This window comes from Epilithonimonas arachidiradicis (genome assembly GCF_003610695.1).
Classification (GTDB): domain Bacteria; phylum Bacteroidota; class Bacteroidia; order Flavobacteriales; family Weeksellaceae; genus Epilithonimonas; species Epilithonimonas arachidiradicis.
On record NZ_RAQH01000008.1, the window covers coordinates 1 to 115,343 of the forward strand.

109 protein-coding genes and 1 tRNA gene (1 of these 110 running past the window's edge) are annotated in these 115,343 nt (G+C 35.5%); 47 read left to right on the forward strand and 63 right to left on the reverse strand.

Going from position 1 to position 115,343, the window contains the following annotated elements:
• Nucleotides 1-135: 135 nt before the first annotated feature.
• The 10 genes from BXY58_RS12460 to purB form a co-directional block, all read right to left on the reverse strand.
• Nucleotides 136-3,033, reverse strand: coding sequence for an AsmA-like C-terminal region-containing protein (locus BXY58_RS12460; protein WP_120214196.1), 2,898 nt, complete (start codon nt 3,031-3,033; stop codon nt 136-138).
• 79 nt (nt 3,034-3,112) lie between these two features.
• Entirely contained in the window at nt 3,113-3,496 is a 384-nt protein-coding gene (locus BXY58_RS12465; protein WP_120214197.1) for a barstar family protein, read from the reverse strand.
• 4 nt (nt 3,497-3,500) lie between these two features.
• Nucleotides 3,501-4,223, reverse strand: a complete 723-nt coding sequence (locus BXY58_RS12470) for a DUF4097 family beta strand repeat-containing protein (RefSeq protein WP_120214198.1) — start codon at nt 4,221-4,223, stop codon at nt 3,501-3,503.
• Complete coding sequence (locus tag BXY58_RS12475) at nt 4,220-5,008, reverse strand: DUF4097 family beta strand repeat-containing protein (RefSeq protein WP_147366845.1); 789 nt, start codon at nt 5,006-5,008, stop codon at nt 4,220-4,222. Before BXY58_RS12475 ends, BXY58_RS12470 begins: the two co-directional genes overlap by 4 nt.
• A 48-nt stretch (nt 5,009-5,056) precedes the next feature.
• Complete coding sequence (locus BXY58_RS12480; RefSeq protein ID WP_120214200.1) at nt 5,057-5,902, reverse strand: HEAT repeat domain-containing protein; 846 nt, start codon at nt 5,900-5,902, stop codon at nt 5,057-5,059.
• Nucleotides 5,886-6,458, reverse strand: a complete 573-nt coding sequence (locus BXY58_RS12485; RefSeq protein WP_120214201.1) for an RNA polymerase sigma factor — start codon at nt 6,456-6,458, stop codon at nt 5,886-5,888. Before BXY58_RS12485 ends, BXY58_RS12480 begins: the two co-directional genes overlap by 17 nt.
• Nucleotides 6,459-6,548: 90 nt before the next feature.
• Nucleotides 6,549-7,385 carry a GLPGLI family protein gene (locus BXY58_RS12490; protein ID WP_120214202.1) on the reverse strand — a complete coding sequence of 279 codons (837 nt, stop codon included), beginning with the start codon at nt 7,383-7,385 and terminating at the stop codon, nt 6,549-6,551.
• A gap of 134 nt (nt 7,386-7,519) precedes the next feature.
• A complete protein-coding gene (locus tag BXY58_RS12495; RefSeq protein ID WP_120214203.1) occupies nt 7,520-11,209 on the reverse strand; it encodes a phosphoribosylformylglycinamidine synthase in 3,690 nt (1,229 codons plus the stop codon).
• 51 nt (nt 11,210-11,260) lie between these two features.
• Entirely contained in the window at nt 11,261-12,379 is a 1,119-nt protein-coding gene (locus BXY58_RS12500; protein WP_120214204.1) for a DUF4932 domain-containing protein, read from the reverse strand.
• A 56-nt stretch (nt 12,380-12,435) separates the two neighbouring features.
• Entirely contained in the window at nt 12,436-13,863 is a 1,428-nt protein-coding gene (gene purB / locus BXY58_RS12505) for an adenylosuccinate lyase (RefSeq protein ID WP_120214205.1), read from the reverse strand.
• Between the two features lie 154 nt (nt 13,864-14,017).
• On the opposite strand from purB, the gene apaG reads away from it, so the two are divergent.
• Complete coding sequence (gene apaG / locus BXY58_RS12510) at nt 14,018-14,401, forward strand: Co2+/Mg2+ efflux protein ApaG (protein ID WP_120214206.1); 384 nt, start codon at nt 14,018-14,020, stop codon at nt 14,399-14,401.
• A 147-nt stretch (nt 14,402-14,548) separates the two neighbouring features.
• On the opposite strand, the gene BXY58_RS12515 is transcribed toward apaG, so the two are convergent.
• The 3 genes from BXY58_RS12515 to BXY58_RS12525 are packed head-to-tail and all read right to left on the reverse strand — an operon-like array spanning nt 14,549 to nt 16,961.
• Nucleotides 14,549-15,103, reverse strand: coding sequence for a 3'-5' exonuclease (locus BXY58_RS12515; protein ID WP_120214207.1), 555 nt, complete (start codon nt 15,101-15,103; stop codon nt 14,549-14,551).
• A 1-nt stretch (nt 15,104) separates the two neighbouring features.
• Nucleotides 15,105-16,082 (reverse strand): glycosyltransferase family 2 protein, encoded by a 978-nt coding sequence (locus BXY58_RS12520; RefSeq protein ID WP_120214208.1) that lies wholly within the window; start codon nt 16,080-16,082, stop codon nt 15,105-15,107.
• Nucleotides 16,083-16,961, reverse strand: a complete 879-nt coding sequence (locus BXY58_RS12525; protein ID WP_120214209.1) for a lysophospholipid acyltransferase family protein — start codon at nt 16,959-16,961, stop codon at nt 16,083-16,085.
• Nucleotides 16,962-17,048: 87 nt separating this feature from the next.
• Between BXY58_RS12525 and BXY58_RS12530 the strand changes: the two genes are divergently transcribed.
• Nucleotides 17,049-17,597: a thioredoxin family protein gene (locus BXY58_RS12530; RefSeq protein ID WP_120214210.1), complete on the forward strand. Its 549-nt coding sequence runs from the start codon at nt 17,049-17,051 to the stop codon at nt 17,595-17,597.
• A 59-nt stretch (nt 17,598-17,656) separates the two neighbouring features.
• Here the strand turns inward: BXY58_RS12530 and rplI are convergent, their stop codons facing one another.
• From rplI to BXY58_RS12565, 7 genes are all read right to left on the reverse strand, one after another.
• A complete protein-coding gene (gene rplI, locus BXY58_RS12535) occupies nt 17,657-18,160 on the reverse strand; it encodes a 50S ribosomal protein L9 (RefSeq protein WP_120214211.1) in 504 nt (167 codons plus the stop codon).
• A 164-nt stretch (nt 18,161-18,324) separates the two neighbouring features.
• The gene (gene rpsR, locus BXY58_RS12540) at nt 18,325-18,627 is read right to left on the reverse strand and encodes a 30S ribosomal protein S18 (protein ID WP_027382072.1); all 303 of its coding nucleotides are present in this window, start codon (nt 18,625-18,627) and stop codon (nt 18,325-18,327) included.
• A 28-nt stretch (nt 18,628-18,655) separates the two neighbouring features.
• Nucleotides 18,656-18,997 (reverse strand): 30S ribosomal protein S6, encoded by a 342-nt coding sequence (gene rpsF / locus BXY58_RS12545; protein ID WP_027382073.1) that lies wholly within the window; start codon nt 18,995-18,997, stop codon nt 18,656-18,658.
• 124 nt (nt 18,998-19,121) lie between these two features.
• Nucleotides 19,122-20,654, reverse strand: coding sequence for a GEVED domain-containing protein (locus BXY58_RS12550; protein WP_120214212.1), 1,533 nt, complete (start codon nt 20,652-20,654; stop codon nt 19,122-19,124).
• Nucleotides 20,655-20,795: 141 nt separating this feature from the next.
• Entirely contained in the window at nt 20,796-22,139 is a 1,344-nt protein-coding gene (locus BXY58_RS12555; RefSeq protein ID WP_120214213.1) for a chloride channel protein, read from the reverse strand.
• 2 nt (nt 22,140-22,141) lie between these two features.
• Entirely contained in the window at nt 22,142-22,975 is an 834-nt protein-coding gene (gene folP, locus BXY58_RS12560) for a dihydropteroate synthase (RefSeq protein WP_229728457.1), read from the reverse strand.
• Between the two features lie 50 nt (nt 22,976-23,025).
• Nucleotides 23,026-24,093: a DUF2891 domain-containing protein gene (locus tag BXY58_RS12565; protein WP_120214378.1), complete on the reverse strand. Its 1,068-nt coding sequence runs from the start codon at nt 24,091-24,093 to the stop codon at nt 23,026-23,028.
• A 99-nt stretch (nt 24,094-24,192) separates the two neighbouring features.
• On the opposite strand from BXY58_RS12565, the gene BXY58_RS12570 reads away from it, so the two are divergent.
• The 11 genes from BXY58_RS12570 to BXY58_RS12620 all read left to right on the forward strand — a co-directional run bounded on the left by BXY58_RS12570 (nt 24,193) and on the right by BXY58_RS12620 (nt 34,343).
• Nucleotides 24,193-24,735 (forward strand): DUF1599 domain-containing protein, encoded by a 543-nt coding sequence (locus tag BXY58_RS12570; protein ID WP_120214214.1) that lies wholly within the window; start codon nt 24,193-24,195, stop codon nt 24,733-24,735.
• A 24-nt stretch (nt 24,736-24,759) separates the two neighbouring features.
• Nucleotides 24,760-25,134: an NTF2 fold immunity protein gene (locus tag BXY58_RS12575; RefSeq protein ID WP_120214215.1), complete on the forward strand. Its 375-nt coding sequence runs from the start codon at nt 24,760-24,762 to the stop codon at nt 25,132-25,134.
• Nucleotides 25,135-25,159: 25 nt separating this feature from the next.
• Complete coding sequence (locus BXY58_RS12580; RefSeq protein WP_120214216.1) at nt 25,160-26,236, forward strand: BT_3928 family protein; 1,077 nt, start codon at nt 25,160-25,162, stop codon at nt 26,234-26,236.
• 8 nt (nt 26,237-26,244) lie between these two features.
• Entirely contained in the window at nt 26,245-26,595 is a 351-nt protein-coding gene (locus BXY58_RS12585) for a tellurite resistance TerB family protein (protein WP_120214217.1), read from the forward strand.
• 7 nt (nt 26,596-26,602) lie between these two features.
• Entirely contained in the window at nt 26,603-27,364 is a 762-nt protein-coding gene (tpiA, locus tag BXY58_RS12590) for a triose-phosphate isomerase (RefSeq protein WP_120214218.1), read from the forward strand.
• Between the two features lie 215 nt (nt 27,365-27,579).
• Nucleotides 27,580-27,978, forward strand: a complete 399-nt coding sequence (mce, locus tag BXY58_RS12595) for a methylmalonyl-CoA epimerase (RefSeq protein WP_120214219.1) — start codon at nt 27,580-27,582, stop codon at nt 27,976-27,978.
• A gap of 62 nt (nt 27,979-28,040) precedes the next feature.
• Nucleotides 28,041-28,114 (forward strand) — tRNA-Ile (locus tag BXY58_RS12600).
• Between the two features lie 307 nt (nt 28,115-28,421).
• Complete coding sequence (locus BXY58_RS16870) at nt 28,422-28,625, forward strand: hypothetical protein (protein ID WP_147366846.1); 204 nt, start codon at nt 28,422-28,424, stop codon at nt 28,623-28,625.
• Nucleotides 28,626-28,685: 60 nt separating this feature from the next.
• Entirely contained in the window at nt 28,686-29,774 is a 1,089-nt protein-coding gene (locus BXY58_RS12610; RefSeq protein WP_120214221.1) for an efflux RND transporter periplasmic adaptor subunit, read from the forward strand.
• 17 nt (nt 29,775-29,791) lie between these two features.
• A complete protein-coding gene (locus tag BXY58_RS12615; RefSeq protein ID WP_120214222.1) occupies nt 29,792-32,908 on the forward strand; it encodes an efflux RND transporter permease subunit in 3,117 nt (1,038 codons plus the stop codon).
• Nucleotides 32,895-34,343, forward strand: coding sequence for a TolC family protein (locus BXY58_RS12620; protein ID WP_120214379.1), 1,449 nt, complete (start codon nt 32,895-32,897; stop codon nt 34,341-34,343). The genes BXY58_RS12615 and BXY58_RS12620 overlap by 14 nt, the downstream gene beginning before the upstream one ends.
• Before the next feature lie 54 nt (nt 34,344-34,397).
• Here the strand turns inward: BXY58_RS12620 and BXY58_RS12625 are convergent, their stop codons facing one another.
• Together BXY58_RS12625 and BXY58_RS12630 are read right to left on the reverse strand one after the other, a co-directional pair.
• Nucleotides 34,398-34,904: a hypothetical protein gene (locus tag BXY58_RS12625; RefSeq protein WP_120214223.1), complete on the reverse strand. Its 507-nt coding sequence runs from the start codon at nt 34,902-34,904 to the stop codon at nt 34,398-34,400.
• 81 nt (nt 34,905-34,985) lie between these two features.
• Nucleotides 34,986-36,395 carry an aminotransferase-like domain-containing protein gene (locus BXY58_RS12630; protein WP_120214224.1) on the reverse strand — a complete coding sequence of 470 codons (1,410 nt, stop codon included), beginning with the start codon at nt 36,393-36,395 and terminating at the stop codon, nt 34,986-34,988.
• 229 nt (nt 36,396-36,624) lie between these two features.
• Here BXY58_RS12630 and pelA point away from each other — a divergent pair, with 229 nt between their 5' ends.
• Nucleotides 36,625-37,611 (forward strand): pectate lyase, encoded by a 987-nt coding sequence (gene pelA, locus BXY58_RS12635; RefSeq protein WP_229728458.1) that lies wholly within the window; start codon nt 36,625-36,627, stop codon nt 37,609-37,611.
• Nucleotides 37,612-37,633: 22 nt separating this feature from the next.
• Here the strand turns inward: pelA and BXY58_RS12640 are convergent, their stop codons facing one another.
• Nucleotides 37,634-38,155: a helix-turn-helix domain-containing protein gene (locus tag BXY58_RS12640; RefSeq protein WP_120214226.1), complete on the reverse strand. Its 522-nt coding sequence runs from the start codon at nt 38,153-38,155 to the stop codon at nt 37,634-37,636.
• 809 nt (nt 38,156-38,964) lie between these two features.
• On the opposite strand from BXY58_RS12640, the gene BXY58_RS12645 reads away from it, so the two are divergent.
• Entirely contained in the window at nt 38,965-40,068 is a 1,104-nt protein-coding gene (locus tag BXY58_RS12645; protein WP_120214227.1) for a M14 family zinc carboxypeptidase, read from the forward strand.
• A 178-nt stretch (nt 40,069-40,246) separates the two neighbouring features.
• On the forward strand, nt 40,247-40,753 hold the full coding sequence (locus tag BXY58_RS12650; RefSeq protein WP_120214228.1) for a hypothetical protein: 507 nt from the start codon (nt 40,247-40,249) through the stop codon (nt 40,751-40,753).
• Nucleotides 40,754-40,805: 52 nt separating this feature from the next.
• On the opposite strand, the gene BXY58_RS12655 is transcribed toward BXY58_RS12650, so the two are convergent.
• From BXY58_RS12655 to BXY58_RS12680, 6 genes are all read right to left on the reverse strand, one after another.
• On the reverse strand, nt 40,806-42,245 hold the full coding sequence (locus tag BXY58_RS12655) for a glycoside hydrolase family 30 protein (protein ID WP_120214229.1): 1,440 nt from the start codon (nt 42,243-42,245) through the stop codon (nt 40,806-40,808).
• A gap of 33 nt (nt 42,246-42,278) precedes the next feature.
• Nucleotides 42,279-43,067, reverse strand: a complete 789-nt coding sequence (locus BXY58_RS12660) for a glycoside hydrolase family 16 protein (RefSeq protein WP_120214230.1) — start codon at nt 43,065-43,067, stop codon at nt 42,279-42,281.
• Between the two features lie 15 nt (nt 43,068-43,082).
• Entirely contained in the window at nt 43,083-44,543 is a 1,461-nt protein-coding gene (locus BXY58_RS12665; protein ID WP_120214231.1) for a glycoside hydrolase family 30 protein, read from the reverse strand.
• A 175-nt stretch (nt 44,544-44,718) separates the two neighbouring features.
• Entirely contained in the window at nt 44,719-45,600 is an 882-nt protein-coding gene (locus BXY58_RS12670; RefSeq protein WP_120214232.1) for a hypothetical protein, read from the reverse strand.
• An 11-nt stretch (nt 45,601-45,611) separates the two neighbouring features.
• Nucleotides 45,612-47,174 (reverse strand): RagB/SusD family nutrient uptake outer membrane protein, encoded by a 1,563-nt coding sequence (locus BXY58_RS12675; RefSeq protein WP_120214233.1) that lies wholly within the window; start codon nt 47,172-47,174, stop codon nt 45,612-45,614.
• A gap of 12 nt (nt 47,175-47,186) precedes the next feature.
• Complete coding sequence (locus BXY58_RS12680; protein WP_120214234.1) at nt 47,187-50,105, reverse strand: SusC/RagA family TonB-linked outer membrane protein; 2,919 nt, start codon at nt 50,103-50,105, stop codon at nt 47,187-47,189.
• 207 nt (nt 50,106-50,312) lie between these two features.
• Here BXY58_RS12680 and BXY58_RS12685 point away from each other — a divergent pair, with 207 nt between their 5' ends.
• Nucleotides 50,313-51,506 carry an MFS transporter gene (locus tag BXY58_RS12685; RefSeq protein WP_120214235.1) on the forward strand — a complete coding sequence of 398 codons (1,194 nt, stop codon included), beginning with the start codon at nt 50,313-50,315 and terminating at the stop codon, nt 51,504-51,506.
• A complete protein-coding gene (locus tag BXY58_RS12690) occupies nt 51,490-52,260 on the forward strand; it encodes an NUDIX hydrolase (protein WP_120214236.1) in 771 nt (256 codons plus the stop codon). Before BXY58_RS12685 ends, BXY58_RS12690 begins: the two co-directional genes overlap by 17 nt.
• Nucleotides 52,261-52,298: 38 nt before the next feature.
• On the opposite strand, the gene BXY58_RS12695 is transcribed toward BXY58_RS12690, so the two are convergent.
• The 4 genes from BXY58_RS12695 to polA all read right to left on the reverse strand — a co-directional run bounded on the left by BXY58_RS12695 (nt 52,299) and on the right by polA (nt 57,031).
• Nucleotides 52,299-53,324 carry a M28 family metallopeptidase gene (locus BXY58_RS12695; RefSeq protein WP_120214237.1) on the reverse strand — a complete coding sequence of 342 codons (1,026 nt, stop codon included), beginning with the start codon at nt 53,322-53,324 and terminating at the stop codon, nt 52,299-52,301.
• Nucleotides 53,325-53,487: 163 nt separating this feature from the next.
• The gene (locus tag BXY58_RS12700; protein ID WP_120214238.1) at nt 53,488-53,838 is read right to left on the reverse strand and encodes a bleomycin resistance protein; all 351 of its coding nucleotides are present in this window, start codon (nt 53,836-53,838) and stop codon (nt 53,488-53,490) included.
• Nucleotides 53,839-53,881: 43 nt separating this feature from the next.
• Entirely contained in the window at nt 53,882-54,151 is a 270-nt protein-coding gene (locus BXY58_RS12705) for a YciI family protein (protein ID WP_120214239.1), read from the reverse strand.
• A gap of 36 nt (nt 54,152-54,187) precedes the next feature.
• The gene (polA, locus tag BXY58_RS12710) at nt 54,188-57,031 is read right to left on the reverse strand and encodes a DNA polymerase I (protein ID WP_120214240.1); all 2,844 of its coding nucleotides are present in this window, start codon (nt 57,029-57,031) and stop codon (nt 54,188-54,190) included.
• A 134-nt stretch (nt 57,032-57,165) separates the two neighbouring features.
• Here polA and BXY58_RS12715 point away from each other — a divergent pair, with 134 nt between their 5' ends.
• Both BXY58_RS12715 and mgtE read left to right on the forward strand, forming a co-directional pair.
• Nucleotides 57,166-57,741: a pyruvate decarboxylase gene (locus tag BXY58_RS12715; protein WP_120214241.1), complete on the forward strand. Its 576-nt coding sequence runs from the start codon at nt 57,166-57,168 to the stop codon at nt 57,739-57,741.
• An 87-nt stretch (nt 57,742-57,828) separates the two neighbouring features.
• Complete coding sequence (mgtE, locus tag BXY58_RS12720; protein ID WP_229728459.1) at nt 57,829-59,127, forward strand: magnesium transporter; 1,299 nt, start codon at nt 57,829-57,831, stop codon at nt 59,125-59,127.
• 122 nt (nt 59,128-59,249) lie between these two features.
• On the opposite strand, the gene BXY58_RS12725 is transcribed toward mgtE, so the two are convergent.
• The 6 genes from BXY58_RS12725 to BXY58_RS12750 all read right to left on the reverse strand — a co-directional run bounded on the left by BXY58_RS12725 (nt 59,250) and on the right by BXY58_RS12750 (nt 65,065).
• Nucleotides 59,250-59,861, reverse strand: coding sequence for an inorganic pyrophosphatase (locus BXY58_RS12725; protein ID WP_120214243.1), 612 nt, complete (start codon nt 59,859-59,861; stop codon nt 59,250-59,252).
• 8 nt (nt 59,862-59,869) lie between these two features.
• Nucleotides 59,870-60,379 carry a DUF7935 family protein gene (locus BXY58_RS12730; RefSeq protein ID WP_120214244.1) on the reverse strand — a complete coding sequence of 170 codons (510 nt, stop codon included), beginning with the start codon at nt 60,377-60,379 and terminating at the stop codon, nt 59,870-59,872.
• 21 nt (nt 60,380-60,400) lie between these two features.
• On the reverse strand, nt 60,401-61,282 hold the full coding sequence (locus tag BXY58_RS12735) for a hypothetical protein (RefSeq protein ID WP_120214245.1): 882 nt from the start codon (nt 61,280-61,282) through the stop codon (nt 60,401-60,403).
• Nucleotides 61,279-61,956, reverse strand: a complete 678-nt coding sequence (gene radC, locus BXY58_RS12740) for a RadC family protein (RefSeq protein ID WP_120214246.1) — start codon at nt 61,954-61,956, stop codon at nt 61,279-61,281. The genes BXY58_RS12735 and radC overlap by 4 nt, the downstream gene beginning before the upstream one ends.
• A 13-nt stretch (nt 61,957-61,969) precedes the next feature.
• Entirely contained in the window at nt 61,970-62,644 is a 675-nt protein-coding gene (locus tag BXY58_RS12745) for an ABC transporter ATP-binding protein (protein WP_120214247.1), read from the reverse strand.
• Nucleotides 62,645-62,737: 93 nt separating this feature from the next.
• Nucleotides 62,738-65,065, reverse strand: a complete 2,328-nt coding sequence (locus BXY58_RS12750) for an ATP-dependent helicase (protein WP_120214248.1) — start codon at nt 65,063-65,065, stop codon at nt 62,738-62,740.
• Nucleotides 65,066-65,221: 156 nt separating this feature from the next.
• Here BXY58_RS12750 and BXY58_RS12755 point away from each other — a divergent pair, with 156 nt between their 5' ends.
• Nucleotides 65,222-66,298, forward strand: coding sequence for an FUSC family protein (locus tag BXY58_RS12755; protein WP_120214249.1), 1,077 nt, complete (start codon nt 65,222-65,224; stop codon nt 66,296-66,298).
• 17 nt (nt 66,299-66,315) lie between these two features.
• Here BXY58_RS12755 and BXY58_RS12760 read toward each other — a convergent pair whose 3' ends face one another.
• From BXY58_RS12760 to BXY58_RS12780, 5 genes are read right to left on the reverse strand one after another with little or no spacing between them, the layout of a single operon-like run.
• Nucleotides 66,316-66,660: a hypothetical protein gene (locus BXY58_RS12760; protein ID WP_120214250.1), complete on the reverse strand. Its 345-nt coding sequence runs from the start codon at nt 66,658-66,660 to the stop codon at nt 66,316-66,318.
• 1 nt (nt 66,661) lies between these two features.
• Nucleotides 66,662-66,844, reverse strand: coding sequence for a hypothetical protein (locus BXY58_RS12765; RefSeq protein ID WP_120214251.1), 183 nt, complete (start codon nt 66,842-66,844; stop codon nt 66,662-66,664).
• Nucleotides 66,845-67,903 carry a hypothetical protein gene (locus BXY58_RS12770; protein ID WP_120214252.1) on the reverse strand — a complete coding sequence of 353 codons (1,059 nt, stop codon included), beginning with the start codon at nt 67,901-67,903 and terminating at the stop codon, nt 66,845-66,847.
• Nucleotides 67,900-68,811, reverse strand: a complete 912-nt coding sequence (locus tag BXY58_RS12775; RefSeq protein WP_120214253.1) for a glycosyltransferase family 2 protein — start codon at nt 68,809-68,811, stop codon at nt 67,900-67,902. Before BXY58_RS12775 ends, BXY58_RS12770 begins: the two co-directional genes overlap by 4 nt.
• The gene (locus BXY58_RS12780; RefSeq protein WP_120214254.1) at nt 68,812-69,612 is read right to left on the reverse strand and encodes a class I SAM-dependent methyltransferase; all 801 of its coding nucleotides are present in this window, start codon (nt 69,610-69,612) and stop codon (nt 68,812-68,814) included.
• Between the two features lie 177 nt (nt 69,613-69,789).
• On the opposite strand from BXY58_RS12780, the gene BXY58_RS12785 reads away from it, so the two are divergent.
• From BXY58_RS12785 to BXY58_RS12795, 3 genes are all read left to right on the forward strand, one after another.
• Nucleotides 69,790-70,974: an MFS transporter gene (locus BXY58_RS12785; protein ID WP_120214255.1), complete on the forward strand. Its 1,185-nt coding sequence runs from the start codon at nt 69,790-69,792 to the stop codon at nt 70,972-70,974.
• 36 nt (nt 70,975-71,010) lie between these two features.
• Nucleotides 71,011-72,537 carry a SulP family inorganic anion transporter gene (locus BXY58_RS12790; protein WP_120214256.1) on the forward strand — a complete coding sequence of 509 codons (1,527 nt, stop codon included), beginning with the start codon at nt 71,011-71,013 and terminating at the stop codon, nt 72,535-72,537.
• A gap of 599 nt (nt 72,538-73,136) precedes the next feature.
• On the forward strand, nt 73,137-74,729 hold the full coding sequence (locus tag BXY58_RS12795; RefSeq protein ID WP_120214257.1) for a peptide chain release factor 3: 1,593 nt from the start codon (nt 73,137-73,139) through the stop codon (nt 74,727-74,729).
• Nucleotides 74,730-74,790: 61 nt separating this feature from the next.
• Here the strand turns inward: BXY58_RS12795 and BXY58_RS12800 are convergent, their stop codons facing one another.
• Entirely contained in the window at nt 74,791-75,591 is an 801-nt protein-coding gene (locus BXY58_RS12800; protein WP_120214258.1) for a hypothetical protein, read from the reverse strand.
• 207 nt (nt 75,592-75,798) lie between these two features.
• Here BXY58_RS12800 and BXY58_RS12805 point away from each other — a divergent pair, with 207 nt between their 5' ends.
• The gene (locus BXY58_RS12805) at nt 75,799-76,725 is read left to right on the forward strand and encodes a DUF4349 domain-containing protein (RefSeq protein WP_120214259.1); all 927 of its coding nucleotides are present in this window, start codon (nt 75,799-75,801) and stop codon (nt 76,723-76,725) included.
• Nucleotides 76,726-76,781: 56 nt separating this feature from the next.
• Here the strand turns inward: BXY58_RS12805 and BXY58_RS12810 are convergent, their stop codons facing one another.
• Complete coding sequence (locus BXY58_RS12810; protein WP_120214260.1) at nt 76,782-77,345, reverse strand: tetratricopeptide repeat protein; 564 nt, start codon at nt 77,343-77,345, stop codon at nt 76,782-76,784.
• 218 nt (nt 77,346-77,563) lie between these two features.
• Between BXY58_RS12810 and BXY58_RS12815 the strand changes: the two genes are divergently transcribed.
• The 7 genes from BXY58_RS12815 to BXY58_RS12845 all read left to right on the forward strand — a co-directional run bounded on the left by BXY58_RS12815 (nt 77,564) and on the right by BXY58_RS12845 (nt 82,672).
• Nucleotides 77,564-78,244 (forward strand): MarR family winged helix-turn-helix transcriptional regulator, encoded by a 681-nt coding sequence (locus BXY58_RS12815; RefSeq protein ID WP_120214261.1) that lies wholly within the window; start codon nt 77,564-77,566, stop codon nt 78,242-78,244.
• Nucleotides 78,241-79,710, forward strand: a complete 1,470-nt coding sequence (locus BXY58_RS12820; RefSeq protein ID WP_120214262.1) for a phytoene desaturase family protein — start codon at nt 78,241-78,243, stop codon at nt 79,708-79,710. The genes BXY58_RS12815 and BXY58_RS12820 overlap by 4 nt, the downstream gene beginning before the upstream one ends.
• 6 nt (nt 79,711-79,716) lie before the next feature.
• Entirely contained in the window at nt 79,717-80,550 is an 834-nt protein-coding gene (locus BXY58_RS12825) for a phytoene/squalene synthase family protein (RefSeq protein WP_120214263.1), read from the forward strand.
• A 78-nt stretch (nt 80,551-80,628) separates the two neighbouring features.
• Entirely contained in the window at nt 80,629-81,102 is a 474-nt protein-coding gene (locus tag BXY58_RS12830; RefSeq protein ID WP_120214264.1) for an SRPBCC family protein, read from the forward strand.
• Complete coding sequence (locus BXY58_RS12835) at nt 81,099-81,557, forward strand: sterol desaturase family protein (RefSeq protein WP_120214265.1); 459 nt, start codon at nt 81,099-81,101, stop codon at nt 81,555-81,557. Before BXY58_RS12830 ends, BXY58_RS12835 begins: the two co-directional genes overlap by 4 nt.
• A gap of 3 nt (nt 81,558-81,560) precedes the next feature.
• Nucleotides 81,561-82,286 (forward strand): lycopene cyclase domain-containing protein, encoded by a 726-nt coding sequence (locus BXY58_RS12840; RefSeq protein WP_120214266.1) that lies wholly within the window; start codon nt 81,561-81,563, stop codon nt 82,284-82,286.
• A 53-nt stretch (nt 82,287-82,339) separates the two neighbouring features.
• A complete protein-coding gene (locus BXY58_RS12845) occupies nt 82,340-82,672 on the forward strand; it encodes a DMT family transporter (protein ID WP_120214267.1) in 333 nt (110 codons plus the stop codon).
• 18 nt (nt 82,673-82,690) lie between these two features.
• Here BXY58_RS12845 and BXY58_RS12850 read toward each other — a convergent pair whose 3' ends face one another.
• Nucleotides 82,691-83,725, reverse strand: a complete 1,035-nt coding sequence (locus BXY58_RS12850) for an acyl-CoA reductase (RefSeq protein WP_120214268.1) — start codon at nt 83,723-83,725, stop codon at nt 82,691-82,693.
• A gap of 50 nt (nt 83,726-83,775) precedes the next feature.
• On the opposite strand from BXY58_RS12850, the gene BXY58_RS12855 reads away from it, so the two are divergent.
• The 6 genes from BXY58_RS12855 to BXY58_RS12880 all read left to right on the forward strand — a co-directional run bounded on the left by BXY58_RS12855 (nt 83,776) and on the right by BXY58_RS12880 (nt 90,592).
• Complete coding sequence (locus BXY58_RS12855; RefSeq protein WP_120214269.1) at nt 83,776-84,126, forward strand: 4Fe-4S dicluster domain-containing protein; 351 nt, start codon at nt 83,776-83,778, stop codon at nt 84,124-84,126.
• Between the two features lie 126 nt (nt 84,127-84,252).
• Nucleotides 84,253-85,308: a 3-phosphoserine/phosphohydroxythreonine transaminase gene (gene serC, locus BXY58_RS12860; protein ID WP_120214270.1), complete on the forward strand. Its 1,056-nt coding sequence runs from the start codon at nt 84,253-84,255 to the stop codon at nt 85,306-85,308.
• A gap of 160 nt (nt 85,309-85,468) precedes the next feature.
• Nucleotides 85,469-86,425 (forward strand): D-2-hydroxyacid dehydrogenase, encoded by a 957-nt coding sequence (locus BXY58_RS12865; protein ID WP_120214271.1) that lies wholly within the window; start codon nt 85,469-85,471, stop codon nt 86,423-86,425.
• Nucleotides 86,426-86,428: 3 nt separating this feature from the next.
• The gene (locus BXY58_RS12870) at nt 86,429-87,670 is read left to right on the forward strand and encodes a DUF1015 domain-containing protein (protein WP_120214272.1); all 1,242 of its coding nucleotides are present in this window, start codon (nt 86,429-86,431) and stop codon (nt 87,668-87,670) included.
• 200 nt (nt 87,671-87,870) lie between these two features.
• Complete coding sequence (locus tag BXY58_RS12875; RefSeq protein WP_120214273.1) at nt 87,871-90,075, forward strand: ATP-binding protein; 2,205 nt, start codon at nt 87,871-87,873, stop codon at nt 90,073-90,075.
• Nucleotides 90,056-90,592, forward strand: a complete 537-nt coding sequence (locus BXY58_RS12880; RefSeq protein WP_120214274.1) for a biliverdin-producing heme oxygenase — start codon at nt 90,056-90,058, stop codon at nt 90,590-90,592. Before BXY58_RS12875 ends, BXY58_RS12880 begins: the two co-directional genes overlap by 20 nt.
• Nucleotides 90,593-90,644: 52 nt before the next feature.
• Here BXY58_RS12880 and BXY58_RS12885 read toward each other — a convergent pair whose 3' ends face one another.
• From BXY58_RS12885 to BXY58_RS12895, 3 genes are all read right to left on the reverse strand, one after another.
• Nucleotides 90,645-91,742 carry a peptidylprolyl isomerase gene (locus BXY58_RS12885; protein ID WP_120214275.1) on the reverse strand — a complete coding sequence of 366 codons (1,098 nt, stop codon included), beginning with the start codon at nt 91,740-91,742 and terminating at the stop codon, nt 90,645-90,647.
• A gap of 20 nt (nt 91,743-91,762) precedes the next feature.
• On the reverse strand, nt 91,763-92,275 hold the full coding sequence (locus BXY58_RS12890; protein ID WP_120214276.1) for an FKBP-type peptidyl-prolyl cis-trans isomerase: 513 nt from the start codon (nt 92,273-92,275) through the stop codon (nt 91,763-91,765).
• Between the two features lie 141 nt (nt 92,276-92,416).
• Nucleotides 92,417-93,487, reverse strand: a complete 1,071-nt coding sequence (locus tag BXY58_RS12895) for a branched-chain amino acid aminotransferase (RefSeq protein WP_120214277.1) — start codon at nt 93,485-93,487, stop codon at nt 92,417-92,419.
• A gap of 83 nt (nt 93,488-93,570) precedes the next feature.
• Here BXY58_RS12895 and mnmC2 point away from each other — a divergent pair, with 83 nt between their 5' ends.
• Nucleotides 93,571-94,245, forward strand: coding sequence for a tRNA (5-methylaminomethyl-2-thiouridine)(34)-methyltransferase MnmC2 (gene mnmC2 / locus BXY58_RS12900; protein WP_120214278.1), 675 nt, complete (start codon nt 93,571-93,573; stop codon nt 94,243-94,245).
• 33 nt (nt 94,246-94,278) lie between these two features.
• Entirely contained in the window at nt 94,279-94,695 is a 417-nt protein-coding gene (locus BXY58_RS12905; RefSeq protein WP_120214279.1) for an NUDIX domain-containing protein, read from the forward strand.
• Between the two features lie 33 nt (nt 94,696-94,728).
• On the opposite strand, the gene BXY58_RS12910 is transcribed toward BXY58_RS12905, so the two are convergent.
• From BXY58_RS12910 to recQ, 4 genes are all read right to left on the reverse strand, one after another.
• Nucleotides 94,729-95,184 (reverse strand): hypothetical protein, encoded by a 456-nt coding sequence (locus tag BXY58_RS12910; protein ID WP_120214280.1) that lies wholly within the window; start codon nt 95,182-95,184, stop codon nt 94,729-94,731.
• A gap of 2 nt (nt 95,185-95,186) precedes the next feature.
• Nucleotides 95,187-96,107 carry a sterol desaturase family protein gene (locus BXY58_RS12915; RefSeq protein WP_120214281.1) on the reverse strand — a complete coding sequence of 307 codons (921 nt, stop codon included), beginning with the start codon at nt 96,105-96,107 and terminating at the stop codon, nt 95,187-95,189.
• 11 nt (nt 96,108-96,118) lie between these two features.
• Nucleotides 96,119-97,189 carry a glycosyltransferase gene (locus BXY58_RS12920; protein ID WP_120214282.1) on the reverse strand — a complete coding sequence of 357 codons (1,071 nt, stop codon included), beginning with the start codon at nt 97,187-97,189 and terminating at the stop codon, nt 96,119-96,121.
• A gap of 133 nt (nt 97,190-97,322) precedes the next feature.
• Nucleotides 97,323-99,533: a DNA helicase RecQ gene (gene recQ, locus BXY58_RS12925; protein WP_120214283.1), complete on the reverse strand. Its 2,211-nt coding sequence runs from the start codon at nt 99,531-99,533 to the stop codon at nt 97,323-97,325.
• A 176-nt stretch (nt 99,534-99,709) separates the two neighbouring features.
• Here recQ and BXY58_RS12930 point away from each other — a divergent pair, with 176 nt between their 5' ends.
• Together BXY58_RS12930 and tatC are read left to right on the forward strand one after the other, a co-directional pair.
• Nucleotides 99,710-100,669 carry a KpsF/GutQ family sugar-phosphate isomerase gene (locus tag BXY58_RS12930; protein ID WP_120214284.1) on the forward strand — a complete coding sequence of 320 codons (960 nt, stop codon included), beginning with the start codon at nt 99,710-99,712 and terminating at the stop codon, nt 100,667-100,669.
• Nucleotides 100,670-100,715: 46 nt separating this feature from the next.
• Complete coding sequence (tatC, locus tag BXY58_RS12935) at nt 100,716-101,534, forward strand: twin-arginine translocase subunit TatC (protein ID WP_120214285.1); 819 nt, start codon at nt 100,716-100,718, stop codon at nt 101,532-101,534.
• 49 nt (nt 101,535-101,583) lie between these two features.
• On the opposite strand, the gene BXY58_RS12940 is transcribed toward tatC, so the two are convergent.
• Nucleotides 101,584-102,156, reverse strand: a complete 573-nt coding sequence (locus BXY58_RS12940) for a Crp/Fnr family transcriptional regulator (RefSeq protein WP_120214286.1) — start codon at nt 102,154-102,156, stop codon at nt 101,584-101,586.
• A gap of 65 nt (nt 102,157-102,221) precedes the next feature.
• Entirely contained in the window at nt 102,222-102,719 is a 498-nt protein-coding gene (gene tpx / locus BXY58_RS12945; RefSeq protein ID WP_120214287.1) for a thiol peroxidase, read from the reverse strand.
• 94 nt (nt 102,720-102,813) lie between these two features.
• On the opposite strand from tpx, the gene BXY58_RS12950 reads away from it, so the two are divergent.
• The 4 genes from BXY58_RS12950 (at nt 102,814) to BXY58_RS12965 (ending at nt 109,259) form a co-directional block, all read left to right on the forward strand.
• A complete protein-coding gene (locus BXY58_RS12950; protein WP_120214288.1) occupies nt 102,814-103,263 on the forward strand; it encodes a T9SS type A sorting domain-containing protein in 450 nt (149 codons plus the stop codon).
• Nucleotides 103,264-103,270: 7 nt separating this feature from the next.
• Nucleotides 103,271-104,383 (forward strand): cadherin repeat domain-containing protein, encoded by a 1,113-nt coding sequence (locus BXY58_RS12955; RefSeq protein WP_120214289.1) that lies wholly within the window; start codon nt 103,271-103,273, stop codon nt 104,381-104,383.
• Between the two features lie 139 nt (nt 104,384-104,522).
• The gene (locus tag BXY58_RS12960; RefSeq protein ID WP_120214290.1) at nt 104,523-106,742 is read left to right on the forward strand and encodes an NADP-dependent isocitrate dehydrogenase; all 2,220 of its coding nucleotides are present in this window, start codon (nt 104,523-104,525) and stop codon (nt 106,740-106,742) included.
• Nucleotides 106,743-106,853: 111 nt separating this feature from the next.
• The gene (locus BXY58_RS12965; protein ID WP_120214380.1) at nt 106,854-109,259 is read left to right on the forward strand and encodes a hypothetical protein; all 2,406 of its coding nucleotides are present in this window, start codon (nt 106,854-106,856) and stop codon (nt 109,257-109,259) included.
• Nucleotides 109,260-109,336: 77 nt separating this feature from the next.
• Here BXY58_RS12965 and BXY58_RS12970 read toward each other — a convergent pair whose 3' ends face one another.
• The 7 genes from BXY58_RS12970 to BXY58_RS13000 form a co-directional block, all read right to left on the reverse strand.
• The gene (locus BXY58_RS12970; protein WP_120214291.1) at nt 109,337-110,356 is read right to left on the reverse strand and encodes a pseudouridine synthase; all 1,020 of its coding nucleotides are present in this window, start codon (nt 110,354-110,356) and stop codon (nt 109,337-109,339) included.
• A gap of 184 nt (nt 110,357-110,540) precedes the next feature.
• A complete protein-coding gene (locus BXY58_RS12975) occupies nt 110,541-111,695 on the reverse strand; it encodes a methylmalonyl-CoA mutase family protein (RefSeq protein ID WP_120214292.1) in 1,155 nt (384 codons plus the stop codon).
• Between the two features lie 121 nt (nt 111,696-111,816).
• Nucleotides 111,817-112,167, reverse strand: a complete 351-nt coding sequence (locus tag BXY58_RS12980; protein ID WP_120214293.1) for an FtsB family cell division protein — start codon at nt 112,165-112,167, stop codon at nt 111,817-111,819.
• Between the two features lie 11 nt (nt 112,168-112,178).
• Nucleotides 112,179-112,796, reverse strand: coding sequence for a uridine kinase (gene udk / locus BXY58_RS12985; protein ID WP_074234746.1), 618 nt, complete (start codon nt 112,794-112,796; stop codon nt 112,179-112,181).
• 97 nt (nt 112,797-112,893) lie between these two features.
• Nucleotides 112,894-113,394: a hypothetical protein gene (locus tag BXY58_RS12990; RefSeq protein WP_147366847.1), complete on the reverse strand. Its 501-nt coding sequence runs from the start codon at nt 113,392-113,394 to the stop codon at nt 112,894-112,896.
• A 114-nt stretch (nt 113,395-113,508) separates the two neighbouring features.
• Nucleotides 113,509-114,132, reverse strand: a complete 624-nt coding sequence (locus BXY58_RS12995; RefSeq protein ID WP_120214295.1) for a SanA/YdcF family protein — start codon at nt 114,130-114,132, stop codon at nt 113,509-113,511.
• Complete coding sequence (locus BXY58_RS13000; protein ID WP_120214296.1) at nt 114,132-115,262, reverse strand: 2Fe-2S iron-sulfur cluster-binding protein; 1,131 nt, start codon at nt 115,260-115,262, stop codon at nt 114,132-114,134. Before BXY58_RS13000 ends, BXY58_RS12995 begins: the two co-directional genes overlap by 1 nt.
• 56 nt (nt 115,263-115,318) lie before the next feature.
• Here BXY58_RS13000 and BXY58_RS13005 point away from each other — a divergent pair, with 56 nt between their 5' ends.
• A protein-coding gene (locus BXY58_RS13005; RefSeq protein WP_120214297.1) for an ATPase crosses the window boundary here: on the forward strand, nt 115,319-115,343 show its 5' end (the start). It continues 563 nt past the right edge of the window; 25 of the gene's 588 nt are visible here — the first part of the coding sequence; it begins with the start codon at nt 115,319-115,321; its stop codon lies beyond the right edge, outside the window.

The following is a 115,343-nucleotide window of genomic DNA, read 5'->3' on the forward strand; positions in this document are numbered from 1 at the left end:
GGAGACCCAAAAAGGTCTCCTCTTTTTATTTCCGGTATCTTTTATGGCTAAGAAAACCCTCTGTTAATTTGTAGCGAATCTATTGTTATAGCACAATTTAGTAAATAAAAAGCTCCAATCAATGGAGCTTTCACTTTATTTCTTCTTCAAATCTTTATCAATCTGCTTTTCTGCATTTTCTGCATTCTTTTCCTGAGCACGTTTATCCTTTCGTTGTTGAGCTCGAGATTTTTTTTCGGCTCGTTTTTCTTCGCGGATGACTTTGTTTGATTTGGTGTTATACAAAGCTTCTACGATGCCTTGTCCGGTTTTGCTGAAGATCTTGATTTTCGGTTTCTCGTGTGTTCCCGTAACCACAACAGGGAATCCAATCCAGCCAGCTGGCGGTAATCCGACTCTCACTCGGAAATCCAGCAAACCATTGAAACTAGTAGTTCCGCTAATCGTAGGTCTCAGAACAGAAACTTTGAAGGTAAACGGCTCCACGTGAATCAGGTTATTATTGATACTCGTTTTGATGTCAACGCCTTTCATATCCGGATTATCAAAGGCATTCGCTCCAATATTGTCGCCAACTGCGGAAAGCATTTTTAGGTTTTTGACTTCCACATCTCGTAGATTCACGTTTCCTCCACCTTCTAATGATGGATAAATTGGTTTCATATTGGCATCGAAATCGCCTTTCAGTTTATAGTCTAGCGTTACCACGCCTTTCACATCTTTTGCAGCGGTCGCCATTTCACGCACCATATCAATTTCTTTGTAAGCTCTCTGAACATCGAAGTTATCGACCTTCAAAGCCACATCATAGTTGGCAGTAATTGGGGATTCATTCTGATATCGTGCATCGATTCCCATTCGGCTTCCGATGATATCAAATGTTGTATTTTTTAAGTAGATTTCACCTTTTGTTACCGTAGCCAAGCCTGCAAGATTATTCAATCCAAGTCCTTTGAACTCAACTTTTTTGGCATTAGCTTCCAAAGAAACGTCTAGATTGGCCGGCACAATTACAACGCCGCTGCTTTTCGGATGTTCTTCCTTCGCATAGGTTACTGCAAGGGATTTGTCTGTATTATCACCTTCTTTCAGCGCCATAAATTCATCTACCAAAATATAATTGGATTTCAAATGAAATCTGCCGTGCAAAGTTCCTTTTCTTTCGATGAAATAATTGATGGTATTCAATAAATATCCATTGAGTGAATAATCGGATTTTCCGTAATTACCATAGAATTTTCTGAACCACATTTTCTCATTTTCAAATTCGAAATTCCCTTCTTTGATATAGAATGATTTCGGAAGATATTCGGTTGTGGCTTTGATATTTTTTAAGATTAGAGTACCTCTGTTATCAAGCTTGCTGTATTGTCCGGTTGTCGCATAACTTTGTCGTCCGTTGAGTGATAAATCTGCCATAATCAATCCGCTGATATCCAAACCTTCTTTTTTGAAAACTTTGTAGATTCTGCCAACATTCAATGTTCCTTTTGCTCTGACTTTGTATAATAAATCTTCGAAATCCTGCAAATTTGCATTCACGAAAACCGGATTGCCTTCAAAATCAAATTTAAAAGGGTCGAGCTTCACACCCAAACTTTTAAATGTTCCGTCGGTATTATGAATATTCGCTAAAATATTGATGTTCTGAATTGGATTTGGATAATATTTCGTTTTCAGCCAGCCATTTTTCAGTTTAAAATAACCTTTAGTTTTTGGGAATAATTTTTTGTCTAAACTGAAAATCCCATTTGACTGAATATCAGTATTCATTAAACCTTTTAATTCGATATCCTTTAAACCTAAAGCGGCATCCAAAGTTGCCAAATCAACCGCACCTTTTATATTGGCATTGACTTTCATTTCGTTCAATCCTTGCGTTTTCACAACTGCACGAAAGCTGTTATTCTTACCCAAATCAAAACTCAAAGTTCTCAAATCGAGTAGGAGTTTTTCGGTATCCAACGATGGTAAATCGACATTCAAATCCATATTCAGATTGTTCATTGGAACTGGTGCGTTGCTGTTGGAAACAAAACCATTATTAACCTTAAGACTGGCTTTCAAATCTGGCTTCAAATTTTTTGGTTCACTGAATCGACCTTTCAAACTGAAAAACAAATCGCTGTTTCCCTCAATTTTAGTGTCTTTTGCCCAATCCAGATATTGAGGAGGCAAAATCGAAATCATATCCCGAATCGTCGTTTTCTCAGAAGCCGCATTTATATTAAGATTATATCCATCCTTCAAAATACTCACAAAACCTGTGAATTTGAGAGGAAGTTTATTGATTCTTAGCTCATTTTTTCTCAGCACAAACGTCAATGCATTGGTGTTGATTCTCGTAATCAAATCTGCGTGTAATGTTTTTTGTTGTGCATACCAGATTCTGTTCAAAGCAAAATCAACTTTATCAATATCCAAATCGGTCTCCAAATCGAAAATATCTTCGCTCAATCCACCTCTTCCGGTATAGTTAAGACCTTTAGCGTTGACCAAAACGTTGGCTGCGTGGTCATTATATTTGATATTCCAGTTTTTCAGTTTGATTAAATCTAATTTGATAGACGCACCTGTTCCGGTTGTATCTCTTGGTTTCTCAGATGGTTTGGAAACATAAACATTATAATTAGCTTCACCTTTAGAATTGACGAAAACATTGGCCATTGCATCGTTAACATAAATTTCATCGATTTTAACTTCTCTATCAAAAATCAGATTTTTCAGATTAATTCCAACTGCAACTTCTTTCGCTGAGAGAAGTGTATCCTGCTCAAAAGGTTTAGAACCTTTCAACAAAAAATCGTCTACGGAAACCGTGAGAGAAGGGAAGTGACGGAAAAAAGTAAGATGCGTTTTCTTATAATCCAATTCTCCGGCTAGATGCTTGTTCGCAAAAATCTTAACCTGTTGGGAAATGGTTCCCGGAAATAAAATCGGGATGATGAACATTAAAAATAGGATAGAAGCGATGGTAATTCCCAACCATTTTAATATTTTAAGCAATATCGTTTTTACATTAACCGCACTCATAAACTTGAATTTTTCGGAATAATTCAAAGATTGTGCTAAATGAAAATAGTTACTAATTTGATAGTTATTTTGCTGTCTTTTATGCTAATGTCAGATTGATGTTTTGATGCGACCTAATAATTTCAATTAAAATTTCGAATAAAGTTTGCCCTTTTCCATCGATCAATTCATCCAGTTTTTGCTGAATTAATTCTACGTTGAAAGGTTTTCCGATTTGAATTTTATTTTCGTAGAATTCTTTGGTTGAATCAAAGCCTAAATCTTCTCTCGACTTTTGGGAATTTTTCCAGATAATTTCGCCGCGAAATCCATATAAAACATCATCAAAACCGTCCAATGTCCCGACTTTCCAATCTTCATCTTTCATAAAAAGCTGGGAAATTTCTCCATAGAAACCCTCCAGATTCGAAAAATGACTGCCATTGATGACAGTCATTTTGTTATTATTGATTTCGTTTTTCATTCAATTATTTCCTTAGATAGATATTTCCATATTTGGATTCAAGACTGTATTGTGGTCCGTTTCCTAATGTTGTAGTCACTAAGGTATGAAAATCATCCGAATCTTTCCCGTCAAATTTGGTATCCAAATTAGAGTAGATTTGTCCAAAATATGTTTCTGCCGAAAGCTTTCCTGTGTTTTTTTCTGCAATGGTAGCATCTATACCGCCAAAAGGTGCATTAACACTGATTTCTCCGCCAAAATTTTTCACTTCTACCAAGCCATATTTTGCTTCGATTTGAGTTTTAAGATATTTCGGAACTTTGATTTCTAATTCAATATTCATATCAACGCCGCTGGACATCGTGTTGAAAGTTGCTCCGTTGGCTTTTGAATATTGTTGATAATCTTCTTTGGATTTAAAAGTTAGTTTTTCTTGTCCTTTATGAACCGCTATTCTATGTGGAAGTTTGTCTATTTCAGATACGTTTCCTTCGATAAGAAGAGCGTTTCCATCTTTTGATTCTTTGATTTGAAAAGCTCCATTGTTTTCGTTGTCATTAATGTTGACAGTTCCCGAAATCTGAACTTCGTCTTTGTCCCAAGTGCTTATTTTAATCAATTGAGGATAATCAAATTTCAAAGAGATGTTCTGGTTTTTAGTCGTTGAAAAACTTCTGTTAATCGTTGTTTGCGCTGTAATGTTTCCGAAAACGTAAACCATTACAAAAATGATCAGCTTTTTCATTTTGCTCTCAAATAGATTTTACTGTAATCTGAACGAACTTCTATATCCGTTCCGCCGCCATTAACTTTTCCGATAAGGTCATTACCAAAACGAACTAGATCATCTTCTGTTTTCTTCTCTTGCTCAATTTTAAAATCTGGCGAAATATAGATTTCTCCGTAAGAAGTTGTCGCTTTAAGGTTTGCTTTTACCGATTTTGGAAGGCTGACATCTGCGTGTCCATAAACCGAAATAATGGATAATGGACCTTTTACATTTTGGCTGAAAACCGCTTCCACATTGCCATAGATAGATTTTACAGTCGCCGGTCCAGTAATGTTTTCTAACTGTACATTATTGTAAGTCGCAGCAATTTCGATTTCATTCTGCATATTTTTGAAAACCACTTTTCCACCGTATTGCGATTGATGTTTAAATGAAACAATCACATTCTCAGGAATCAATATTTTAATAGATGGAGCTGAGATTTTTTTCAATGGATTAACTTCTAAAATACCGTCTTTTTCCGAAACATTGATTCCAAGGCCAGTATTATCTACAAGTCCTAAAGCATTGATTGCCTGAAGTCCTTCTGCACGTTTATCTTCTGTAGGAACTTTATCTTCCAAAGAGAAAATGACTTCATTGCCTTTGTAACCTTCAACCGTTACTTTTCCAAGGTTGACAAGCAATTTTCCTTTGCTTTTATTGACTTTGTATGTCTTCGTATTTTCTTTTGTTGAATTTTCCTGCGCTTGGAAGGAAACCGTCATCAAAGCAAATATGATTAAATATATCTTTTGCATAATGTTTAATTTGTTAATAATTTACTGAGTTTATTTATTTAAAAGCTTTTAAAATTTCATTATTACAGCATATGCTTCGTCTTTTACAAATTTTGCTGTTGTTGGGTCTTTAGCGAGTGCTAAAAGTTTTGTGTTAACTTCAGAACTGAGTTCAGATGATTGTTTTTCAGCCAAGAAAGAAATTAATTCTTTTTGCACCATTGGGTCATTTTGCTGAACAAAAATTTGTTGAATTTTATCTGTTATAACCGGATTTTGTTTTTGTGTTTCTAAGGCTGAAATCGCTGCCAACCTTACGTTTGTGTTTTCGTCTGAGATTGCTTTTTCAGAAAGTAGATTGATTAAATTTGAATCATAATCTGATAAATTCTTTACCAAAGCAATCCCTTGCAATCTGGAACTGGCAGAAAATTGGTTATCCATCAATTCTATTGCATTTGTTTTATCAAAATAATTTTTATCCTCAATATCATAATTCGGTACAAAATCTTGGTCTTTTATTGATTCTTTTGAATGATTAGAACTATTACTTGCGAGAACTTTACTTACAGCTTCCTGTTTTGTAGTCTTGATTTTTGCAGTTATTAATTCATTTTTTTGATTTAAAATATCAACAAAATCTTCATCTCTAGTTTTTATTTTCTCCTGAGTTAAAGCAATAGTTTTATTAATTTCTTTTTCTTTATTTAAACTAAAGATTCCTAAACTTAAAATAATCACAATTGAAGCTGCAATAGACCAATTTTTCATAGAAAATATCGTATGTGTTTTCTCAACAGATGGAGTAGAGCTATCCAGCTTGGACATTATTTTGTCAAACATTTCATCCGGAGCTTCGAGATTGTCAAATTCATCTCGATGGTCATTAATATATTTTTTAAGCGAATCTTTCATTGTAGTGTTTTGGATTTAATTTCTCAAAAATTTTCTTTTTAGCACGATGGTAATAACTTCTTACTGTTCCGTGCGGAATATTTAAAACTTTTGCTATTTCTTCCTGTGGCATTTCCTCGAACAGATAAAGGTTAATAATTGTTCTGGTCTGCAGAGGAAATCCTGCGATAATGTTTTGAAGTTCTTTTACACGAGATTCCATAGCCAACTTGGCTTCCAACTCGTCATCTTCTATGTCCAATATTTTATCATCTTCAATTTCAGTAAAATAGATTTTATTTTTCCGAAGATAATTGAGCGATTGATTGATAGCGATTCGCTCAATCCAACCTCCGAAACTTTCTACATTTTTCAGGGATTTGATTTCAGAAAAAGCTTTTACAAAAACTTCCTGAAGAATATCTTCCGCATCTTCCCGGTCATTCACAAGACGGAACACCGAATTGAAAACAGCTTTAGAATAACGATGATAGAGTAGAGAATACCCCGAATTGTCCCCGGAACTGCACCGTTCCAACAATTCTTTGTCACTGATATTTTCTGTTGTTGTCTTCAAAAAGTTATTCGGTTTTTTATGGTTCTATATAATAGACGCAAACCAATTCCAAATGTTGCAGTTTTTTATATTTTTTTCTGATTTTTTTAATTATTGTTCACAGGATTTGGTTTCAATAGGGTTTTTTAAAATATCGATTTTTTCTTTTTCGGTTTTGTTGTACATTTCTTTAGCTTCTTTGCTATCTACGCTGAGGCCGTGATAGACGTAAGTAAAAGTATTATTAGGAGAATTGAGATTAGCAAAAATCATCGAAGGATCTTTTTGATATTTGCTCCAGAAAGTTTCCCATTGCTTTGGAGTAAAATTCACTTTCGCAGTGTATGCATTTCTTCCCTCAATATTGTTTTGTTCTTTTGTAAGTCCTTTGATTTCGAAAATAAAATTCTCTTTAGAATCTGCTATTTTCAGGATGAGACCAGGTAATCCGAAAAACTTATATGGTCCATCACTAATTGGAATTTCATTGGTAAACCAAGCAATCCATTTTCTGCCTCCAAAATTCGTTTCCGCTTTTTGTACGTTATAGTTGAACAGCTTGTTTTTTTCTTGCAGAATTTTCCATTCCGGTTTGCAGTGATACGTCGTCAGATAAACTTTATCGAAGAAATTTTCCTCAGCAATCGTCGCCTGAGATTTTAAATCTTTTGAAATTAAAGTCTGTAATTTCCATTGTTGCTTTGGAGCTGGAAAACTTCTGCTTCCCTGATTGACAAGATTTGTTTTTATAGAATCATATTTAAATTTTGCTAAGGATTCGAAATAAGATTTATCTTCATTTTTTAATAAAACAGTTAATTCCGAATTATAATCTTTGGAATGTTCTTCGGTTTTCCATTTGAAATCGTAAATGATTTTATACGATTGGGAAAATATTGCAATGGAACTGATAAATGCAGATAAGCTTAATAATTGTTTAAGTTTCATATAATAGTTTTTGATGGTCTTACTATTATTAAGATTCAGGAATTGAAAAAATGTTGCAATTTGTCAAAAAAAATGACTGCCAATAATGACAGTCATTTTCCTTTTATTGTTATTTGAGTAACTAAACTAAAAGCTTATTTAAAATACTCCACTCCATTTTTGAAGATATTGTGGTAATTCGCAGTCGGAATATTTTTCATTAAACCTTCTGCAAAACGTTCAGGGTGACCCATTCTACCGAATATTTTTCCATCTGGACTGGTAACGCCTTCAATTCCGAACAATGAATTATTTGGGTTGAACGGCATTCCGTGAGCGATGTTTCCTTCTAAATCTAAATATTGTGTTGCAATCTGTCCGTTTTCATACAACTTCTGAATTTCCGCTTCCGAAGCCATAAAACGACCTTCCCCGTGAGAAATCGGAATCGTGAACACCTGGTCTTTCATTCCTTTCAACCAAGGCGATTCGTCATTCACAACTCTTACATTCACCATCTGAGAAATATGTCTTCTGATCGCGTTGTGAGCCAACGTCGGAGAATTTTCATCCAGATCTTTTATTCTTCCGTAAGGCAAAAGCCCTGATTTAACTAATGCCTGGAAACCGTTACAGATCCCGATAATCATTCCGTCTCTATCAAGCAATTCGTGAACCGCATTTCTCATTTTCTCGTTTTTCAAAACATTGACAATGAATTTTGCAGAACCATCCGGCTCATCACCTGCAGAGAAACCTCCTGAGAAAGCTAAAATCTGAGAAGTTTTGATTTCTTCTACCCAAGCATCAATACTTTCATCCAATAACTGGTGATTGATATTGATCAAAGGTAAACTGCTAATTGCAGCGCCTTCTTTTGCGAAAGCGTTCAACGTATCATACTCACAGTTTGTTCCAGGGAAAACCGGTGCGAATACTTTTGGCTGAGCGATTCCGTGTTTTTTGATGATGATATTTCTTGGGTTGATTGAATTTAATTTTTCATCAATGGCAACCGTAATTTTTTCTTTTTCAATGGTTGGGAAAAGATTTTCAAATGTATTGGTGTTTGCAGCCAAAAGTTTGTGGATGGTTGTTGGTTGATTGTTGATGGTTAGAACTTCATCTGCAACAACTTCTCCAATTAATTGAAGATTGACAGAGCTTAATTCTTCTTTAGATTCAATAATTAAGCTACCGATATTTTTAGCTAATAAAACATATTCATCAACTGTAATTTCAGCGCCTAACCTGTTTCCGAAGCTCATTTTAGCCAAAGCAACTGCAACTCCGCCTTCTTTCACGGTTTTTACAGAAACGATTTTTCCGGCTTTGATATTTTCGAAAATAAATTCATAAATATTTTTTAAAGCATCATAATTCGGAAGTCCGTTTTCCTGAGCGATATGATTAAAGAAATAGACTTTATTTCCTTCACCTTTAAATTCAGGAGAGATAATATTTTTCTTTTCTCCGTTTGCGCAAGCGAAAGAAATCAATGTTGGCGGAACATTCAGATCCTGATACGTTCCACTCATTGAATCCTTACCTCCGATCGCAGCCAAACCAAAGTTGATCTGAGCATCATAAGCTCCCAAAAGAGAAGCCAAAGGTTTACCCCATTTTTCAGGATTCTGGCCTAATTTTTCAAAATATTCCTGGAAACTGAATCTGATATTTTTGTAATCGCCACCCATTGCAACGATTTTTGCAACACTTTCTACCACCGCATAAGAAGCTCCCAACAAAGAATTCTGCTTAGAAATTTCTGCATCAAATCCCCAACTCGCCAAAGAAACCGTTTCAATATCTTTTGCTCCGATGATCGGTAATGTCTGAACACTTCCTTCCATCAAAGTCTGCTGATATTTTCCACCTAAAGGCATCGCAACCGTAGTTGCACCAATCGATGAATCAAACATTTCCAGCAAACCTTTTTGAGAAGCTACATTTTTATCGCTTAATATTTTTAAGAAATTCTCTTCATTGAATGTCGGAGTTTCTTCTTTTACTTCATTAAGGTGAGTAATTTTAACTTCCTGACTTTTTGAACAGCCGTTCGTATCTAGGAATTCTCTTGAAAGGTCAACAATTTTATCGCCTTTCCAGAACATCTGCATTCTTCCTGAATCGGTTACTTTTGCTACCTCAACAGCCACAATATTTTCAGCTTCACAGAACTTGATGAACTGTTCCTTATCTTTTGGTTCGACAACAACCGCCATTCTTTCCTGAGATTCGGAGATAGCAAGCTCGGTTCCGTTCAGGCCTTCATATTTTAAAGGTAAAACATCTAAGTTAACTTCCAAAGAATCAGCAATTTCACCGATAGCTACAGAAACTCCACCCGCTCCGAAGTCGTTAGATTTTTTAATCAACCTCGTTACTTCAGGATTTCTGAATAATCTCTGGATTTTACGTTCTTCAACGGCATTTCCCTTCTGAACTTCAGAACTCATCGTGTGGATAGAAGTTTCGTCCTGTTCTTTCGAACTTCCGCTTGCTCCACCAACACCATCGCGACCAGTCGCACCACCTAAAATGATGATAGAATCACCAGCTTCAGGTTTTTCACGTCTTACCCAGTCTACAGGAACTGCTCCGGCAACGAAACCAACTTCCATTCTTTTCGCTTTGTACCCCTCATCGTAGATTTCAGAAACCATTGTAGTCGCCAAACCGATTTGGTTACCATAAGAAGAATATCCGTTCGCAGCCTGTTTTGTGATTGTTTTTTGAGGTAATTTGCCCGGTAATGTTTTATCAACAGATTCCAACACATCAGCCGCACCCGTTAATCTCATTGCCTGGAAAACGAAAGAACGCCCAGACAAAGGATCTCTGATCGCTCCTCCTAAGCACGTTGAAGCCCCACCAAAAGGCTCAATTTCTGTCGGGTGATTGTGTGTTTCGTTTTTGAATAATAAATACCAAGGCTCTTTTTTACCATCATATTCAGCTTCGATTTGGATAGTACACGCGTTGATTTCATCAGAAACCACCAAGTTCTCCAAATTGCCTGTTTTATGGAAATATCTTCCGCAAACTGTCGCCAGATCCATTAAAGAGATCGGTTTCAATTCGCGACCTAAGAATTTTCTTTTTTCGATATAATCATTGAAAATAGTTTCCAATGTATGTTTGAACTGTCCTTCAAATTCAATATTTGACAACTCAGTTTCAAATGTTGTGTGACGGCAGTGGTCACTCCAATACGTGTCTAAAACTTTTAGTTCCGTTTCCGTAGGATTTCTTTGTTCCGATTTAAAATATTCCTGAATGAATTTCAAATCATCCAAACCTAACGCAAAACCGTGCTTATTAAAGAATTCTTCAAGCTGAGCATCATCAAAATTGATGAAGTTTTCGTGAACAATAACTTTTGATGGCGTTTCTTCCGCAGGAATATCTAAAATTGACAGATCTTTTTCCTGAGATTCCACTTTATTGATTAAAAGGTCTTTTATTTTTGCTAAATCAGATTCAGAAACACCTTCAAATTCAATTAGTTTCCCACTTCTCACTTTAGACTTCTCATTTCCAGTCAATAAAGCAATACACTGTTGAGCAGAATCTGCACGCTGATCGTATTGACCTGGCAAAAATTCTAAGGCGAAATGAATTCCCTGTGCAGGATTTTCTTCGATTAAAATATCAGTAACCGGATCCACAAAAGTGCTGTTCACTACTTTTTCAAATTCACCATCGTTTAATCCAAAAATATCGTAAACGTTGTATACTTTTACGCTTTGGATAGACGGAACCACCGCTTTTACTTCATCAAAAATTTTTGGACTTTCCACATCGAAAATTCCTCTTTTTTCTACGAAAATTCTTTTGTTCATTTTTTTATTAGATTCAGGAACCGAAGTTCAGGATTTTATTAGATTTATTTTTTATTCAGCGAATTGTTTTAAAAATTCGGGATACCAATCATCAATTTTTTTATCACGGTTTTCTGCACGAACTTTCAGCAGCTTGTCTGTAAATTCCTGCATTTTCGGAAAACCTCTTTCTTTCATCAGCGCAATGATGCTTTGCTTAGTTTCAAGGAAATTTTTCTGATCATAATTGTCTTCACAGAACAAAACAAAAACGCCATATGTCATATATTCATCGAATACTTTTACCGGATTTGGATAGGCAAAAATGCCTTCTGTATTTTCGTCTGTCCATATCTTCCTGTCTTTAAAATACTGATCAATAGCTTCTTTGTTTGCGATACTTGGTGCTTTTACATAATTGTGGTCAATCTCAGTAAACATCACTCTTGTATTGAACAGCTCATTTTGAAGCTCCGAAAGTTTTTCAAAGTTATCAAGCGGTGGCAAAACCATATAGATCAGCTTAAAATTATTGTTGTCAAAATCTCCGGTATAATTCAAACTGTTGATGAGTGGTGAACAGAAGATGATGTAGCTGTTGATTTTGGTTTTAAAATTTTTCTCCAGCCATTTCCACTGTTTGCCCAGATTAGCTTTTCTATCATAATCGGAAATAATTTGAGAATAGTACGGCTTCTGTTTTTTGTAAAATTCTCTGAACTTAGATTTTACCGCAAAATCTTCAATTTCTTTTTTGTAAGTCGTAATTGGGTTTTCAGTGATTTTAATACCTGAAACACCAGTTGCCGGGAAGACAAATATTTCATTTTTGACGAGCTTCTCACCTTTAAAATCATAGGAAATACCATTTCCCGTTAAAAAAATATAATTGTAGGGTGAAGCAACCAGCAAAGAGTCGAAAGTTTTGATGATCTTTTCATCTTTAAAAGGTTTAAAATATGAGATGACATCTTTATAATAAACACCTTCCTGCTGAATCATATCATTATTTTCCAATCCGGATTTGGTAATTGCCAGCATTATATGAATCAATTCCTTTGCCTCATTGATTTCAATTTTATACTTTCCCTGATTCTCTTTTTTGAATTTTTCAGTAAAATTAATTCTGTCCTGAGCCTTTGAAAAGAGACAGATTAAAATCAATAAAACTGAAATAATCGTTCTGGTCATAAATAATTTAGGTATAATTTTAAAAAAATATGCAGCCCGAAAAGACTGCACAATATTTATACTTTAAGATCAGCCTCTAATCCTATCAGATCTTTGTTTGCCTCAATAATTGGCTGAACTTCATTGGCAATGAATTCTTCCGTCTGAATCGGTGCAAAGCCGATAAAGTTTTTAGGATCTAGAACTTCTTTTAGTTTTGATTTATCTAATTTTAAAGAATCGTCATTTAAAATTCTTTCGATCAAGTCATTTTCTTTTCCTTCTTCTTTCACTTTTTTGGAAGCTTCCATAGAATGAACTCTGATTACTTCGTGGATTTCCTGACGGTCGCCACCAGCTTTTACCTCTTCCATAATGATGTATTCCGTCGCCATAAACGGCAGTTCTTCCATAATATGCTTGTTGATTCTGTTCGGATACACTACGATTCCGTTCATAATGTTGTTCCAGATCAATAGAATTGCATCAACTGCTAAAAACGCCTGAGGAATTGTTAATCTCTTGTTTGCAGAATCGTCCAAAGTTCTTTCAAACCATTGAGTTGAAGCCACCATTGCAGAACTTGTCGTTAAAGACATTACATATTTTGCCAACGCTCCGATTCTTTCGCTTCTCATCGGGTTACGCTTGTAAGCCATTGCCGATGAACCGATCTGGTTTTTCTCGAATGGTTCTTCAATCTCCTTAAGATTTTGAAGTAAACGTAAATCGTTTGTAAATTTATGTGCTGACTGAGCTATATTTCCTAATAAAGCTACCACTTTAGCATCAATTTTTCTGTCATAAGTTTGTCCGGAAACTCCGAAAACCTTTTCGAAACCGAATCTTTTTGACAATTCTTTATCTAAGTGTTTTACTTTAGAATAATCTCCATTGAAAAGTTCTAAGAAACTTGCTGCAGTTCCTGTTGTTCCTTTTACTCCTCTGAATCTTAATGTTTCTAAGAAGAAATCAAGTTCTTCGATGTCTAAAACTAAACTTTGTAACCAAAGTGTTGCTCTTTTTCCAACAGTCGTTAACTGAGCCGGCTGGAAGTGGGTGAAACCTAACGTTGGAAGATCTTTATATTGAATTGCAAAATCTGCTAAGTTTTTCATCACGTTCACCAACTTTTTCTTTAAGATTAAAAGTCCGTCACGAATTTGAATTAAATCTGTATTATCTCCTACAAACGCCGAAGTTGCTCCCAAGTGAATAATTCCTTTTGCAGAAGGCGCTACATCACCGTAAGCGTGAACGTGTGCCATTACATCGTGTCTGAATTTTTTTTCATATTCGGCGGCTTTTTCATAATCGATGTTTTCGGCATTGGCTTTTAATTCAGCGATTTGCTCGTCTGTGATTTCAAGGCCAAGGTCTTTTTCGATTTCAGCAAGGGCAATCCAAAGCTTTCTCCAGTTTTGGAACTTGTTGTTATGCGAAAAATTAAACAACATTTCTTCACTGGAATAGCGCTCTTCCAATGGATTTTTGTAGGAATTCATTTCTTTTTTTACTTTTTTAGATAACACAAATTTAAGAAAATTAACCGATTGCGTAAAATCAAATTATTTATTGAAAACAGGATTTAACTTTATCCTCATTTTCTCATCAAAGGTTCGGCGGGATATTTGTATTTTCTCTACTAAATCTAATAAAATGGTCTCGAAGATTACATCAGAAATCAAAGTCAGTGTTACCACAGAATATGATAATTTCAACAGTTATCCATCTGAAAACCGGTTTGTTTTTCGGTATAATATTGAAATTCAAAACCTGGGAAATCAACCAGTTAAATTACTTACCCGAAAATGGATGATCTATGATTTAGGATTTGGTTTTACTGAAGTTGAAGGAGCAGGCGTTATTGGTCTGACTCCAATTCTAGAAGCTGGCGATACTTTTACTTATTTTTCCAATGTTATTCTAAAATCAGGCGTTGGAAATATGGAAGGTTTCTACACTTTTGAAAATTCTAACAAGGAAACTTTTAATGTTACAATTCCTAAATTCAATTTGGTTTCGGAAGTATTAAGCAATTGATCCTTGCAAAACAATGTTGAATTTAGAAGGAAATATTAAAATTAACGAAGCGTAACTTAACTTATCTCAAATTATTATTTTTTTATTTGAATCGATGAAAAAATAATAATTACTTTCAAAGAATGTTAAATAGCTGCTTACATCGTTCTATAAAATTTTAATTCTTTTGCTGAAAACGTCTTTGATTTCATCAGTTCTTGTAATCATCAGTCTTTCAAAACTCAAAAGAGAGATTTTGGCACACACTTCTGCATCGGCATCTGCACGATGATGATTGAAATTGATCTGATGATGATCCGCAAGACTTCTAAGTCCATAACTTTTCAAATCTTTCCAAGCCTTTTTAGCAACACCGATACTACACAGATAGTTGATATTGGGTTTGAAAAAGCCGTAATGATCCAGGCAACCACGCAAGACATTCGCATCGAAAGCAGCATTGTGAGCGATCAAAAGATTGCCGTACAAAAGATCTTCTATCTCATACCAAACGTCTGAAAAAGTGGGAGCATACTGCACATCTTCTGGTGTAATGCCATGAACTGCAACATTATGATGGTTAAAATAGGGGAAAGATGGCGGCTTGATCAACCAAGATTTGGTTTCTTTGATCTGACCATTTTCCACAATACAAATGCCCAGCTCGCAAGCAGAATTTTTCTCGTGTGTAGCGGTTTCAAAATCGAGTGCGATAAAATCCATCTTATTGATTTTTTGAGCCTAAGAAATGCTTAAATATCAACCATTTTGATTGATAATAGATTTTGATTTGATGCTTTTGTCTTAATTTTAAAGAGTGAGGAATCTCAGCATAAAATGCAAAATGAGCTTTCAGGACTGCCCAGAGATGTGACCATCCGTTTTTATATCCAAAATATAAACCTGCAAAACCATCAAGTACTAATCTTGCAAATATAACAGGAACTACTTGATAAAAGGGAAGATTTTTAACAAGCATTGTCAAATTATTCCTGAAGTTGAGAAAAGTTTTTCTCGGATTTTGTTTATTAAGTGTTCCACCTCCTACGTGATAGACTGTAGACTTTCCGGTATAATAGATTTTTTTTCCAGCATTCTTCAATCTCCAGCAAAGGTCAATCTCTTCCTGATGTGCAAAAAATCTTTCGTCAAAACCGTTCATATTCCAAAAGTCTTCTGATCTGATAAATAATGAACAACCCGATGCCCAGAAGATTTCGGTCTCATCATCGTATTGACCGCTATCGGTTTCTACGTCATCAAATATACGACCTCTGCAATATGGATAACCCAAATTATCTATCAAACCACCGCCGGCACCAGCAAATTCAAATTTGTTTTTTTGATTGTAATCCAGAATTTTTGGCTGAACCGCTGCAATGTTTTTATCTTGAGAAAATAGATCTATAATAGGAGAGAGCCAGTTATCGGTCACTTCTACGTCAGAATTTAGAAGGCAATAGATTTCTGAATTAATAGATTTCAAACCCTCATTGTAACCTGCTGCAAAACCAGAATTTGAAATATTTTGAACAATTTTAACAGATGGAAAATTGGTTTTTAAAAACTTAATAGAATCGTCTGTTGATGCATTATCGATCACATAGATTGCCGTATCCTGAGAATATTTGATTACGGAAGGCAAGAATTTTTTTAACCAATTTTTACCATTCCAGTTGAGTATAGCAATTGCGACAGTCATCTATTCATCATAGTTTTTGATTGCATCTTTGTATTTCCATCTTCTATGCGACCAGAGCCAGTTGTCCGGATTTTTTCTGATCGTATTCTCCAACAATTTATGGAATTTTCTCACTACCTCATATTCAACGAATTTTTCTCCGTCCGGATAAATCCGGTGATAATTAACCTGATAAAATCCTCGTTTTACCTTCTTCATTTCGCAGTAGATGAAAACCATATCCATTCTTGTGGATAGTTTATCATAACCAATAAAAGCAGGTGTTTTTTGATTCAGAAATTTGAGACCGTAATTTACAGAGTGAACATTAGGTGTCTGATCGGCAACAAACATATAAGCTGAATTGCCATCATTTTGATTTCGGAAAATATGCTTGATGACATCGTTAGCTTCTAAGGATTTGTTATTAAATCTGTTCCTGATCATTTTGATCTTCTCTTCCCAAAAACTGCTGCTCATTTTACGGTAAACGGGATGACAGTCTTTTTGAGGAATCAATGTTGCTAAAGCGTTGAACCATTCCCAGTTAAAAACGTGTCCGGACAGCATAATGATGTTTTTACCTTCAGCTTTTGCCTCGTGAAAAAGATCCTGATTCAGGTGCTGCATTCTAACTCTGGATTCGGTTTCTGAAATGGTAAAAGCCTTGAGCATCTCCGCCAGATAATCACAAAAATTAGAAAAGAATTTTTTCGAAATATCATTAATCTCCTTATCCGATTTTTCCGGGAAGGAGTTTTTTAAGTTTTCCAGAACTTCCTTTTTTCTGTAACCAATGATATAATAATTGATGAAGAACATTACATCTGAAAAAAAATATAATATCTTAAGCGGTAATCTGGAAATTAGTAATAATATGCTGAATAAAAATTGATTCAATGGATGATGAATATTGGCAAATATACTGAAAAATGGCTGGATTTTTGATTAACTTTGATGTTTAATTAAAATCAATTATCAAGAATAATGAGAAAATCTGTTAAGAGTTTGTTGTTTTTGGGAGGAATTTTATTGTTTTCTCTGACAAACGCTCAAACTAATCAAAATACTTTAACCAAAGAGCAAATAGAAGCTAAGAAAAAAGCCGCCGCCGAAGAGAAGGCCAGATTGCCTAAACCTTATCATCCGGAAGCTAATGCAGAAGCTGATATCAAAAATGCTATAGCATTGGCAAAGAAAGAACATAAAAATGTTTTAATCCAAGCGGGAGGGAACTGGTGTATCTGGTGTTTAAGATTTAATAATTATGTTCAGCAAACACCTGAGTTGAAGCAAATAGTCGACAAAAATTATGTCTATTATCATCTCAACTGGTCACCAGAAAATAAGAATGAAAAAATCTTTGCAAGCTACGGAGATCCTGGTGGAAAATTTGGATATCCTGTTTTCATAGTTCTGGATGAAAATGGAAAACAAATTCACACACAAGATAGTTCAGTTTTGGAAGAGGGAAGTGGCTATAGCTTGGAAAAGGTAAAAGAGTTCTTCAATACTTGGAAATCTAAGACGTCCTAAAGTATATTCATAAAAAAACCACTTCGTTTGAAGTGGTTTTTATTTTGTCTTTTTGTTGATTAAGCTTCTTCAGATTTTGCTTCCTCTTTTTTAGCAGGAGCAGCTTCTACTACTGGAGCATCAGAAACGATATCGAACTCGTAGTTGTACTCAACATTTCTGTGAAGTCTAACCACTGCAGAGAATTTACCTGTTCTCTTGATTGTATTACCAGGGATTTTGATATACTTCTTATCAACGCTTACACCAGCTTTTTCTAGTGCAGCAGCAAGATCAGCATTGTTGATAGAACCAAATAATTTATCACCAGTACCTACTTTTGCAGGAATAGTAACAGAAGTCTTTTTCAATTGATCTACTACAGCATTAGCAGCAGAAACCAATTTAGCTTCTTCTTCTTTTCTAGATTCCAAAGTAGCTTCTAATTGAGCTTTGTTTTTTGGAGTTGCTAATAATGCAAAACCTTGAGGAATCAAGAAGTTTCTTGCATAACCTGGTTTTACGTTTACTGTATCAAACTCAAGTCCTAAGTTTTCTACGTCTTTTTTTAGGATAATTTCCATTGTTGTTGTCCGTTTTAGTTTTAGAGCCAAGAACAAAGAGTCAAGAATCAAGACTTAAAAATCTTTTATCTCTTATCTTTTATCTCTTATCTAAATCGTTAGAATTAATTGATTTATTCAGCAACAAAAGAAGCAGGCAAGCCCACTTCTTTTATTATTTTTTCTTATTTCAAAAGATCCGCTACGTAAGGCATCAAAGCAAGGTGTCTTGCTCTTTTGATAGCAGCAGATACTTTTCTTTGATATTTAAGAGAAGTTCCTGTGTATCTTCTTGGTAAGATTTTACCTTGTTCGTTTACGAATTGTAAAAGGAAGTCAGCATCTTTGTAATCTACGTGCTTAATTCCGAATTTTTTGAATCTACAATATTTCTTTTCAGATTTTGTATTGATATCAAGTGGAGTAAGAAATTTTACTTCCGATTCGCCCCCGGCAGAGGCCTGTTTTGCCATATCGTCTATTGCCATTATTTTAAATTTTTTAAGGGTTAATGAATTAAGCTTTCGCAGATTTTAGTTTGCTTCTTCTTGTTACTGCATAATCTACAGCGTGCTTGTCAAGTTTAGTCGTTAGGTAACGAATCACTCTCTCATCACGTTTGAATGCAGTTTCCAGGTCTGCAACTACAGTTCCTTCTCCTTTGAATTCGATCAAGGTATAAAAACCATTCTTTTTCAATTGGATAGGATAAGCCAATTTCTTAAGTCCCCAATTTTCTTTGGCAACGATTTCGCAATTGTTTGAAGTCAATAGATCTTCAAATTTTTTCACTGCTTCCTCCACCTGAGCATCAGATAGAACGGGAGTTAAAATGAAAACAGTTTCGTAATTGTTCATAATGTTAATTAATTTTAATTAAAAATTCGAGTTGCAAAAGTACAACTTTTTTCCGAACTACAATTATTTATAACAAAAAAACCTGCAGAATTTCTGCAGGTTAATTAACAATATGATTTAGATTTTATTTCTTGATCACTTTTGTAGAAGTTGTAGAACCATCTTCCATTGTAGTAGTTACAACATAAACGCCTGAATTAAATTTAGTGAAATCAATTTTAGACGTCGCTTCATTTAAATCTTTAGTTAATAATTGCTTGCCTGTTACATCAAATACTTTAACAGATTTGATTTTTCCTTGGGCTTCAATAGTAAAGATGTCTTTAACCGGGTTTGGATAAGCTTTGATGCCGTTTTTAGAAACGTCGTTAACGGCTAATTGTCCAATATTTAAAGTATAATCTTCCACCTGCCCAAATGTAGACGTTCCACAAGGAGTAGTATTAGATGAAGAAGAACTAGTATCATTTAATCTAACTCTCATACGGGTTGTACCAATAGTAGCACTTGCAGGGATAGTGATAGAACCTGTCCAAGGAGATTTTTTTATTGCAGTTACTAAAACTTGTTCTCCAGCATCATTGAAATCCTTGTCATTATTCAAATCTATCCAAACAGTTACTTGATCTGCATCATAAGAAGTTCCAGTGAACGATGCTGTAAAGGTGTAAGTTGATCCTGCCTCTACATTACCCGTAACGGCAGTAAAATCCTCATAACCAGCAGTAGCTGTTGAATTGTTATTGATATCCGCAAATGTTACGTTACTGATTTTTTCCCAACTTGTAGATGTTGCACCTGCAGTACAATAGGTTGGTGCCATAGTTGTAAAAGAATACACGACACAACCAGAAGCTGAACCTGCAGTATTTTTAGGCACTATTCTCCAATAGTATGTTGAGGAAGGATCTAGATTAGTTGCTGTATAGGTCGTTCCTGTAACATTAGTAAGTAGTGTCGTTGGGGTAGTATTTTTATCAAGATATACATCATATGAGTCAACTGAACTGCCAGATGAAGGAGCTGTCCAAGATAATGCCACTGATGAATAGGATACACCTGTTGCTGCGTTGGCTGGTAAAGCCGGTGTTGCACAATCAGGAGCTGAAGAAGCCGGTTTTTGTACTTTTATATTGTCAACATATAAAGCAGCCCCATCTGCTCCAACATATTGAAATGCAATTTTTACATTGGCATTTCCAGCATAAGAAGATAAATTAACAGTCACAGGATTCATAACCCAGTTAGTGAATACTCCCAAATCATTTTCCGACCAAACTTGTGTCCAATTTGCTCCATTGTCAGTCGACACCTTGATGAATGCATCATAGTTGTTTTCAGGATCTACAGCCCAATAATAGCTTAATCCAATATTAGCAGTCAAGGTATAAGTAGTACTTTCACTAAAATCTAAACTAGGTGTAATGAGCCATTCGTTTTGAGCTGCCGTTGATTCATCATAATTTACAGTTGCTCTATAATCTGTACCCCCAAGAGGATCTTCAACATGCCAAGTCTCAACAGGATTAGATTGTTGTACTGTCCAAGTTGCAGGAAGTGTACCGGCTTGGAAGTTTTCATTCAATAAAACATTGCTTTGTGCAAAACCAAAGAAAGGAATTGATAGCAAAACCAAATTAAGTAAATGTTTTTTCATAAATTAATTTTTTTTAAATTCTATCAAATTTAACTAAATAATTTTAAAATAAACAAATTTTTATCTAAAAAAATATCAATTATAAATCAAAAATCTAAATTTATTGAATCCTAACAATTGTGTTGTTTTAAATACTTCAGTTCATTTTTTTATCTCTCTTAAGAAACTTAACTTCAATTCTTCATACAAAGAATGCCGACTTATCAGAACCGAAAAAAGGGAAGACATCATTCCTGCCAGCATCAGATGAAATATCAATGAATGTCTGTCTGTCATTTCCAATACTAAAATTGCGGAAGTAAAGGGTGCTCTGGTGATTCCGGTGAGAAAAGCCACCATTCCTGCGAGAATCAGAACATTAGTTTCATTATCAGTAAGATTCATAACTGCGGCGAAGACGCTTCCGATAGAGGCGCCTGTTGACAATGCCGGAGCGAAAATTCCACCAGCGCCACCAGAAGTAAAAGCTAATGCTGGTCCCAACATTCTGAGAATCGGAACATACCAGGCTTCGGTTTTGTTATCTGTAAATAAAACTCGCTCAATAATATCTTTCCCAGAACCTAATATATCCCTATTAACAAAATAGGCGATTGTAGCCACAATCAATCCACAGATTATTAGAAAAATAATATTGGATGAGTTGGTTTTTAGTTTTCTTTTGAGTCGGTTGATTTTCAGCATTGCTACGGAAAGCTGACTGCTTAAGATTCCTGCGATTCCGGAAACAAGAATAATAGGAAACATAATCCACAAAGTCATACCTTGTGTTTTTGGATAGCCTAAATAGAGATAAGAACCAGCCAAAGTTTGTGCTGTAAGTCCAGCAATAATCACCGCTGTAAAAAGAGCCGTTTTAAAGTAATTGATATGAGTTTTGGATAATTCTTCGACTGCGAAAACAATTCCGCCGAGTGGTGTGTTGAACGCTGCAGAAAGTCCGGCTGCCGCACCCGTCAGAATCATATTTTTTTTCGAAATTTTTGGCCACCAATCGGGGAGCAGTTCATAGACTTTTCGAAAGATAGAACCGGCAATCTGGATTGTCGGACCCTCCCGCCCAATGGCGCCTCCAGATGTTACCAACACAAAACTTGAAAGGATTTTAATCAAAAGAATTCTGAAGCTAAGCAGCTTCTGAATGAGGTAATTATCTCTCGGGTTGGCCAATTCTACGGCGGCCATTACCTGTGGGATTCCGCTGCCTTTTGCAAATGGCGCATATTTTTTCACCAGCCACCAGGACAATACAAATCCACCTGGCGCAAGAATGAAAATCATCCAAAGATGCCAATCCAAAATCTTATGAAGCATCTCTTCTCCGAAGGCAAAAACTTGCGCATACAAAACCGCAATCAATCCTGTAATAATAGAACCAATCCAAAAAGGAACAGCCTGAAGGATATTCTGTTTCAAGCGTTCATTTCTGATATTATCAAAAGATTTTTTGAGAACTTTCCTTATGTAGAGAAGGATTTTTTTCATACTCAGAGTTTCAAACTTTCCGGATTATGAAGCCGAATAATATTTGTTCCTTTTCCTAATAACTTATGATGTAAATCTAATGTTTCTTTATCAACTTCGTTCGGTTGTTTCCCAAGAGGTTTATAGATGAACGATTTTTTTGAAATACCAGCAAGAATTGGCATTTTTCCAAATCCGATATAATCAAAATCCTCAATCATTTGATATTGGTCTTCAATTGTTTTCCCGAATCCGAATCCAGGGTCGAGAATAATATCTTTGATTCCTTTTTGTCTTAAAAGATTGACTTTTTCCGAGAAAAATCGATTGATAGAAATAATAATATCATCGAATTTAATTTTATCGTGCATCGAATCATAAGTCGGATTAATATGCATCAATATATATGGTAAACCGGTTTTTGAAACTGTGTCCAAAAGTTCAGAATCAAACTGGCCTGCAGAAATATCATTCACGATATCAATTCCTTCATCATAACCAAATTGGACAACATCAGAATAAAATGTGTCTAAAGAAATCAAACTTTCCGGAAATTCTTTTTTGATTAATGAAATCACATTTCCAATTCTTCTGATTTCTTCATCAGCCTTTAAAAATTCCGCATTTGGACGGGTTGATTGTGCGCCAATGTCGATAATTGTTGCACCGTTTTTCAATAAATTTTCAGTTTGTTGCAAAGCTGATTTTTCATTATTAAACTTTCCGCCATCAGAAAAAGAATCTGGCGTTAGATTCAAAATTCCCATTAGTTTTGGTTTTGACAAATCAATCAATCTGCCGTTACAGTTGATTGAGAAAAACTTTGATGGATTAGAATTGGTAACAGAAAATTCCATTTGAAATTTTGATAAGAATGTAAAGTAAATTTTGTGTAAAAAATATTATTTTAATTAGTCAATGCATAAACCGCAAAACTGGCTAACCAATGGTCGCCTCCATAATTACCTTGAAAAATAATTGGTAAAGAGTTTTCAATGAATTTTTCCCTTGAAATTTCAAATTGTTTTCTAATGGAATTCTTTTCTGGCAAAACTTTGATGATATTTTTCATTGCCCAAGCTTTCGAAAATGATAGTCCCACAAGATGTACTGTTTGATAATCATTAACATCACTTATTATAGGGATTTGCTCAATGTTTTCTAAGCTTCTTTTTTCATAAAACTGATTAAGCCATTTCTCAAATTCTCTTTGAGGTAAAATTCTGCTCATCAACTCTGCAATTTCCAGACTTGGTGAAAAGAAATCGCTTCCATCAGGTTCCAGATAAGCTGGTGTTTTAGTATTATTTAAATAGAAAATTTTAGCTTTTTCCGATAATTCTGTCTCAAATGATTGACCTCCGACTTGCCTTGCCCAGTCGATGGCGAAACTCATTGCAAATGCGGTATTAGGATGAACGCCAGTTCTGTTGGGATATGTTTGTTTGGGTAAATAAGCTTTCCAAAGTCTGAGAATTTCATCTGTCAAAGGTTTTAAATTTTGATGCCAGATTTTGGCTTTTGGATGATTCCATCTTGCTAATTCTTCATCCAATTTCAAAACCCAAGCCCAACCGTAAGTTCTTTCAAAATTTTGCGCGACTTGATATTTAGTAAAATAAGACGCTTCTTCTTTGATTTTTTCAGGCGAAAAAGAGTCATCCAGAATAGAAATGATTTTGTCTCTATTTTCCAAATCCTCAACAGTTCTCAATAATCTCACCAACATCCAATGTCCGTGGACAGAACTGTGCCAATCAAAACAACCATAAAAACTGGGATGCAATTGTTTTGGAGTCAAAATCGCATCTTTTTCAGCATTGATGACGTGTGCGGTTTTATTCGGGTACTCTTGATTGATACATTTCAATGGCATCGAGGCGAGCTTATTGGCCATTTCTGTTGTCAGTTCCAATTTCTGTTGAGCATTGATAAAAACAGAAGATATCAGAAAAAAAGAAACGGCAAATCGCATAAAAAAAATTTTAGAATCATAAAAATAGATAATTTTTCTGGTTGGCAATCAAAAATTAAAAACAACTAAATTTGTATCTTTGACCAATTAGACAGATTTATGCACAATACATCCGCCCAGTTTGACGACGTTATCAAGGCTTGCAGAGACCTTTTTCAAAAGAAAATGAAAGATTATGGAACCGCTTGGCGCGTCCTTCGTCCAAGTTCTATTACAGACCAAATCTACATCAAAGTAAGCAGAATCAGAACGTTGCAAATGACGGATGTGAAAATGGTGGATGAAAGCGAGGAAGACGAATTCATTGCGATTATCAATTATTCTATTATTGGATTAATTCAGTTGGAGAAAGGTTTTTCTGATGAACTAAATGCTAATCCAGAAGAAATCATTAATCTTTATGATTCTTACGCTCAAAAAGCAAAAGAATTGATGGAACGCAAAAATCACGATTATGGCGAAGCTTGGAGAGATATGAGAATTTCGTCCATTACAGATTTGATTTATCAAAAAGTTTTGCGAACTAAGCAGATAGAAGATAATCAAGGAAAGACTTTGGTTTCCGAAGGTTTGGATGCCAACTATTTTGATATGCTGAATTATGCAGTTTTTTGTCTGATTAAATTTAACCAATTCAAATAATTTACGGATGGATTGGATTATAGGATGAAAAAAGTAATTCAAATATTTATATTATTATTTTTCACAAATACTTTTTGTCAAACTAAATCGCCCGAATTAGCAAGAGCAAGAAAATTTGTCGAAATAAGCTTAAATAATGAAACACTTCATAATGTTATAGTTAAGAAAACAAGAAATCATCTTTTCGATAAAAGAACTATTATAGGAATTGCGGAATCAGCGCTTTTTCAAATATATGGTAAAGCCAATATTATAAAACAAAAACCATATAAAACATATCGTGTGAATAATTTTTGGCTAATCGAAGGGAGTCAAAAAAAGAATGAAATAGGTGGTGTATTTCAAATTATAATTGATGACAGAACTGGCGAAATAAAAAGAATGACTCACGGAAAATAATTTTGAATTAAATTTAATAAAAACTATGCGCACAATTTTACGATATATTGTTTCACTAATATTTATTGCTTCAGGATTTGTAAAAGCAGTTGACTTAAAAGGATTCTCTTTCAAGTTGGAAGAGTATTTCTCTCCAATTGTTTTCAATTTACCGTTTTTGGAAAAATATGCTTTGGCATTTTCAATCATTGTTGTTGTTCTGGAGTTGGTTTTAGGATTTATGTTATTGATGAAAATCAAGCTTAAAGAAACGCTTTATGCATTGATTGGACTTTGTGTTTTCTTTGGTTTTCTTACGTTTTATTCAGCTTATTATAATGTTGTAACAGATTGTGGATGTTTCGGAGATGCTCTGAAATTCACGCCTTGGCAATCATTCTGGAAAGATATTACACTTTTGGTTTTATTAATCGTATTAGCTTTTCTTTATAGAAAAAGAGAAGAAGATGAAAAGGTAAGATTTGGAAAATTACCATTGCTAGGTGTTTTTATTTTAATAATGATTTTCGTGATGTACAGAGGAATTGCTCACGAGCCGATGATAGATTTCAGAGCTTATTCTATTGGAACTGATTTAGCGGCTGAGAAACAAAAAATAGCACAAAATCCTTCTGAATATAAGACTTTTTATTCACTTAAAAATTCTAAAACCAACGAGGTTAAAAAAGTAGATCAGGACGAATACATCAACAAAGAATATTGGAAAGACACCAACTGGCAAATCGAAGATGGAAAAACAACTTCCGAAATTGCTAAAAAAGGTTACGAATCAGAAATCTCAAAATTCAAAGTAGAAGACGCCAATGGAAATCCAATTACAGACGAAATCCTGAAGGAATCAAGAGTTGTTTTAGTGTTCACATACAAACCAAAAGAGGCAGATTCCGAGTTGGTTAAAAAAATAGAAACTAAAGCTTTGACTGAAAAAGCAAAGGTCTACGGAATCAGCACACAGCCTAATTTCTATAAACAAATCCCAAATTATCTAATGGACGAAATCGCAATCAAAACCATCGCGAGAAGCAATCCTTTTATATTGATTTTGGAAAAAGGAAAAATAGTGGAAAAATTAGGAGCAAAAGATTATTTAAATCAAGATTAAATTATATAATGAGAAAATCAAATAAACCTATCGCAGGCTATCATTTATTAATGATTTTGTCCGCTGTGGACGGCATTATCAAGCCAGAAGAAGGGCTGAAAGTTCAGGAATATATGGCAGAAGAATTTCCGTTCCGTCTCAATCTGGATGACGAATTGGAAATCATTGCACAACTCACTTCTGACCAGTGGAAAGACCATTTTGAATTTCACGCAAAATGTTTTGAAGACGATTCTACTGAAGCGGAAAGAAAAGACTTTATCCAGTTTGCAAAATCACTGATTAAAGCTGATAATGAAGTAAGTGATGAAGAACATCAATTCTACACATTATTAAAAAATATTTGGAACTTAAATTAAAAATATAATGAGAAAGAACATTGTTGCAGGAAACTGGAAAATGAATAAAACTTATGCTGAAGCGCAGGAATTGATGGCTCAGCTCTTAGAATACAAAAAAAATAACACGACCAACTGCGAGGTTTACATCGCTCCGCCAGCTTTGTATCTTACAACTGCGAAAGAAGTTTTCAAAAATGGAGAAGTAGGCGTTTTCTCTCAAGACGTTTCTGAGTATGCAAGTGGCGCTTATACAGGCGAAATTTCTGTTGATATGTTGGCGTCTGTTGATGCAGACGGAAGTTTGGTTTCGCATTCCGAGAGAAGAACTTTCCACGGAGAAACCGACAGCCACGCCAATAGAAAAGTAAAAGCGCTATTGGACAAAGGTTTGACGCCAATCTATTGCAATGGCGAAAAATTGGAAGAAAGAAAAGCAGGAAGACATTTCGAAGTTGTAAAAAACCAAACAGAAACTGCTCTTTTTACTTTATCTGCAGAAGAAATCAAAAAAGTAGTGATTGCTTACGAACCAGTTTGGGCTATCGGAACCGGCGAAACAGCAACCGCAGAGCAGGCTCAGGAAGTTCATGCTTACATCAGAAGCCTGATTGCTGACAAATACGGAAAAGAAGTTGCTGACGAAGTTTCTATCCTTTACGGAGGAAGTGTAAAACCAGATAACGCTAAAGAAATCTTTTCTCAACCCGATGTTGATGGCGGTTTGATTGGCGGTGCAGCACTTAAAATTGAAGATTTTTCAAAAATTATTGAGGGATTCAACGCTTAAAATATATATCGTCAGAGCTGATACGAAAGGTGTCAGCTTTGTTTTTTAGGAGCTTAATCCCGCTTTCCACTATATCTTTTTTGTTTTTAGGCGATTTGTCATTCAATCGAACTGAGGAACAAAAACAAAAAAGGATGCCGTTGCAATCGGGGCTATGGGATTTGTCATCCAACCAATTTTGTCATTTTATATGGAGGATTATTCAAAATTATACAATGAAAATAGAACACTTAGGAATAGCCGTAAAATCTTTATCAGACTCAGATGATTTGTTTTCCCGGCTTTTGGGAAAACCAAATTACAAACACGAATCTGTAGAAAGAGAAGGCGTAACAACATCATTCTACGAGCTTGGAGAAAGCAAAATCGAACTTTTAGAAGCCTCAAATCCAGAAAGTCCAATTGCTAAATTCCTCGATAAAAAAGGAGAAGGAATCCATCATATTGCATTTGGAGTAGAAAATATCCAAACTGAAATCGAACGATTAAAAAAAGAAGGATTTATTTTCATTTCAGAAGAGCCGAAAGAAGGTGCTGATAACAAATTAGTTGTTTTTCTGCATCCTAAATCAACCAATGGCGTGTTGGTAGAATTGTGTCAAGAAAAACCTTGAAAAGTTTGGTAGATAAAGAAATTTTGTTATTTTTGCACACACAAAATTTAACCAAATTTTGAGGTCCTATAGCTCAGTTGGTTAGAGCACCTGACTCATAATCAGGTGGTCCCTGGTTCGAGCCCAGGTGGGACCACAATAAAACCCTTGAATATGTAGATATTTCAAGGGTTTATTTTTTTTACATAAAAAACGTTGTAATTATAATACATTAAGTTTAATATTTTTTAACATTACAAATAAGAAATCTAGATTCTAAAGGACTTATATTTGTAAAATTATTTTTCTACGATAAAATTATCAATGCTGTGAGGGGGCAAACTTTCAAATCATTTATTTTTTTATGTTTTTCTTTTTTATTTGCTCAGTTCAATTCGCAATGGGCGGATAATTTCCTGCGCAGTTCTTCAGCTTCCATTTGTCCGCATGAACTGATTGCAGAAATGATGACAGAAACCTTTCTAAATACAAAGGCAGTCACAATTGTCGTCAAAAATGTTAGCAAACAATTTGTAGAAATTCACAGTTCTTACTTCAAGAATTCTGAAGAAACTGTTTTAAAAACTGAAAAAGTTCAGGATCAGGTCATTTCTACGACTCTCTTCTGTGCGATAAAATCATACCTTCATCTTCTCCAGTTATTCTAAAACATCAAGACCTAAAATCCAAATTATTTTTCGTCAAGTTTTAGTAATAAAAATTCTATAATGAATACAAAAAGTTTCATACAGTGCCTTGTTGCATTCGTATGCGTAGTTTCTTGTGGTAAAAATGCCCAGAATAAAAATAAAGATAACAAAGAAGTACCCGTTTTTGAGGTCAAGCAAAAAGATACATTAGTCAGCAATCAGTTTGTAACGGATATTCAGGCTAAAAGAAATGTCGAAATCCGTTCAAGAATCGATGGAATCGTAGATCACATTTATGTAAATGAAGGTCAGTTTGTGAAAAGAGGTCAGGCTTTATTCAAAATCAATGATGCCGAATTACAGATGGAGCTTCTCAAAGCCAATGCAACCATAAAGCAGACTCAGGCCGATATGCGAATCGCCGAAGTTGAATTAAAGCAGATTGAAAGTCTTCACGCCAAAAAATTCGTTGCCAATAACGAACTGGAGTTGGTTAAAGCTAAATTATCTGCAGCAAAAGCAAAACACGCCTTTGCAGATGCAGAGAAAAAAACGGTGTTGCAGAAAATTAGTTTTACAACCGTTACAGCGCCTTTTGATGGGGTAATTGATATTATTCCTCACAAAGACGGAAGTCTGGTAACCAACGGAACTTTACTCACGACTTTGTCTCAGCTCGATGAGGTTTTTGCCTATTTTTCAATTCCTGAAAACCAATATTTCGAATTGTTAGCGAATGACAAATTAGGAAAACACCAGAAAATTGAATTAACGCTTCCCAACGGAATGGCATATCAGTTTAATGGTGCCTTAAAGTCAGCAGAAAGTGAAATCGACAGAGCAACAGGTTCGATTCGCTATAAAGTTTTATTTCCCAATCCTAATCGTTTAATCAAACACGGAACTTCTGGAAAACTCACGATTTCTGAAGTTCAGAATAATGCATTGATGATTCCTCAGAAGGCAACATTCTCGATTCAGGATAAAACCTACATTTTCAAGGTAGATAGAAACAATAAAGTGAAGATGACCAACATCGAGGTCGGAACAGCTTTAAAGGATTCCTATCTCGTGGAAAGCGGTCTCAAAAAAGGAGATTTGATTATTTATGAAGGCACTCAGTCGCTCAAAGACGGAGACGAAATCAAAATCAAGAACAGGCTTTAATTCTTAAATAATCAATTATGGTAGAGATGTTTATAAAACGAAAGGTTCTTTCGTTGGTGATTTCCATTGTCTTTGTTTTGGTAGGAATTATGGCGTTGACGAAGATGCCCATTACCCAATTCCCCGACATTGTTCCGCCTTCCGTAACGGTGACGGCAAAATATACAGGAGCTAATGCCGAAGTTTCTGCAGATGCAGTGGCTTTGCCTTTGGAACGTGCCATTAACGGTGTTCCGGGAATGACTTATATGTCAACAGTGACTTCCAATGACGGACTGACTTTAATTCAGGTCTTTTTTGAAGTCGGGACAGATCCAGATTTAGCGGCGGTAAATGTTCAGAACAGAGTGACAACAATTTTGGATGAATTGCCCGAAGAAGTAATCAGAGCGGGAGTTACCACGGAGAAGGAGGTGAACAGTATGTTGATGTATCTGAACATTACAAGTACAGACCCAAGTCAGGATGAGCAGTTTATCTATAACTTCACTGACATTAATGTTCTTCAGGAACTGAAGCGTCTGGATGGAGTAGGCCGTGCTGAAATTATGGGGCAGAAAGAATATTCGATGCGTGTCTGGCTCGACCCTCAGAAAATGGCGGTTTACAATATTTCAGCGGATGAAGTTGTGAATTCCCTTCAGAAACAGAATATTTCCGCTGCTCCGGGAAAAGTCGGTGAATCTTCCGGTAAAAAAGCAGGTCAGTTGCAATATGTTGTTAAGTATAAAGGTAAATTTTTTGAACCTAAACAATACGAAGAAATTCCAATCAGAGCGGATGAAGAAGGAACAATTTTAAAACTGAAAGATATTGCCAAAGTGGAATTTGGTGCAATGACGTACGGAATGGTTTCAAAAACAGACGGCAGACCTTCCGCATCGATTATGATGAAACAGAGACCGGGTTCAAACGCTTCGGAAGTGATTCAGAATGTGAAAGATAAAATGGCAGAACTGAAAGTCAATTCTTTCCCTCCCGGAATGGATTACAATATGGCGTATGACGTTTCGAGATTTTTGGATGCTTCGATAAGTGCTGTTTTAAAAACTTTAGTGGAAGCATTCATTCTCGTGGCGATTGTGGTTTTCCTTTTCCTTCAGGATTGGCGTTCTACACTGATTCCTGTTTTGGCGGTTCCTGTCGCATTGGTCGGAACATTTGCGTTTATGGATATGCTGGATTTCTCCGTGAATTTGTTGACGCTTTTTGCCTTGGTTTTAGCCATCGGAATTGTCGTCGATAACGCAATTGTCGTCGTCGAGGCGGTTCACGTTAAAATGGAAGAAGGTTATGCACCTTACGAAGCGACAGTGATTGCAACAAAAGAAATTGCAGGAGCAGTTGTAGCCATTACGTTGGTGATGTCGGCAGTGTTTCTTCCTGTAGCATTTCTGGACGGTCCGGTCGGCGTTTTTTACCGACAGTTTTCATTAACGCTGGCAATTAGTATTGTAATTTCCGGAATCAATGCATTAACGCTGACTCCGGCTTTATGTGCTTTAATTTTAAAATCTCACAATCACGATAAAAAGAAAGGAATTATTGATAAATTCTTCAATAAGTTTAATATTTTCCTTGAAAAAGTAACCAATGGATATGTGAAGGTTTTATCAAAATTTGCCACCCGAACCATCATAACTTTTGGATTATTGACGGTTTTCATTGTATTAACTTGGGGAACAACCAAATTTTTAGCCTCAGGATTCATTCCGATGGAAGATCAGGGAATGGCGTATGTAAGTGTAACAACTCCTCAAGGTGCAACGGTTGAAAGAACAGAAAAAGTTTTAGATGAAATCACAGCGATTGCAAAAAAAATCGATGGTGTGGAAAACGTAACGACTTTGGCAGGGTACAGCGTTGTGACAGAAATTGCCGGTTCATCCTATGGAATGGCGATGATTAACCTGAAAGACTGGAGCGAAAGAGATAAATCCATCGAAGATTTCATTAAAGAATTAACAGAAAAAACAAAAGTGATTTCCGACGCTGAAATCGAAGCTTTTGCACCGCCAACTGTTCCCGGATTTGGTAACACGAGTGGTTTTGAGCTTCGTCTTCTCGACAGAACGGGCGGAAGTATCGAAAATATGGATAAAGTCACGAAAGATTTTGTCAAGAAACTGAATGAAACGCCCGAACTGAAAAACAGTTTTACAAGTTTTGATGCCACTTTCCCGCAATATATGATCAATATTGATTATGATATGGCTTCGAAAAAAGGAATATCGGTGGATAATGCGATGTCGACGTTGCAGACGATGCTCGGTTCTTATTACGCAACCAATTTTATCCGATTCAGACAGATGTACAAAGTGATGGTTCAGGCAAGTCCGGAATACCGTGAAACGCCCGAAAGTATCCTGAATTTATATTTAAAAAATGATAAAGGCGAAATGGTTCCTTTCTCAACTTTCATCACGATTGAAAGGGTGTATGGACCGGAAGTTTTAACCCGTTACAATATGTATATGTCTGCAATGATTAATGGTGAACCATCCGAAGGCTACAGTTCCGGAGATGCGATTGCTGCCGTCGAAAAAATTGCCGAAGAAAGCCTTCCCAAAGGTTTTGAAATCGAATGGTCGGGAATGACAAGGGAGGAAATTCTGTCGGGAAATCAAACGGTTTATATTTTCATTGTCTGTTTGGTTTTCGTCTATCTATTATTAGCAGCTCAATACGAAAGTTTCCTTTTACCGATGCCGGTTTTACTGAGTTTACCCACAGGGATTTTCGGTTCTTACATTGCCTTGCTGGTTTGCGGATTGGATAACAACATTTACGCACAGGTTGCCTTGGTAATGTTAATTGGATTATTGGCTAAAAATGCCATCCTGATTGTAGAATTTGCCGTCGCAAGTCATAAAGAAGGAAATGATATTATTTCCGCAGCGATTGAGGGGGCAAAACAGCGTCTCCGTCCGATTTTGATGACCTCATTTGCATTTATTGCAGGATTGATTCCGTTGTGTATTGCTTCCGGAGCGGGAGCTATCGGAAACCGTTCGATCGGAACCGCAGCCGCAGGTGGAATGTTCATCGGAACCGTTTTCGGACTGATTATTATTCCGGGATTATACATTTTTTTCGCAACCCTTGAAAACAGAAAGAAGAATGAAAAGAAATAAATTGAAACTCGTAGTCTGGAGCGCAGCAGCATTGGCATTAACGTCTTGTGCCGTCCCAAAAGTAACTGCGATAAAAGAAGTAAAAGAAACGCCTGAATTACAAACCTCGGAAGCCATTCCGAACAGCGGAGATTTTACCGGAATTGATTTGAGTACCTATTTCACAGATCAGAATCTTCTGAAACTTTTCGAACAGGTAAAACAGGCCAATCCGGATTTTAAAATTGCTCAGCAAAGAGTCGAAATGGCCAACAGCTTCCTGAAACGTTCAAAAACAGAACTGCTTCCTTCATTGGATGTCGGAGCGATTGTTTCGGGCGACCGTTATGGAAAATATACGATGGAAGGAGTGGGGAATTACGATACCAATCTTTCTCAGAATATTAATGATCAGCAGAGAATCAACACGACTTTTACCCCGAATTACTGGATGGGCGCAAGAAGTAGCTGGGAAATCGATGCGTGGGGAAAACTCAAAAATAAAAAGCTTTCCGCTCAGAATAAATTTCTGGCTTCAGAAGAAGGTTTGAAGTTGCTTCAAATCGATTTGTTTACGGATATCGCCAATCTGTATTATGATTTAATTGCTTTAGATAAACGTCTGAAAATTTATCAGGACAATTACAATTTACAGAAAAGAGCTTTTGAAATCATTAAGGCACAACGTGAAGTCGGGAAGGTGACAGAACTTGCAGTTCAGCAGTTTAAGGCTCAGAATAATAACTGGTTAGCAGAAATTGAACATATTAAAGTTGAAATCGTTACAGTAAAACAAGCCATCGCCACATTGACAGGAGTTTACGGCGGGGAAATCGACAGGAGTCCGACACTTTTGCCAACCAACTTTGAAATGTTAAATAAAAACATCAATGTTGATGCGGTTATTCACTCGCGACCGGATGTGGTTTCCAATTTCTATTCTTTACAAGCTTCACACGCCAATGCAAAAGCAGCGAGAGCGGCATTTTATCCAAAAATTGATTTGGGCGCAACCTTCGGATTGAATTCTTTTTCAGTTGAAACGATTTTCAAACCTGCTTCTTTGGCAGGTCAGCTTCTAGGCGGATTGATGGTTCCTGTTTTCAATAAAGGACAGTTGAAATATGAGTTTAATATTGCTAACAGCGAACAGGAAATTGCATTTTTAAATTATCAGAAAAGTGTAACAACGGCTTTTAATGAACTTCAGTCTATTTTAAAACAGACCAAAATATTTCACCGGGTTTTAGATTTAAAAGAAGAAGAAGTGAAATTTCTCGACAAAGGAATCGAGGTTTCCAATGATTTGTACATCACGGGTTATGCCAATTATTTTGAATTGATTAATGCCCAAAAAAGCAAGCTTCAGGCTGAATTGGACTTACTTAAATTCCAGCACGAGAATACAAGGAATAATGTGTTGCTGTTTAAAGCTTTGGGAGGGAGATTGAATTAATTTTTATAAAAAAGAGCCAGATTATTTTGGCTCTTTTAATTTTAAGCCAGCCGGTTAATAATTTTTTCGGATCATAACATAGCCTGGCAAGTCAAAGGGTTTCAATAGCAATTGTTCGGAGATATTAAATCCAAAACTCTCTAAAGTTGGAATTAACAAATCATTTTCAGGAATCTCTGTCCAATGCGAATAATTGCGTGTAACCGATAAACATTTTTCCCACAGTGATTGGAAAACCTCAGATTTATGATAGTCATGAAGAACAAAAAAAGAAAATTGGATAGCTTTTTGGCCCTCTAAAATTTTAGGTTGCTCAAAGGAGTTTTTAAGAATTGCATATCCTACAGCTTTCTCTTCTTGAAATACAATGATCAGCTGTGTGCTGAGATCATTCAGTTCATTAATAATAGTTCTTCTGTCGAGCTCATTCTCCAAAAAAATTTCGAGTTCATTAGCATCTAATAGATCTTGATACATCTCCTTCAATTGCACTTCTTTTAGTTCTAACAAAAGATCAACACCTCGCTCTGATCCGACAGTAAATTTTGATATGATATTCATTTGATAATCAATTAAAAAACAAATATAACCGATTGCAGCACGCAGATCACGATACAGAATCTTGAAAAATGATCAGTACAGTTAATGCGATAAAGATTGTCCGATTCTTTCAATAGCATTCAAACTCTCAGGCGTCAAATGATTAGAAAATACAGTTCTAAAACAATTGTCGTAATTGTTGGTGAATGAAAATGTATTGCCGGGCGTAAAATTCACCCCAAATTTTTCACAAGTCTTATAAAACGCTAGCATATCAGTGCCCGGCGCTAATTGCGTCCAAATGCTGTAACCGCCCTGGGGAATTGTTGTGTAAGTCGTTTCCGGAAAGAATTGATGAATATGATTAGCGAGTTTGATAGCCTGAAGTTCCAATTGACGTCGAAATTTACGCAGATGTCTGTCGTAGCTGGAAGTAGAAAGTAATTTGGCAACAACTTCCTGATTAAGCGGTGAAACTGATCTCCCGAGAGAAAATTTTAACCGTTCAGCAGCAGAAAAATAGCGTCCTGCAGCCAGCCAGCCTAATCGAATACCGGGAGCCAGAGTTTTTGAGAAAGAAGAAACTGTAATCACCAAACCTTGCTGATCATAATTTCTGATTGTTGTTGGTCTTGAACCTGTAAAGTACAGATCACCATAGATATCATTTTCGATAATTGGAATTTCTCGGGAAGAAGCAATATTGTAAAGCTTTTGTTTTGTTTCATCCGTCATCAATATTCCTGTTGGATTATGAAAATTAGGAGTTACAACAATTGACTTGATGTCATTCTTCTGACAAGCATCAGCAAGATGATCGGTGTCAAAAGTATTGTAATTCTTTAATGGAATTTCAATGGTTCTGAGTTTAAGATTTGCTATAACTTCCAAAACAGAAAACACACACGGACTTTCAACTGCAATAATATCATTTGGATTTGTAGTCACAGCTAATGCAATATATAGGGCTTGCAAAGCACCATCAGTAATGATAGTTTCATCCTTCTGTATTATAGCACCATGCAAGACCTGACGTTTAGCAACCAATTCCCTAAGCTCTTCTGTACCATTAGTAGGATAATAGCGGAGTAGAGCGGCTCCTTTTTCTCGGATGACTTGTTGCATTGTTCTAAGTACCAATTTCTGAGGGATCAAGAGATCGGAAGGAACAGCCGCATTTAGGTTGGCAACTTCAGTGTGCTGTTTCTGTTGTGAGGTTAAGAAAATATTTTCTCTGAAAACAGAATCTCTTGGAATTGCTTTCAAATCGGGTGAATGACTGGCTGATGCTTTATAGGATTGATAATTCACAATATATCCGGAGCGTGGCAAACTTCTTACAAGCCCTTTGTAAATCAGATAATCATAACCGTTTTGTACAGAACTGATGCTGAGTTGGTATTCTTTTTTTATACTTCTCGCAGATGGTAATTTGTCTCCCGGTTTTAAAAGCCCTGTACTGATATGTTTTTCTATTGCATCTGTGAAAACTTTGTATTTGTAATCCTTCATTATAAAATCAACTGTACCGTAATCATTTAAACTGATAATAAATGTACTGAATTATGAAGACTCAAAAAATATTAGATATATACAATTAGATAAAAATTTAAGTTCCATATTAAAATTTGTCTTAAGTTTGTGCAATCGATTGCTCACAACAAAGTGCTGACTTATCGAGATTTTGGATACAAAAGAAACAACTATGAAAATAAGATCAATTATCATTTTAATTTTTTTAATGATTTTACAATTATTTTCCGGACAAACGAAAGATACTTTAGCGGAAAAAATTTTGCTATATCAATTACCAATCGGTGGTTGGGGAAAACAGCTTGAGGATAAATCTGTAGTTGATTATAAGTTGCCCATCGATAAAAATTTGTTAAGAAAAATAAAAGAGACAGGAGATGATCATGCAACGATTGATAACCAGGCAACTTCCCGAGAGATAAAAGCTCTAATAAAAGCATACAATACTACCAAAAATCCAGCATATTTATCAGCAGCAGAGAAAGGCATAAAGTATCTGCTGCTAATGCAGTACAAAAACGGTGGATTTCCCCAATATTATCCTAACAAAGGGCTTTACAGAAAACAAATTACTTACAACGATGATGCAATGATTAATGCGTTGACGGTCTTATATTACGCGGCTAATGGTAAGAATAATTTTGATGTTATCAATTCTGAATTAAGGAACAAATCTCAAATTGCTATTAACAAAGGTATAGATTGTATATTAAGAACTCAGGTTTTGCAAAAAGGGATTTCTACGATATGGGCAGATCAATATAATGAGATCACAATGAAACCGGAAAAAGCAAGAGCTTTTGAACCTATTTCACTAGCAAGTGCAGAATCAGTTGGCATCGTCAGATTTCTGATGCTACAGCCTGCGACCCCCGAAATAGAACTAGCGGTAAAAAGTGCTCTCAAGTGGTTTAAAGCAAATAAAATTGAAGGGTACAGCTACAATGTCACCAAACAAAATGGCAAAAACCTAAGAGTTTTGAAACAAGAGAAAAACTCAGTCGTATGGTCCAGATTCTACGATATTGAAACTAACGTTCCCATCTTTGGAGACCGGGATGGAACAGTGAAATACAATTATAACGACATTTCGGAAGAAAGACGAAACGGCTATAGTTGGTACATCGATTTTGCAAAAAAACTAATTGATGTAGATTATCCAAAATGGCTTCTCGAAAATAATTTGAAGGATTGAAAACTTATTGATTAAATAAAAATTAATTCTGAAAAGTTTCAAAAGTTCCGTCTTCATAAAAAAATACAATTCGGCGGATTTTTTTTAACGGATTTTCTTGTTTTGTATCGGAATTTTCTAATGGCTGAGAATCGGCTATTTTATTCTTATCCGGATTATGTGCAGGAATATTTGATTCTCGCGAATTTGCTTTTTCTGGCTTTTCTTTAATTTCTTCTTTACCAAAATTATCATCATCAATTAATGAGAATAAATCTGGCAAGGATTTTTTTGCAGGTTTGCTGTCTTCCGGTTCAGGAATAGTAACAGCAGTTGAATTCTCTTCTTTATTAACAAGCATTTCACCAGAGCCGGTAATTAGCCATTCCCATTCAAGTTCCGGAAATTTGGCTTTTATTTTCGTTATGAAATCAAGAGAAGGTTTATTTCTTCCTGAGATAATATGCGAAATACTTGAACGCTGAACGTTAATATCTTCTGCAAATTCCGCAGGAGTCAGTTCTGTATACTCGATTACTTTTGTAATTCTATCATTAAATTCCATTTTACAAATGTAATAAAAATTTTAATTAAATGAATCACAATTGTAAACCTATTGTTTTACTTTTGTAAACAATCATAATATTTAAAAATTAGTTTTTAATGATCTGTTTTTCAAATAGTTAAATTAAATTATTGTGGATAATATCTATTATTTTATTCTTTTGGTTTGGAACTAATGATTTTATGTTGATAATGTGGTAAAGCAATATTTACTATAATTTAAAACGTTGAAAACTCAAAAAGTTATCTGCAATACACGGTGCCTTTTACTTATTTTATTTGCTTTTCAGAAAGAGTAGGGCTGTGCTTATTTCTTATTGATAAGACCCACAAAGCTATAAAACCCTTATATTATCTAGTAACTGGCGGATTATATATTAATTCATATTTGATTTCAATTTTTCTTATCATGTACATATCTGCAAAAATTTTGCTTTTAAGACTGCTGAAGAATTATGATGAAATACTAAATCTGTCATATAGATACTAGAATTGCAAAATAATTGTGATTTAGAAAGTTATACATCTGTAAATCAAGGCCAATAATAACTAAAAATCCGTTTAATGAATTGCTGAACAAATAAGAACTAATGCCTAATTATTACCTTAAAGTGAAATTAAAAAAATACTTTATTTAATTTTTATAAATAACTGATATTTAACATTATATATTTTAAATTTAAAAATAATGTATTCCACAAAATAATTAACAGACAAAGTGACATTTGTCAATGTTTAGTTATTTTACAAATGTAAACATTAATATTTGTGATTAAATGTTAATTTTGTGAAAAATCAAATACCGTAAAAATGAATTTCAGTTTTCCTTATTTTAAAAATGTAAACTTCCCAGAACGCTATATTTCCCCTGAAAAATTATTTTCTTACTTACAGGACAATTACAGCGATTACGTCCAAGAGGTCGGAAAATCCAGTTTAGGAAAGCCTATCTATATGATGACGCTTGGGAAAGGTAATATTAAAGTTGCTGCCTGGTCACAGATGCACGGTAACGAATCTACAGCGACGTTGGCAATGCTGGATCTGTTGGCTATATTTGATAAACATCCGGAACTGAAAGAGAAACTATTTGAATTAATACAATTAGACTTCATTTTTATGCTGAATCCTGATGGGTCCGAAGCATGGACAAGGAGAAATGCTTTTGACATCGACATCAACAGGGATTTCTTGAGGACCTCAAGTGTTGAAATGAAATTGTTGAAATCATTAATTCTCGATAATAATTATAGTTATCTGCTAAACCTTCACGATCAGAGAACGATTTTTACTACCGATGGAAAACATCCTGCAACCTTATCATTTTTGGCACCTTCAGAAAATGCTGATCGTGATATTACGGAAAACCGGAAAAAAAGTATGGCTGTAATTGCTGCGATCTATATGCAGATGAAACATATTCTCCCTGACAGAATTGCCAAATATACAGATGAATTTTATCCAACATCCAGCGGTGATAACTTTATGAAAGCTGGGATCCCAGCAATATTGTTTGAAGGTGGATATTTTGAAAATGATTTGGAACGGGCTAAGACTCGCGAGTTTTATACTCAAGCTTTATATTTTGCATTAAAAGCAATGTCAGTCCTTAAAGGCGACACATTGAGCTATGAGACTTATTTTGACATTCCTCAGAACAAAGAATCTCATTTTGATTTGATCTACAGGAATGTTAAGCTTAATACAGAATTCGAATGTATTTTGGATATCGCCATACAATATAGAGAAATTCTTAATGACAATCGCAATCTGACTTACCAGCCATACGTTGTTGAAGTTGGTGATCTTAACCATAAAAAAGGCTGGCAAGAAATAGATTGCACAGACAAGAAATTTATTTCGCAAAAAAGATTTCCAAAACTGGAATCTTTGGTAGATTTCAGTATAGAATAAATAATATGAAAAACCTTTATTAATCAGCTTTATATGAGTTGATTAAAATATGCAATTTAACATAATATAAATTATAGGACATTTTATAATTATTAAATAAAGCATATTCTGACCACTTTTCTTTGCGGTATTTTGGTATAATATTTTCTAATTTTGATTTATCCCAAAATAAGCTATTATGAAAAAAGTTATTTTAATTCTATCAGGTTTTGCAGTTATCCATTCTTGTGAAAAAAATGACGGAAAACAAATTAATGTCGAAAACCGAAAACCCGACACTTTAGCCATACCCAAAAATGAAAAAAATCAAATTGCTACAACGGAAAATGTTGATTATTGTTATCTAAATGTCTTAGCAAAGGATTCTATGATCCTGTCTTATAAAATTGTTAACGGACAAGTCTCCGGTAAATTAGCTTATAAAAATTTTGAAAAAGATTCTTCAACTGGAGACGTTTCCGGAACCGTTGCCGGCGATACTTTGAAACTGAATTATAAATATATGTCCGAAGGCACAACCAGTGAGCGCGAAGTGTACTTCCTACAGGACAGCGGCGTTCTATTGGAAGGTATCGGAAATTACTCTGACAATAGTTCTCCAAAACAAGTCTATGTATCGTCCAAAGCAGTCAATTATTCCAAAGGAAGACGTTTGACTCCTGCCGATTGTAAAGAATTTAAATAAAAACAACAGCGGCTTTTGTAAGCTGCTGTTGTTAACCTTAAAAATATATAATTTATAAAACTATAGTTTGTATAGAATGTGCTGGTGAAGCCAGTTTGGAAGACTTTCCTTCAATCCATAAATTAAAATCTGTATCATTATCACTTTCATTCATTACAACTACTACCAATTCCCCATTTTGATTCAAAAAACTTGTAGATAACAAGAAATCTTTGTTCGTAGAACTCCCGACACGTTGTGCATTCGGTTTGATGTATTTTGAAAGATGACCGATGTAATAATATTCGTAAGTGTAGTGCAACTCCCCTGTTCTGGTATCTGCAATAATCGGCGCAAAACAAAAATTCCCCACGTGATTTGGTCCACCTTTTTCATCCAAAAGAATATTCCAGTCTGTCCAGGCAGAGGTTCCTTTATTAAAGTCGTTGATCATATTTCGGCCGTACAATTCGCCTAAGCTTACCTCATCAATCTTAGAAAAATCAAATTGTTCTTTGCAACCTTCTGTGAAAATAAGGAATTTGTCTGGGTAAGCTCTGTGCGTTTCTGCAAGATTATCGAATAGTTGCGATTTGTTATTCCAGGTCTCGTACCAATGGTATCCAATTCCGGAAGCGTATTTGGAAGTTTCAGGATCTTGTAAAGTGGTTGTAGCGCGTTGATACATTAGATCTCTATTATGATCCCAGATAATCACTTTTTTATCTTTGTAGCCACTTTTCCACAATGTCGGACCAAGATTTTCTCTTAGCAATTTGGCCTCTTCATCCGCTGTGTAAAGGCAAGATTCCCAGGTTTGAGTTGCCATTGGCTCATTCTGAACGCTCAGTCCCCAGACCGGAATATCTCGTTTCTCATATTCCTGAATGAACTTGATATAGTAATTGGCCCAAACCTGATAATATTTATCCAAAAGACGTCCACCTTTCAGCATGTTATTATTCGATTTCATCCACGCCGGCGGACTCCACGGACTGAAATAAAATCTGAAATCCTTTGGATCGATAGTTTGTTGCGCTAATTTAATCAAGGGAATCTTATACTGTTCATCGTGCTTGATATCGAATGAGCTTAACGAAGTGTCATTATCTTTTACATAAGTATAGCTGTCACTGGAAAAATCGCAAGAATTCATATTGGTCCTAATGATGTTGTAGCCCAAACCGGATTTTCCATAATAAGCTTCAATTAATTCCTTCTGCTTATCTTTCGGGAGTTTCGCAAAAACCTCGGCAGATGCATCCGTAATGGCACCACCAAATCCTATAAGTTTCTGGTATTTGAAATCCGGATCTACGAAAACACAGATGTCGGTTTCTTTAGGTTGCGGAAAATCAATGAATTTAACATTCGCTTTCTTGGCAAATTTTTCGTTATTTTTTTGAGAAGTCATCATAACTCTCCCCTCTTTCATTCCTTTTTTCCAATAACTCTGCGCATTGGTATTAATGATCATTCCTGTCAAAAAGCAAGATAAAATTAATCTTTTCATTAGATGAAAATCTATAAAATATAGAATCGTGTTTTATTTATTTAATTTATAAATCCTTACATAATCGATTAAGAACTTTTGAGGATAAACTCCTGTATCGACGCCTTCTTTCCCGCCCCAATTACCGCCGACAGCTTGATTAAGAATCAAATAAAATGGCTGATCAAATGGCCAGGCTTCATAAGTTTTTTCTGAATTGATGTAAGTAAAATACTTTTTGTTATCAACGAACATTTCTATCTTTTCCGGACCCCAATCTGCTCTGTACACGTGAAATTGGCTGGTAGCATCTTTCACAATAATGGTATCGGTTTTTTGAGTTCCGATGATGTGATTATATTTTTTGGTATGGACAGATCCGTGGACAAAACCCTCGTTGTAACCCACGTGTTCCATTATGTCGATTTCTCCGTCGTCTGGCCATTCTTTGATATCCTTGCTCAACATCCAGATTGCAGGCCAAGTTCCTTTCCCTTTCGGTAATTTGGCTCTTACTTCTATGCTTCCATATTGAAAAGGGAAAGTTTCTTTTGTAATCAATTTTGCAGAAGTATAATCATTCTTTTCCCATTTCTCTTTCCTGGCTTCTATGATGAGATGCCCGTCTTCTACTCTGGCGTTTTCTTTCCGATCTTTGGTATAAAACTGAAGCTCATTATTCCCGAAACCATCACCTCCCACTTCGAATGTCCATTTTGAAGGATTAATAGTCGCTCCAGTGAATTCATCCTGAAAAATCAATTCTTTTTTCTCTTTTGCTGTGGAACAGGATATTGTTACAGACAGCAAAATTATATTAGAAAACAAAGAAATTCTTTTCATACTAATTGTTTGAAATTAAAAGACAAATGTTGCGACAGATTTAGCCGTTAATGACGTAGCTGCGGTTTTATTTTTAAATCTGATATTGAAGTTTTCTGTAGTATCACCTTCATTCAGAACAATTAAACTCACTTTTCCGTCAGGCCTTTGAAACGCTACCGAACTCAGATTTCCGGGCTGCGTTGATGCAATCCTCTGAGAATTTTGTGGAACAAATTTAGAAGCCTGAGCGATGATGTAATACGCTACATTTTTTGTAAACATTTCACTGGAATTAATTGTAATGGCGCCTTTACATTCTGTACATCCACCTGTTGTATGAGGATTAAATGAGGCATCATTAGCAACGTTCCATTCCAGGGCTACCTTGCTCCAGTTTCTCATAGAACCAATGATAACATTTTTCATATGCCAAACAAAATCTCCTGAAAATGAAGAATTAGCACCAGTCCATTGTTCTGTAAAATATAAATTCTTGCTTGGGAAAGCTAAATGCACGTTACTCAAAACCGAGATATTCCCTGCATAAAGATGAAAAGCTGAACCGTCAACATATTTTGCTGCTTCGGCATCGGCTAAGATATCCATTGGATAATCCGGCTTATCACAATTGTGATCGTAAAGAATGATTTTGGTATTGATATTAGCCGCGTGAAATGCCGGTCCCAAATGATTTTTAATAAATTCCCCTTGTTGTGCAGAAGTCATATACATACTTGGGTTATTGCCCGGATGCAAAGGTTCATTTTGGGGCGTTATAGCATCAATCGTGATTCCCTGCGCTTTCATTGCTTGGATGTACTTTACAAAATATTGAGCATAAACACCATAATATTGAGGTAACAGACTGCCACCAATGCTACTTCCGTTATCTTTCATCCAGACAGGCGGCGACCAAGGCGTTGCAATTATTTTGATATTAGGATTGATTGTCAGGATTTTTTTCAGCATATCAATCACTGCCTGATCTTTTGCTAATGAAAATTGAGAAAGTGATGGATCTGTCTGGCCTGCAGGCATATCGTTGTATGAGAACACATCACTGTTAAGGTCGGAAGCTCCAATACTTAATCTCAAATAGCTTACAGCTATAGAACTGCCATTATTTGAAAAAAGATCTTGCAAAAGTTCCTCCTTCTTAGTTACTGATAATTGATTGATTACTTGAACACTTCCGCCAGTTAAAGTATAACCAAAACCATCAATCATTTGATATTTCTGCTCTGAATCAACATCAATAGTCTGATAATTATTAGAAGCATTTTTGAAATAAATATCGTTTTGTTTCTGAAGTTTAACTGTCTCATCAGCTTTTGTTAGCCAGACTGTTGCTGACGTATAGTTTCCATTGTCTTCTCCATTATCACCTGGAGGGTTAGTTTGATCCTCTACACTGCTGCTTTGACAAAACAAGAGAGAAAAGAAAGTAACTCCTAAGAAAAACAATTTATTAGGAAAAATTTTATTATTGTACATTTTTAATAGATTTATTGGAAATCAACAGCTTCCGAAGAAAATTGTATTGGAATTAATCATTTTCCAATACAGCTCTCTTTTTAAAAGAGAAGCTTAATTGATGTTAAATTGAATGTAAAAAAATGAAAGAGGTTTTTTAGGACCTCTTTCACCCTAAGAATATGATAAGAAAAAATTAGTTCACTCCTCTGAATTCTATCTTAGTAATAGAAATCCCGTCTTTCATATCTTCACCACCAGATCTGATGGCAAAGTATGCAATACCTGTTTTGGTAGCCGTAAAAATACCATCAGGGTTATTAGAATTTTTAGATCCTACGTTTGAAATTTTACCTTCAAAAGCAGATGTTCCGCTACCTGCCCAGGTATTGATTCCTCTTAACCAAGTTTTGTCATCGCCATCTCCAGTATAATCATTATTGGCTGTAGGTTTTGTATAACCAACGTAGATTTCAAACCATGTATTAGATACCCCTTTAGAACTTACTACAGCATCAGCTTTATACTTGCGTCCTTCTACAACATTTACTTCCTGATACATTACATTTCTATTCCATTTTGTTGCTGTGAAAGTAGCCTGGCCAGTTCCCCAAGTCCAAAGGGCGAAACCTTCAGTTCCATTAGGATTAGGAAAAGTCAATGACCATTTTGCTACATCTGTAGCATCCGCAAATTTTCCTCCTTGGATCATATTTCCTGCGGCAGGATCAGATTTGTCAACAGTAATAGTTTGACTAGCAGTTCCACCAACCATTCCGCCTTGTCCGATAATCTGATGCTGAATGGTATAAGTTCCTTCATCCGGAATAAAGACATCATAGATGTTTGGTCCAGCACCAAATCCACCTCCGTCTCCTAAATCCCATTTGGATGTAAGAAAATTATTATTTGAAGAACTTAATCTATAATGATTCTCAGATGTTTTAGTAACTGTAAAAGAAGCATCAGAATTTGTTGGTGTTAGTCCATTTCCTTCACCGTCTATATTATCAGGAACACAAGAGTATGCTAATACAACAAAACTCAAACAAATTGCATGTTTTAAATATTTATTCATAATTCAAAAAATTAATAGTTAGGGTTTTGTTTCAATGCTGTATTAGGTAATTCATTAAATGGAATAGGCATAATCTCATTTTTTCCACTAACAAAACCTTTTGCCGCTAATTTAGTTGGAGCATCTCCCCATCTGACAAGATCAAACCAACGATGTCCCTCACCCGCTAATTCTCTCCTTCTCTCATCTTTAATTGCCTGCATAGAAACTGGTACAGAAGAAAGTCCAACTCTGGCTCTTACAGCATCTAATAATGCCTGGGCTCTTGTGCCAGTTCCCCCTAAAGCTTCTGCCTCCATTAAATATGTATCAGCCAATCTAATTGCAATATAGTTTTGACGGAAATTTAGCTCAGTTGCTCCAGGGAGAGAACTTCTTAGATTATTAGTAGGTAAATATTTATTTAGAAAATAACCTGTGTCTGCATAAGCTGGGCTATATGTAATTTTACCTTCGGCAACAAGTTGTTTAGCATTAAATACTGTTACATCTAATCTTGGATCGCCTTGCATAAAATTAACAAAGTCATCAGTTACCGTATTGAATGCCCATCCTGAATACAAATCAGGAGCATCATTATTCGGGAAATCTTTTTTAACTGAGTAAGATCTCGGTCCAACCATTATATTAATAGAATTACCTTCATCTTTTCCTTGTCCCCAGAATCCCCAATCAGAATTTGCCTTGTTGGTATGCATCACTTCTAAAATAGATTCTGATAAAAACTTATATCTGTTAGGATCTGGATCAGTTTCTAAACCAACTTTAAACAAGTCAGCATAATTCTCTACAAGTTTATATCCAAATTGACTTGTTCCACCAGGAACACCATTCACTTCTGCAAATTGCTCTGCTGCTTGGGGCATTTTTTTATCATACAGATAAATCTTACCTAATATTGCTCTAGCAGTACCTTGAGTAATTCTACCTTTATCATTGGTATCCGCTTTAAACATCAAATCTGGAATGGCAGCTGTTATATCGCTTTCGATTTGTGCATATACCTCACTTGGTTTTGCTTGAGGAATATTCCAATAATCATCATCGAATTTGATATAATTCAATATTAATGGAATATTTCCGAATATTCTGACCAATTCGAAATAGTATAATGACCGTAAAACTTTAGCTTCTGCAATGAATCTCTTTTTTAGATCATCATTCATATTTGCGGCCGGGACTCTTTCAATCAGCAAATTGGCTCTTGCAATGCCTTGATAATAATCCTTCCAATAGCTAGAAGGCATAGTGTTTGGATTTATGGTATAATTGTTAATACCCTGGATACCTGCGCCATCATTAGAATTTCCTCCACCAGAATAAATATCATCTGATCCCGCGTTAAAGAAAGTCACAGTATTTTCAAAACCTCCGGAATACTTTCTCAAAACATCATAAACAGACACTAAGGCGCTGAAAGATTGTTGTTCATTTTGGAAATATAAATCTGAATTGAATGATCCTGAATTCTGTACATCATCCAGATATGCATCATTACAAGCGATATTAGTAAAACTTAAACCAGTTAAAAATGTAATGGCAAGTCCTTTATATAAAATTTTATTATTTTTCATTTTTTCTTAAAATTAAAATTGAATATTAGCTCCTATTAAGAATGTTCTTGCTTGTGGATAATAAGCTCTATCAATACCAATGATATCTTGTTCTGAATTATTTCTTCCAGCAATTTCAGGATCATAACCAGTATATTTTGTGAATGTGAATACATTTTCACCAGTTATATACAATCTAACCTTGTTCATTCCAAAACGAGTTGTGACATCTTGAGGAATTGTATATCCTAATTGAATGATTTTTAAACGAACATAATCTCCTTTTTGCAAATAGTAGCTTGACATCCAAGAATAGTTATGATTAGGATCGTCTCTTGTAACTCTAGGATTATCATTAGTAGATCCTTCGCCTGTCCAACGATCCAAAATTTTTGTTTGATAATTAGCATCAAGCATATCAAGTCTTCTTAACCCTTGGAAAATTTTGTTTCCAGCTTGCCCCTGTGCAAATGCCATAAAATCAAAATTCTTATAATTCAAATTAAGAGTTAGTCCAAACGTATATTTTGGAATTGAACTACCTAAATTAATTTTATCATTGTCATCGATTTTTCCATCTCCATTGTTATCTTGCCAAATGAAATCTCCTGGTTTAGCATTTGGTAATAATAATTGCCCATTACCATTAACATAAGAATTGATTTGTGCCTGATTTTGGAAAACTCCACTATAAGTTTGTCCATAGAAAGATCCATAAGGTTGCCCAACTTCTACTCTAGAAACAGGTCCCATTGTTTGGAATGAAGCAAGATTAAAATATTCGATATCATCTTCCAGTCTCAACACCTTATTCTTAATAGTTGCAAAATTCCCATTAACTGATATTCCAAAATCATCCCAGTTCTTTTTATAACCCAATTCAATTTCAAGACCTGAGTTCTCCATATCTCCGACATTTGCCCAAGGTAAATTAGGCACACCTATATAACCAGGGACGTTGATTTGTCGCAAGATATCTGTTGTTTTCTTTTTATACCAATCGGCTGTGAACGTAAAATTATTTAATAGTTTGAAGTCAGCAGCAATATTTAACTGGCTTGTTTCTTCCCATTTTAGATTAGGGTTTTCCAAAGTACTTGGAGCATATCCGATAATGATATTGTTTCCGGAATTAGTGTAATTACTTCCGGAAACCATAAAGTTGGCAAATCTAAAGTTATCCATTTCATCATTACCTAAAACTCCATAACCTCCTCTAAGTTTTACAGTATTAATAATTTTATTCTCTGGCCAGAAATTCTCTTTATTAATATTCCATCCTAATGACATTGAAGGGAAAGTTCCCCAATGCTTGTTAGTTGCGAATTTCGAAGAACCATCTCTACGAATAGTTCCTGTAAATAAATATTTATCTGCATAATCATAGATAATTCTACCAAAATAAGATGCTTTATGAGTTCTTATCCCATCCCATCCTGTAGCAGTAATATTATCTTGAGGAATATCAAAATTGAATGAAGCATCCTGCCAGTTATCAATTGGTAAATTAGTATAAGTTAAGCTTGCTCCACCAGAAATATTATATTCATAGACTCCCTGACCTACTAACACACTTAAGTTATGATCACCAAATCTATTTTGATAAGTAAGAGTATTTTCCATACTCCATTCAAATTTATTTTGATCAACTTTATTTAAGTTATTGAACGTAGTATTATTATAATTAGGGCTTAAGTAATATTTTGGAGTAAATGCACGGCTTCCCCAATATGACTTTTTACCATTCAAGCTTGTTTTGAATGTAAGCGTTTTATGAAGTTTTAATTCTGCAAAAATGTTGGCTACAAGATCATCAGACCAACCATAATTTCCTTGTTGCAAATAACGGAAAGCGCGTGGATTGGTCATTTCTTGATTGACATATTGAGAAATACCATATGGATTACCATTAGGATCACGGATAATATATGGATTGGTATAACCACTTGGATTAACCATTGACCAATCTGTTACCACAACGGGGGTCGTAGGATCTAAGTTGACAGCAGAAGCTAAAGGTCCTCCAAATTCTTCATTAGCACTAATTCCTTGAGATTTTGTGTGTGTGTAGGCAAACGTCTGACCTATCGTTAAATAATCAGTAACTTTATGTGTTGAGTTTAATCTGGCATTTAGTCTTTTGTAATATGATATGTCACTCATAACAATTCCCGTCTGATCAAGATATCCAAAAGAAGCATAATAAGTAGATTTTTCGTTTCCTCCTGTTATACTCACCTCGTGATTAGACTTCTCTCCTGTCCCAAAAATTGTATCTTGCCAATCTGTTCCTTTCCCAAATTTTGACGGGTCAGAATAACGGATTGGCTTACCGTCATTTGAAAAAGCTTCATTAATAATTGTTGCGTATTCTGTTGCATTTAAAAGGTCAAGCTTCCTTGCTGCATTTCCAAATCCATAGAAACCGTTATAAGAAAGATTAAGTTTTCCTTTTTTACCTTTTTTAGTTGTAACAAGAATAACCCCTTTTGCTGCTGAAACCCCATAGATTGCAGACGAAGCTCCATCTTTAAGCACCTCAATACTTTCAATATCAGATTGATTTAACCAACCAATATTATCAACTACAATCCCATCAACAACCCACAAAGGACTATTACTACCCGCACCAAAACTTGTAATACCTCTCACACGAACTGTAGCTGAAGAACCAGGCTGTCCGGAATTGGTGACAACAGATACCCCGGCTGCTCTACCTTGTAATACCTGTTCTGGTTTACCCGCAGGGATGTTCTCGATATCCGAAGCTTTAATACTTGCAATGGCTCCTGTCACATTGCTTTTCTTTTGAGTCCCATAACCGATAACGACCACTTCTTCTATGGTTTTTTCTTTAGAAGTAGTATCGCTTACCTGTTGCTGAGCTGAGTAGTTGGCTGTGAAGTAAAGTACAGCTGCTAACCCAAGACATTTTGAATACTTTAAGTTCATATTTTAATTAATTTTTGTTAATCTCAAACTGAGACAATAAAAGTATCTTTTTTTTTGATACAACAAAATATTTTTTTTAAAATTTTAAAATTCCCTTTGTTTATTAGAGTTTTAACGCTGTAGTTATCATATAAAATCATTATTTTTATTATATTTGGAATCCCCAAAATGATTCTTAATGTTAATAATAAGTTAATGGGTGTTTAAATGACTGTTAATAAAAATAAAATCAAACTTCCGCTTATTCTAAGCTTTTTGATATTCTCGATGTTGCTGAACAGTATGGGAGCAATTATACTTCAGTTATCTGAGAAGATTTCATACAAAGGTTTGGGTGTTTTGGAATCTTTTAAAGATATTCCGATGGCGATAGTGTCTTTACTTTTTGTTAACCTGATCGCTAAAACTGGGAATAAAAATGCATTGATTTTTTCATTGGCATTTATTACAGTTAGTTGCATTGCATTACCTATTGTGGATGCATTTTGGTTTTTAAAGATTTGGTTGAGTATTGTCGGTGTTAGTTTTGCTTTGGCAAAGATTTCCGTTTTCAGTATTATAAAAAATAACTTCGAAGGTAAATATCTGGCAAGTACCATTAGCAGTGTTGACGCAGCTTTTATGATTGGGATATTTTTTATTAATATCTGTTTCGGAAGCTTATTAACAAGTTCCTACTCTGCTTATTGGAAATACGCTTTCTGGGTTATTGCATTATTCAGTATCATCAATATTTTGATCTTACAACCGTTAAAAATAGAAGAAGCAACCAATTACAATAGCGACAAAAAATCCGAACAATGGAAGTTTTTTTTAACTCCCAAAATCGTCATTTTTTTAATTATTGTCTTTTTTATGGTATTTGTTGAACAAAGTTTTAACTCCTGGTTACCTAGTTTTTTCAAAAATAATCTGAAACTGAGCTCTTATTTTGCTTTGCAGTCGTCCGCTTTTTTAGCATTATTTTCGTTTTTTGGAAGATTAATTACAAGCCGGTTGATTCTCAGATTTCATTGGTTTCGATATGTGCTGGTTTGCTTATTAATTGTATTTATAATTTTGGGAATTTCACAGGTTCTTATCTCCTACTTTTATAAAGACTTCAAATTTGTTTTGGTATTTGTAATGCCGATCATTGGACTATTTTTAGCGCCATTATTCCCGCTCTATAATTCGGACGTCATTAATAAAATCCCGGCAGAAAAGACCCACATTTTAGTTTCTGTCATTGTTATATTTTCCTCATTAGGAAGCTCATTAGGTTCACTTTACATGGCAATGATTTTTCATAATAATCTGAGTTATTTTTATCCGGTATTCATTTCTTTACCATTATTAATTATATTTGGACTCACTTTTTTCTTAAATAAAACTTCAATAACTGATGGCCGAAATCAATAAAATCAAACATAATCTAAAGGAATTAATAGACACCAAAGACTTTGTAGAACACGTTTCTGTGGACTGCGTTATTTTTGGCTTTCATAAGGATACCTTGAAGGTTTTATTACTCAAATATCACGATCTCGATCTTTGGGCAGTTCCGGGTGGATTTATCTTCAATGATGAAAATCTGAATGACGCTGCTGCCAGAACTTTGTATGAAAGAACGCATCTCTCGAACGTCTTTTTGGAACAATTTTATACTTTTGGAGATATCAAAAGAACAGAGAACAATACCCACCAGAAGTTATTAGAAAACAGAAATATCGAAGTCGAAAAAAATCACTGGATTTATCAGCGTTTTATCTCCGTAGGTTATTGTGCACTGGTAGATTATACACTGACGCATACGTTCCCGGATTCTTTTAATGAAGTTTGCCAATGGTTTGACATCGACAACATCCCGAATATGGCATTTGACCATCAGGAGATGATAGAAAAAGGACTGCTCTACCTCAGAAAAAATATTGATTATCAGGTGATGGGAAGTAATCTTTTGCCAGACAAATTCACGATGAAAGAACTACAGCATCTTTATGAAGCCATTCTTGGCGAACCTCTAAGACGAAATAATTTCCAAAGAAAAATGCTGAGTCTCAATATTTTGGAAAGGTTAGAAAAGCATTACAGCGGATCAGCAAATAAAGCACCGTTCTTGTATCGGTTTTTGGATAATCCTAAAATTTCAAATCCTGATTTTCTGGATCAATAAAAAAAGCAACTCAATTGAGTTGCTTTTTTGTGATCAGATTATCTTGTATTCTTTCCGTCAACTACGATTCGGTCTGGCCTGTTAGCCAGTTCCCAGGCAGTCGCGAAAACCAATTGAGTTCTTTTTTGTAACAATGGATAATCGATTTTGTCTGGCGTATCGGTCGGTTTGTGATAATCCTCGTGGATACCGTCAAAGAAAAATGCTACAGGAATGTTGTGCTTTGCGAAATTGTAATGATCCGATCTGTAATACAATCTCTGAGGATCTTTGGGATCATCATATTTATAATTCAGTTCAAGATTGACTGTTTTTTCATTAGCTGCAACATTGATTTTTTTCAATTCAGTACTCAACATTTCGGAACCGATAACATAGACATACTGTTTGCCTCTGTTTTCCGGATCGTCACGTCCAATCATATCGATATTAAGATCTGCAACTGTATTAGCCAGGGGAAAAACAGGATGATCGGAATAATATTCTGACCCAAAAAGCCCATGCTCTTCACCCGTCACGTGCAGAAAAAGAATAGAACGCTTTGGTCCGTAGCCTTTCTTTTTGGCTTCCTGAAAAGCTTCTGCAATTTCCATTACCGCCACAGTTCCGCTTCCGTCATCGTCCGCACCATTGTAGACTTCGCCTTTTTTCATCCCAACGTGGTCGTAATGAGCAGAAACTACAATTAATTCATCAGGCTTCTCCGATCCTGGAATAAATGCTAAAATATTTTCTGAATCCGGAAGTGTCTCACCGTATTTTTTCATCGCCTCAGAAGGAACTTTTTGATAATACGATCCCAAGGCTGTTGGGAAAGCAATTCCATTTTTTTTATATTGCTCAATGATATATTCGCCGGCGCGTTTTTGTCCCGGACTTCCTGTATCTCTGCCTTCCATATTGTCAGCAGCGATAACGTATAGATTCTCTTTCAGTTCAGCAGCAGTAATGCCGTTATAAGCTTCCTTAAAACCTTTTCCATCATAGCTGAAGTTTTTTGTAGAAGCACAGCTGTGGATGAGTGCCACTCCCAGCAAAAATCCGTACAGTTTAATATTTTTCATATATATCTTTTAGTATTAAGTCGATGTAATAAAACGTTTGTTACAAAGATTTTTCAACCTTTTTTAAGGGCTGATCCGGTTTTGATGAACAAAAAGATGACTATTCAAACCATTGTTGTAAAAACAACCATATGTGAACAAGTCTTATTTTTCCATCATTATTTTAAACTTTTTCTCCGAATGTTAATAAAGTTCCATTCGGATCCAGCAAAGAAAATTCTTTCATATGCCAAGGTTTGGTTTCCAGAGTTCCGTTGGGATGGATTTCTATGTTTTTTGCTTTTATCTGATCAAAGAATTTATCAATGTTATTCGATATTTTCAGATAGAGCATAAAATCTGATTTCGTAGGCATCAAATCTTTAAATTCAAAAAAATGAAGTTCGGAGTGATTATAAACAGCAATCAAATAATTGCCATAATCTGACACAAACTCAAATCCTAAGTTTGTGTAATAATCGATTGTTTTCTGCTTATCTATAAATGGCAGTTTGGGAATTATTTGTGAAATCATAATATTGAATTTTGATGTTTAAATAATTTTAAACAGGACAAAATTATGCCAATTCATCATTCCATTCTTTGATGGTTGTTTTTGCAATCAGACCTTCCTGAACAAAAGGATCACCGTTTACAAAATCTTCTGCGGCTTGCCTGTCCACAAAAATCGCCATTGCGCCTTCTCCAGGATTGGCAAAAGCGCCTGTTCCCAAAACTCTTCCGGACTTTATAAATTCCGCTTCAAACTCTTCGTGGCTAGGAAAAACTGCCATAAACTCATCCATTGTTTTGTCTGTTGCGTGCTCGTAAAATACTACTGCTTTCATATTGTATGTTTTTAATTAATTTAAATTTTACTAATATTAATGCGCTTCCAGCCAGTTATCACCAACTCCGACTTCCACCAGCAAAGGAACATTCGTTTCAAAGGCTGATTCCATTTCTTTTTTGATGAGTGATTTTGCAGCTTCCACTTCAGCGATGGGCGCTTCGAAAAGTAATTCATCGTGAACCTGCAAAAGCATTTTGGTTTCCAGTTTTTGAATTTCCAATTCGTTGTCAATTTTTATCATTGCCAATTTGATAATATCGGCTGCACTGCCTTGGATCGGCGCATTCACAGCATTTCTTTCAGCGTGGCCTTTCACGACAAAGTTTGTGGAATTAATATCTTTCAAATGACGTTTTCTGCCCAAAATTGTTTCTACATAACCGAGCTTTCTGGCTTTCTCGATTTGCTCATTCATATATTCTTTCAGTCTTGGATAGGTTTCAAAATAAGCATCGATCATTTTTTTAGCTTCGGTTCTGGAAAGTCCGGTTTGATCTGCTAAGCCAAAAGCACCTTGGCCATAAATGATACCAAAATTGACTGTTTTTGCCTGGCTTCTCTGGATTTTTGATACTTCAGACAATTCAATATTAAATAGTTTAGCCGCTGTTGAGGCGTGGATATCTTCATTATTTTGGAACGCTGCGATCATATTTTGTTCACCGGATATCTCAGCAATCAATCTTAATTCAATCTGAGAGTAATCGGCTGAAATGATTTTTTTGCCTTCATCAGTGACAAAAGCACCTCGGATCTGCTGTCCTCTCAGCGTTCTGATCGGGATGTTTTGCAAATTAGGATTAACGGAAGCTAATCTACCTGTTGCGGCTGTTGTCTGCGAAAAATTGGTGTGAACTCTGTTGTCTGACTTGTCAATCTGTCCTGGCAAAGCATCAACATAAGTTGATTTCAATTTCTGTAACGTTCTATACTCCAGGATCGACGAAATGATTTCGTGTTTCGAAGATAATTTCTGGAGAACATCTTCGGACGTGGCGTATTGCCCGGTTTTGGTTTTCTTGGCTTTCGGATCCAGCTGCATTTTCTCGAAAAGAATTTCTCCCAATTGCTTTGGCGAATTCATATTGAATTCTTCTCCTGATAGTTCAAAGATTTTTGATTCTAAAATTTTCAGATCATTTTCAAGATCCTTGCTTTCCTGAGCCAGCCAATTGTTATCGAGCTTTACGCCTATCAGTTCAATTTTTGCAAGAACTTTCATCAATGGCATTTCAACATTATAGAACAGTTCTTCCAGATTTTCTTTGGCTAACTGCGGAGCAAATAACTCATAAAGCTGAAAAGTTACATCGGCATCTTCTGCGGCATAATCGGTTTGAGTCTGGATGTCAACTTCCCGCAAAGTCAATTGGTTTTTCCCTTTTTTACCGATTAAGCTCTCGATGGAAACCGGTTTGTAATCCAGATACATCTCGGAAAGGTAATCCATCCCGTGCCGTCCGTCAGGATTCAAAAGATAGTGCGCGATCATTGTGTCGAACAATTTACCCTCTACTTCGATGTTATAATTTTTAAGAACCTTATAATCGTATTTCAGATTGTGAGCAATTTTCAGAACGTTCTGATCTTCAAAAAACGGACGAAAAATCTCAACGGTTTTCTGTGCTTCTTCCTGATTTTCAGAGATTGGAATATAATAAGCCAATCCCTTTTTGTAAGAGAAGCTCATTCCGATTAATTCCGCTTCCAACTCGTTCAGAGAAGTGGTTTCTGTATCAAAACAAACTGCTTTTTGCTTCAGAAGGTTCTCAAGAAGAATTCTTTGCGCTTTTGGGCTATCGATGTATTGATAAAGATGATCGTTCTCTGTGATGTTTGTTTTGGTGGTTGTGGCCTGTTCCAGTTGTTCAAAAGTGGCGAACAGATCCATTGTTCCGTTTTTATGAACTGTTACGGTTGCATCCACAACTTCTGTAATTGTAACTTTATCATCGTCGCCTACCATTAGTTCTTCCACATATTCTTTATTGGCAAAAGCACGATAAAGATTTTCATAAAGTCTTCGGAATTCCAGCTCATCAAAAACTTCTTTTACTTTATCGAAATCCGGAACTTCAAGGTCATATTGTTCTTCTATAAACTCAATAGGTGCATCGCAAAGTATGGTTGCTAATTTTTTGGATAACAAACCTCTTTCTGCACTGGCTTCAACTTTTTCTTTAAGCTTTCCTTTTAATGTATGGGTATTGGCCAGAAGATTTTCCATCGATCCAAATTCCTGAATGAATTTCTTTGCTGTCTTCTCACCAACACCGTCCAATCCGGGGATATTGTCAACAGCATCACCCATCATTCCAAGATAATCGATGATTTGTTTTGGATCGTTAATTTCGTACTTCGCTTTAATTTCTTCGATACCAAGAATTTCGATATCACCACCCTTCAAACCAGGTTTGTAGATCTTGATTTTATCGGTAACCAACTGTGCAAAATCCTTATCCGGCGTTACCATAAAAACGTTATAATCCTGCTTTTCTGCCTTGCAGGCAATCGTTCCAATGACGTCATCGGCTTCATAACCATCGACTCCCAAAATCGGAATGTGCATTGCCTCAAGGATTCTATGGATGTACGGAATCGCAATTAGAATTGGTTCCGGTGTATCCTGTCTGTTGGCTTTATATTCTGTAAAATCTTCGTGTCGGATATTGGTTCTTCCCACATCAAAAACAACCGCCAAATGTGTCGGGCGATCTCTTTTGATTAATTCTATCAAAGAATTAGTAAAACCAAAAATCGCCGATGTATTAATACCTTTTGTAGAAATCCTCGGATTCTTGATGAATGCAAAATACCCACGAAAAATCATGGCATAAGCATCTATGAGATATAATCTTTTGTCTGTAGAAGTCATAGAAACAAAAGTAATCAATTGTAATCGATTTTGTGAATGGTTGCATCGAAAAAATAAAAAATGTTTTTGTTAAAAAATCTTAAATTTTTGTTAGAAATAATGAAATTTGGTTGTATTTTTGCAGCATCAATACGATGAAAAAAAAATACCCTTTTTATTCTGTTTTTGTTATCTGTTTTTTTATTTCCTGTGCCAATTATGGCGACAGTCTACTCTATTTTAACAAGGATTTGAAAATTAACGGGATCAAAACTGTTCTATACTTTGAACCGGAAGTTTTCCCGGATATTGCAGAAATCAAGGAGCCTACATTTTCTGCATTTTACAATGCAACTTCCGATAAAATGAAGTCTATAGAGAATGTCAAATATCTTCAGGTTAATACAACTCTTCCTTTTGATGAGGTTGATTCTAAAATCATCAAAGAAACCTGTAAAAATAACAATGCTGATGTAGCTGTGATTCCTAAAGTTAAATATTTCAAAGTGGGTTTCGGAAAATATGTCTTTTCGAATCAGGTGGTTGTAAGTCTCAAATTGTACGATTCTAATGGCGATTTTGTCATGGAAACTTCTTATGATACTTATAAAGGAAACGCCAGATTGTTAGGAAGTGCCGAAAACTCTGTAATTATTGGAACGAAAGGTGCTATACGAAAAATGCAGAAGGAGTTGAGAAACCGACAAGTTATCCTAAGAAAAGCATCTTAATTTTACATAATCTTAATGCGGTTTTTCTTAAGTTTTTAATACTTTTGCATTGCAAAAATTTAAGAGATCGAGAATCAAGAAATCATATTGAATCCTGCTGATATTGCCGAATCGCTGAGCAAGCTGCCAGTGGAAGAACGTATTTTGCAGTTTCTGAAACTTCCCAAATCTGAAAAGGCGGAAGTTTTTTCCCATCTCGATCCTGATTTCCAGGAAGATACCATCAGAAGTATTGCCAGCCACGAGGTTTCCGACATCCTGAACGAGATGTCGCCGGATGACAGAACTCAGCTTTTCGAGGATTTTCCGGATGAATTAATTAAATATTCTATCAATCTTCTTAATCCTCAGGAGCGCAGAGTTGCTCTGAAACTTTTGGGTTACGAAGCGGATTCTATTGCACGTCTGATGACACCATATTACGTCCAGATCCGAAAAGAATGGACCGTTAAAAGATGTTTCCAGCAAATCAAAAAGGTGGGGAAGAAAGTAGAAACACTCAACTTCCTTTACGTTGTAGATGAGCGAAACCGACTCATAGATGACATCACTATTGGCTCTCTTCTATTGGCTGATGAAGAACAATTGATTTCTGAATTGTGTGACGATCATTTTGTTGCAATCAAGACGACAACTTCCAAAGAAAATGCAGTTCCGTATTTTGAGAAATATGACCGAAGTGCATTACCCATTATTACAGAGAATGGTGTTTTGGTTGGCATTGTAACAATCGACGATATTCTTGACCAAATTGAGCAACAAAATACCGAAGATATCCAGAAGTTTGGAGGCTTGGACGCTTTGGATGTACCTTATACCCAGACTTCTATCTATGAAATGGTAAAGAAAAGAGGCTTCTGGTTAGTCGTTCTTTTCTTTTCCGAGATGCTCACAGCTTCTGCAATGGGTTATTTTGAGGATGAAATACAGAAAGCTGTTGTGTTGGCGCTTTTTGTTCCTCTGATTATTTCCAGCGGAGGAAATACCGGTTCACAAGCAGCAACTTTGATTATCCGTGCGATGGCATTGCAGGAAATCACATTAAAGGATTGGTGGTATGTTATCAGAAAAGAGATTTTCACTGGTATTTTTTTAGGAAGTATTTTAGGAATTATTGGATTTCTGAGAATTGCACTTTGGCAGGAAACAGGCCTTTTCAATTATGGACAACATTGGGTTTTTGTAGGATTGAGCATTGCTTTCTCTCTGATGCTGATTGTGCTGTGGGGAACAATCTCCGGATCTATGGTTCCTTTTGTCTTAAAAAAATTGAAGCTCGATCCGGCTACTTCTTCTGCTCCTTTTGTAGCAACGCTTGTGGATGTTACAGGGTTGATCATCTACTTTTCTGTTGCAGGATTGTTTCTTACTGGAAAACTTCTGTAAAGGATTCAGAATTTTTTGATTAACTGCCAAATTTTCTATATTGCGAAGCGCGCCGGTGTCTACAAATAAAAATGCCACCTCTTTTGAGATGACATTTTAATTTTATTTTTAAGAGAAGTTACTTATTTAGCGTAATTATCTGTGTAATCTTTTTGTGACGCCAAAATCACTTTCTTAGCGTGATCTGCACCGTAAACCAAGTCGATTTTAACTTTTGCAGGCTCAGTCGGTAAGTTTTTGTAGCTTAGGAAATAGTGCAACAGACGGTTGATTTCCGCTTTTGGCAACTCGGAGATGTCTCGGATGTGACCGTAAACCTGATCCTCTACCAATACGGCAATAATCTTATCATCCGCTTCGCCTTTGTCGATCATTTGGAAACCACCGATTGGAATAGCTTCCATCAAGATATTACCGGAAGTGATATTGTGTGAGCTAAGAACGCAAATGTCCAAAGGATCGTGATCCCCTTCTGTAACGTCCGCCGCACCAGTTGCTACAGCCAGATTTTTAACTTCTTCTTCGCAATATGTTCTTGGGATGAATCCGTATAAAGCAGGAATGATATTGGAAAATTTCTGAGGACGATCCACTTTCAGGTAACCTGTTTCTTTATCTACTTCATATTTTATAGTATCTGTAGGTACAATTTCTACAAATACGTTTACAACTTCCGGAGCATTTTCTCCAGCAGAAATCCCGTGCCACGGATGTGCTTTAAAACTAGGAATCATGTTTATTTTTATATTATTTTGTTTAGTTCTTTTCTAAGATTCTCGATGGTGTCGGCAATGTAGTCTTCAGAATTGACGTAACTCATCAGAAAAACGGTTTTGAAGTCTTCTAACTTTGAGTTTTCATTCAGCTCTTCATACGTTTTATGAAGCGACTGAATGACATTATTTTTACTTGTCAGGATATCTTGCCAGGAAGATTTTGAGATATATAATTGCTGAGAAGCATTGTATTCAAATTCTTCGGTAATGTTTTTTTCTGTAAGATAAACGAACTCGTGTGGTTGAAGAGCTTTATCAAATTTCATTACAAGATTGGATGGTTTGAGTCTTTCCAGAAACAAGGTCATTCTTTCCAAAGCCTGAAGTTTGATTTCGCTATTCGATTTAGTCGCAAGGAAATTAATTTCCTGTTTTTTGAGTCTGACAAAACTGTTCACGAATTGTTTCGCAAAAACCAGAAAGGGCAATGCGATGATAACTGCAACAGCGTAAGGTAAATAATCTGAATCAAACATATCTGAAATCGGATTGCAAAATTAAGAAATTTTTAGACAATTAAGAATGATATCTTTTTTAGAATTCTGAATCACTTGATATTCCTGCAACTCTGAACCAAAACTCTTGAAAAAAACCTCAATACCACGGATGCTTCCGCCCATAAAATTAAAAGATTTGTTTTCGATATTCTCTTGTAAGATTCTGTCAATCAGGAACGATGCGCCATTGTGCTCTTTGAGCGCCTCATTATTAATTAATCCTAACAGGGAAAAAGATTTTGAGTCAGCTGTCAAAATGGTAATATTGGTCAGTTGATTTTCGAAATAGCTTCCAAACATTTTCAGTTTATTCGATTTTTTAAGAAAGAACAGATATTTTATGAAAAAGTCCAAATCGCTTTGTTTTTCTAAGCCTTTAAAATTATCGCAAGTGAATTCCAAAATCTCATCACTGATAAAAACTTCTTTAAATTCCAAATACTGTGCTGTTTTAACAGTTGACTTCCTTCCTTTGAAGTATTTTTTCCTCCTGAGAAAAGCATATTCCTGAACCGGAATAATATAATTTTTCTTGGTTGTCAAACTTTCAAAACGATTTTCGTGATTGAATTGATAATTTATGACATTATAATTCGTATTCAGATATTCCAAAAATTTTTGATTGATAACAGTATTGTTTTCTTTACTAAAAACGCCTAATTGCTGACAAAATAAAGGCATATCAACAACTTTGAATACAAGTTTTTTAGTAAAAGGAATCGGCATCACGGCTTCATAATCATTATAAACCAGGAGTTCCCAATTTTTACATAAAAAATCAAGCGTTTCTTTATCGCAATAGAAATTTTTCTGGATAGAATTTTCTACACATTGATTATATTTTTCAAAATCAATTTCTTGATAAGATAGTCGTTTGATCATAAAATTCCTTCTTCTTTGAAACTATAAAATTTATTATGAGCAATAATGATATGGTCAAGAAGCTCTATTTCCAATAATTTTCCGGCATCCTTTATTTTATTGGTGATTGTAATATCTTGCTGACTGGGTTTCAGACTTCCTGCCGGATGATTGTGAGCTATAACAATTCTTGTAGAAAAGTGTTCCAAGGCTGTTTTGAAAATTATTCTTACATCCGCTACGGAACTTGCGATTCCACCTCGAAAAAGGCAGGTTTTATATAGAATTTTATTTTGATGATTAAGAAAGACTGCCCAGAATTCTTCTGTTGGTAGATCTGAAAGATGTGGCTGTAAAATCTCGAAGATGTCTTTACTGCTGCTGATTTGTTGTCTTTCAAGAACTTCCTGTTGCGATTTTCTGTTTCCGATTTCCAAGGCTGTTGCAATAGAAATCGCTTTGGCTTCGCCCACTCCTTTGAACTTCATCAAATCTTTTATTGATAATTGACTTAGCCTGTGCCAATTGTTTTCCACCGAATTCAGAATTCTTCTTGCCAATTCCACCGCAGATTCTTCCCTATTCCCACTTCCCATAATAATAGCTAACAGTTCCGAATCCGAAACTGCGGCTTTCCCTTTCAAAAGGAATTTTTCTCTTGGGCGGTCATCTTCCGCAAGGGATTTGATGCTCAACTTGAATTATTAATTATAAATTATTAATGATCTGTCCGTCTTTCATTACCAGCTTTCTGTCGGTGCTTTCAGCTAAAACCGGATTGTGTGTGACAATTACAAAAGTCTGCTGATATTTGTCTCTTAAATCAAAAAATAACTGGTGAAGCGCATCTGCATTTTTGGAATCCAGGTTTCCGGTTGGTTCGTCAGCATAAATGATTTTTGGAGAATTAATCAAGGCTCTTGCAACAGCAACTCTTTGAGACTCACCGCCGGAAAGTTCAGAAGGTTTGTGATGCAACCTGTGTGCAATATTGAGATCTTCGAAAAGCGAATGTGCTTTTTCGATCACATTTTTTTCCGCAATTCCTCCGATTTTTGTCGGCAACAAAACATTTTCAAGTGCAGTGAATTCTGGTAAAAGCTGATGGTTCTGAAAAACAAATCCAATATTTTTATTACGAAATTTTGACAATTCCCTATCCTTCATATTTAGAAAGGAATTCCCATCTAATGAGATTTCTGTTCCGTAATTACCAATGTCAGAAGGTTTATCCAACGTTCCCAGAATTTGAAGCAATGTTGATTTTCCGGCTCCGGATTCTCCGACAATAGAGACAACTTCGCTTGGTTTGATATGGATATCGACACCTTTCAGAACCTCCAGAGTTCCGTAGAATTTATGTATATTTTTTGCTCGAATCATTATTTTCAATAGGTTGATGTGATCATTTGTTAATTCAATAATTAAAAAAACATTGTCAGATTATCGAATCGCCATACTATCAGATTATATCATTTAAATCTTGGTTAATTTAGCAAATTTCAGAATAAGGTTTTTCTCGCCTTCATTACTGAAAATAACTTTAGCTTTGATATTCTGAGGATCGGTTCCGTCCAGAAAAGTCACTTCTCCAATACCAAAACGGTCGTGGCGAACTTTGTCACCTACTTCTATATTTTCTGAAGATGAGCCGCTTGGATTGATAATCTTAGCCGTGGCGACAGGTTTTAAAGTCTTTTTTGGTGGTGGATTATTGATATTTCTCTCCAGCGTTTTTTTCTCCTCTTTCTTTTTGAAAAATCTAGGTTCAGACGGCCTTTCATCAAAAATATTAGAATTGATTCCGGAATTGTTCACAAATCTTGCTTCCAGCATTGGGTTGATGAATTCTATATATTTCGAATCCACTTCGCTCAAAAATCTTGACGGTTCCGAATCTGTAATTTTTCCCCATTGGAAACGGGAAACGGCATAAGTGAAATAAGCCTGCTTTTCCGCTCTTGTCAATGCGACATAGAACAAACGTCTTTCCTCTTCGAGTTCTTCTCTCGTGGATGAGCTCATAAAACTTGGAAACAAATTTTCTTCTAATCCTACGAGGTAAACTACAGGAAATTCCAGACCTTTCGATAAGTGAATGGTCATCAGCGACACTTTTTCGCCCTCATCTTTATCGTTCTGAGTATCGGATGACAATGCAATATTTTCAAGGAAATTGGACAAGCTTGGGTCGCCGTCCTCAATCTGTCTTTGTTCCTCAATAAAACCCTGCATCGAGTTCAATAATTCCTGGATATTTTCAACTCTGGAAATACCTTCTGGCGTTTGGTCTTCTTTTAAAAATTTAATCAAACTGCTTCGTTTCGCCACTTCCATTGCGACATCATAAACATTCTCTGTTTTCAGCATCACCTGAAACGCTTTTATCATCGCCCAAAAATCGCCGAGTTTAGTGATAATTCCGTTATTTAAACCTAATTGTGGCGCGTAAAAACCGAGATTGTCCAAAACCTGAGTTATCGGAACATTGTGGGAATCTGCAAAAACAATCAGTTTATTTTGCGTTGTTTCTCCAATACCTCTTGCGGGATAATTGATGATTCTTGACAAGGCTTCGGAATCATTTTCATTAACCAAAATTCTGAGGTAAGCCAATAGATCCTTGACTTCTTTTCTTTGATAGAAAGATAATCCGCCATAAACTCTGTAAGGAATATTCTTCTTTCTGAGCGCATCTTCAAAAGCTCTGGTCTGCGAGTTGGTTCTGTAAAGAATCGCAAAATCTGAGAATTTTCGTTGTTGTGTGTTATGCAACTCGAAGATATTGGCAGAAACAAAATTCGCTTCGTCCGCATCAGAAAGACTTCGGTAAACTTTTATTTTCTCGCCGACTTCATTTTCGCTGAAAACATTTTTCTTGAATTGTTGTAAATTTTTAGAAATCACAACATTGGCTGCATCTACAATATTCTGGGTAGAACGGTAATTCTGTTCCAGAGAAACGGTTACCGCATCGGGGTAATCTTTCTTGAAATTCAGAATGTTGTAAATATTAGCGCCACGAAATGAATAGATCGACTGTGCATCGTCTCCAACGACACAGATATTCTCGAATTTGGAAGCTAAAGCTTTGACAATCAAATATTGAGAATGGTTTGTATCCTGATACTCATCTACCAGAATGTATCGGAATCTGTCCTGATACTTGGCTAAAACTTCAGGAAAACGCGTCAATAATTCGTTGGTTTTCAATAATAAGTCATCGAAATCCATTGCGCCGTTTTTGAAACAGGCTTCGACATATTTTCTGTAAATTTCACCAATCAATCTCATATTCGCTCTTTCATCAGCTTCCATCAATTCCGGGTTGTTGAAATAGGCGTTAACCGTAATCAGATTATTTTTGTATTGAGAAATTCTCGCCAAAACTTTCTTTGGCTTATAAATTTCCGCATCAACGTTCATATCTTTTATCACCTTCTTCAAAACATTGAGAGCGTCCTGTGCATCATAAATCGTAAAATTGGAAGGATAACCGAGATAATGCGCCTCGCTTCTGAGAATCCGTGCAAAAACCGAGTGAAATGTGCCCATCCAGAGTGACCTCGCATCGCTAACGCCAACGACTTTTGCGATACGTTCTTTCATCTCTTTTGCTGCTTTGTTGGTAAAGGTCAAAGCCAGAATATTGAAAGGGTCAACACCATTGGTAATCAGATGCGCAATCCTCATCGTCAGAACTCTGGTCTTGCCGGAACCTGCGCCCGCCAAAACCATCAACGGTCCTTGTAACGTAGTAACTGCCTCAAACTGTGCTTCATTTAATCCTTTCAGATAATCCATTATAGTCTCAAAATTTTAAGATAACAAAAATAGCGATTTTTATGCAATTTCTCATTTCATTAGCATTTGAATTTCCGCGATTAATGGGTAATTTTGCACTTGCAAAAAATAGTTTTTCAAATCGCTGTTTCTAATTCTAAAAGTTAAATCAATCCATTGAAAATCAATATAAAAAAAGAAATCGGTTCATTTTTTGAACTGAAACCTTCGCCCAGAAGCTGGCACATTCCTTTTCTTGCGGGACTTTCTGTTGGTATTCCTTTGATATTCGGATATTATTCCGGAGATGTAAAAGCTTCATTAACAGCAAGTCTGGCAGGCTTGGTAATTCTTTACATCCCGAATACAAAAGATATTTTTGAAATGATGATGAAGATGTTTGTCTGTTCTTTCGGAATGATTATTTCTTACATTTTCGGTTTGGTTTTTAGTTTCAATATGTGGATTGCACCTTTAGCTTTCGGGGTTTTTTCAGCAATAGCTTATTATATTGTCCGGTATTTCAATCTAAAACCTCCGGGAGGCTTTTTCTTTATTATGATGGCTTCTATGGCTATCGGACTTCCCCACAATCCGGAAGCTATTCCGCAGAAAATCGGAGTTTTCACCATCGGAACTTTGAATGCTTGTCTTATTTGCTTGATTTATACTTTATTAAAATCCAAAAAAGAACCTAGTAAAAATGTAACTACGCTCCAGATCAATCCGTATATTAATCTTGTAGAATCACAAATTATCGGGATCTGTATGTCTGCTTCGGTTTTGATTGGACAGATTTTTAAATTGGATTATCCTTACTGGATTCCGGTTTCCAGCTTGGCAGTTTTACAAGGTGTCAACCAATATCACATCTGGAAACGTGGTTTTCACAGGATTATTGGTACATTGATAGGTCTTGTGATGGCGTGGTTTATATTTTCTTACATTAATGATACGTTGTGGATTTGCATTGCGATTATCTGTCTTCAGATTATCGTGGAAATGCTGATTACGAGACATTATGCGCTGGCTGTAATATTTCTTACTCCAATGGGAATTCTTCTTGCTGAAACCGGAAGCTCTACTTCACTTAATCCTGATTATCTTTTAAAAATGAGATTGTTGGAGATTTTAATCGGTAGCGCAATTGGTTGTGTTGGCGGTTGGTTTTTGTATAACGAAAGGATCAGATTTAATTCTATCAAACATTTGAGAAGGTCGAAGGTTGTATTAAGAAAAAGCTTTCGAAAATAAAAAGGTTAAAAATTATTCTAATTTATACTTAATATCAATGTAAAAATCATCAATATTGCTAATCCAATTATTGACCAATTAGCCGTAGAAAGTTGAGTCTTATTGCTTTTTTTGAGTTTAGAAGCTTCCATTATCATCAGACTAAACCAACCAACCACAATTAAAATTGCTAAAACGCCCAAAATAATTTGCGAATCGTAAGCGGCCACAAACAAAAGCACACAACTCGCAACAGCTGCAACTAAGAGAATTACAGTTCTTACTAATATATGGATTATGATTGTCTGATTGTTAATTTGAACACTTGGCTTGTCCTCGTTATCCTCCTTGATATCAAACAACTCATTGAATTCTTCATTCATATTACTTCTGTTTTTGATATAATTTAATGAAAAAAGCGGTAAGTCCGGCATAAGCCAAAACCTGTAACATGCTGCTTATCATATACATATTTTGTGAAAAACCTACCTGAGGAAATATGTAAATTAATTGAGTTAAGGTCAGAATTGCTAAAGAAATAATGGCTATTAGTGTGTGATTTTTCATCTAAGTTTTTTTAGTAGTTAATCTTTCAACTAATATCGGCAATTTTTTTGAAACATTCTCTAATGAGTATAATTGAAAATCAAATCTCTGATTTTTCACTTCGGAAAATTGAGTTTGTAAATCCTTTTTTTCTTTGTTAATAAATTCTAAATCAGAGTTATATGTTTCTGGGAAAATAGCTGGTTTTGCGTATTTTATTGCATCTCCAATATTACCGCTGATTTTAGTTTTTCCGTAGATTTCTTTGACAGAGAAAAATTCAGTTTCATTTTGAATTGGACAATATAAAACATCTGCTTTTCTCATACAATTATCAAATTCTTGCTGAGGAATTTTATATTCAAAAAACTGTATTTTTATAAATTGCGGAAGTTTATCTACAATTGACTTTAATTTTTCTAATTCTTTTCCGGAAGCTTTCCCCAGGAAAATAATTTCATAATTGATTCCGGTATTTTCAAAGTTTTTTAATTTGTCAAGAAACGAGTTATAATCCCTCCTACTTTGCGAAACTGCGCCCGGAACTACAATCCTGATTGTTTCCGTATCTGATTTTTCGGAATCAAATTGATTAAAATAAACCGGCAAAAATTCCAGATTATTTTTTTGAGAAACCAATTCGTCGATTCCCAAAAGATATTTTGATTTTTGATAGACTTTCGGAGCCTCCAAAAGTCCTTCCTTTAGGAATAATTTGAGCCTGTACTTGAAATCGTTTTTAAAAATACTTTTAAACAATTCCCATTTTGGAGCTTTGGTAAAATTAAGATTATGAACAAGAATTGCCGTATTGAATTTCTTTACAATCGCTTTGTAGAAAATGAAATGCCGATGAATGGTTCCAATAATAATCAAGTCATATTTTTCCTTCTCCAATGTTTCCAAAAGCTGAGAATAATCGGTGAGAAATACATTTGGTTTGTGAATGTTCAACAGGTTAAAAATCTTTTCCGAGAAATAGAAATCAACAGAAAATTCCGATGAATCTTTTGTCAATTCGTAGAAGTTAGCAGCTAATTCTGCGTGTGTATCCAGTTCTATGTAAGCTATTTTTTTCATAATCCGAAGTTTTTGAAAAACTCTTTCCAGCGTAGATTTCGGATAAATTGGATTTCTTCTTGGCTTAGATTGCGTTGGTCTTTTTGTTTCAGAAAAGATTTGATAGTGATAAAAAATTCTTTTGCAGAATGATTTTTGAAACTGGATTTTGCAGAAGAAATCATGGCCAAAGGCAAACTCAACCCGATATTATAAAAGTATTGACCCAATTTTTCTGCTTTTTGGTCTTTGTATTTATAAGCAGTTGGCCTTAGATGCTTTACCCAAAGGTCTTTGATTGTGACTACTTCCCAATTACTTTTTTTTGCTAACAAAATATCCAAATTGTCCCAGCCCAAAACAGCTCTTAAGCCATTCATATCTTCGAAACATTCTTTTCTATAAGCTTTTATCGGACCACGAACGTGGTTTTTGGAAGACAAATTTTCAAAAATCCAATCGTGATTATTGTTGCTGAAATCTAACCAGTTTTCATTCGGATTTCTGAGGTTCTTGATTTCAGGATTTTGCTTGTAATTTTTGATATAAACCAAACCGGAAACAATTCCGGCTTTTGGATCTGACTCGAAAATCTGATTGATCTTTTCCAAATAATTCTGAGGAAAGATGATATCTGCATCGTATTTACAAATGACATCAAAACTTTTCCAATCAACAGATCCTAAACCTTTATTAAAAGTTTTCACAACCTTTGCTCCAGGTTCATGTTCAGATTTTTCTAAGTTCAAAACCTTGAATCTTGAATCTTGAGCCTTAAAATTATTAATGATTTCGGAGGTTCTATCGGTAGAACCATCATTCACAATTACACAAACGAAGTCTTGAAAACTTTGATTCTTAAGAGATTCCAAGCATTGAGAAATGTTTTTCTCTTCGTTGTGGGCAGGAATGATGATAAGAAATTTCATTTAGAAAGGATTCGATTTCAGATTGACTTCAAATAAAAATTCTGGTGTTTTAGGGCTTTCAAAAGTTGACGTTTTAAAATTTTCTTTTGTGAAAACGGCGCACATTGTATTTTGTGGATGGTAAAGGTTTTTATGAAATTCTTTCGGAGTCCCGTCCAGAATGGCTTTGAAAACTTCATAACGGATTTTCTCCGGATTGTAAGCGTAATCGTGCCAAACCACAACCGAATTTTCGTGGACAAGATGTTTGAAAACCTGTTCTGTGTCGTGTTTTACCATCTCGTAAGAATGATCACCGTCAATGAAGATCAGATCATATTTTTTACCCAGTCCGGCAAAATCAAAGGTTTTTGTATTGCCTTCCAGATGCAAAATTTTTGAATTTTTCTTGGACAAAACGCCGTGTAATTCTGCATATCTTCTATTCCAGCCCATTGCTTCCATTTCGGCTTTGGAAAGGTTTAGCGTGGTACAGTCATCAATCTCTTTAGCGATGTTCCAAACACTTTCTCCTCTCCAGGTTCCGATTTCGAAATATGAATTTTTTCCTTTCGCAAGAGTCTTTAATAAAGCTAAATCCGTGGGAAGTGAACCGCCATCAAGAATAAACAGATCGACATTAGATTCAAAATTACCGTTAGAAATTTCGTCAAGAGAAACTTCGGGCAGGCTTAATAGTTGAGGATATTTTTTTTGAAATTCGAATTTTCTGATATCGTTCTGATCAAGAATCAGATTAACAAGGCTTGGCTCCTTTATAATATACTGAATTGATTTTATTAGCTTTTGAAGTTTTGTCATTACAAAATTGGCAATTAATTTATCGTTCCAAAATGGATTAAAAGCCGAAAGTTACAGATTTTTCTAATATTTCTGATGATTATTGATTTCAACGATGAATAATTATTGATTTATTAACCCGGGGAATTATTTTTAGAAAGTTATAAGAAGTAATTTTGCATCTTTGATTTTAATGTTATGGATGCAACGATTGGACAAAGCAAGAATTTTTCATATTCCGTTATTTCCTATGTCTTTTTTACATTTATAGGCTATTTTATCATCGGATTATCGTTATCAGTTTTACCGATTTTTATAAACAAAGGTCTTGGTTTTAGTATGCTGGTTGCAGGAATTGTGATTAGTTTACAATATGTGATGACATTTTTGATGCGGGCTTATTCCGGAAAAATCATCGATAGCAAAGGCCCGAAGCCAGCTGTCTTGGCAAGTATGTTAAGTTTTGCTTTCACCGGTTTGGTGTTGATAATGGCTTACTATTTCAGGTTATCTCCCATTATTAGCTTATCATTTCTGATTATCACAAGATTCTTTACAGGCTGTGCCGAAGGTATGATTGGCGCAAGTCCTATTAACTGGGCTATCATGGCTTTCGGAGAAAAACATACAGCCAAAATTATTTCTTATAACGGTGTGGCGTGTTACGGCGCTTTGGCTTTAGGTGCATCTCTAGGAGTAATAATTGTTAAACACTTCAATTTTTATGGCTTAGGGATTCTGATTATTTTTTTAGGATTAATCGGATTTTTCATTGCAAGAAACAAAGAAAATAGAACCGGGAAACAATCTGAAGAAGAACAAAAATCCTTCTGGAATGTGCTTGGGAAAGTAGCGCCTTTTGGACTTTGTCTGGCTTTGGGAGGTTTAGGATTCGCGACCATTTCTACTTTTATAACACTTTACTACGATTATTACCATTGGCAAAACGGCGCAATGTGTTTGTCAGTTTTTGGGATTTTGTTTGTTGCAGGCAGATTGGTTTTCAGTAATGCAATTAACCGATTTGGCGGAATCAACGTTGCGATTGCAAGTTTGGCTGTTGAAGTGCTAGGACTGACAATTATTGCGTTGTCTTATCATCCCTATTTTGCATTGGTTGGTGCGGGAATCACAGGTTTAGGATTTTCATTGATTTTCCCAGCTTTGGGCGTAATGGCGATGAAGACTGTTCCCTCTTCCAATCAAGGTTCGGCTCTAGCTGGTTATGGCTTGTTTATCGATATTTCTTTGGGAATTACTGGTCCGTTGATTGGCGGTGTTGCTGATGTGTTTGGTTTGCCCTATATTTTCCCTTTCAGTATTGGAATTGTGATGTTAGGCTTGGCTTTAGCTTACTATCTGAAAATGAATCAATCGAAATAATAATTAATTCCGCTATTTTCGCATTTTAAAATTTTTATGCAGAAAGTTCTCAATCTTTTTGATTTCTCTCAAAAAGTAAATTATAAAAACGAAATCTTCGCCGGATTAACCGTTGCAATGACAATGATTCCGGAATCTTTGTCTTTTGCTATTCTTGCAGGATTTTCTCCGCTGACAGGTTTGTATGCCGCATTTATAATGGGATTGGTTACTGCAATCTTCGGCGGAAGACCAGGATTAATTTCTGGAGGAGCCGGTGCAACAGTCATTGTTTTAATTCCATTAATGATTTCCCACGGCATCGAATATGTTTTTGCAGCCGTCGTTTTAGCCGGAATTATTCAAATCATTATCGGGATTTTCAAATTAGGTAAATTCATAAGATTGGTGCCGCAATCGGTAATGTATGGATTTGTTAACGGATTAGCCATTGTGATTTTTATGTCGCAGATCAATCAGTTTAAAATACAAGGAACAGAAAATTGGTTATCAGGAAATCCTCTTTATACAATGCTCGGATTGGTAGCTTTGACGATTTCTGTCGTATTAATATTTCCAAAATTCACAAAGAAAATTCCAGCTTCTTTGGTAGCAATTGCTGTTACTTTTGCTTTGGTAATGATTTTAGGAATCCAAACTAAAACCGTGAATGACATTGCTAATATAGCTGGAGGTTTTCCGCCATTTCACATCCCGAATGTTGAATTGTCTTTTGAAGTTTTGAAAGTGATTTTTCCATTTGCATTAATTATGTCAACGGTTGGATTGACAGAAGGTTTATTGACTTTAAATTTAGTTGATGAAATTACAAATAGCAAAGGAAACAGCAACCGAGAATGCGTTGCACAAGGAACTGCCAACATCCTGAATGGCTTCTTTTTCGGTATGGGCGGATGTCCGATGATTGCTCAGACTTTGGTTAATCTTTCAGCTGGAGCAAGAGCCAGGCTATCGGGAATTATTGCTGCTTTGGTTATTCTTTTCATTATTCTTTTTGGTGCGCCTGTTATTGGGAAAATGCCAGTTGCAGCGTTAGTTGGTGTGATGATTATGGTTTCTGTCGGAACGTTTGAATGGGCAAGTTTCAAAGCCATAAAACGATTTCCGAAGTCTGATATTTTTGTGATGGTTGTTGTGACTTTGATTACTGTTTTCCTTCACAATCTGGCTTTGGCGGTTTTGATTGGTGTGATTATTTCGGCTTTAGTTTTTGCATGGGAAAGTGCGAAAAGAATCCGAGCAAGGAAGTTTGTTGATGAAAATGGAGTGAAGCATTACGAGATTTTTGGACCGTTGTTCTTTGGTTCTACGACAGTTTTTGCTGAGAAATTCGATGTAACGAATGACCCGAAAGAAGTCGTCATCGATTTTAAAGAAAGTCGTGTTGTGGATATGTCTGCTATTGATATTCTGCATAAACTGACTGAACGTTATAAAAACCAAGGGAAAAAACTTAGTTTAATAAATCTGAGCCGTAGATGCAAACGTTTGATAAAGAATGCGGAGAATGTTGTGGATATTAATATTATTGAAGACTCAGAATATGACGTTTTGAAGAATTAATATTTAATCGCAAATCAAAGATTCGATAAAGTTGAAGGTATAAGTTTTTTATTAAAATGCTTTTAAAGTTATTAAGTCTGAAGTGAATTTTATGAGGAATTTTATTTTTATATGTCTTCGATTAACTTAGACTGACAATGTCTTACTATTGATTTTCGTATTAGAGATGTCACACTGAGCGGAGTCGAAGTGTTTTTCTTAAAGGATTACCTGTTAGTTTTTTATTTGGAAACTCGATTGGATGACCAAACCCATAGCCCCGATTGACTCTGAGTTTTTTATTTATAATTTGAATCGTCGAAACTTCGTTTTGCAGTGGCATCCTTTTTTGTCTTAGCTGAAAACTTTGTTTTGATGACAAAACTTCTGAGACAAAAAAGATATAGCGGAAAGCGGGATTAAGCTCCTAAAATAAAAGCTTGAAATAATTCTCTTGCAGATTTAGCAAATTAAGCAGATTTTTTTCTATTGAGTTTTCAATCTGCTAAATCTGAGTAATCTGCGGGATGTTTAAATTATTATTTAAAAATTTTCTTTGAGAAAAACTCGATTTTCAAAATCCAACTAAAATCACGATTTTTGCAGTCTCAAATTTTATTATGTCTTTACAACAAGAAATCAGCAAAAGAAAAACTTTCGGAATCATCTCCCACCCCGATGCGGGAAAAACCACGCTTACGGAAAAACTCCTGCTTTTTGGAGGGGCAATTCAGGAAGCTGGCGCCGTAAAATCCAATAAAATCAAAAAAGGAGCGACTTCCGACTTTATGGAAATCGAGCGTCAGAGAGGGATTTCTGTGGCAACTTCGGTTTTAGCTTTTGAATATAGAGACCACAAAATCAATATTCTGGATACGCCCGGTCACAAGGATTTTGCGGAAGATACGTATCGAACGCTGACTGCAGTTGACTCTGTAATCGTTGTAATTGACGTTGCAAAAGGAGTTGAGGAACAGACGGAGAAACTGGTTCAGGTTTGTAGAATGAGAAACATTCCGATGATTGTTTTCATTAATAAGCTGGATCGTGAAGGTAAAGATGCTTTTGATTTGCTGGATGAAGTGGAACAGAAATTAGGTTTGACAGTTTGTCCACTCTCTCTACCGATTGGTATGGGTAGCGACTTTCAAGGGATTTATAATATTTGGGAAAATAACATCCAATTGTTTTTGGAAGAGAAAAAACAAAAAGTTGGCGAATCTCTTAAAATTGATGATATCAACGATTCTCAAATTGATGAACTGGTTGGTGAAAAAGCGGCAACAACGCTGCGTGAAGAACTGGATTTGATACAGTCTGTTTATCCTGAGTTTAATCGTGAAGATTATATGAATGGTGATTTACAGCCTGTTTTCTTTGGTTCTGCTCTTAATAATTTTGGTGTTCGTGAGTTATTGAATGCTTTCATTGATATCGCACCCATGCCACAGCCAAAAGAAAGTGAAACGAGATTGGTAAAGCCGGAAGAACAAAATTTTACCGGATTTGTTTTCAAAATCCACGCAAATATGGATCCGAAACACAGAGACCGTCTGGCGTTTGTGAAAATTGTGTCCGGAACTTTTAAAAGAAATGAAAATTATCTCCTTGTAAGAGAAGGTAAAAAAATGAAGTTCTCCTCTCCTAACGCTTTCTTTGCGGATAAAAAAGAAGTTGTTGATGAGAGTTTCCCTGGCGATATTGTCGGTCTTCATGATACGGGAAGTTTCAGAATTGGTGATACTTTGACAGCCGGTGAAAAATTGAGTTTCAAAGGCATCCCGAGTTTCTCTCCGGAGCATTTCCGTTACATCAATAACAATGACCCACTGAAAGCGAAACAGTTAGCGAAAGGTGTTGACCAGCTGATGGATGAAGGTGTAGCTCAGTTATTTACGCTGGAAATGAATGGCAGAAAGATTATCGGAACGGTTGGTGCACTTCAGTACGAAGTTATTCAATATCGTTTGGAACACGAATATGGTGCGAAATGTTCTTATGAGCCCATCAGTATTCATAAAGCGTGTTGGGTTGAGGCGGATGAAAAGTCTGAGGAATTCAAAGAATTTGCAAGGTTGAAACAGCGTTTCTTAGCAAGAGACAAATATGACCAATTGGTTTTCTTAGCAGATTCGTCTTTCACTATTCATATGACGCAGGAAAAGTTTCCGAACGTGAAACTGCATTTTATCAGTGAATTTAAGAATCATTAAAATACATAATCCGCAGCGTTTTCTGCGGATTTTTTATTCGTAAAATATTATTAAAAAATTTCTACTTCAAATACTCCTTCACTTCATCCAAATTATTATCACCAAAAATCAAAGAAATGATAATCGGCATTTTACCTTTTTTATAAAGTAATGCCAAGACATTATCTCCATTGATTTTTGATTTTGTATCAATTGTTATGCTTTTATGATTTGGTAAATCAAGACTCAGAAAACGTTTTTTCATATAATGGGTTTTTACGCCCAACTTTTCAAAATTCTCATTCAGTTCTAGTGAATAGTAACCCCAATCATCCATTACTGTGAAATAAGTTTCTGCTTCTGGTGAATTTTCATCCGCAAAAGTCTTGGTTTCTATATCAAAAATGATAAGTCTGGTTTCAGAAATGTTTTCTGTTTGCGAAGGATTTGGTTTTTTCGGCGATTGGTAAGAAACGACCTGCATTGGATTATCTATAGAAACACCTTTTAAGATGTTCCAACCTTCGTTTATTCTTCCAAAGTCATTAAAGAAAAAAGTGGTGTCTTTGTTTTTCTTATCAATCAAGTAATCATCATAATCTGTGTAATGCGAATACGTTTCAGTTTTCATTAGTTCTGTAATGAAATCACCATCTGTATCAAATCTCGCCTGACCTTTTATTTCGCCATTTTTAAGATATAAAATAGAACCGCCATTAGCAGTGAAAAGATGCTGAACCTGGTCTCTTGGATTTTCAATTGGTACTTTTGATTCAACAATTACTGAATCTTTCTTTATTTGCTGAACTTCTTGAACTTCCTGTTCCTTTTTGCAAGAAACTGTAATTGCCAATATCAGAAAGTATTTGAAATATTTTATCATCGCATTTAGTTTGAGAAGCAATTTAGAATTAATTCGGTAAAATCCTCTTTTAATCTTTAAAATTTCATTCTTTACTTTTGTAAATCGTTTGTAAAATCAATTTAAATATTTGATTTTCATTAGATTAAAATATTACAAAAAGTTTCGGATTCATTTACAAATCATTCTTTTAGTTGTTGGATAGCTTTACATCATAAAATTATCCCAATGAAAAAATTAATATTGACCGCCGTTATTTTGAGTACACTCACGATGTGTAAAAAAGCAGATTTACAAGAACCTAATAACACGATCGCCAATGCAGATTCTTTAATGGATAAAGCTTCTGAAGCAGTCAACAGTCTTAATACTCATGCAGTTTTAGATTCGGTGAATCTGAAAGCTAAAGATTTGATTAAAAATAAAGAGGAAATCGAAAAAGCATTCGAGAACAGCAAAAATAAAATCGATTCTATTTCTGAAAACGTTGAAAAATTTAAGAAAGATATTGAAAATAAAAAAGTAGCTACAACCATCGATTCTATCCAAGAGAAAATCAAAAAAGAAACCCCAAAACCTAAAAAAGTCACCAAAGTTATCTACAAAGACAAACCCGTAAAAAAAGAACCAGTTGCGCCAGTTAACGCAATGGTGAAAAATGGTTCTGTAGAACTAAATGTAGACGATATTTCTCTGGCAAAACAATCGGTGAGAGATATTATCAGAAAATATGATGGAATCATCAATACAGAAAATCTGGTGAGTAATGATGAGTTTCAGACTTTATACCTGACGACAAAAGTTCCTTATGATAAGTTCGATTATTTGGTAGAAGATTTATCGATGTTGGGAAGTATTCATAACAAAAACCTTGAAGTTAAAGGCGATTCCTACAATCCTAATAAACTTTGCAGTCTGGACATCACTTTGTACGATAATCATCTGAAGCCAAAAGAATCCGAGAATCAAAGTTTTGGAGAAAAATCTGCAAATGCAATTTCTTCCGGCTGGAAAGTGATTGGAGATATCTTACTCTTTCTTCTACCCTTTTGGCCAGTTTTCCTGATTGGTGGGATTGGATATTATTTATATAAAAAGAAATATGGTAACGGCAATCATAATCCACCAAACAAAGATTCTGAAGAGAACTCATAAAATAAAAAAGACGCTTAGATTATAAGCGTCTTTTCTATGATTGAAAAATTTGATTCTTAGTTCATCAAGCTTTTGCTTAGGTTAAGTGCATCTTGGTTTGAGCTGTCATACTGCAAAGATTTTGCGATATATTGTTTTGCTTTTTCTTTGTCCGTATCCTTATCCAGAAATGCGATGAAGAAATAGGCATAAGCTAGATTCTGTTTGTTAGCTTCAACTTCTTCAGGCTTTACTTTGGCGATGTACTTTTCATAAGCCATTTTTGCAGCATTGTTATCCTTCGCAGATTGGTTGGCATATCCAATACTGTAATAAGCTGGCGCCCAGTCTGGAATAATTGTTGTGATTTTGTTCCAGGTTGCGATAGCTGATGTCCAGTCATTTGCGTTTTGATAAGCTGTTGCCAAACCAACAAGAGCTTGTGTATCGTCTGGTTTTGCAGCAATCTGTTTTTTAAGCGCTTCAATTTCCGGGTTGCTGATACCATTGGTTTGAGCTGTTATAGTTGTTGAATTGTTAACAGTGTCATTTGTGTTTTGTGTTGTTTGGGCGTTCACAAAACCAGCTGTTGCGAATGACAATCCAAACAATAAACTTTTAATTTTTAAATCCGTTTTCATAACCTTTATTTTAAGTTGTAATGAATATCGCAAGTACAATTCCAGAAATCGGTAAAATTTTAAAACTTTAGATTTTTTAATATTTTTTTAAGAATAGTCTTGCTGGATTTAAGAAATTTTAAATACACGTTTAATTTCTGATGTTTGGCCTTATTGTTGATATATTTATATACTATTTATAACAATTAAAGTGTATTTTTAAACTTATAATCATAAAAATGAATTTTACTACTATCCATAATACGATAAAGCTCCTGGAGGAGTTCGATTCTGAAAACACAAAAGAGTCTTATTCTGATGATATCCAAGGTTTCAGGAACTGGATCTATGATAAAGAAGTCATCAGAAGAAAATCAGTTATTGATGAACCAGTTTGGGAAGGAAAAGAGAATGGAAGATCTCCGGAAAGTGTGATTAGCACCTTACTGGTTCATCTTAATCGATATGCCAAAACTTACTCTAAGTCTGCTATTGCTGATTCCAATTTCAATACACAGGAAGAATTCATCTATTTAATTAACCTGAAAGCTTTTGGATCAATGACAAAAATGGAATTAATTAAAAAGAATATCCAGGACAAATCTGCCGGTATTCTTATTATTAACAGATTGATCAAGCAAGGCTGGGTGGAACAAACCAATTCACAAACCGATAAAAGAACAAAAGTCCTGCGGATTACAGATGAAGGTATAGAAGCTTTGGAAAACCAAATGGACAAAATACGTACAGCAACCAATATCATCACTGGCAATATTACGCATCAGGAGAAAATGGAACTTATCAGGATTCTGGATAAGCTTGAGCAGTTTCACAATCCAATTTTTTGCAGAAATATTGATCATCAGAATCTATTGGAGACCGTTCTGAAAGATTATCCAATCGGAAACAAATTAATATGAAGAAAAAGATAGCAATCATTGGTTCCGGGTTCTCTGGCTTGTCTGCCGCAGCTTATGCTTCCAAAACGGGGCACGAAGTTCATGTCTTCGAAAAAAATAACAGTTTGGGTGGCCGCGCAAGAAGTTTCAAAACAGATAATGGTTACACCTTTGATATGGGACCAAGCTGGTATTGGATGCCGGATATCATAGAAAACTTCTTTAATGATTTTGGTAAGAAAGCTTCTGATTTTTATCAATTGGTATCTCTCAATCCCCAATTTGAAATGGTTTTTTCTGATGGGTTGATGGCAATTCCTGAGAGTTATGAAGAGATGAAAAATCTATTTGAAAAAACTGAAAAAGGTGCTGGCAAGATGTTGGACGACTTTATGGAAGATGCCCAATACAAATATGAAGTTGGAATGAAGGATTTTGTCAGCAAGCCGTGCCATTCCTGGTTAGAATTTGTTTCTCCAAAAATTGCTAAGAGCGCATTGCGATTAGATTTGTTGTCTAATTTTCATCAATTTGTAAGAAAATATTTTTCTAATCCGAAACTGATTACTTTGATGGAATTTCCTGTAATTTTTTTAGGTGCAGCGCCAAAAGATATTCCAGCTTTGTATAGCCTGATGAATTATGGAGGATATAAATTAGGAACTTGGTACCCGTTGGGCGGCTTCATCAAGGTTATCGAGGCGATGGCCAAAATCGCATCAGAACAAGGATCTCAGATACACTTTAATTCTAATGTCGATAAGATAATTACGGATAATAAACAAGTTTCAGGAATTGTTGTAAACGGCAGAAAAATTGATTTCGATGTGGTGATTGCCTCTTCTGACTATCATCATACGGAACAAAAAATGTTGCCCGAAAATCTCAGGAATTATAATGAGAATTACTGGAAAAAGAAAACCTTTGCGCCTTCTTGCCTGATCTTTTATCTGGGATTTAATGAAAAAATTCCGAACCTTAAACATCATACTCTGTTCTTTGAAAATGAGCTTGAGCTCCATACCAAAGAAATCTATAATGACAAAAAATGGCCAACAAAACCATTGTTTTATGCTTGTTGCCCATCAAAAACGGATAAAAATTTGGCTCCGGAAAACTGCGAAAATGTTTTTCTGCTGATGCCAATCGCTACAGGAATCGAGGATTCTTCTGAGATGCGCGAAAAATATTTTCTGGAAATGATTGCTAGATTGGAAAAACATACCAATTCAACTCACCTTTTGTCAAAATTGGATTATAAAAAAAGCTACTGTATTGATGATTTTATAAGCGATTATAATGCTTACGAAGGAAATGCCTACGGATTAGCAAATACTTTGTCTCAAACTGCGGTTTTGAAACCTTCGTTAAAAAATAAAAAAATTAAAAACCTCTATTACACAGGACAACTTACGGTACCCGGACCCGGAGTGCCGCCGTCCATCATATCAGGAAAAATAGCCGCCACCGAAGCCAACAAAAAATAAACTATTATGAAAAAATTATTTGATGAACTTTCTTACAAAATCAGCAAAGCCACCACAAAACAATATAGTACCAGTTTTTCCTTAGGCATCCTTGCTCTATCCCCAAAAATCAGGAATTCTATCTATGCAATTTATGGTTATGTACGTTTGGCTGACGAAATTGTTGATAGTTTTCACGGTTTCGATAAACAAAAATTACTCTCCAGATTCCGTGATGAAACACTGTTAGCTTTGGAAGAAAAAATTTCTCTTAATCCTATTCTGCAATCGTTTCAGGAAACTGTACACCAATATCAGATCAATTATCAGCTGATTAATCAGTTTCTAAGAAGTATGGAAATGGATCTTCATAAAATTGATTATGATTCTGATCTTTACAAAGAATATATTTTGGGTTCTGCGGAAGTGGTTGGTTTGATGTGTCTCCAGGTTTTTGTAGATGGCAATAGAGACGAATTTGAAAAGCTAAAACCTTTTGCGATGACTTTGGGTTCTGCATTTCAGAAAGTTAATTTCCTGCGGGATATGAAAGATGATTATTATGTTCTGGGCCGCACTTATTTCCCGAATGTTGATATTACAGATTTTGATCAAACGGTGAAATCTAATATTGAACAAGAAATTCAGTCCGAATTTGCAGAAGCTCTGGAAGGTATAAAAAAACTTCCCCGCTCTTCCCGCTTTGGTGTTTATCTGGCTTACAGGTATTACGTTTCACTCTTTAATAAAATTAAAAAAACATCACCTTCTAAAATGATTAACCAGAGAATCAGGATTTCCAATAGCCGCAAAATATCATTGATGATGGGCTGCTATGTAGAATATAAGTTCTCTATATAATTGGAATTGATTTTGCTTGAGCCAAACTGCACAAATATTACTTTATCAATTAGGATAAAGTATTTTAAATGAAAGAAAATGAAACATCAACTGAAAAGAGAACAACAACTGAATTGCTCCATTGAGAAAGCCTGGGAGTTTTTTTCGTCTGCCAATAATCTTTCTGTAATCACGCCAGAAAATATGAAGTTCACTGTATTAACAGAGTTTGAAGATGACGATATTTTTGAAGGAATGATCATCGATTATAAGATCACACCGATTTTCAATATAAAAATGAATTGGCAAACAGAAATTACTCACGTGGATTATAAAAAAAGCTTTGTTGATTTCCAGGTGAAAGGTCCTTATAAAAGATGGCATCATTATCACGAATTTGTAGAAAATGATGAAGGTGTTCTTGTAAGAGATATAGTGGATTATGAATTGCCATTTGGTTTTCTCGGCGAGATTGCTCATCAACTTTTCGTAAAAAAGAAACTGGATTATATATTTAATTACAGGAAAGATGTTTTAGAAGTATTATTTAATCGAAAAAGAAAAGTCTCGTGAATTTCCTAATTGTACTCATTACTTTTTTCCTAATGGAAGGCTTTACCTGGTGTGTGCACAAGTATGTGATGCACGGCTTTTTATGGTCACTTCACAGAGACCACCACGATCATAGCAACGATCCGCCCCTTGAAAAAAACGATTATTTTTTCGTGATTTTTGCAATTCCGGCTATTGCAATGATGTATTATGGAACTGTTAATGATTTTAATATTTTTTTCTACATCGGCATCGGCATTACGATCTATGGTATGGCTTATTTTTTTGTCCACGATATATTCATCCATCAACGGCTTAAGATTCTGAAAAACACGCAGAACCCTTACCTGCTTGCGATCAGACGGGCTCATAAGCAGCACCACAAACACATTGGTAAGGAAAAAGGTGAATGCTTCGGTTTTCTATGGGTGCCTGTAAAATATTTCAAAATGTACTTTAACAAAAGCAAAGTTTAATTAATGCAACTCACATATTTACTCATTAATTTTTTCACGGTAATCATCTGTTTTATATTCTCATTTCACCCAAAAATCAATTTCTACAGACATTTCAGGGCATTTTTATTATCCGCAGTTTTGGTGGCAACTGTATTCATCATTTGGGATGCTTGGTTTACCAAATTAGGAGTTTGGTGGTTTGACGATCAATATCTCGTAGGTATCCGTTTTTTTGGCTTGCCATTAGAAGAGATTCTGTTTTTTATCTGCATACCGTTTTCTTGCATCTTTACCTACTTCTGTCTAACAAAATTTTTACCAATGGATTGGAAACCTCTTCCCGATAAAATATTTGTCATTACTTTTATAATCATTTCATTATTTGCAGCTGTATACTTCCGGGAAAAAATTTATCCATTCATGACTTTTCTAACATTGGGAATTAGTTTATTCATTTTGTATTTCTTATTAGGGGCAAAATGGATTGGAAAAGCTTGGATTGTTTATCTTATCCTTTTACCAGGATTTGTTTTGGTAAATGGAATATTGACAGGAACCGGATTAGAAAGTCCCATTGTCAATTATAACTCGGAAACGTTTATTGGAGTGAGATTTCTTACAATCCCGATTGAGGACTTTTTTTATGGTTTCGAATTGATAATCTGGAATCTATATTTCTTCAAAAAATTAAAAAAGGAAGAGAAAATCAATGACAATGATGAGAATATCATTTTAAAGTCGACCTGATTGTAAGATTCTAGTAGAAGCTTTTTACTAAATTCGTATTCTTAAAAGAACCAATGAAAAACTATCTATTCCTTGCTGCTGCTATTATCTGCGAAACCATTGGCACATCATTTCTTAAAAAAACAGAAAACTTCAGCAGGCCATTGCCTACAATTATTTTTATTGTGGCCATGGCTTCTTCATTTTACTTATTGACTTTTGCGCTCAGAAGTATTCCAATAGGTATTGCTTATGCTATTTGGTCTGCTGTCGGTATTGTACTGATTTCCACAGTTGGGTATTTTGTCTATAAACAAGCTTTGGATTGGCCCGCCATTTTGGGGATTGCTTTTATCGTGATTGGTGTGGTAATTATTAATCTTTTTTCCAAATCTTCTGCACACTGAATCTCATAAAACTAACTGTTATATCACACTCAAAAACGCCATCGTATCCACATTATCGGCATAAGTGTCCAACGAAGGATTCTGTGTTTCGCCAAAACCAATCGATTCTAATCCCAATTCCGGCTTTGCAACAACAGTTTGGATTTCTTCTTTATTGGATTCTACAAATTGTTTGGCTTCGTCCAAAGTATTGTAGCGGGAAAAATTAATTACAGATAACGGACTGAAGAGTTTCTCATCTTCCTTCAGCATTACAAAATTATTATCCCAGAACTGGTCTTGATTCAAAAGGTAAATAGCTCTGTTATAGTCGTAGTTGTTTGCATATTTGTTATGATTGATAACGTCTTTGTAATGAATAAAATTTTCAAACAATCTATCCAATTTCATATCATTCGGAATCAGAATTCTGGTAACATTTCTGCATCCTAATCCATAGTATCGGAAAATGTCATCAGCTAACAATTGTAATTCTTCATCCGTTTCATCACCTTTCAAAACAGCGACAGAAGTTCTGTTTTTTCTGATAATGCTCAGACTGTCTTTGAAGTAATATTCCAGATATCTTGCGGTGTTGTTGCTTCCTGTTGCAATCACTGCATCAAAGTTTTCTAACCTTTCTACGATTTGATATTCGATTTCATTGTTAGAAAACTCGTTCCATAATTGTAAAATATAAGGCAGCATCAATCGGTCTTTGGATGATAATTTGATGACAGGAATATGATTACTCAAAACCACAGAAATTACATCGTGAAATCCAACCAACGGAATATTGCCTGCTAATATCAATCCTACTCTTTTAGATGTATTTGATAACTTATATTTGGACAACCAGTTTTCAATATTTTCTTTAGAGAAAAGACTTGCCCATTGTTGTAAGTTATATTTTTGATTCTCTTGCGTAAACCAAGGATTTTCGATTTCGGAACGCTTCATCAGATAAGCCAGTCGCTCTTCTTTTTCACTGTAATGCTCATCATCATTTTTAAGGAAATTTTGAATGAATTCTCCTAATTTTTCAAGTCCTGAAATTTTGTTTTCGTTCAGCATAGCTGGCTTTTTTTTTGTAATTTTGCACAAAAATATAAATAAATATAGCAATGGCTATCAAGATAACAGACGAATGTATAAACTGTGGCGCTTGTGAACCGGAATGCCCGAACACCGCCATCTATGAAGGAGCAGTAGATTGGAAAGCATCGGAAGGGACATCGCTTAATGGTATGGTGGTTTTATCATCGGGTCTTACTGTGGATGCAAACGCTGCTCAGCAGCCTGTAGAAGACGATTATTACTTTATCGTAACTGACAAATGTACCGAGTGTAAAGGTTTCCACGAGGAACCTCAATGTGCGGCTGTTTGCCCTGTTGACTGCTGTGTTCCTGATGAGGACAATGTAGAAACAGAAGAAGAATTGTTGGCGAAAAAAGCGTTCCTACACAACGAATAAACGTCAGAAGTTGGATGACCGAAGATTAGAATTCGTTTTCGGAAGTTTGCTTAAATTTTAATTCTGAAAAAATAATATTAAAAACATCCGTCTTCCAACATCGGACATCGGACAAAAAATAAATAAATGAAAAAACATAATTTCAGCGCTGGTCCTAGTATTCTTCCTCAGGAAGTTTTTCAAAAAGCATCGGAAGCCATTCTAGATTTTAACGGAATAGGTTTATCTCTCTTGGAAATCTCGCATAGAAGTAAAGACTTCGTTGCTGTGATGGATGAGGCTCGTGCTATTGTAAAAAGATTGATGAATCTTGGAGATGATTACGAGGTATTGTATCTGCAGGGTGGCGCAAGTCTTCAGTTTCTGATGGTGCCTTACAATCTCTTGTCACTGGACGGAAAAGCGGCTTACACCAATACAGGAACCTGGGCATCAGGTGCTATCAAGGAAGCTAAAATGATTGGTAATGTAGATGTAGTGGCTTCTTCCAAAGAATCGAATTTTAATTATATTCCTAAAGATTTTACAGTTGGTTCAGAATACGATTATTTCCACTGTACTTCCAACAATACGATTTTCGGAACTCAGATGAAGTCTTTCCCGAAAGTAGATACGCTTTTGGTTTGCGATATGTCATCTGATATTTTCAGCAGAGAATTAGATTTTTCTCAGTTTGATTTGATTTATGCAGGTGCTCAGAAAAATATGGGTCCGGCTGGAGCAACTTTGGTTGTAGTTAAAAAATCGATTCTTGGAAAAACAGGAAGACAAATTCCAACTTATCTGGATTATGCGGTGCATATTGATAAAGAATCGATGTCTAATACGCCTCCGGTTTTTGCAGTTTATGCATCTTATCTCACATTAAAGCATTTGGAAGAAAATGGCGGCATTGCTGCTGCTGAAGCAAAAAATAATGCAAAAGCAAAATTGCTTTATGACGAGATTGATAACAATCCAAATTTCCAAGGTGTCGCAGCTGTAGAAGACCGTTCTTTTATGAATGTGACTTTCACTTTGACAGACGAGTCTAAGCAAGAAGCCTTTGACGCAGCCTGGAAAGCTGCAGGAATCAGTGGACTGAACGGACACCGAAGTGTCGGCGGTTACAGAGCAAGCATCTACAATGCAATGCCGATAGAAAGCGTACAGGTTTTGGTAGATGTGATGAAAAGTATTTAATATTCTTTCCAAATTATAGCAAACGTCTTCAGGTTATTGAGGACGTTTTTTTGTTAAATTAATGTTAATTCGGATAAAAATTTGTAACTTAGCCCACCTCGAAATTTAACTCAAACAAATTGAGAAAAGCCGTTAACTAAAGGATTTTTGAATTAAACAAATGATTGTATTAGCCAATGACGGAATCTCCGAAAAGGGAATTCAGCTTTTGAAAGAAGCAGATATTACGGTTTTGGAAGCCAGAGTATCTCCGGAACACCTGAGCAAATTCATCAATGACAACCAGGTTGATGTCCTTTTGGTGAGGAGTGCAACACAGGTCAGAAAAGAGCTGATCGATAGCTGTCCTAATCTCAAAATCATTGGACGCGGCGGAATCGGGATGGATAATATCGATGTAGAATATGCGATTGATAAAGGCATCTACATCATCAATACACCAAAAGCTTCCTGCAAATCTGTTGCAGAGCTGGTTTTCGCCCATTTCTTTTCATTAGCAAGATTCCTTCACGAGAGTAACAGACTGATGCCTTTGGAAGGAGAAACCAACTTCAATGCACTGAAGAAATCATTCAATAATGCGACTGAACTTTCCGGAAAAACGCTCGGCGTTATCGGAATGGGAAATATCGGAATTGAAGTCATTAAGATGGGAATCTCTCTCGGAATGAAAATCTTAGCTTACAACAGAACACCAAAAACTGAGAACGTTCAGCTTAGCTTTTTCGATGGTCAATCTTTGGATTTTGAAATTAAATCAGTAAATTTAGATGAAGTTTTAAAAAATTCAGATTTTATCAGCCTTAATACAGGTAAAACAGATGAATACCTGATTGATTACAAGGAATTGGAACTCATGAAAGAAGGTGTTTTCATTGCAAATACTGCAAGAGGCGGTGTCATCAACGAAGTGGCCCTTTTAGATGCTATTGAAAGCGGAAAAGTTTATGGTGCCGCATTAGACGTATTCGAAAAAGAACCGGCGCCTGAAGTATTGATTCTGATGAATCCTGCCCTATCTCTTTCCCCTCACGTTGGCGGCAACACGATGGATGCCCAAAACCGAATCGGAGAAGAGTTAGCGCAACAAATTATTAAAATAAAAGCCCAACTATAATATATGCCAGTATTTAAACCATTTAGAGGAATCAGACCAAACCCTGATTTTATTGAGGTTTTCCCGACCTACTCTTTGGATAATTTTACACAGGAGGAAATCAATAAAAAAGCTCAGGTTGATGATTCTTACATCCAGATGATAAAGCCTGCAGTCGTGAGTAAATCTAAAGATGTTGATAGAAATCTGAGAAAAATAAGGTCTAACTTTGAAGAATTATTGGATGACAAAAAACTAACCCAAGATGATTCTGCTTATTACTTATACGAACAGACACTTCCGGATAAAACAAGTTTCAGAGGGTTGATGGGATTGGTAAGTGTAGATGACTTCTGGGAAGGAAAAATCAAAAAACACGAGTCGACAATCACAGAAAGAAGAATGAAAATGGCGCATTACCTCGAAAAAGTAGGTGTGCAAGCTGAACCGGTTCTATTAACTTATCATTCCAATTCCAAGGTAGAACTATTGATGAACCACGAGCAGAAGAATGTTCCCATCATTAATTATACCGACGATAAAAAAGTAAGACACAAGATCTGGAGAATCGATAATAGATTGAAACTTCAGCAGTTCAAAGAAGTCCTAGATCCTATCGATTCGTTTTATATTGCCGATGGCCATCACAGGATCGGTTCTGTTGCAGAATATGCTAAAAAACAAAGAGACAAGTACAAAAGGTCTCACGGTACGGAACATTACAACTTTGTTTACAGTTTTATTGTTTCCAACCAGTCCATCAAAATCAATGATTACAATCGTCTCCTTAAAGACCTTAATGGATTATCCGATGAAGATTTCTTAGAAAAATTAAGAGAAGATTTCCAAATCCATGAAAAAGGTGATGCACCTTACTTTCCTTCACAAAAATTCCACATCAGTATGTATCTTGGTGGTAAATTTTATAGTTTACATGTTAAACACAGCATTCGCGAAGAACATAAAAATGGTAACGACCTGGATCACCATTTGGTAGATAAATACATTTTTGAAAATATCCTAGGCATCGAAAATGCAAAGCATACAGACAAAATCACTTATTTGAAAGGAACATCCGACATCAATGGTATTTCTGAATTAAAAGAAAAAGTGGATAGCGGAGACTACAAAGTTGGTTTTGGGATCTACCCTATTAGTTTTACGGATCTTTTGAAGATTTCTGATAAAGAGATCAAAATGCCGCCAAAATGTACGTTGATTGAGCCGAAACTAATCACTGCTCTGGTGATGTACGATATGAAATAAAAATCTATTCTGAATTAGAAAGGTGACATTGACTGTCACCTTTTCTATTTTTAACAATTTAATTTGATATTGATTTACAATTCTTTAGTTAATCAAAACTAGATACAGAAAGGATTGTCAAATAAAATTAACAATAGTTAATTTTATTGTCTATCTTTACTCAGCAAAACACAAAGGGTATATTAAATTAATAATCAACTATGTATCCGAAAGAATATATCAATTGTGACCAGGAACCCATCCATATCTGTGGCGAAGTCCAGGAATATGGGTTTCTAATTGGAGTTCAAAATTCTAAAATAGTTTCTTACAGCGAAAATATTCTAGACCTTTTTTCTATAGATTCTAATGCACTGATTGGAAAAGATATCCATGTATTATTTAGTGAGCTTGATATCAATGTCAATTGGGAAAATTATTCTAATAATCAAGAGCTTGCAATACAGCATATTGATTATAACAATATAGAATATACTTTAAGTATTCATACCAATCTGGAAGTCACTTTTTTTGAGATAGAAAAAGTAGTTCCTAATCATAAAATCAACAAAGAATATGCTGCGATACAACATATTCTTAGAAATTCTAATGATGAAAATATCTGGAAAGTCCTGTTGAAAGAGATTCAGGATGTGATTGATTTTGACCGTGTAATGATTTATCAATTTCATTATGACGGAAGCGGCCAGGTAATTGAAGAATTAGTTAAACCAAATCTTGAGAGCTACCTGCATCTCCATTATCCGGAATCTGACATTCCTGCCCAAGCCCGGGCGCTGTATCTTAAGAACCCGGTAAGAATCACATCACACGTCTCCGGGAAAACCTACCCTATTGTTGGTGTAATCCCGAGAGAGAATATGGATCTTACTTACAGCGTCACAAGATCGTCGTCGCCTGTACATAGAGAATATCTGAAAAATGCGAAAGTCGAGGCAAGTTTCAGTACTTCCATTATTGTCAATGGAGAATTGTGGGGAATGGTGGCTTGTCAAAATGTTGAGCCAAAACATCTTGATCTTCAATCCAGATTACTGGCAGAGACTTTGACGAGGACTTCTGCGAACGCCTTTGCCTCTTACAGATCGTTGCAGACTTTGGAAGAATACCAGAGAATCAATCTTAATAATATCTCTCTTCGTCAAAATCTACTGAGTGAGGAGGATTTTGGAAAGGCGCTCGAAACGAATATCAATGATATTATGGACAGCTGTGCGGCGGACGGAATGATTATCAAAATCAACAACGAGATCTTGACTGCCGGCATTGTCCCGAATCATTCTGATATAGAAAAAATCATTGTCTGGAGCAAAGAAAACAATGAGAATTTTGAAGAGAATATCTTCATTAGCAATACACTCTGCCAGGACATTAATATAGAATTGGACAATCCAGAAATCAGTTGTGGAATTATTACCAGCGTGCTTGGAAATAATACGTCTGATATGTTGATCTGGCTCCGTAAAGAACAAGGACAAAAAATAAAGTGGGCGGGAAAACCTGAAAAAGATACAGTTTCTGAAATCAAAGATGGTGTAGAGATCATCAAGTTTTCCCCAAGGAAGTCCTTCGAAGTCTGGAAAGAATATGTGAAAGGAACTTCCCTGCCTTGGAAAATCAAAGAAATAGAATCAGCAAGATGGATTACTTCTGTAATTCTAAAAGCTTCTCATACCAAATCTTCTCAGATTGTTGATCTTAATAATCAGCTGAAGGAGCTTAACCAAGAATTAGATTCTTTCTCTCATACGATTTCGCACGATCTCAATACGCCGCTGACGGTTATTAAACTGAATGCCCAGTTGGCAAAAAAGATTCCGGATCCGGAAAATGTCCAGAAAACATTAGACAACATTATTGTTCAGGTAGATACAATGAGCGAAATGATCCGGAATGTTCTGGAGTTAAGTAAAATCAAGAAATCAGAAATAGAATTGAGGAGAATTGAAGTTGATTCGCTAATCAGTAAACTGGCTGAAGATTCTAAAATCAGTTTTAATTCGCCTCATACAGAGATTGTCATAGAAAATACACCAGAGGTTTTAGGTGATAAAACGATGGTCTATCAGGTCTTTGTCAACGTGATTGGTAATGCGGTAAAATATTCTTCCAAATCGGAAAAGCCGCTGGTTAAAATAGAAGGTGAGATTTATGAAGATGCTGTAACTTACAAAATTACCGATAACGGAATCGGGATTGATCAGCAGGAATCTAATAAAATGTTCAAGATATTCAGCCGAATGAGTAATGCTAAGGAGTTCAAAGGCAATGGTGTTGGGCTGAGTATTGTTCATCACCTGATGGAGAAAATGGGCGGAAAAATAAGCTATGAAAGTGAAAGCGGCAAAGGCACAACATTTATTTTAAAATTTCAAAAACCAAATTATGATTTCAGTATTTCTTAAGGAGCAAACGAAACAACAACACGACGACACAGAAGCAAAATTACAATCACAAAAGATTTTTGATAAATCTTATACTTTAAATGATTACAAGACTCTTTTAATCCATAATTATAAACTGATCAGCAGATACGAGCCTCAGATCCAGGAAAAATTAAAAGCTTATCCGGAGTTGAAATTGGAACTGAGAAGTAAAATCGATGCTCTTCGAACAGATCTAAATAATCTGAATATCCAGACAGAAAATGAAAACCCAACTCACAATCTTGAAAACGAAGCTGAAGCTTTTGGCGCTTTGTATGTGATGGAAGGTTCTACACTTGGAGGCAATGTCATTGCAAAACAACTTAAAAAAAATCCGGAATTCGAAAATGTAGAGTTCAATTATTTTGGAGTTTATGGCGAGAATACAGGACCTTACTGGCAGGAATTTAAATCCATTATTGATGATAAAATTACCGAAGAACACTACAAAGATTGTGTAGCCGGCGCAAAAAAAGCTTATCAATTATTAGCATAAAAAAACGGAGCGATTTAATTTCGTTCCGTTTTTCTTTTTATTGATTTCTAAATTATTTCTCGATTTTTACCAATTCTACATCGAAAACCAACCAAGAGTTTGGTGGGATCACACCTCCTGCTCCTCTTTCGCCGTATCCTAATGCTGGTGGAATCAATAGCGTTGCAGCTTCTCCTTCTTTCAATAAAAGAATCCCTTCGTCCCAACCTTTGATAACTTGTCCCACTCCAATTGGAATATCGATAGGCTGACCTCTTTTGAATGAGTTATCAAACTCTTCTCCATCCACTAGTTTCCCGGCATAATGCACAGCAACGGTTTGTCCTGCCGTTGGATTAGCTCCAGTGGAAGTTTTAGTAATTTTATAATAAAGTCCAGATGGCGTTGACTGCATCCCGGCTTTCAGATCATTAACTAATTTTTCTTGCTTCTCGGCAAATTCCTTCAACTTTCTTGCCTTTTCTTCTTCAGCTTTTGCTAAGTAGGCCTTATTATTATCCTGGATTTTTGCTTTACCCTCTGCAAAGATTTTCGCAGCATCATAATGCTTGTATTGATCTCCTTTTGAGAAAACCGCAACTTTGTTTAATACAACATCAGTCTTTGGTTTGTCCTGAGCGCCTTTTTCTACATTGGCAATAGAATCGATAACCGCTTCTCCTTTTACAACTTTACCAAAAATTGTATGTCTTCCGTCCAGCCAAGGTGTCGCAACTTCTGTAATGAAGAACTGAGAACCGTTGGTATTAGGTCCGGAATTAGCCATTGATAAGATTCCTTTTCCCGTATGCTGAAGATCATTCTTCTCATCATCGAATTTGTAACCAGGATCACCCATCCCTGTTCCTTGTGGGTCTCCTCCTTGGATCATAAAATCCTTGATCACTCTGTGGAAGATCGTTCCATCGTAGAAGGGTTCTCCTTTTTTCTTCGATTTATTTTCGATTTTACCTTCGGCAAGACCAACAAAATTAGCTACAGTAACCGGAGATTTCTCATCCTCGAATTTTACTAAGATATCCCCTTTTGTTGTTACAAAATTCCCGTAAAGTCCGTCTGGCAGACTTTTGTAAGTTTCTTTGTCTATTTCCAATGTTTTACAATTTAATAGTGTTAATAATGTTATAGATAATGCTATAAATTTTTTCATTTTTATATAAGCGTTAGTTTTTATAGTACTTTAACTTTGATAATCAAAGGCATATCATTCGTGATCTTTTTGTTGTCACCATAGGTTCCGTAAGCTAAAACCGAAGGCACCAGCAATTCTGCTTCCTCTCCTTTTTTCAAATACCTTATGGCATCTTCTACAGCATCCATCTCCTGAAAATGACCAAATTCTACATCGATATTCTTAACCGGTGTTTCATACAGCTTAACTCTGTCAAAGTCGTAAATGTAATATTGGTAAGAGACTCTCTCGCCATTGTTCTTGCGGTAGTTTTTCTCGAGATTTTCTATATTAACCCAATAGTTCATTCCCATAGGGTAATATTTTTCATCTTGAGCTTTGATCCAGTCTTCTATTTGAGCTCTTTCCAAATCGTTCAGATCTTTGGTTCTATTTTTAGAAACTTCCATTTCACTTTCTGACATAAATTGCTCGTCAGGCTTCTGGACAGGCGACTGTTTTACGCAGGAAACGGTAAGAATTAGAATCGATATGCAAAATAATTTCTTCATATTCCGATAATGTTCTCTGAAATAGCTCAAAAAACTTTTGCGAAAATAAGGATTTTAAAAGACTTAATTGGTATCAAAAAACAAAAACCGGAAGCAATTTTCCGGTTTTCATTCTTTCAATTTATCTTTAATTATTTAATTCTAGATACTGTAAGCGTGTTCTTCTACCAGAACTCTCCATCCAAAAGGATCTTCAGCTTTATTAGTCTGGATATTGACAAGATCATTCTTAAGTAACGAAGCGTAGCTTTCTTCTTCCGATAGCTGAGGTAATAACAAATGCTCACCTTGATAACCCAAAGCCTGGAAAACACTTGTAACAACTGCAGTTCCCACACCCCAAACTTCTTTCAAAGTTCCATTTTTCTGAGCGTCGATAACATCTGAAACCTTAACATTACCAATCACTACCTCAATACCTCTTTTCTTCGCCAATTGGATAAAGCTATCTCTGGTAACACCATCCAAAATTTTATCAGATGTTTTAGGCGTATAGATGGTATCATTGATTCTTACAAAAACGTTCATTGTTCCACTTTCTTCAAAATATTCGTGAGAACAATCGTCTGTCCAGATAATCTGCTCATAACCTTCTTCTATAGCCAACTGAGTAGGATAGAATGAAGCAGCATAGTTTCCTGCTGCCTTTGCAGCTCCTACACCTCCACTTGCTGCTCTGGAATAATGATCAGCAATTTTTACAGAAACTGGCGCAGTGTAATAATTTTTTGCCGGCGTTGCAACAATGGCAAACATATATTTTTCAGAGATTCTTGCTTTAAGTGCTTCTTCCGTAGCGAATAATAATGGTCTGATGTAAAGTGACATTCCTTCCCCGTGAGGAATCCAGTCTCTATCAATATCCACCAAAGCTTTCAGCCCATCCATAAACATCTCTTCGGAAATCTCAGGAATTGCCAATCTTTTTGCGGATTTGTTAATACGTTCAAAATTCTTTTCCGGGCGGAAAAGGAACACCTGACCGTCTTTATCTTTATAGGCCTTCATTCCTTCGAAACATGCTTGTCCGTAATTAACCCCCATCATAGCAGGGGTAAAACCTATTGGACCATAAGGAATCAACTGTAGATCCCCCCATTTTCCATTCTCGTATTCACAAATAATCATATGATCTATAAAAGTGTTCCCGAATGAGAAATCTGTAGGATCAAATGAAGAAATTCTTGGGTTTGAAGTTTTTTGAATTATCATTTTTTAATTTTTTGTTGAGGTATTACAAATATATAATAATTTTTTAATAATCAAAATTTAGTTTAATTTTGTAAAAAAATACTTTGAAAAGAGAATTAATCAGCACTAGTGACGGAAGCAAAACATTATTAATCAATGGTTTAGAAGAGACTTACCATTCTAAACATGGCGCCCTTCAGGAAGCCGTTCATGTATTTATCAAAAATGGATTGAATTTATTAAATGATTACGAAATTAATATTTTAGAGTTAGGATTTGGTACAGGTCTTAACGTTTTGGTAACATTTGATGAATATTTGAGAAATGATAAAAATCATAAAATCAATTATTTTGGTGTCGAAAAATATCCGATTTTTTTACAAGAAGCAGCAGAATTGTCTTATTCTGAATTATTTCCGGACCCAATTATCAAAAATTTGTCTTTAGAGATTCATAAAAAAGAATGGGAAAAATCATTGGAACTAGATGTTAATTTCCATCTCAAAAAAATAAAAGAAGATTTTTTTAAGATCAAAGATATTAGCCTACCTCCAATTGATTTGGTTTATTTTGATTGCTTTGGAGCTAGAGTTCAGCCGGATCTTTGGGAAAAAGAGTTGTTTGAGATTGTTGCTTCCAAAATGAAGACAGGAGGATTATTAACAACATATTCATCAAAAGGAAGTGTGAGACGCATCTTGATCGAGCTAGGCTTCGAGGTTGAGAAAAAACAAGGCCCTCCCGGAAAAAGAGAAATGATCAACGCCTGGAAAAAATAATTTCCCTAAATTAGGCATTGCAAATCACAATTTATGATAGACAAAATCAACATCAGGGTTTACGCGCTTTGTATAAAAGATAACAAAGTGCTTGCACTACACGAGGAATATGCTGGAGATCATCTTCTTAAATTACCCGGCGGTGGATTAGAATTCGGAGAAAGTACATTGGAATGCCTTAGAAGAGAGTTTCAAGAAGAACTTAATCTTGAAATTGAAGTTAAAGATCATTTTTATACGCAGGACGATTTTCTGGTTTCCAGATTTCGGGACAATGAGCAGTTGATTACAATTTATTATTTAGCCGAAATCCTCAATGAAGAAGATCTGCTAATCCTGGATCCTTGCATAGAAAAGACAGAATGGATACCGCTAGAAGGAGACAATCCCTTCCCATTACCAATTGACAAACGCGTTTTTGATATAGCAAAACAAAAATTCCTGAATTAAGATTCAGGAATTTTTTATTCAATTTTTTAAGAATTATTTCACTTCAACAAAATTAACATCGCCTTCATATTTTTTGTCGATTATCAGAATCATTGCAGCTTGAGTTATGTAAGATTGATCCTCTCCAACTGATTTTCTATATTTAACTTCAAGAATGTTGCTGTTCTTTCTAATTGAAACTAGCTCTAATTTTATAGTTTGATTTGAAGGATCTTCAATTTGTGCTACAACAAATTCGCGGGAAAAATCGATTGGTGTCGGTTTTCCGTTCTTTCCCATTATTGTTGCCATTCCAAACACCTGATCAAACGCTTCTTGAGTTTCAAATTTGGGACTATCCATTGCAGCATCGATATTATTTTTAACGAAATAATTCTGTGCTTCTTTGTAGGGAATCTCTTCATTAATGACTGAGTCTCCTGGTTTGACAGATGAATTACAATTAATTAAAATCAATAACAAAATAATGTAAGCAATATACTTTCTCATAATTAGGATGCTTGTTTTTTCATTCTCCTCTCCAGCTCTTCCCGCTGATAATCTCTTACGGTTTTACCTGTTCCGTCGTGTCGCCAGCCTGGTGAATAGAAAAGATATTTTAACTTATCTGTAAATTTTAAATCAGGTTGTTTCAGGTCTCTTGCAATTTTTTTCCATTCGTAGAACACAAGATTTACAGGACCTTTGTCTTCCATTTTTGGATAGATTCCGTATTTGATGGGAACTTCCGGAACTTCTTTTTCGAATGTTCCAAAAATTCTGTCCCAGATAATCAGCGCCATTCCCATATTCCTGTCCAGATAACGGATATTGCAGGCGTGATGAACCCTATGATGTGAAGGCGTTACCATAAACCACTCCAGAAAACCAAGGTTCTTAACGGTTTGTGTATGGACCCAAGTCCCATAAACCTGTAAAACCGAATATGCCACCATAATATGCCAAGGATTGAATCCTAAAAATGCCAATGGCGAAAAGTACAAATACCTGTATAAAGGTTGTAAAACAGGACTTCTGAAACCTGTTGTGATATTGAAGTGATCCGAACTGTGATGTGTGATGTGAACCGCCCAAAACGCTCTGGAATGATGATCTACATAATGCAAAACATAATAGGCAAAATCCTGTAAAACAAAAACCGCGACAAAATACCAGACGTTAAATTCCCAAGTGAACAAACGGTGGTGATAAAAGAAAAACATTACAGCCATAGACACTCCCTTCATCAGAAGATCTAATCCATAATTGAGGACAGCCAGATAAACATTGGATAAAACGTCTTTGGTCTCGTATAATTTTTCTTTGTTGAAATGACTATAAATCATTTCTCCTAAAATGACAATAGCGTGAATTGGTATAGACCACATATAGATGATCCCTTGCCCATTTTCGCTAAAAATTTCGTCTAACATGTTAATAGTTCTTATAAATTCCAAAGAAGATCTTCGTATTTTTTCAGGATAATCTCTTTGGAAAATCTGGATTTGATTGATTCTTTGATGTTTTCTCTGTTATTATTTTTGTAAACAGCGTGTTTTATTTTCTCTGCAAAGTTATCATAATCTTCTATATCAGCAATTTCGCCGTTGATCTGATCAATAATAATCTCGTCAATTCCACCGGGACAATTATTAGCTAAAGAGTAAACGCCACAAATTCCTGCCTCCAGAAGCACATTGGGAAAACCTTCATACCGGGATGATAAAATGAAAAGATCTGCAAATTTCAGGTATTGATAAGGATTTGTTTTTTTTCCATGAAAAATAACATGATCCAAACCGAGCATCTCTTTCATCTGGGTCAGCACTTCTTTATCACGACCATCGCCCAGAATGTGCAACAAAATATTCTGATTCTTGAGTCTCGTGAAAACTTTCAACAGATTATCAAAACCTTTTCTTGCCGACAGATTTCCAATGGCAACCACATTTTTGTATTGATGCGAAAATTCAGCAGGTCGTTCCGATTGATTCAGTTTTTCTTCAATAAAATTGACATCTACAGGATTGTTGATCTTAACCAATTTCTTTTTCTTGATACCAAAATTTTTAACTAAATCTTGCTGCATATCATTACTCTGAGCAATGATTTTATCGTAACCATTATAGAATTTATAGAAAAACCTGATCTCTTTTCTCGTCACATGTTGCGAGACAACGTTAGTTTCCCTTGCAATGAATTTTGTATTCGGAAATAATCTTGTAAAGAGAGACAAATACGCATTCACTTCACCAAAACCTGAAAATACAATGTCCGGTTTTCTCTTTTTGATTTCCAGAAGAATTGGTTTCAGAGAGTGCCGGATTCTCGGAGTCTGGATATCGATAATTTCAACATCGGGTTTCAGAAAATCAAGATAGGCGCCTTCTTTTCTCAACAAAAGAATCGAAGGAGAAAACCTTTCCCTGGGAAGATGATTGGCAATTGTTGTTACAATTCTTTCCGCCCCTCCAGTTTCCAAATCGGGTAATATGAAAATGATTGACTTTTTCATACGTAGATGTTCATTTTTTCAATGTTGATCTAAGTCACTAATTGTTTAGCGATTTCATCAATCAAAATTACAAAACCAAAATGGGAATTCCTATAAATAAAATTGTCGGAAAATTTTCCGACAATCATTATATTTAGTTAGCAACATCACTGATGAATTTGATCCTTAAAACTCTTACTTCATCATCTGTGAGATCATCGCCATATTCAGCCAGTAACGTTTTCATACTGTCACTTTCGGAATTTTTCATAAAATCCATAAAGTCATCTACAACATCTTCATCAAAATTTTCTTCGATATAATAATCGATATTCAGTTTAGTTCCCTGATAAACAATACTTTCCATTTCAGAAAGAAGATCACTCATTGATAGATGCTTAGCTTTCGCAATATCTTCAAGATCTATCTTTTTATCGGTATTTTGAATAATAAAAACCTTGTGGCTGGATTTATTGGCCACCTGTTTCATTACAAGATCCTGAGTTCTTTCTATACCATTATCCTCAACATATTTTTTTATAAAATCAGCAAATTCTTTTCCGTATTTTCTGGCTTTACCTTCACCTACACCGTAGATTTTCGCAACTTCCTCTACTGTAATCGGATATTGTACTGTCATATCTTCCAGGCTGGGATCCATAAAAACCGTATAAGGCGGAATGCCGTGTTTTTTAGCCACAGTTTTTCTAAGATCCTTTAACTGCCCAAATAACAACTGATCCAGTCCGCCACCAGCCTGAACCTGGACTTGCTCGCTGTCAGATTTTTGCTTGATTTGGGTTAGATCATATTCTCTGTCTTCAGCAATCAAAAACGGCTCTTTGTATTTTCCTGAAATAACGTCATTTCCTTTCTCAGAAATCTTCAGGACACCATAAGTTTCGATATCTTTTCTAAGAAAGTCCTGAACGGTAGCTTGTCTGATGATCGATTTCCAATAGTTATCCGTTTCTTCCTTTCCGAATCCGAAGAATTCTGTTTGTTCCAGTTTATAAGATTTGGTGACAGCCGTTTCTTTACCGGCAATGATTGTGATCAGATCTTTTGTACGGAATTTTTCTCCCAAGGATTTGATCATTTCCAATACTTTTTTCAAATCCTTAGCTGCATCCTTTAACTTTGGCGGATTCTGGGAATTATCGCACATCATTGCACCTTCACCTTTTACCGGATCAAATTTTTCTCCGAAATAATACAGCAAATATTGTCTTCGGCTCATTGATGTCTCTGCATAACCAACCACTTCATTCAAAAGTTGTAGTCCGATTTCTCTTTCGGAAACAGGTTTTTGAGCCAGGAATTTTTCTAATTTTTCAATATCTTTCGGATCATAGAATGCCAGACAGTAACCTTCTCCTCCATCTCTACCAGCACGTCCTGTTTCCTGATAATAGCTTTCTAAAGATTTCGGAATATCATAATGGATTACAAAACGAACATCCGGCTTGTCAATTCCCATTCCGAATGCTATCGTCGCAACAATCACGTCCACTTCTTCCATCAGGAATTTGTCCTGATTGGCAACTCTTGTTTTTTGATCCAACCCGGCGTGATAAGGTAATGCATTGATCCCATTAACCTGTAAAAGCTGGGCAAATTCCTCCACCTTTCTTCTGCTGAGGCAATAGACAATTCCGGATTTCCCTTTATGCTGATTGATGAATTTGACAATTTCTTTATCAACATTCACTTTTGGACGAATCTCGTAATATAAATTAGCTCTGTTGAAGCTTTCTTTGAAAACCAGAGCATTGTTCATTCCCAAAGTTTTCTGAATATCATCCTGAACCTTTGGTGTCGCAGTTGCCGTTAAAGCAATCACGGGAACATCTGCGATCTTATCAATAATGCCTTTCAGGTTTCTGTATTCCGGGCGGAAATCATGTCCCCATTCTGAGATGCAATGCGCTTCATCAATGGCAACAAAAGAAATTTTTACGTCTCTCAAAAATTCAAGATATTCTTCTTTGATTAAAGATTCCGGAGCAACATATAACAGCTTTGTTTTGCCAGCTGTGATATCATCCATCACCTGTTTTGTCTGGGATTTGTTAAGAGAAGAATTGAGGACGTGAGCCACACCTTCGTCAGACGATAAACCGTTTACCGCATCCACCTGATTTTTCATCAATGCTATTAATGGAGAGACTACGATGGCCGTTCCTTCAGAAATCAATGCCGGCAGTTGGTAACAAAGAGATTTTCCGCCACCAGTTGGCATTAAAACAAACACATCTTTTCCACCGAGAAGTTCCTGTATAATCTGTTCCTGTTGTCCTTTGAATTTTGAAAATCCAAAATATTTTTTGAGTTCTGCAGATAAGTTGATGTCTTTTGTGCTCATCCTTTAATATAGTTTGCTAAATTTGCATTTTATTGAAAGGTTATACATTAATGGTAATTCCTGAATTTTAGGGATAAAAAAATGAAGCTAAAAAACTTCATTTTGCTCTATTAAATTGTAAGCGTGAAGGTACAAAATAAATATTATTAAAAAAAATAATTAAATACTTTAAAATTTTGGATCCAAAAGGAATAATCGCAAACGCCCATCAAGCGCTGGATATAGAAATTGATGAGTTAAAAAATCTTAGAAACCGACTGAACGACAGCTTTATAAAAAGTGTTTTAACCATCAACGAATCGAAAGGGAAATTGATTATTGTCGGGATTGGAAAATCGGCTCATGTTGCCAATAAAATTGTTGCAACGCTTAACTCTACAGGGACTCCTTCTCAATTTTTACACGCTGCAGAAGCGATCCACGGCGATCTTGGTGTCATCCAAAAACAAGATGTTGTATTATGCATCTCCTACTCCGGAAACTCTCCGGAGATTGTCAACCTTCTACCCTTTTTGAAAGATTATTCCTCCGCTCTGATTGGAATGACCGGAAATCCCGAAAGTAAACTGGGAAAAGCGGCAGATATTATTCTCAATACACACGTTGACAAAGAAGCGTGTCCTAATAAATTGGCGCCAACTAGTTCTACAACTGTTCAAATGGCTTTAGGAGACGCTTTAGCAATTTGTTTGATGGAGCTTAACGGATTTAAAGATATCGATTTTGCTAAATTCCATCCGGGTGGAAGCCTTGGTAAAAATTTGACCGCAAAAGTAGAGCAGTTTGTTTCCCAGAATAAGCCGGAAGTTTCGCCGGAATCAGGAATCAGAGATGTGATTATTTCTGTCAGCGGTTCAAAACACGGGATTACAGTCGTTATTGAAAATGAAAATATTATGGGCGTCATCACTGACGGTGACATCCGAAGAATGCTCCTGAATCAAGACGATATCTCTAAGGTTAAAGCTTCTGATATCATCAGTAAAAATCCAAAAACCATTGAAAAAAATCAATTAGCTAAAGAAGCGATGCAAATCCTAAAAGCATTCAATATCGGTCAGCTTGTAGTGACAGATCAAGGCAGATATTACGGGATTATCGACATCCATACGTTATTGGATGAAGGGATTGTTTAATATTTAAGATTAATATCAGTAATCATTTATAATTTATCATTTTATAATGAGCGAAGAAAAGGAGATGTCCTTCCTTGGACATATTGGTGAGCTGAGGTCACACCTTGTAAGATCTATTTTAGCGATTGTCATTTTAGCTATTATTGTTGGATTCAATATTAATTGGGTAATGGATCATATTTTTTTTGGTCCTACAAGAAACGACTTTTTAACTTTCCGAATTGTAAATCATTTTTCCAGAGAATTGACTGGTAATGACAGTTTTATTTTGCCAGCTCAGTTCAGTGTTCAACAAAAGCAGTTGTTCCAGCAATTCAATGTGATGATGGCGGTTTCTATTTTTTCTGGAGTGGTTTTAGCTTTTCCTTATATCGTTTGGGAAATCTGGAAATTCATCAGCCCAGCTCTTATGCCCAATGAGAAAAAAAATTCGATCTTCTATATCAATTCGATTTGGATACTTTTTATGACCGGCGTTTTGACGGGTTATTTTTTGATTTTACCTTTTGCAATCAATTTTGGATTGTTATTCAAAGTTTCAGATAATATCGTTCAGCTTTTTGATTTGTCAGATTACACGACCCTATTTTTACAAGTCACAATGGGAATGGGCGTTGTTTTCCTTTTTCCAATTGCAGTTTATATTCTGACTTCAATCGGAATTCTAACCCCAAAATTCCTTAGAACATATAGAAGACATGCTATCGTTTTAATAATGGTTGTTGCCGCTATTATCACACCCGCTGATGTTTTGAGTATGATGGCAGCAGCATTGCCATTAGTTTTACTTTATGAAATCAGCGTAATAATGTCCAATGTGATTTATAAGAAAATGCAGAAGCGGGAACTCAAAAAAGACATTTAATAAAGAATTAAATCAGCAATTAACCTTGCTGATTTTTTATTAAATAAAATTAACCTTTCACAATTTCTTTCCTGATTCTGCTGAGAGAGGTATCCGTAATTCCAAGATATGAAGCTACATTTTTAAGCGGTGCAAATTTCAGAACGTCAGGTTTTTCTTGAATTAAGTCTAAATAACGTTCTGTTGCCGATTTGGTAATCATTTCCACAGAACGGTTTTTGAGGTAAAATAACTGATAAGACATCCACGCTCTCCCCCATTCTGTCAACGCCGGAATACTGTGAAACAGTTCCTGGAAATCATCATAGCTTATTTTCCAAACCACACAATCCGTCTCAGCCTGGATATTTTCTATCGAAGGTATTCTTTGAAACAACGATGATGCTTCTATGACAATGTCAGATTCTGTGAAAAAATTAATGGTGATGTCGTTAGAATCAACATCATAAACGAAAGACCGCACAACGCCGCTTTCTAAAACAAAATATGAATTGAGGATGTCATTTTCCTTTAAGAAAAAATCACCTTTTTTATAATTGATTTTGTGATGTTTACTGAAGATAAGATTAAGATCTCCTTCGGAAAATGCGGGATGTTGGTAAATATTTTTTAAAATGTCCATAAATGAAAAACGGAAAATCTAAAATAGTAGATTTCCCGTTATAAAGAATGATTTTATTCTAAATTTTATTTCAAGGCATTTACAGCCGCTTCGTAATTTGGTTCCTGACCTATTTCCGGAACTTGCTCCGTGTAGATTACAGTTCCTTTTTCGTCCAAAGCAACCACAGCTCTGCTCAATAATCCTTTCAAAGGAGAATCATCCAGAGTCACACCATAATCTTCTCCGAAATTCCCTCTGAAATCTGATAATACTTCTACATTATCAAGGCCCTCAGCCGCACAAAATCTGTTAAGAGCAAAAGGTAAATCCCTGGAAACATTGATGACAACGGTATTTTCCAAAGAACTCGCTTCCTTGTTGAATTGTCTTGCAGAAGCCGCACAAACACCGGTATCAATGCTTGGGAAGATATTTAGCAACACTTTTTTTCCTGTATAATCTGCCAAATGCTTTTCTGATAAATCTGCTCCAACTAGAGTAAACTCCTGAGCAACAGTTCCAACTTCCGGCAAACTCCCAACGGTATGAATAGGATTTCCTTTGAATGTAATTTGTGACATTGTTTTATATTTTATTGAGACTCAAAATTAGATATTTTTAATTTAAATAACATTAATAAATTTCATATTTTCGCAGCCAAACATTATATACACGATGAAAAAAATCAATCTTAGTATATTACTGGTTTTTCCCTTGTTGGCAAGCGCTCAGTCGGTCATTGGTAATATCAATTCCGGTGCAGTTTCTGAGAATTCCTTTAACCATTCTGTTGGAGAAATCTATGTAATAGCGTCTAATCCGGACGATGCCAGTTCCGGAACACTGGGAATCTTGTACCAAACCACTTTAAAGGTTTTGGGAATCAATGAAATTTTAAAAGACGATGTCAAAATCTATCCGAATCCAACAGCAGATTTTATCAATCTGAAATTGAGTTCGAAAAATAAGATAGATGAAGCGGTTATCTACGATAATTCCGGCAGAATCATTTTAAAAACTAAAATCGAATCGGATAAGATAGATTTACGTTCCCTAAATACAGGAATTTATCTGCTTTATTTCACCAATACAGACATCAAACCTATAAAAATTATAAAAAAATAAAAACCAAATGAAAAAACTCTACATCGCTTTCAGCTTATTTTTAGCTTCATTAGCTTATTCGCAAGTTCCACAGGCTTTCAGTTATCAGACAATTGCTTTCAATTCGGCAGGTGCTCCAATTGCTAATGGAAACGTCAACTTAAGAATCAGCATTCTGGATAATTCTGCAACAGGAAATGTTTTATATACTGAAACTCATACTAAAACAACCAATTCCAAAGGTTTGGTTAACCTTAATATCGGACAAGGAACTGCAACCACAGGAAACTTCGGCGGAATCAATTGGGGCACGAATCCGAAATTTGTAAAAGTAGAAATGGATCCAGCTGGCGGAAGTAATTATACCAATGTTGGCGTGAACCAGTTGATGAGTGTGCCTTATTCTCAAGTTAGTAAAACCGTTGTGACTGGTCCTGGACAAGGAATTACTTTGGTTTCTCCGAATGGAACAAATTACACTTTGAATGTAGACAATTCGGGAAATTTAAATTTACCCACAAATTCATCTTCGAATTCTACAGTTCCGACAAATTTATATGTATATGGAACTTATAATAATTTCAATGCTTCTACTGCAGAGTTGATGAGAAACGCAAGTACAAAGTATGGATATAAATATTTGCCTGCAAACACTCAGCTTAAATTTATTACAGCGCAAAATACTTCAGCACAAACATATGGAGTTGATAGCCAAAACTTTTTGGTTATAAATGGCAACAATATTAATGTTTCTTCTAATGGTTTTTACAGAATTGCTATTATAGATTATGGAACTGTAGCAAATGTAAAAGTAGAAAACATAAGTCCTTCCATTTATATTTCAAGTAATTCATCATCATCTGGAATAACAACGTCTGCAATTACCTATAATACTTCTACTAATAGATTTTCGGTAAGTATAAGTGGTGTCACATCTTCGAACTTTAACGGAATGAATATAACAATACCATCAAATTCTGGCATACAAGAAACTTTGGGAGATAATCTAAGTGATGGAAACTTTGATATTAACGGTTCATACATTTTGATTCCTAATTTAACATCAACTCCTAAAAATTTCAAATTAGAATTTAATATTAATTTTGACGCAACAGGAACTTACACAATTACACAAATATAATTTAAGAGGTAAACGCCTCTTTTTTTATTTTAATTAACAAGAAAACCACTCAAAATCATATTTCTGATATTAGAAAATTATTATAAAAACACTAAATTTGTATGTTTTGAAAAAACAGTAAATAAAATCAACTACTATAATGTCAGAAAAATCAAAAATTATCTACACGCTTACGGATGAAGCGCCAATGCTTGCAACCCATTCTTTTTTGCCTATTGTTAAGGCTTTTACTTCGGTTGCAGACGTTAACATCGTTCCAAAAGACATTTCACTTTCAGGGAGAATCTTGGCTAACTTTCCAGAGTTCTTGACTGATGACCAAAAAATCGGAGATGCTTTAACGGAACTTGGTGAATTGGCAACAACTCCGGAAGCGAACATTATTAAATTACCAAACATTTCTGCTTCTGTTCCTCAGTTAGACGAGGCTATTGCAGAATTACAATCCAAAGGCTTTGCCGTTCCAAATTATCCTGCTGAACCAAAAAATGACGATGAAAAAGCTATCAAAGCTAAATATGCGAAAGTCCTTGGTTCTGCAGTAAATCCTGTTCTGAGAGAAGGAAATTCTGACAGACGTGCGCCGAAAGCTGTTAAAAACTATGCCAAAGCTAATCCTCACAAAATGGGAGCTTGGGCTTCTGACAGCAAAACAGATGTTGCGCATATGACCAGCGGCGATTTCTACGGGACTGAAACTTCTACAACTGTCGAAAACGATTCTAAATTCAAGATTGTTTTCTTCGGAAATGACGGTTCTGAAAAGGTATTGAAAGATTTCGCAAACCTTAAGGCCGGTGAAGTCATTGATTCTTCTGTAATGAACCTTAATTCATTGAAAGCGTTTGTACAAACTGCAATCGATGAAGCAAAACAAAGAGGTGTCATTCTTTCTGCGCACTTGAAAGCAACAATGATGAAAATCTCGGATCCAATTATCTTCGGAGCAATAGTTGAGACTTTTTTCAAAGATGTTTTTGCTAAATATGCCGAGACATTCAAATCTCTGGACATCAATCCAAACAATGGACTACAAAACCTTTATGATAAAATTGCCGGAATTCCACAAGAAGCGGAAATCAAAGCGGACATTGATAAAGCGTTAGCCGAAGGACCAAAAGTAGCCATGGTCAATTCTGACAAAGGCATCACAAATTTCCACGTGCCTTCTGACATCATTGTTGATGCATCTATGGCTGCATTAATCAGAAACGGCGGAAAAATGTGGGACAAAACCGGTGCAGAGGATGACACGGTTGCAATTATCCCAGATCGTTCTTATGCAGTATTCTATCAGGCTGCAATAGATGATATGAAAGCTAACGGAAAATTGGACCCTACAACAATGGGTTCTGTTCCGAATGTTGGTTTGATGGCTCAAAAAGCTGAAGAATATGGTTCTCACGACAAAACGTTCCAGGCTGAAGCTGATGGAACTGTGAAAGTTCTTGACGAAAACGGAAACGTTCTTTTGGAGCAGAAAGTTGAAAAATCTGATATCTTCAGAATGTGCCAGACCAAAGATGCTCCAATCCAGGATTGGGTAAAATTAGCGGTGAACAGAGCAAGATTATCTGATACACCTGCTATTTTCTGGTTAGATAAAGCAAGAGCTCACGATAGAGAAATCATCAAAAAAGTTGAAAAATATCTTAAAGATTACGATACAACTGGTCTTGACATCAGAATTCTAGATGTGAAAGATGCAATGACAGAAACGCTTAAAAGAGCAAGAGAAGGTAAAGACACCATCTCAGTTTCTGGAAATGTTCTAAGAGATTATTTGACTGACCTGTTCCCTATTTTGGAATTAGGAACTTCTGCAAAAATGTTGTCTATCGTTCCATTGATGAACGGCGGAGGTTTGTTCGAAACAGGAGCTGGAGGTTCTGCACCTAAACACATCGAGCAGTTTATCGAGGAAGGTTATTTGCGTTGGGATTCTTTGGGTGAATTCTTAGCATTGCAGGCTTCTTTAGAACATTTGGCACAGACTCAGAATAATCCAAAAGCTCAGATTTTGGCTGACGCTTTAGATGAAGCTAATGCTAAATTCTTGGCTGAAGATAAATCTCCGGGAAGAAAATTAGGAACAATTGATAATAGAGGTTCACATTTCTATTTGGCGACTTATTGGGCGGAAGCTTTAGCAAACCAAACTAAAGATGCTGACATCGCTTCTAAATTTGCTCCAGTTGCAAAAGCATTGACAGAAAACGAAAGTAAGATCAATGAAGAATTGATTGGTGCTCAAGGTAAGCCTCAGGAAATTGACGGCTATTACAGACCGGATTTTGACAAAACTGATTCTGCAATGAGACCGTCTGCAACACTTAATGAAATTGTAAACGGAATCTAATCTTATTCCTGTTAAAATTAATATAAAACCCTTAACAAATGTTGAGGGTTTTCTTTTGTTTAATTAATTTGCAGAAAGAAATTAAAATTAATATTTATGACGCTTTTTGATATGAAAAAAATCTTTATTTTTTTTATCTATGTTGTTGGGATTTTGCAGTTTAAAGCTCAGGGAAGAATAGATAAAGCTATTCAGAATCTGGAACAAAATTATTCGCAGGAGAAAGTCTATGTTCTATTGAACAAAGACAATTATGTTGTCGGCGATAATATCTATTTCAAATCTTTTGTTTTCGATGGCTACAGACGCTCAACCATTTCCAATACTTTGTTTGTCGAGTTATACGACCACAACAAAAATCTAGTTGATAAAAGAACTATTGCGCTTAAAAACGGCGAAGGCGACGGCTCGTTTGTTCTAACAGAAGCTTTAAAAGAAGACATATATTTCTTTAGAGCTTATACAGCTTGGATGGCTAATTTTCCAGAGGAATTTAATTTTATGAAACAGGTTCCGATTTACAATCCTAAATCCGAACAAAGATTAATTCTTGATAAAAACACCAAATGGACAGCCAATGCTTTTTCGGAAAGTGGAACTTTTATTGAAAACATCAATACCAAAATTGCTGTAAGATTATTCTCTCAAGGCATTCCGCCTGCGAGTTGGAGCGGCTATGTCATCGACGCTGAAAAACCGGCTGAAAAATTAGTCAGCTTTAAAGGATTTGACCAGAATGTAAGTTCTTTCAGTCTAACGCCAAAAGCCGGAAGAAATTATAAGGTCATTGTTGAAGACAACAAAGGAATTAAGCAAACCGTTGCTTTGCCAGCTGTAGCTAATTCCGGGATTAATCTGCAGATATCAAGCGGTAACGACGGAATCAATTATACATTAAAGAGCAGCAATCTTCCGGAAGGTTTAAAAGGTCACAGTATTGTTGGAATCATTAATAATCAAATGGTTTACAGGGCTAATATCAAAAATGCTTCAGCAGATATTTCCAGCAAAATACCTACAAAAATCAGTGATGATAAAAATGCGGTCTTGCAATTGGTGATATTCAATGACAAAGAGGAAGTTGTTGCTAAAAGATTGTGTTTCGTTAAACCAAAAAATCTGATGATTGAACAGCCTACTTTTGCATCAACATCTCTTAATAATGATCCTCGTGCCTTCAACAGCTTTGAATTAGAACCCGACTCAGATTATCCAAGTTATACAGTTTTAGTAAAAGAAAACACCAAAACTGAAAATACAAATGATAATAATATCCTAAGTGCGCTTTGGCTGACAGGTGATATCTCATCTCCTATTTTTTCACCGGCTCAGTATTTTTCCAAGAATGCCAACGCAGATGCGTTAGATGCTTTATTAATTTCAGAAAGCTGGAAAAGATTTGATTGGGATTCTCTTTTAACCGGAAAAACGCCTGAAATCAAATATAAACCCGAATCCAATTTATCGTTCAAAGGAAAGGTCACTAATAATGGTCGAATCATTCCAAATAAAAGTGTTAATCTATTATTTAATGCAGGAGGAACAGATAAGGGGATTTCCCAGGCTGTAACGGATGACGGTGGATTTATTTACCTCAATAACATTTACTTTGATGAGCCTTTAACAGTTTCTTATTATCTGAATCAGGATAAAAGTAAAGCTTCCGAATCTGACAATGTCAATATCTATTTTCAACCGTTGACAAACAATATTATCTACAAAGGTAATTTGCCGGCAACCAATTATCGTTTGGCAGGATCTTCACAGAATGCTCAAGTGAGTTCCGATGTTGCCAAAGCACTTCAAAACAAAAAAAACCAGCAGATATTAAAAGCTGCTAACGAAGAAACTCAGATTGAAGAAGTCCAGGTTACAGCGAAAAAAGTTGATTTGAAAGAAAAACTGGATAAAGAATTATCAAGCGGAAGATTCAGCGGGATGAACTCAACTATTTTTGATTTGGTTAATGAAAACCAGGATGCTCAAACTTCTCTTAACATTATGCAATGGCTGCAAGGCAGGGCTGCAGGATTGACCTTCACAATGGATAGTTCCGGTAATTATGTTCCAAGTATCCGTGGCTCACAAGCTAAATTATATTTAGATGAGATGCCAGTTGATGCAAGTATGATTAATTCTCTCCCTGTCAGCAATATTGCTATGGTAAAAGTTTTGAAAAACGATGGTTTGGTTGGTAATGCCGTTGCCATCTATACAAAAAGAGGAAATATGCTGGCTGACCAAAAAGATGACAAAAAAGAACTGAACAACAAAACAATTTTGAGAGGTTATGATAAAGCGGTTGATTTCGAACAACCCGATATTACCAGCGATGCCTACAAAAAAATAACAAAAGACACCCGTGAGCTTTTGTATTGGAATCCAAATCTGACTCCTGAGTCCGGACTTCCTGCAAGAGCCATATTCTTTAATAATGATGAAGCTAAAAATCGGGAGATTACGATCATTAGTTTTGATAAAGATGACAGGCTTCTTTATTATGATGAAGTGAAATAAGGTTATTTTTTTATAATTAAAAAGAATATTTATATAATTTGAAAACAAAAAAGACTGAAAAATTTCAGTCTTTTAATTTATAACATTTTCAAGTTGTTAACTTCTTGTTCCGTAAGGATTCTCCAGTGTCCACGTTTGATATTTTTCTTAGTCAATCCGGCAAACATCACTCTGTCGAGCGCTTCCACTTCATAACCTAATTTTTGGAAAATTCTTCTGATGACTCTATTCCAGCCGATGTGGATTTCGATGCCCACCTCATTCTTTGGTTTTCCTTCGATGTACGAGATGCTGTCCACTTCTGCAACACCTTCTTCCAAACGGATGCCTTCTGCAATTGATTTCAAATCTTCAACGGATAATTTTCTATCCAGTGTCACGTGGTAGATCTTTCTCATATTGAAAGACGGATGCGTCAGCTTTTTCGTCATATGTCCGTCATTCGTCAAAAGAATAACACCTGTCGTTTGTCTATCTAACCTTCCGACTGGGAAAATTCTGTAAGGTGAAGCATTCGCAGTCAAATCCATTACTGTTTTTCTCGCTTTCTCGTCTTTGGTGGTCGAGATATAACCTTTTGGTTTGTTTAATAGAACATAAACCGGTTTTTCCGGCGTGATATTTTGTCCGTCAAATACAACTCGGTCGGTTTTCTGAACCTGGTAACCCATTTCGGTCACCACTTTCCCGTTCACTTCCACAAGACCTTGTGTAATCAGTTCGTCTGCTTCTCTCCTGCTGCAAATCCCGGAATTGGCAATATATTTATTAAGTCTTATGGACTCTTTCGGAACCGATTTGCTTATTTTATCGAATCTTCTTTTCTGGATAAAAGATTTCGTTTTGTCTTCGTCTTTTTCAGCTCTGCTAAAAGGTTTTTTTGGACCAAATTTTCTATCGCCGTTTTCATATTTGTCACGGCTGTCAAAACGGTTTCCGCCTCTTGTAGTTTTTGGACCCTTTGAATTTCCGAAAGATTTTCCACTTCCAGAATTTCCTCTGCTATCACTGGAGCTACGGGAGTTTCCGGAAGGTCTGCTGCCTCCACATGGTCTTGGTTTTCTGTTTCTACCTGATTGATTTCCGTCTCCGCTCATTTTCTAAAATTTTTGCAAAGATAGTGAATTAGTTAAGAAATCGCTATTATTTGAAAACGCAAACGTCAATGCAGATACAGCGATTGCATATGACAAATAAAAAAAACAAATATTTACATATGAATTCCGAATTATGGATTGATTTTAACGAAAATTGAGAATAATGTAATTTTAAATATTGAAATTACTCAAACATTTCTGCCAAACGAACTTTCTTAATTTCATCAACATTATAAAGTTCAGCAATCGTTTTTTTTACTTCCAATTTAGGATAGAGATTGACACCAATCAATTTAATTTTACCCTCTTCTACCCAGCTTTGTTCTCTTGTTGCATGCTCAAAAATCATTTTCTGGATGTCTCCGGATTTTAACAATGCCAGATAACCGTCTTTTTCTTCAATTTCAAGGAATAATTTCCAGGACTTTTCAGCGAATTGTTGCGTGATATCTTCCACGAAATAACTTCCGGAAGACGCATCTTCGAAAACATTGATAATACTTTCATAAGCCAAAACAACCTGCTGTTTAAAGGATATTTCTTTGGAAAGCTCCGTTTGATTCTCGATTTTATGATCATTGGAAAAAACCGCATCAGCGCCGCTAATCATCGCTGAAGCCAATTCCAAAGTGGAACGAATCAGGTTATTTTCTTCATCATTTTTAGCTTTGTTTCTCAACGACGTTTCCGCAAAAATATAAGGAATCAGATCTTTTTCAAATTCTTTTGAAAGCTGATTGAACAAATATTTAAACGCTCTGATTTTCGCTATTTCGAAAAAATAATTGGAACCAATAGCCAATCGGAAAACCAATTTCTCAAGAATTTCCGGGCCAAACTTTTCAACCAATTCTTTAGATTTTCCCAAAGCAAAAGCCAATTGCTGAATAATCGATGCACCGGCATTTTGATGCAAACTAACGTCAATACCAATCTGTCTTTCGAAAGCTTTGGATAATAGCTCACCAGCTAAATGCTCATTGATTTTGGCATTTTTATCATCAGAAAAAACATCAATCAAAGAAAAATAACGATTTGTTTCTTCGGTCAAAATATGTTCCGCCAAATCAGGATTGTTGATGAAAATCGCTTTTTCTTCCAAGCCTTCAACATTTTCATTCAATAGAAAAGCGAAAGCCTGTTCTTCCAAACCATCCTGATATTCGGCGACAAGATGTGTGCTTTCTTCAACTTTTGGGAGGATTTTAGTTTCGGAATTGTTTTGATAATAAGGTTTTACATCAATATTTTCCAGATTCTCTTTTTGGAGAATTGCATAGATATCATCAGTTTTCAATTGTTTTTGAACCAGCTTTTCCCAATTGTCAAATCCACTCATTTTTGAAAAATTTTTGTTTGAAAAAATACAAATTTCACAGCAAAGACGGTAAAGATTTTACCAGAAAAAGTAATATAAAATTAAAAAGCCTTTTCAACTCAGAAAAGGTTTTTATATCAATTTATTTTTTTGCGATTTTGGAACTGTCAACCACCAATATGAAAATCTCCTCGTTAGGCTTTTTCATAAAATAATTTTCACGGGCGTATTTTTCTTTTTCCTGTTTATTATTCATCAGCTTACGGTAGAATTTGTCATTCTTTTCGTATTCTGTTTTATAAAATTCGCGTTGACCTTCGTAGCGTTTGATTTCACCATTCAGTTCGTTGATAACCAGAAAAGAAGTACTGTCAAAAAATATCATCCAAATTAAAAATCCAACCAACGTCAAAACATATTTGTTAAACACATAAGTCTGGAAAAACTTAAGTGTCGGCGATTTTTTCTTGATATCTTTGATTAGTTCTTTCATTGTAAATAATATTAATGAACTTTTTTAAGCGAATTGTTAATCACAGTAGTTAAGAAATCAATCGCTACAGAATTCTGCTTCATATTCGGAACAATCAAATCGGCTTCGTTTTTAGAAGGTTCGATAAATTCCTGATGCATCGGTTTCAGGGTCGTCTGATAACGGTGCAAAACTTCCTGCAAATCACGTCCTCTTTCCTGTGTATCTCTGCGGATTCTTCTAATCAATCGCTCGTCTGAATCGGCATGCACGAAGACTTTAAGATCAAACTCTTTGAGTAATTCTTTGCTGGTCAAAACCAATATTCCCTCCACAATCAAGACATTTCTTGGTTCCACAGTTACGTGATCGCCCGTTCTGGAATGCGTGACGAAAGAATAAATTGGTTGCTCAATGCTTTGGTGGTTTTTGAGCGCTTTGACGTGTTGCAACATCAGGTCAAAATCGATTGATTTAGGGTGGTCATAATTGAGAACTTCTCTTTCTGACAAAGTCAGATTGGGATTGTCGTGGTAATAATTGTCCTGAGAAAGCACATTAACGCCTTCCAGGTTAAGTTGTTGAAGAATCTTATTAACAACAGTTGTCTTCCCGGAACCTGTTCCTCCGGCTATACCAATCACGAGCATCTCTACATTTTTTACAAAAATACTATAATTTTTTTTTCAGAATCAAATAAAACTGAAAATTACTTACACAAAAAAAGCTGCAATATGCAGCTCTTTTTTATTTTCTTCTTCCACTATTTTCGGTAGATCGCGTTTCAATTTGAGGTTGAACCTGTTTTTGTGGAGTTGTTCTAATATTATTCTGACTCCTTCTCGTTGCTTCAACACGGTTATTATTTCTATTTCCAGTGGCGGGTTGGGTTCTCGCATTATTTTGATTGGTATTAATCATCCCGGTATTTCTCTGGCTTCTGGTAGGCTGAATTCTGATATTCTCATTGTGCATTGAGTTTCTTTTCGGCGAAATCACAATATTGTTCCGTAGTCTGGAATTTGATTTATATAAGGCTCCATTTCTATAATAATTATTGTTATAATCCAGATAGACAACATTTGGAGCATACCAATAACCGTCGGGTGACTGATAATAACCGTCTCTATAACCATCAGAATAACCCATAGAATAAGGGTCATTGTAACTATATGAATCTGTTGCTGCAACACAAGAAACCATAGTCATTGCAAAAGCAGCTAATATTATTTTGATTGAATTTTTCATTTTCTTCGATTTTATAAGTTATACATTGTCTGTATTAACAAATAAATTACAAAGAATCTGCCAAGATAGAAATCGAGGAACTTTTATCAAGTAATTATGAATAAATTTGAAAAATTATTCTTCAGGAGAAATTCCCAAAACATAATAGAAAACAGCCAAAACTCGGGCAAAAAATTCACGGGTGTGATTTCTGTAAAAACTTTCGTTTTTGCTGACATCTTGAGCATCATAACCGAGTGCATTCATCCCATTATTTCTAGCAAAAAACAAGGCTCTGAGGTTATGAAAACCTTGTGAAACGATAATTACATTTTTTTGACCATAAACATTTTTACAACGTAAAATACTTTTATGCGTATTGAAACCTTTTGGGTCTTCAATAATAATATTTTCCGGAACGCCTTCGGTATAAACTAAAAAACGTTTCATAGCGGCTGGCTCATCATAATTTTCACTTTTCTCGCCGCTAACAATAATTTTCTTGATTTTTCCGTGATGATACAATGTTCCGACCGCGTCCATTCTTGCCGTAAAATAAGGGTTCGCAACACCCGAACGCATCTTGGGAGAAGTTCCCAAAACCAATGCGCAATCTCTCGGCGGCACCTTGCTGATTTTGGTATATGTTCTTCCGCTGGTTAAGGCAACAACCCAGAAGTTGGCTAAAATCAACAGCAAAATTCCCAGCTCTACAAGCCTGAAAACTATCTTCAGAAAATTAGCAACCGTTTTGAACATTAGTTATACAAATCAAAATCTAAATATACATCTTTGCTCATTGCTATGGAAACGCAGGGCAAAATTTTTCCCTGACGTTTTTCATTTTCGGTCAGATATTCATCTTCTGTCATATCCACTTCCCCATTTTTCAGATAGCAAAGACAGCTTCCACAGATTCCGGATTTGCAGGAATAAGGCAATTTGTAACCCAAATCTAGTAACTGTTGAAGGATTTTTCGCTCGTTATTTTTTAGAACAATTCCGTCTTTTTCAATATGATTGAATTTGATTTTGATATTCACATTTTCAATCAGAGGAAATTCTTTTTCCGTTGGATAGATGTCATCGTTAAAAGCTTCAAACAATTCAAAATGAATATTCTTTTTCGGAATTCCGTGGTTGTAACAAGCATTGGCGACAGATTTTATCATTGCTCCGGGACCACAAATCAAAACCTTATCCGTGCTGTCCCAAATTGTAGATTCTTCATCATCTTCATCCAAATGAAGGATTTGATTAATGATTAAAGAAATTTTCTTTTCGTCCAATCTACCCTGGAACAATTTGTCTTTAATGGGTTCTTGAGACAAAAAATAATAAACTTCGAATCGTCCAACATTCTCTTTCAACAATTGCTCTAATTCATCTCTTAGAATAATATCTTCATAACTTTTGTTGCCATAGAAAAGGTAAATTCTGGTAAATTGTTCTTCGTGAAGAATATTCTTAATATGACTAAAAAGCGGCGTGATTCCAATGCCTGATGCGAAAGCAAGAATGGTTCGTTTCTCATTTGGTTTTGAAGGGATGAAAAATCGTCCCAGAGGTTCACTTACTGAGATTTCATCCCCAATATGATAATTCTGAAATAGAAATTGGGTGGAGCTTTCGTCACCATTAATTTTGATTGCCAGTTCAATTTTACTTTCAAAAGGTGCTGATGTAAATGAGTAATCATTCTGAATTTCTCTTTCATTGAAATGATATTTCAATGTCACATATTGCCCGGCCCGATATTGATATTGCGATTTTAATTCCTCAGGAATTTCCAATTCCAACGCAAAAGCATTTTTGGTCAATTGTCGTTTTTTAGCTATTTTTAGCCTGTGAAACTGAGGTTGATTCGCAATTGTTAATTGATTCTCCATTGTCAAGAATCAAATTTAATGAAAATTGACAAAAGAAAAAATCTAAATTTAAAATCTTGAAAGAACAAAATCTTTACATAA

Coding starts and splice junctions, on each gene's coding strand:
- BXY58_RS12460 (WP_120214196.1), bottom strand. CDS start 3,033: ATGAGTGCGGTTAATGTAAAAACGATATTGCTTAAAATATTAAAATGG.
- BXY58_RS12465 (WP_120214197.1), bottom strand. CDS start 3,496: ATGAAAAACGAAATCAATAATAACAAAATGACTGTCATCAATGGCAGT.
- BXY58_RS12470 (WP_120214198.1), bottom strand. CDS start 4,223: ATGAAAAAGCTGATCATTTTTGTAATGGTTTACGTTTTCGGAAACATT.
- BXY58_RS12475 (WP_147366845.1), bottom strand. CDS start 5,008: ATGCAAAAGATATATTTAATCATATTTGCTTTGATGACGGTTTCCTTC.
- BXY58_RS12480 (WP_120214200.1), bottom strand. CDS start 5,902: ATGAAAGATTCGCTTAAAAAATATATTAATGACCATCGAGATGAATTT.
- BXY58_RS12490 (WP_120214202.1), bottom strand. CDS start 7,385: ATGAAACTTAAACAATTATTAAGCTTATCTGCATTTATCAGTTCCATT.
- BXY58_RS12495 (WP_120214203.1), bottom strand. CDS start 11,209: ATGAACAAAAGAATTTTCGTAGAAAAAAGAGGAATTTTCGATGTGGAA.
- BXY58_RS12500 (WP_120214204.1), bottom strand. CDS start 12,379: ATGACCAGAACGATTATTTCAGTTTTATTGATTTTAATCTGTCTCTTT.
- purB (WP_120214205.1), bottom strand. CDS start 13,863: ATGAATTCCTACAAAAATCCATTGGAAGAGCGCTATTCCAGTGAAGAA.
- apaG (WP_120214206.1), top strand. CDS start 14,018: ATGGTCTCGAAGATTACATCAGAAATCAAAGTCAGTGTTACCACAGAA.
- BXY58_RS12515 (WP_120214207.1), bottom strand. CDS start 15,103: ATGGATTTTATCGCACTCGATTTTGAAACCGCTACACACGAGAAAAAT.
- BXY58_RS12520 (WP_120214208.1), bottom strand. CDS start 16,082: ATGACTGTCGCAATTGCTATACTCAACTGGAATGGTAAAAATTGGTTA.
- BXY58_RS12530 (WP_120214210.1), top strand. CDS start 17,049: ATGAGAAAATCTGTTAAGAGTTTGTTGTTTTTGGGAGGAATTTTATTG.
- rplI (WP_120214211.1), bottom strand. CDS start 18,160: ATGGAAATTATCCTAAAAAAAGACGTAGAAAACTTAGGACTTGAGTTT.
- rpsR (WP_027382072.1), bottom strand. CDS start 18,627: ATGGCAATAGACGATATGGCAAAACAGGCCTCTGCCGGGGGCGAATCG.
- rpsF (WP_027382073.1), bottom strand. CDS start 18,997: ATGAACAATTACGAAACTGTTTTCATTTTAACTCCCGTTCTATCTGAT.
- BXY58_RS12550 (WP_120214212.1), bottom strand. CDS start 20,654: ATGAAAAAACATTTACTTAATTTGGTTTTGCTATCAATTCCTTTCTTT.
- BXY58_RS12555 (WP_120214213.1), bottom strand. CDS start 22,139: ATGAAAAAAATCCTTCTCTACATAAGGAAAGTTCTCAAAAAATCTTTT.
- folP (WP_229728457.1), bottom strand. CDS start 22,975: ATGGAATTTTCTGTTACCAATTCTAATCCATCAAAGTTTTTCTCAATC.
- BXY58_RS12565 (WP_120214378.1), bottom strand. CDS start 24,093: ATGCGATTTGCCGTTTCTTTTTTTCTGATATCTTCTGTTTTTATCAAT.
- BXY58_RS12570 (WP_120214214.1), top strand. CDS start 24,193: ATGCACAATACATCCGCCCAGTTTGACGACGTTATCAAGGCTTGCAGA.
- BXY58_RS12575 (WP_120214215.1), top strand. CDS start 24,760: ATGAAAAAAGTAATTCAAATATTTATATTATTATTTTTCACAAATACT.
- BXY58_RS12580 (WP_120214216.1), top strand. CDS start 25,160: ATGCGCACAATTTTACGATATATTGTTTCACTAATATTTATTGCTTCA.
- BXY58_RS12585 (WP_120214217.1), top strand. CDS start 26,245: ATGAGAAAATCAAATAAACCTATCGCAGGCTATCATTTATTAATGATT.
- tpiA (WP_120214218.1), top strand. CDS start 26,603: ATGAGAAAGAACATTGTTGCAGGAAACTGGAAAATGAATAAAACTTAT.
- mce (WP_120214219.1), top strand. CDS start 27,580: ATGAAAATAGAACACTTAGGAATAGCCGTAAAATCTTTATCAGACTCA.
- BXY58_RS16870 (WP_147366846.1), top strand. CDS start 28,422: ATGATGACAGAAACCTTTCTAAATACAAAGGCAGTCACAATTGTCGTC.
- BXY58_RS12610 (WP_120214221.1), top strand. CDS start 28,686: ATGAATACAAAAAGTTTCATACAGTGCCTTGTTGCATTCGTATGCGTA.
- BXY58_RS12615 (WP_120214222.1), top strand. CDS start 29,792: ATGGTAGAGATGTTTATAAAACGAAAGGTTCTTTCGTTGGTGATTTCC.
- BXY58_RS12620 (WP_120214379.1), top strand. CDS start 32,895: ATGAAAAGAAATAAATTGAAACTCGTAGTCTGGAGCGCAGCAGCATTG.
- BXY58_RS12625 (WP_120214223.1), bottom strand. CDS start 34,904: ATGAATATCATATCAAAATTTACTGTCGGATCAGAGCGAGGTGTTGAT.
- BXY58_RS12630 (WP_120214224.1), bottom strand. CDS start 36,395: ATGAAGGATTACAAATACAAAGTTTTCACAGATGCAATAGAAAAACAT.
- pelA (WP_229728458.1), top strand. CDS start 36,625: ATGATTTTACAATTATTTTCCGGACAAACGAAAGATACTTTAGCGGAA.
- BXY58_RS12640 (WP_120214226.1), bottom strand. CDS start 38,155: ATGGAATTTAATGATAGAATTACAAAAGTAATCGAGTATACAGAACTG.
- BXY58_RS12645 (WP_120214227.1), top strand. CDS start 38,965: ATGAATTTCAGTTTTCCTTATTTTAAAAATGTAAACTTCCCAGAACGC.
- BXY58_RS12650 (WP_120214228.1), top strand. CDS start 40,247: ATGAAAAAAGTTATTTTAATTCTATCAGGTTTTGCAGTTATCCATTCT.
- BXY58_RS12655 (WP_120214229.1), bottom strand. CDS start 42,245: ATGAAAAGATTAATTTTATCTTGCTTTTTGACAGGAATGATCATTAAT.
- BXY58_RS12660 (WP_120214230.1), bottom strand. CDS start 43,067: ATGAAAAGAATTTCTTTGTTTTCTAATATAATTTTGCTGTCTGTAACA.
- BXY58_RS12665 (WP_120214231.1), bottom strand. CDS start 44,543: ATGTACAATAATAAAATTTTTCCTAATAAATTGTTTTTCTTAGGAGTT.
- BXY58_RS12670 (WP_120214232.1), bottom strand. CDS start 45,600: ATGAATAAATATTTAAAACATGCAATTTGTTTGAGTTTTGTTGTATTA.
- BXY58_RS12675 (WP_120214233.1), bottom strand. CDS start 47,174: ATGAAAAATAATAAAATTTTATATAAAGGACTTGCCATTACATTTTTA.
- BXY58_RS12680 (WP_120214234.1), bottom strand. CDS start 50,105: ATGAACTTAAAGTATTCAAAATGTCTTGGGTTAGCAGCTGTACTTTAC.
- BXY58_RS12685 (WP_120214235.1), top strand. CDS start 50,313: ATGACTGTTAATAAAAATAAAATCAAACTTCCGCTTATTCTAAGCTTT.
- BXY58_RS12690 (WP_120214236.1), top strand. CDS start 51,490: ATGGCCGAAATCAATAAAATCAAACATAATCTAAAGGAATTAATAGAC.
- BXY58_RS12695 (WP_120214237.1), bottom strand. CDS start 53,324: ATGAAAAATATTAAACTGTACGGATTTTTGCTGGGAGTGGCACTCATC.
- BXY58_RS12700 (WP_120214238.1), bottom strand. CDS start 53,838: ATGATTTCACAAATAATTCCCAAACTGCCATTTATAGATAAGCAGAAA.
- BXY58_RS12705 (WP_120214239.1), bottom strand. CDS start 54,151: ATGAAAGCAGTAGTATTTTACGAGCACGCAACAGACAAAACAATGGAT.
- polA (WP_120214240.1), bottom strand. CDS start 57,031: ATGACTTCTACAGACAAAAGATTATATCTCATAGATGCTTATGCCATG.
- BXY58_RS12715 (WP_120214241.1), top strand. CDS start 57,166: ATGAAAAAAAAATACCCTTTTTATTCTGTTTTTGTTATCTGTTTTTTT.
- BXY58_RS12725 (WP_120214243.1), bottom strand. CDS start 59,861: ATGATTCCTAGTTTTAAAGCACATCCGTGGCACGGGATTTCTGCTGGA.
- BXY58_RS12730 (WP_120214244.1), bottom strand. CDS start 60,379: ATGTTTGATTCAGATTATTTACCTTACGCTGTTGCAGTTATCATCGCA.
- BXY58_RS12735 (WP_120214245.1), bottom strand. CDS start 61,282: ATGATCAAACGACTATCTTATCAAGAAATTGATTTTGAAAAATATAAT.
- BXY58_RS12745 (WP_120214247.1), bottom strand. CDS start 62,644: ATGATTCGAGCAAAAAATATACATAAATTCTACGGAACTCTGGAGGTT.
- BXY58_RS12750 (WP_120214248.1), bottom strand. CDS start 65,065: ATGGATTATCTGAAAGGATTAAATGAAGCACAGTTTGAGGCAGTTACT.
- BXY58_RS12760 (WP_120214250.1), bottom strand. CDS start 66,660: ATGAATGAAGAATTCAATGAGTTGTTTGATATCAAGGAGGATAACGAG.
- BXY58_RS12765 (WP_120214251.1), bottom strand. CDS start 66,844: ATGAAAAATCACACACTAATAGCCATTATTTCTTTAGCAATTCTGACC.
- BXY58_RS12770 (WP_120214252.1), bottom strand. CDS start 67,903: ATGAAAAAAATAGCTTACATAGAACTGGATACACACGCAGAATTAGCT.
- BXY58_RS12775 (WP_120214253.1), bottom strand. CDS start 68,811: ATGAAATTTCTTATCATCATTCCTGCCCACAACGAAGAGAAAAACATT.
- BXY58_RS12780 (WP_120214254.1), bottom strand. CDS start 69,612: ATGACAAAACTTCAAAAGCTAATAAAATCAATTCAGTATATTATAAAG.
- BXY58_RS12785 (WP_120214255.1), top strand. CDS start 69,790: ATGGATGCAACGATTGGACAAAGCAAGAATTTTTCATATTCCGTTATT.
- BXY58_RS12790 (WP_120214256.1), top strand. CDS start 71,011: ATGCAGAAAGTTCTCAATCTTTTTGATTTCTCTCAAAAAGTAAATTAT.
- BXY58_RS12795 (WP_120214257.1), top strand. CDS start 73,137: ATGTCTTTACAACAAGAAATCAGCAAAAGAAAAACTTTCGGAATCATC.
- BXY58_RS12800 (WP_120214258.1), bottom strand. CDS start 75,591: ATGATAAAATATTTCAAATACTTTCTGATATTGGCAATTACAGTTTCT.
- BXY58_RS12805 (WP_120214259.1), top strand. CDS start 75,799: ATGAAAAAATTAATATTGACCGCCGTTATTTTGAGTACACTCACGATG.
- BXY58_RS12810 (WP_120214260.1), bottom strand. CDS start 77,345: ATGAAAACGGATTTAAAAATTAAAAGTTTATTGTTTGGATTGTCATTC.
- BXY58_RS12815 (WP_120214261.1), top strand. CDS start 77,564: ATGAATTTTACTACTATCCATAATACGATAAAGCTCCTGGAGGAGTTC.
- BXY58_RS12820 (WP_120214262.1), top strand. CDS start 78,241: ATGAAGAAAAAGATAGCAATCATTGGTTCCGGGTTCTCTGGCTTGTCT.
- BXY58_RS12825 (WP_120214263.1), top strand. CDS start 79,717: ATGAAAAAATTATTTGATGAACTTTCTTACAAAATCAGCAAAGCCACC.
- BXY58_RS12830 (WP_120214264.1), top strand. CDS start 80,629: ATGAAACATCAACTGAAAAGAGAACAACAACTGAATTGCTCCATTGAG.
- BXY58_RS12840 (WP_120214266.1), top strand. CDS start 81,561: ATGCAACTCACATATTTACTCATTAATTTTTTCACGGTAATCATCTGT.
- BXY58_RS12845 (WP_120214267.1), top strand. CDS start 82,340: ATGAAAAACTATCTATTCCTTGCTGCTGCTATTATCTGCGAAACCATT.
- BXY58_RS12850 (WP_120214268.1), bottom strand. CDS start 83,725: ATGCTGAACGAAAACAAAATTTCAGGACTTGAAAAATTAGGAGAATTC.
- BXY58_RS12855 (WP_120214269.1), top strand. CDS start 83,776: ATGGCTATCAAGATAACAGACGAATGTATAAACTGTGGCGCTTGTGAA.
- serC (WP_120214270.1), top strand. CDS start 84,253: ATGAAAAAACATAATTTCAGCGCTGGTCCTAGTATTCTTCCTCAGGAA.
- BXY58_RS12865 (WP_120214271.1), top strand. CDS start 85,469: ATGATTGTATTAGCCAATGACGGAATCTCCGAAAAGGGAATTCAGCTT.
- BXY58_RS12870 (WP_120214272.1), top strand. CDS start 86,429: ATGCCAGTATTTAAACCATTTAGAGGAATCAGACCAAACCCTGATTTT.
- BXY58_RS12875 (WP_120214273.1), top strand. CDS start 87,871: ATGTATCCGAAAGAATATATCAATTGTGACCAGGAACCCATCCATATC.
- BXY58_RS12880 (WP_120214274.1), top strand. CDS start 90,056: ATGATTTCAGTATTTCTTAAGGAGCAAACGAAACAACAACACGACGAC.
- BXY58_RS12885 (WP_120214275.1), bottom strand. CDS start 91,742: ATGAAAAAATTTATAGCATTATCTATAACATTATTAACACTATTAAAT.
- BXY58_RS12890 (WP_120214276.1), bottom strand. CDS start 92,275: ATGAAGAAATTATTTTGCATATCGATTCTAATTCTTACCGTTTCCTGC.
- BXY58_RS12895 (WP_120214277.1), bottom strand. CDS start 93,487: ATGATAATTCAAAAAACTTCAAACCCAAGAATTTCTTCATTTGATCCT.
- BXY58_RS12905 (WP_120214279.1), top strand. CDS start 94,279: ATGATAGACAAAATCAACATCAGGGTTTACGCGCTTTGTATAAAAGAT.
- BXY58_RS12910 (WP_120214280.1), bottom strand. CDS start 95,184: ATGAGAAAGTATATTGCTTACATTATTTTGTTATTGATTTTAATTAAT.
- BXY58_RS12915 (WP_120214281.1), bottom strand. CDS start 96,107: ATGTTAGACGAAATTTTTAGCGAAAATGGGCAAGGGATCATCTATATG.
- BXY58_RS12920 (WP_120214282.1), bottom strand. CDS start 97,189: ATGAAAAAGTCAATCATTTTCATATTACCCGATTTGGAAACTGGAGGG.
- recQ (WP_120214283.1), bottom strand. CDS start 99,533: ATGAGCACAAAAGACATCAACTTATCTGCAGAACTCAAAAAATATTTT.
- tatC (WP_120214285.1), top strand. CDS start 100,716: ATGAGCGAAGAAAAGGAGATGTCCTTCCTTGGACATATTGGTGAGCTG.
- BXY58_RS12940 (WP_120214286.1), bottom strand. CDS start 102,156: ATGGACATTTTAAAAAATATTTACCAACATCCCGCATTTTCCGAAGGA.
- tpx (WP_120214287.1), bottom strand. CDS start 102,719: ATGTCACAAATTACATTCAAAGGAAATCCTATTCATACCGTTGGGAGT.
- BXY58_RS12950 (WP_120214288.1), top strand. CDS start 102,814: ATGAAAAAAATCAATCTTAGTATATTACTGGTTTTTCCCTTGTTGGCA.
- BXY58_RS12955 (WP_120214289.1), top strand. CDS start 103,271: ATGAAAAAACTCTACATCGCTTTCAGCTTATTTTTAGCTTCATTAGCT.
- BXY58_RS12960 (WP_120214290.1), top strand. CDS start 104,523: ATGTCAGAAAAATCAAAAATTATCTACACGCTTACGGATGAAGCGCCA.
- BXY58_RS12965 (WP_120214380.1), top strand. CDS start 106,854: ATGAAAAAAATCTTTATTTTTTTTATCTATGTTGTTGGGATTTTGCAG.
- BXY58_RS12970 (WP_120214291.1), bottom strand. CDS start 110,356: ATGAGCGGAGACGGAAATCAATCAGGTAGAAACAGAAAACCAAGACCA.
- BXY58_RS12975 (WP_120214292.1), bottom strand. CDS start 111,695: ATGAGTGGATTTGACAATTGGGAAAAGCTGGTTCAAAAACAATTGAAA.
- BXY58_RS12980 (WP_120214293.1), bottom strand. CDS start 112,167: ATGAAAGAACTAATCAAAGATATCAAGAAAAAATCGCCGACACTTAAG.
- udk (WP_074234746.1), bottom strand. CDS start 112,796: ATGCTCGTGATTGGTATAGCCGGAGGAACAGGTTCCGGGAAGACAACT.
- BXY58_RS12990 (WP_147366847.1), bottom strand. CDS start 113,394: ATGAAAAATTCAATCAAAATAATATTAGCTGCTTTTGCAATGACTATG.
- BXY58_RS12995 (WP_120214295.1), bottom strand. CDS start 114,132: ATGTTCAAAACGGTTGCTAATTTTCTGAAGATAGTTTTCAGGCTTGTA.
- BXY58_RS13000 (WP_120214296.1), bottom strand. CDS start 115,262: ATGGAGAATCAATTAACAATTGCGAATCAACCTCAGTTTCACAGGCTA.